Source organism: Rhizobium sp. CG5 (assembly GCF_023701945.1).
In the GTDB taxonomy this organism is placed as follows: domain Bacteria; phylum Pseudomonadota; class Alphaproteobacteria; order Rhizobiales; family Rhizobiaceae; genus Allorhizobium.
The window spans coordinates 1-112,578 of the sequence record NZ_JABAEF010000003.1 but is presented as its reverse complement, the minus strand read 5'-3'; the positions used below and the strand labels follow the sequence as shown (position 1 = coordinate 112,578).

Genomic DNA, 112,578 nt, shown 5'->3' with positions numbered 1-112,578 from the left:
ACCCGGACTCCACCAGCGAACCACGGAGGATTCCATGTGCGCGCAACACTCCCGCGCCCGAAGGGGACGACCACGGCGGCCAGTCCCGCAAGCGCTTCCTGATGATCTCTACGACTACGGCGACGATACGACACCGCCGCCGGCTCCGCGACGCCGCAATCTGTCGCCTGACACCTTCGATGTCGAGAAGCTGCCGGTCATCGACGACTGGCCGGAGCGCGTTCCTGTTACCGAAGCCGAGGTGGATATTTTCGAGCGTTATTTCGGCGATGTTCTCGACCGATTGTTCGGCCCCCTTGATGTTCCTCCTGATTCCGGGGACTTGCATCAATTATCTTCTGATGATAACAGTAAGCCATGAGCGAGGATCGTGACCCGAGCCTCGACACGCTTCTCGACCTCGACGGTCAGGTGCTCGTTGTCGACCCCGAGGGCGGTCATTGGGTGAAGTTCGTCATCACTCGTATTCCGGTGTCATCGGAAAAGCCGCATGGCCTCGATTACTCGCTCACGCTTCACGGGCCTTCGGGCGAACGGTTGGTCGGCTTTGACAACGCCCATCCTGTCGGCCGGGGCAAACGCGGCGAGCCGATGGACCATCGTCACCGCCTCCAGACCGCGAAGCCTTACGCCTACGAGGATGCGGCCACGTTGCTGGCCGACTTCTGGCAGGTGGTGGACGCGGTGTTAAAGGAGCGAGGCGTGCTATGACCACCCTGAAAGTCGGGATTGCCGACTACGATGAAATGAAGGCCCGCACCATGCGGATCGCGCGCGGCGAGGAAAAGCCGGTGGCGGATGATCCAAAGGTGTGGTTCACCTCCACCGAATCTTTCGCGCAAATCCTCTCCAGCGGAAATCGCGAGCTACTGCGTGTCATCGACGAGCAAGCGCCCGGTTCGCTGGAGGAGCTGTCGCAGATCACCGGACGGGCCAAGTCTAACCTGTCCCGAACCCTGAAGAAAATGGCGAGCTACGGCCTTGTCCGTATGGACCCCGGCGAAGGTCAAAAGGTCGTGCCGAAGGTGCTGCATGACCGGGTAGCCTTGGAACTGCCCTTGCTCGAACGGCGCGAAGCGAAGGGAGGCCGCCCATGAACATTCAAAGTCCGCATGTCGTGCAGCGCGCGGCGCTCTATCTGCGCGTCTCGACGACGCGACAGGCCGAGCATGACGTATCGATCCCCGACCAGCGTAAGCAGGGCGAAACCTATTGCACTTCGCGCGGCTATCAGCTCGTCGAAACCTTCGTGGAAGCTGGTGCTTCAGCCACCAATGACCGTCGCCCCGAGTTCCAGCGCATGATCGAAGCGGGCACGTCAAAGCCCGCGCCGTTCGATGTCGTCGTGGTTCACAGCTTCTCGCGCTTCTTCCGCGATCACTTCGAGTTGGAGTTCTACGTCCGCAAGCTGGCAAAGAACGGCGTCAAGCTCGTCTCCATCACGCAGGAGATGGGCGACGATCCCATGCACGTCATGATGCGGCAGATTATGGCGCTGTTCGACGAGTATCAGTCCAAGGAGAACGCCAAGCACGTCCTGCGCGCCATGAACGAGAATGCCCGACAGGGCTTCTGGAACGGCGCGCTACCGCCGATCGGCTATCGCATCGTCGCGGCCGAGCAGCGCGGCTCGAAGACCAAGAAGAAGCTGGAGATCGATCCGCTGCACGCCGAAACAGTCCGGCTGATCTACCGGCTGTTCCTCGAAGGCGATGGCAAGACCGGCCCGCTCGGCGTCAAGGCGATCACCTGCTATCTTAACGAACGTCGTATCTTCACCCGTGATGGCGGGCGCTGGGGCCTCGCGCAAATCCATGCGATCCTGACCCGCACGACCTATATCGGCGAGCACAGGTTCAATACGCGCTTGCACAAGAACCGCGAGAAGAAGCCTGAAAGCGAAGTCGCGATCATGGCGGTCCCACCGCTGCTTGACCGCGAAACCTTCGAATCGGTGCAAGCGAAGCTGAAATCCCGCAATCCCATGCTGGTGCCGGCTCGCGTCACCAGCGGGCCGACCCTTCTGACTGGCATCTGCTTTTGCTCCAAGTGCGGAGGGGCGATGACGCTCCGCACCGGGAGGGGGAGCGCGGGCGGCACATATCGCTACTATACCTGCTCGACCAAGGCGCGGCAGGGCAAAACCGGCTGTGAAGGTCGCTCCTTCCCGATGGACAAGCTCGACGATCTGGTCGCGAGCCATCTGGAAGAACGCTTGCTCCAGCCCAAGCGGCTGGTAACCATCCTCATCAGCCTGCTCGGCCGCCGCGAGGAACGTGCCGAACGCCGTCGTGAGCATCTCGCCGAACTCAACCGGCGAATCACGGAGACCGACCAGCGGCTCAACAGACTCTACGACGCGATCGAAGCTGGTCTCGCCGATCTGAGCGATTCGGTGCTGAAAGAGCGCATGGCGGGTCTCAAGGCGATACGAGATCAGGCGCTAGCCGACGCCGACCGTACCCAGGCCACGCTCGACAGCGCCGGAAATCAGGCGATCACGGTGGACATGATCGACGCCTTGGCCGCTGAGGCCCGCAACGGATTGCGGCTTGAAGGTGGCGGCTATCGGCGGGATCACCTGCGCGCGCTGGCGCAGCGCGTCGAGGTCGCTGATACTGAAATTCGGATCATGGGATCGAAATCGGAACTGCTTCGAACGCTCGTGGCCGCTTCAAGCGTAAAATCGGCGGCATTCGGCGTTCATAGTTCTGTACTGAAATGGCGCACCCGACAGGATTCGAACCTGTGACCTTTGGAATCGGAATCCAACACTCTATCCAGCTGAGCTACGGGTGCATCCGTGACGACGGGCGAACCGTCGAGCTGACCTGGCGGTTCATAGCCTAGTCTTCGGCCGGCTTCAATGTGTAAAATGCAGGAATGTGGTGATGGGGTGGTAATCTCCGGTGCGGCGGCTGGCTGCCCGTCTCGGCCTTCATGCGTAGTGGCGGAGACGCTTCGGTCCTGCGGCGGGGCCTGCAGGGGGTGTTGTGCCATGGCGACGGTCCTGGCGGGTTTTCAGAGGATGGCCATGGCGAGTATTCGCAAACTTGGGGCTATAGCGCAGTAATCGCTGTCGAATACTTGTTCTCTCCTGCCGGTGCTATACAATGTGCAAATATTCCGAAGCCTATGCTCCTTCTTGGCGATTCGGAGCAGGAGGCAGCCATAAAACACCGTCGTACCCTATCAGACGAACCCGAGGGGCCTGGTCGCCCCGGAGTGACTATGGATTTATCAGTAATGGCAGATGCAGTCGGTTATCGGCTTCGCCGGGCGCAGCTCTCGGTGTTCCAGGATTTCAACGAAACTTTTGCCTCGCGCGATCTGCGGCCCTCGGATTTCGCGGTGCTGATGATCCTGCTGCGCAATCCCGGCCTCAAGCAAAGCGAAGTGGCCGAAAGCCTGGGAATCCAGCGGGCCAATTTCGTCGCCATCGTCGATGGGCTGGAAAACCGCGGGCTGATCGAGCGGCGCAAGTCGGATGTCGATCGCCGGGTGCAATCGCTGCATATCACCGCGGAGGGCGAGGCGTTCCTGCGCTCCATCCTACCGATCTGGGAAGACCACGAAGACCGCCTGATCGCCAAGCTCGGCGGAGTGCAGGCCCGCGACCAGCTGATCGGCCTCTTGCAGCGTCTCTACGATTAATACCAGTGATACAAGTCTTCGCCCGCCTCAGCCCAGCCGGGCGATCGCCTCGTCGATCAGGAGATTGGCGATCTGCATGCGCCTCGTCGCCTTGTCGCGGAAGGGATCCGCCACGCCATCCGGATGGTTGGCGCGGGCAAAGCTGCGGCGTTTCTCGGTGAGGATCTGCAGCGTGTCGGCCGGCGACAGGGCCAGGTCCTCGGCCACCTGCATCGGCGCGGTGCGGGCAAGATGGTCCGGCATGATCGGCGGCGGCTCGGCAACGGCGGCCGGTTCTTCGGGCGGCGCGGTTTCTTCCGGCATCAGGTCGAGATAGAGATCGCGGGTGCGCTCGACATCGGCAGGGGACGGTGCGGCGCTCTCCCAGACAAAGCCGCTGCCAAGGCCTGATATGCGGTGGCTTGGGCTGGTGTCGTCGTCGGCCGCTTCGGCCGCCTCGTCCTCAAGACGTTGCAGAACCGACTGAAACAGCGATTGTCCAAACAGCATCCCGCTCTCCTTTGCCCGGTTCCCATAGCCGGTCAACGTGGCGCCGGGCTTACCGGTTCCATGCGCGCAACGGGCGGACAGTGGGAAATGTCAGCTCTGGGTCTGGGTCTGGCTCTGTCCGGTCTGGTCCTTGACGGTGACGGCCACCGTCATGTCCTCGATCGCCAGGCCGATGCGCATGCCCGATACCGGGGCGGCATCGGAATAGCAAAGCCCGGTGGCGATGCGCACATAGCGGTCGTCGGGGCAATTGTTGTTGGCCGCGTCGAATCCGACCCAGCCGAGGCCCGGCAGGTGCACTTCCGCCCAGGCATGGGTGGCGGTCTGCTCTTTCAGGCCTTCCATCATCAGATAGCCCGAGACATAGCGGGCCGGCATGCCCATCAGGCGGGCGGCGGCGATGATGATATGGGCATGATCCTGGCAGACGCCGCTTTTCGCCTCCAGCGCCTGTTCGGCGGTGGTCTCGGTGTCGGTCATCCCTGGCAGATAGGCGACCGTCTGATGAACGAGGTCCATCAGCGCATGCAGGCGGGGCAGTTCCTCGCCGGCGGGCAGGCCTTTCACCAGCTCGCGGGTCAGCTTGCCGGCCTTGGTGCGGGGCGTGTCGCGCAGGAACAGCCAGAGCGGGCAGAAGCCGATATGGGCGCCGAACATGCCGGTCCGATCCTCGGTCTCCACTTCGCCGGAGGCGACGATATGCACCTTCTGGCTTTGCCCCTCGGTCGAGACGAGATGCACATGGTTGCCGAACTGGTCGTTATAGCCGGCCTCGACGGTGGCGCCGTCGACGGCGATGTTCCAGGACAGCACATTCTGGCCGGGGCCGGCGATCGGCGTCAGCCGCAGACGCTGCAGGGAATACTGCACCGGCTCGTCATAGCGGTATTCCGTCGTGTGGGTGATCTTCAACCGCATGTGTGTCTTTCCGTTCCTGTCGCCGGTCAACTGTAGAAGCGATAGCCTTCGGTGATTTCCTGGCTCAGCTGATTGTTGCGGGCGATGAAATTATCGAGGAATTCGTGCAGGCCGTAATCCATGACCTGGCCGATGCTGGTCGAATGCAGCGTTTTCTGGATGCTGTCGGCGGTGGCATGGGCGGGCAGCTGCTCGCCATATTCCTTGCCGATATAGCCCAGATTGCTGACGATCTTCTCGTAGGAATAGGCGAGCGACCGCGGCATCTGGCCGTTGAGGATCAGGAAATCGGCAATGTTGGAGGCCCGGTATTCGCCGTCATACATCCAGCGATAGGAGCGATGCGCCGAGACCGAACGCAGGATCGATTCCCACTGCATGTTGTCGAGCGACGAGCCGACCTGGGTGACCGCCGGCAGCAGCACGTAATATTTCACGTCGAGGATGCGGCTGGTATTGTCGGCCCGTTCGATGAAGGTGCCGATGCGGGCGAAATTGTAGATCTCGTTGCGCAGCATCGAGCCGTGGAAGGCGCCGCGGATCAGCCCGGCGCGCCGTTTGACGGCATCGATCACCTCGGGCAGGTCGGGCGATTTCAGCTTGCGGGCCAGGATCTGTTTCAGGTCGATCCAGCATTCGTTGGTGGCTTCCCAGGTCTCGCGGGTCAGCGCCGTGCGCACCATGCGGGCATTGTTGCGCGCAGAGTCGATGCAGGACATGACGCTGGAGGGATTGGACGGGTCGCGCAGCAGGAAATCGATGGCGTCGGCGGCCGTCACCTTGGCGTGGCCGGCGGCAAAGCCCTCGGAGACATCGGCGCTTTGCAGCACGCCGGCCCAGTCGTCATCGGTGGCGCCGGAGCGCGTCAGGGACATGCGAAGTCCGGCATCGACGAGCCGGGCGATGTTTTCGGCACGCTCGATGTAGCGGAACATCCAGTAGAGGCCGTTGGCAGTTCTTCCGAGCATAGGCCTCAATCCTCCAGTACCCAAGTGTCCTTGGTGCCGCCGCCCTGGCTGGAATTGACCACCAGGGAGCCCTGTTTCAGGGCCACGCGGGTCAGTCCGCCGGGAATGATCTGCACCTTGTCGGAGACGAGGACGTAAGGGCGCAGGTCGACATGGCGCGGCGCGATGCCCTTGTTGACGAGGATCGGCACGGTGGACAGCGCCAGCGTCGGCTGGGCGATATAGTTGCTCGGTCGGGTCTTCAGCTTTTCGGCGAAGGCGACGCGCTCCTTCTTGGAGGCGGTCGGGCCGACCAGCATGCCGTAGCCGCCGGAGCCGTGCACTTCCTTGATCACCAGTTCCTCAATGTGCTCGAGCACATATTTGAGGCTGTCGGGCTCCGAACAGCGCCAGGTCGGCACGTTTTCGAGAATGGCCTTGCGGCCGGTGTAGAATTCGACGATTTCCGGCATGTAGGAATAGATCGCCTTGTCGTCGGCAATGCCGGTGCCGGGCGCATTGGCGATGGTGATGTGGCCGGCGCGGTAGACATCCATGATGCCGGGAATGCCGAGCGTCGAATCGGGCCGGAAGGTCAGCGGATCGAGGAAATCGTCGTCGACGCGGCGGTAGAGCACATCGATCGCCTCGTAGCCGCGGGTCGTGCGCATCTTCACCTTGCCGTCGATGACGCGCAGATCAGAGCCTTCGACCAGCTCGACGCCCATCATGTCGGCGAGGAAGGAATGCTCGTAATAGGCCGAATTGTAGATGCCGGGGGTCAGCACCGCGACGCGCGGCTTGCCCTTGCAGCCGGGAGGGGCGAGCGAGGCCAGCGACTGGCGCAGCAGGTAGGGATAGTCCTCGACGCGCTGCACCTTGTTGACCTGAAACAGCTCGGGGAACATCTGCATCATGGTTTCGCGGTTTTCCAGCATGTAGCTGACACCGGAGGGCGTGCGGGCATTGTCTTCCAGCACGTAGAACTCGTCTTCGCCGGTGCGCACGATATCGGTGCCGACGATATGGGTATAGACGCCGCCCGGCGGCCGGAAGCCGATCATCTCCGGCAGGAAGGCATCGTTCTTCTCGATCAGCTCGCGCGGAATGCGGCCGGCGCGGATGATTTCCTGCTTGTGATAGATGTCGTCGAGAAAGGCGTTGAGCGCCAGCACGCGCTGCTCGATGCCCTGGGCGAGCTTGCGCCATTCACGGGCGGCAATGATGCGGGGAATGATATCGAACGGGATCAGCTTTTCGGCCGAATCGGCATGCCCGTAGACGGCGAAGGTGATGCCGGTCTTTCGAAAGATGTTTTCCGCATCCCTGGACTTGGCGATCAGGTGGCCCCGATCCTGACTGGCGAACCAATCGTGGTAGTTCTTGTAAGGCGCTCGCGGGCTGTCGTCCGCACTTATCATTTCATCAAAGATCAATGGCGCCATCCCCTTTTTTTCTCATATGAATACAATGCAATGGGCAATGCAAGAACCATGCGCAATTGGAGGCAATTATTCTTGCATGCGAAAATAGCCGTATTTTTAGGCATTAAGCGCAGCCGGCGGCAATTGTTCCATTGATGCTCTCGAATAAGTTGCATCATTTTCGGGCTTTCGAATAGACCCTATGGATGCGCCTGCTTCATTCGTATGCATTTGCTGAAAATTTGATAGTTTGGCGCAGTAGCGCTGGCGCTGATGTCATGGTGACAAAACGGCGTCATGGCGGGCATGGGCACAACGAAAAGGGCCGGCGGAAAGTCCGCCGGCCCTTGAATGGTTCAACTCACGAAACCCCGAATCGCCGGGTTGGCGAACTCAGCCTTCGCTGCGGCGCGGGCCGCGCTGGCCGCCGGCAGGCCGGCCAGACGATGCGCCGCGACCCTGGTCGGGACGACGGGCACCCTGGGGGCGGCCGCTTGCAGGCTTGCGACCGTCCTTGCGGGCCGGACGATTGTCGAAACCGCCTTCGCCATCTTCGCGCGGACGCTGGGCCGAGCGGGCCTGACCCTGGCGCGGAGCGCCCTGGCCGCCACGGTTTGCACCGCCGCCTGGACCGCCACGACGGGCGGGACGGGCCGGGCGACCGCCACGATCGGCCGGAGGCTCGCCGCTGGCCACTTCGATGACGATGCCCATCAGGCGCTCGATGTCGCGCAGCAGACCGGCTTCATCCGGGCCGCAATAGGCAATCGCAATACCGTCGCGGCCGGCACGGGCGGTGCGGCCGATGCGGTGGATATAGGCGTCGGGTACTTCCGGCAGGTCGTAATTGTAGACATGGGTGACGCCGGGCACGTCGATGCCGCGGGCGGCAACGTCGGTGGCAACCAGAACCTTGATCGAACCGTCACGGAAGGCCTTGAGGGCGCGCTCGCGCTGGCCCTGGCTCTTGTTGCCGTGAATGGAGGCGACGGAGAAGCCGATATGTTCGAGATGCTTCATCAGCTTCTCGGCACCATGCTTGGTGCGCAGGAAGACCAGCGCCTGACCATCCGGATTGGCGGTGATCGAGGTCTTCAGCATTTCGGTCTTGTGGTTCTGACCGGTGACGTAGTGCACATACTGCTCGATCTTGTCGGCAGCCTTGCCCGGAGGCGAAACTTCGACCTTGACCGGGTTGTTGAGGAAGCTTGCGGCAAGATCAGCGATTGCCTTCGGCATGGTGGCCGAGAACAGCAGGGTCTGACGCTTGGGCGGCACCATCTTGGAGATTTTGCGAAGGTCGTGGATGAAGCCGAGGTCGAGCATCTGGTCGGCTTCGTCGAGCACGAGATGGGTGACGTGCTTGAGGGTCAGCGCGTTGCGGGCGATCAGGTCAAGCAGACGGCCGGGGGTCGCCACCAGGATGTCGGTGCCGCGCTCCAGCTGCAGCTGCTGCTTGCCGATCGAGGCGCCGCCGACGACCTGGTTGATCTTCAGCGGGGTCTTGCGAACGAAGCTGCGCAGGCTCTCGCCGATCTGGTTCACCAGTTCGCGGGTCGGAGCAAGGATCAGCACGCGGGTGCTGCGGCCTTCGGCGCGGGCGCCGTTGTTCATCAGCATTTCAATGATCGGCAGGCCGAAAGCAGCTGTCTTGCCGGTGCCGGTCTGGGCCAGGCCGATCAGGTCGCGGCCTTCCAGGACCAGCGGGATGGCCTTTTCCTGGATCGGGGTTGGCTTTTCATAGCCGAGCTGAGTCAGCGATGCCACGATGGTCTTGGCCAAGCCAAGTTCGTCGAAATTGGTCAATTCAAATACCTTTCGGGGCGCCAAAAGCAATCCAGCACAATCGCGGTCTTGCGATCCTGCTTGCTGATGGCGTCAAGAACCCCGCGTGAATTGGGAACTTGTAAGTTGGAAAATAGCTTCCAGCGCATTCGGCTGCATTGTGCAGTCCGTATCTTGGGCGCTCCTGTCCTTCTTCGCGAAGATCTGTTTCGCGTGGCCGCTCACGCGGCGGCCGGAAGGATGAAAGCTGATGGGGATGTCGTGCTTTTGCTGTCAAAAGTCAAGCGATTGTTTTGCAATGCAGCGTAGCGTTGCTGGAGCCTCTGCCGATCCGCGGCAACGGGCCGCCCTGGCGGAGACCGTCTGACAAGCCGGATATCGTCCATTCGGGATGGATGGATTGAGCCTAGCGCCGAGCCTATGGAAGGGGAGCGGCGAGATCGAAACTCGCGCTCGCAAGGCTCATGCCATTGACCAGAATGTCCAGCCGATGCTCGCCTGGATAATAGGTACGGGTGGTGATCGGCCGGAAGGCGTGGCGCAGGTCGAGTTGCAGGCTTTCGCCGCTGCCGAGCGTCAGGCTGCGGCCCTTGAAAACTTTCGGGCTCATCGTGCCGTCCTTCTTGCGGTGATGGATGGCATAGTCGAGCATCAGCACCTGCGGCAGCGTCGTTTCATTGACCAGGGTGATGCCGAAATCGAGCTGACCGGGAAAAGGAATATCCGTATTGCCGAGCACCAGCGTTGCTGCCAGGCCGTCCAGCACTTTGAAGCCGAAATTGGCCATGGCGGCGGCATGACCCTTCTTGAGAAGCGTCCGCGAGGCATGTTTCAGAAGGCGCAGCCGTTCGGGTGAGGCGTGGGGCGTATGCCGGGCGACGAAATCGGCGACGAGATCGGGGTGATCCTTGGCGATGTCATTGAGGCTGTTGGCCACCGAGCGGCGCACATAATCTTCCGGATCGTCGAGCAGCGCGGTCAGGATCGGCAGCAGCGGGTCCGGGTCTCGCACCAGTTTCGGCAGGCGCATCGCCCAGGGTAGGCGCGGCCGGGTGCCTTCGCTGGCGAGACGCCGGACGTGATGGTTTGGATCGCCAAGCCAGCCGGCAATGATCGACAGGGTTTTGTCCTGGTCCCGGTCGACAAACGGACGAATGCCGAATTCCGCGGTGAAATGCGGCGTCAGGGTCTTGAGCAGAGCAAGCGACGTCTCCAGATGATCGAGGCCGTGGGTGGCAATATACTGGTTGAAGGACAGCAGCGCCCAGCCGCCGAGGCCGGGCCGTTCGCCGTCCGGCAGGCATGCGGCAAGAATCGGAGCGGCCTTGCCAAAATCCTGCGGCAGGTACCGGCGCATGGTCTCGGCGATCAACTGGCCGCGCCGCATCAGTTCGCGCGCCTCGATCTGCGGCAGGATGTCGTGCAGAAAGCCATCGGCGTTAAAGTCAGGCCAGGCCCGCGACAGGGCTTCTGCCGTGTCGCGGGCGGTGTGGGCGCCGATCAGATGTTTCAGGGCTTCGGCCATGGTCTCGTTTTACGGCGTGCGGGCGCCGCTTATATCATGCGGCGGCGGCAAGTGTGCGGTGCCGTGCCGCGGAGGTCAAGGTCGCGGCATTCGGCACACGCCCGGTCAGAAATCCGTCTCGACACCACCTTCGGCCTTGCGGCGCGCCACGAAGGCGTCGAGCTCTTCCTCGATGGCCGGATCGAGCGGCGGCTGCTCGTAGCGGGCCAGTGCGTCCTTATAGACCCGGTTGGCGTGATCATAGGTGGTCGGCCGGCCGGCTTCCGACCAGGTCTCGAAATTGCGCCAGTCCGACAGGATCGGCGAATAGAAGGCGGTCTCGTAGCGGGCCAGCGTGTGGGCGGTGCCGAAATAGTGGCCGCCGGGGCCGACATCGCGCACGGCGTCGAGCGCCAGCGCATCCTGGCTGACATCGAGCGGCGTCAGGAATTCGGCGACCATCTGCAGCATGTCGACATCGAGGATGAACTTTTCGAACGAGGCGGTCAGGCCGCCTTCGGTCCAGCCGGCCGCATGCATGATGAAATTGCCGCCGCCCTGGGTCAAAGCCCAGAGCGACAGGGCCGATTCGTAGGCCGACTGGGCGTCGACGGTGTTGGAGGCATTGGTGTTTGAGGTGCGGTACGGAATGCCGTAACGCCGCGCCAGCTGTCCGCCTGCGATCACCGCCTTCATGTATTCCGGCGTGCCGAAGGCCGGCGCACCGGTCTTCATGTCGACATTCGAGGTGAAGCCGCCATACATGGCCGGGGCACCCTTGCGCACCATCTGGGTGAAGGCGATGCCGGCGAGCGCCTCGGCATTCTGCTGCACCAGGGCGCCGGCAATGGTCACCGGAGCCATGGCGCCGGCCAGCGTGAAGGGCGTCAGTACCACGACCTGGTTGCGCGACGACATTTCGATAATGCCCTGCAGCATCGGCCCATCGAGCCGCAGCGGCGAGGACGAGTTGATGATGGTGAACAGCGAGGGCTCGCGCTCCATCTGCTCCATGGAGATGCCGCGGCCGATGCGGGCGATCTCGATGCCGTCGAGATTGCGCTGGCGGCCGAGCGAATAGGCGTGGAACGGCTTGTCGGTCAGTTTCACCAGATCCGACAGGCAGTCGAGATGGCGGATCGAGGCATGGATATCGACCGGTTCGACCGGATAGCCGCCCGTCGTGTGGATGATGTCGTAGGATTGCGCGAGCTTCACCAGCTTGCGGTAGTCTTCCTGGTTGCCGGCGCGGCGGCCGCCTTCGCGATCGCTGACGAAGGGGGCGCTGGCAATCTGGGCGAAGACCAGGTTATTGCCGCCGATCGCCACATGGCGTTCGGGGTTGCGGGCATGCAGGGTGAAGCCGGAGGGCACCGAGGCGATCATCTCCATGATCAGGCCGCGGTCGAAGCGGACGCGCTCCGTGCCCTCCATGACATCGGCGCCGGCCGCCTTCATGCGGGCGCGGGCTTCCGGCAGGATGATATCCATGCCGATTTCTTCCAGAATGGTCAGCGAGGCTTCATGGATGTCGTCGAGCGCGCCGGCATCCAGCAGTTCGGTGCGCGCCAGGCTGTTGACGATTCGGCGATAGCGCGAGCCGCTCGATTGGCGAACCCTGTCGCCACCACGTCCACCGGTGCGCCGGCGGCGATCGGCGGCGGGGGCGGGCGTCTCAGTCTCAGGCAAGACAGGCGTGGTAATGTCGCTCATAGTATACCCAGTGCTTTATCTTCGACATGGATTTTTGGCAGTTTTTTACACTCCACGTCATAGCTATTTGCGACGACTTCCCGGCTTTCCTGGAACATTGTCCAGTTTGCGAGATTTGTCCTTGCGCTGGATTCACCAAGGCGATGGCCCCTGTCGGCCTGGCAACGGGTGGCGAAAGCCGATGACAAACGTGATGAATGATCTGTTAACACCTAGGCGACTAGAATTGTCTTTCGATGGCCGAGCGGGGAAACTCTGTTGAGTGCGGATGAAGGATTGCTGAGCATTGCATGCGGAAAGATCGAAGATCTTGACCTGCCTGCCTATGTCAAGGACAGCGAGCTTCGTTATGTCGCGGTCAATGCAGCCTATTCGGCTTTTTTCGACCTGCCGCCCGAGGCTTTTGTCGGCAAGACCAGCGACGAACTGTTCGGCCGTGCCGAGGATGCCGCCGGCGCTGAAATGGAGCGGCGTGCTCTGGTGTTCGGCCAGGAGGAGCAGGCGCTGTGCTTCGATCCCTTCGGGCCGGACCGCTATGGCGTGCAGCTGGAACGGTTTGTCACCGAAGACGAGAATATCTTCCTGTTTGCGGTGTTCCGTGACAAGCCGAAAAAGCGTGGGACCGCGGCGGGGCCGCGCGCTGTGCGGAGCAAGGCGGCTGGCAGAGCCGGCACCGCGTCCCGCCCGGCGCCAGCCGTGCATGCAGGATCGTCCGATCTGTTTCGCGCCGTGCTGGAGGATCTCCCGGTTGGGACTTTCGTGCGCGACGAACAGCACAGGATGGTGTTTGCCAACAGCGCTTATGTCGAGATCGTCGGGCTCACGCCGGAGGCGCTGATTGGCAAGACGGAGCCTGAAACCTTCCCCGGAATTGGCCAGAGATATCAGGACGACAACCGCCGGATTCTTAATGGCGGCGAGACGGTCGAGCTTGAGGACGCGTTCATCCGCGATGGCGCCGAGCACACCTTCATCACCCACGGCAACCGGATAACGCTTGGCAGCGGCGCGCGGTTCGTGGTCGGTTCGCTGACGGATATAACCAGCCTCAAACAGCGCGAACAGCAATTGCTGGCGGCGCGCGCGCAGGCGGAAACCCTGCATCAGGATATTGAAAGCCTGTTGCGCAGCCTGCCGGTTGGCGTGCTCATCCTCAATGAGCAGTTGATCATCGAATATGCCAATGACGTCTTCTACGACTTGCTGGCTGATGCCTCTCCCGCTCGGCTGATCGGCCTTGCCTACAAGGATTTCCTGGTCGACAATTATCGGCGCGGCCACTATGGCGACAGCGATTTGACGTCCGACGAACTGTTCGAGCAGCGCATCGCACAGTTCAATTCCAAAGACGTCAATATGACGTCGCAAGCCTTGACGAAGGCCGGACGCGTGTTGGCCATCAGCGCCAAACGACTGGCCTCGGGCAAGATCCTCGTCACCTATTCCGACATCACCACTTTGCACCAGCGCGAGCAGGAAACCGTGCTGTACCGGGCCGCCATCGAGCAATTGCCGGTGCCGGTGTTCGTGCGGGATGAGGATCGCCGGCTGATCTTCGCCAATGCCGCCTATGCGCGGTTGCTCGGTGGCGATCGCGAAATGTTCTACGGCAAACGCGAAGACGAGATGTTCCCCCGCAACGGTGCGAAGCTGCGTCAGGAAAACCTGAATGTGCTGGAAACCGGCGAACCGCTGGAAAAACCCCAGGAGATCACGCTGCCGGACGGGCAGGATGTTTCTGTTATCACCTGTCTCAACCGGATCGTCACGCCGGACAGCAAGCGATACCTGGTCGGGTCGATGGCCGATGTTTCGCTGTTGAAGGTCCGGGAACGGGAGCTTATAGCCGCGCAGGCAAAGGCCGAAAAGCTCTACAGCGACCTGATGGCGACGCTGAGAACCATGCCGGTCGGAGTCCTGATCCTCGATGAGAATTTCACCATCGAATATGCCAATCCCAAGACCATGGAAATCTGGGAGTGGCCCGAGGGCCGGTCTCTTGAGGGACGTCCGCTCACCGATCTCGCCGATTCCAATCGCGACAAGGGCTGGACCCTGGATGAGGGCCGCGGCTTCGAGGTGGCGATCAAGGATCGGCTTGAGGAGTTGCGCTCCCTTCAAGGGACCGCGACGCGCGAGTTGACCGGTCCCGATGGAAAGCAGGTGCTGATCACCAGCACCAGGCTGCTCGACCACAAGGTCCTCATTACCTATTCGGATTTGACCGAAGTGCGCCGGCGTGAGCGGGAGATCAGCGAAGCGCGGCTGCAGCTGGAGCGGGTCGGGCAACTCATGCACGATGCAACCGGCGCCATGGCGCAGGGACTGGTGGTGGTCGAAAACGGCGAGATCATCGTATGCAACGAGTCCATGGCGAAGATCGTCGATTTTCCCGCGGATGTCATCGCGCCCGGCAATCGCTGGCAGGATTGTTTCGACTTTTGCGCCAGACGCGGCGATTTTGGCGCGGATGCCGATACCATCCTTGCCGACTGGACCGACAAGGCGGCGAGGGGGGAATCCTTCGTGGCGAGCTTCCTGGCAGATGGCCGGACCTGGGTGCAGATCGAGGTCTCCATCAGTGAGCGGGGCCACTGGGTCGTGCTGTGCACCGACATTACCGATCTGAAGCGGCGCGAAGAGGAACTGACCGGGCTTCTGTCGCGGGCCGAGGCGGCCGACAAGGCCAAGTCCGAATTCCTCGCCAATATGAGCCACGAGATTCGCACCCCGATGAATGGCGTGCTCGGCATGGCAGAGCTTCTGGCCAAATCGCCGCTCGACACGCGCCAGAAGACCTTCGTCGATATCATCGTCAAGTCGGGCAATGCGCTGCTGACGATCATCAACGACATTCTCGATTTCTCCAAGATCGATGCCGGTCAACTCACCCTGCGCAAGGCGCCATTCGATCCGGTCGAGGCGGTCGAGGATGTCGCCACGCTGTTGTCGACGCCGGCATCCGACAAGGATATCGAACTGGTCGTTCGCGGCGAGGCCTCCATCCGCAATATGGTGATGGGCGATGCCGGTCGTTTCCGCCAGATCGCCACCAACCTGGTCGGCAACGCCATCAAGTTCACCGAAAAGGGTCATGTGCTGATCGACCTGTCCTGCGCACCGCTTGGATCGGGAACGGTCATGCTGACCATGCGCATCAAGGATACCGGCATCGGCATTCCCGAGGCCAAGCGGCTGTCGATCTTCGAGAAGTTTTCGCAGGTCGATGCGTCGTCCACCCGCCGGCATGAGGGCACGGGGCTTGGTCTGGCGATTACCGCCGGTCTGGTGGATCTGTTCGGCGGTTACATGGAGGTCGACAGCGAAGTCGGGCAGGGCTCGACCTTCAGCGTCTATTTGCCGCTTGAGGTGGCAAGCGAACGTCATCGCGCCACGCCTCTGCCGATCAATGTCAAGGGATCCCGCATCCTGGTGGTCGACGACAATGCCGTGAACCGCCAGATCCTCACCGAGCAATTGGCGATGTGGGGCTTTGACGGGCTGGCCGTCGACAATGGGGCGACGGCGCTGGCCATTCTCGACGAGGCGGCCCGCTCGCAGATCAAGGTCGATGCGCTGATCATCGACTATCATATGCCCGATATGAACGGCATCGACGTGGCGCGATTGGTCCGGGCCGATCAGCGCTTCGATGCGATCTCGATCATCTTCCTGACCTCGATGGACATGGTGGGCGATGACCGGACCTTCCAGGCGCTCAACGTCCAGGCGCATCTGATGAAGCCGGCGCGCGCCAATCTGCTGCGCGGCGCCATCGTCGATGTCCTGCGGTCGGCGCGGGTGCGCGGCAACAAGGCCGCCCAGGTGCCATACGTCCAATCTGAAAAAGCGCCAGCCACCCGTGAGGGTGCTGCGAAGCGAAAGCCTTTGCAGGACACGATCGGCACCGGAGAGGATCTCCATGAGCCGCCAGCGCTGCGGCGCTGCGACGTGCTGGTGGCGGAGGACAATGAGGTCAACCAGATCGTCTTCACCCAGATCCTGCAGGCCGCCGGGCTGTCCTTTCGCATCGTCGGCAACGGCCGCGAAGCGGTTGCGGCCTGGCGACGGCTCCATCCCGCCCTGATCCTCATGGATGTCTCCATGCCCGTCATGAACGGACACGAGGCGGCACGTGCCATCCGCGAGGCGGAGCGGCGGGCCGGCGACGGCCAGCATGTGCCGATCATCGGCATCACGGCCCATGCGCTGGAAAGCGACCGGGAGATCTGCCTGGCATCCGGCATGGACGATTACCTGTCGAAGCCGATCAGCCCGGAAGCGCTTGAAGAGAAGATGGAGCAGTGGCGCGGCAAGGCCGGTCTGGCACGGTCCGAGGCCGGTCGGTCAGGCGGCTGACAGGGCTTTGGTGCCGCACAGCATTTCCCGCTTGCCGGCAAAGCCCGGACGTCGTTCGATCTTGAAGCCGGCTGCCGTCAGGTTGCGCCGCACGAAACCGGCGGCGGCATAGGTGGCAAAGCTGCCGCCTGGGGCTGTCTTGTCATGCACGGCCTGCAGGATCTCGGCCGACCACATGTCGGCATTGCGCGAGGGCGCGAAACCGTCGAGAAACCAGGCGTCGAAACCGGCATCGGAGGCCTTAACGCCCTCCAGCGCATGGCCGCAGACCACCGTCAGCCGCGTCTGGTCGTCCAGTTGCAGGCTGACAGTTCCCTCAGGCGCCGTCGGCCACAGGGCGACCAGTTGCTGGCGTTCGGCATCGATCTCCGGCCAGCGCGAGAGTGCCCGGTCGATGGCGTCGGCCTGCATCGGATAGAGTTCGAAGGACATGAAATGCAGCTGGCAGCCCGGCAGCCTGGTCGCTTTCCACTGCCGCCAGGTCTCGGCCGCATTGAGGCCGGTGCCGAAGCCGAGTTCGCCGATGCGGAATTCGCCCGGCTGTTGCCAACGTTGCGGCAAGCCGTTGCCGGCCAGAAACACATGGCTGCATTCCAGCCGACCGTCGGTCTGGCAATAAAAATGATCGCCAAAGTCTGTCGAATAAGGCATATCGCCGTCGTGCCAGACGAGGCTGGGGCTCTCGGGATCGGTACCTGCATCGGGAATGGAATTGGTCATGATCTATGCCGATAGTCCGGGTCGGCTTTCCGGTCAACTGTCCACGCCGCTTCTGATCGTCGGCGGCGGCATCATGGGCCTTTGGGCGGCGGTGCATGCCGAACGCTGCGGGATTGACACCATCCTCATCGACAGCGGACGGCTGGGTCAGGGCGCCAGTGGCGGGCTGCTCGGCGCGCTGATGCCGCATATGCCCGACAAGTGGTCGGAGAAGAAGCAGTTTCAGTTCGATGCGCTGCTGTCGCTGGAAGACGAGATCCGCGGCCTGGAGGAGGTCACGGGTCTGCAGGCTGGCTATCGCCGCAGCGGCCGGCTCATTCCCCTGCCAAAAGCGCATCTGCGACCGATCGCCGAGCGCCATTGCGCCGATGCGCAGAGCCATTGGGTCGCTGGAGAACGGCGTTTCCATTGGCATGTGCTGGACGCTGCCGTTGCGCCGGACTGGCCGGCTCCACAATTCGCCGAGGCCGGGCTGGTGCAGGACACGCTGGCCGCACGGGTGTCGCCGCGCGGGCTGGGTGGGATGCTTGCGGCTTTGCTCAAGACGGCCCGGCATGTGCGGGTGATCGAGGGCGCCGCGGTGGTGCGAATCGATTCGTCGGCCGCGGTCGCAGCGCTGTTCGACGGCACCTCGATCGCCTTCGGCCATTGCATCATTGCCGCCGGCCATCGCGCCTTCGCGCTGCTGGAGGATCTCGGCGATCCGTTGCCACAACGTCTCGGCCAGCCAGTGAAAGGCCAGGCGGCGCTGTTGAAGGCCGATGTCGATCCGGGCCTGCCGCTGCTCTATCTCGACGGGCTCTACATCGTGCCGCACGACGGCGGCCATGTGGCGATCGGCAGCACCAGCGAAAACCGCTTCAACGATCCGCAAGGAACCGACGGGCAACTCGACGCGCTGATCGAAAGGGCCCGGCTGCTGGCGCCTTGTCTTGCCGAGGCCCTCGTCATCGAGCGCTGGGCGGGCCTGCGCCCGAAAGCCATCGATCGCGATCCGATGGTCGGGGCACATCCCGATCACGCAAATGTCATTGCGCTGACCGGTGGCTTCAAGGTCAGCTTCGGCATGGCGCACCGCCTGGCCGAAGCGGCGATAGCGGCGGTCTGCGGCGGCCCGCTGGGGCTTCCGGCATCCTTCTCGCTCGAAAATCACCTGGCTGTGGCCTCGCGCAGAACGTGAATCTTTTTCGCACTGCCCGTCGTCAGGCTGTCATGCAAATCACCTAGTTCCTTGCTCATAACGTCGATTGCTAAAATGGCATCGACCGACGGACGAGGAAACGTGCATGCGCTATGCCATTTCTTTCACGACACCAGCCGGTGATCCGCTGTCCTTTGCCGCCGCGAGCTGGCTGGGCCGCAGCGTCTATTCCGGCGAAGCTGTCGAGCATCCGGCGATCCGCGGGCTTGGCCTGCACGAGATCGCCTTCCACACCGCATTGCCGCGCCGCTACGGCTTTCACGCATCGCTGAAAGCGCCGTTCCGCATGGATCCGGAGCGGACGGAGGCGAGCCTGCTGCGCGACATGATGCGCTTTGCCGGAACGCTGGAGCCGTTCGATCTGCCACGGCTTGAAGTGGCGCGGCTTGGCGACTTCTTCGGCCTGATGCCGACAAAGCCGTGCCCGGCGCTCGACTATCTGGCGGCCGCCGTCGTCCAGGAGTTCGACAGCTATCGCGCGCCGCTGACCGAAGGGGAGCTCGAGCGCATGGCGCCGGAGCGCCTGACGGCGCCGCAGTTCGCCAATCTCTACCGCTGGGGCCATCCTTATGCGATGGAGGAATTCCGCTTCCACATGACGCTGACCGGTCCGCTCGGCGGGCGGGATGTCGAGCGCTTCGGTACGACGCTCAACGATTATTTCGGGCCGCTGCTCTGCGAGCGCATCATCGTGAACAATCTGGCGCTGTTCTTCGAGCGGGAACCGGGTGCGCCGTTCCAGGTGCATTCGCTACATCCCATGGGCCGTGTATCGGCGCGCAGGACCGCCTGAGCCAATCCACACGCGCGTGCACCCAAAAACGCAACAGGCTGCTCCAGGTTTTCCATCTCGACAAGGGCCCATGGGATGCTTACCGTTTGTCCGGTAGAGCCCCAAGGTGATTTGATGATGAGTAAACACACCCCGCGCGACCTGATCGGCTATGGCCGGACCGCTCCCGATCCGAAATGGCCGGGCGATGCGCGCATCGCCGTGCAATTCGTGGTCAATTACGAGGAGGGCGGTGAAAGCTCGATTCTCGACGGCGATCCGGCGTCCGAATCGCTGCTGTCGGAAATCGTCGGGGCGCAGCCCTGGCCGGGCCAGCGCAATCTCAACATGGAATCGATCTACGAATACGGGTCGCGCGCCGGTTTCTGGCGGCTGTGGCGCATGTTCACGGCCCGCAATATGCCGGTCACCGTCTATGGCGTGACGCTGGCCATGGCGCGCAATCCGGATGCGGTGGCCGCCATGCAGGAAGCTGATTGGGAAATCGCCAGCCACGGCTACCGCTGGCTGGAATACAAGGATTTCCCCGAAGACGTCGAGCGCCAGCACATTCTGGAGGCGGTGCGTCTGCACAAGGAACTGACCGGCTCCCATCCGCTCGGCATGTACCAGGGCAAGCCGTCGGGCAATACGCTGAAGCTTGTCATGGAGGAGGGCGGCTTTCTCTATTCGTCGGACAGCTATGCCGACGATCTGCCGTTCTGGGTGGACGGGCTCGATGGCAAGCCGTTCCTGATCATTCCCTATACGCTCGATGCCAATGACATGCGGTTTGCGACGCCGCAGGGTTTCAACAGCGGCGACCAGTTCTTCGCCTATCTGAAGGACACGTTCGACACGCTCTATGCCGAAGGGGCCGAGGGTTCGCCGAAGATGATGAATGTCGGCCTGCATTGCCGGCTGGTCGGCCGTCCGGGCCGCGCCGCTGCGCTAGCGCGTTTCCTCGACTATGTGCAGAGCCACGACAAGGTCTGGGTCGCCAAGCGCATCGACATCGCCCGGCACTGGCATCAGCATCACCAGCCGGCAGGGGTCTGAGATGATCGCGAGAGACGATTTCGTCGCCCGCTTCGGCGGCGTGTTCGAGCATTCGCCGTTCATTGCCGAGCGTGCCTATGATGCCGAGATGATCGACGAGCCTTTGACGGCAGTCGATATCCATGATGCGCTTTGTGCGATGTTTCGCACCGCCAGCGAAGCCGAGCGGCTTGGGGTGTTGCGGGCCCATCCGGATCTCGCCGGCAAGCTGGCGATTGCCGGCGAGCTGACCGAGGACAGCCGGCGAGAGCAGGCCGGCGCCGGTCTTGACCGCTTGAGCCCTGAAGAGCACGCCCGCTTTACCGAGCTCAACGCCGCCTATGTCGCGAAATTCGAGTTTCCCTTCATCATCGCGGTGAAGGGATTGGACAAGAACGATATCCTGTCGGCCTTCGAGGCCCGCATCGGCAATACCAGGGAGGCGGAGCTGGCGACAGCCTCGGCCCAGGTCGAAAAGATTGCCCGCCTGCGCCTCGAAGCCCTTTTTTCGGAGACTTGAAATGATCATCAGCGATCCCGTCGTCCTGCCCGATTTCGCAGCCGGTGCCGTCAATCTCGCCTCGGCGCGTCTCTGTGCCAAGGGCATTGCGTCCAGCGACGAATTCTTCGCACCGCTCGAGCGAATGCTGAACGATGTGCCGGCCAGCTTCGATCCCGATCTCTACGACGACAACGGCAAATACATGGATGGCTGGGAAAGCCGCCGCAAGCGCGTGCCCGGCCATGACTGGGCGATCGTCAAGCTCGCCATGCCCGGCCGGATCTACGGTTTCGACGTCGATACCCGCTATTTCACCGGCAATTATCCGCCGTTCTGCTCGATCGAGGCGGCCTTCGTCGAGAGCGGCGATCCGGGCGAGGCAACGGTGTGGACGGAACTGCTGGCCAAATCGCCGCTCGGTCCCGGCGCCCAGCATTTCTTCGAGATGAGCGGCCGCGACAAGGTCTGGACCCATCTGCGGCTGCATATCTATCCGGATGGCGGCGTGGCGCGGCTCAGGGTCTATGGCGCTGCCTATTTCGACTGGTCGAAGGTCGGCGCCGACGAGGAGGTCGACCTCGGCTATGTCTTCAATGGCGCCAAGGCGCTGGCCTGGTCGGATGCCCATTACGGCGTGCCCGACAAGATGCTCGGCCCCGGCCGCGGCCTCAACATGGGCGACGGCTGGGAAACCAAGCGCCGCCGCGGCCCAGGCCACGACTGGGCGATCATCCGTCTTGGCCATCCGGGCACCCTGCGCCGGGTTGTCGTCGACACCCATTTCTTCAAGGGCAATTTCCCCGACACCTGCGAGTTGCTCGGCGCCTTTCTGCCGGAGGCTGGCGATACGTTCAGCGCGGCGGACATTGCCGCTTCCGAGGCGTGGCAGCCGATCCTGTCGCGCCAGAAGCTGCAGATGGACCGCGAGCATGCATTCAGCGGTGCCGACCTTGCCGATATCGGCCCGATCACCCATGTGCGCTTTGCCATGCATCCGGACGGCGGGGTGATGCGGCTGCGGCTGTTCGGGATCAAGGCCTGATGCTATTCTCCGACCCGCGGCCGTCGTTGCGGCCGCGGACGCAAGGAGCGGATGTGGCGATGAAACCCTCTGAGGTGCTGGAGAAGAACAGGCAGGCGATCCGCGAGGCGACGGCACGCTTCAACGCGGCCAATCCGCGCGTGTTCGGCTCCGTGGCGCGCGGCGAGGACCGGCCGGACAGCGATCTCGACATTCTGGTGGATGATCTTCCGGGATCGACGCTCCTCAGTCTCGGCGGATTGCAGGATGCGCTTGAAACCTTGATGGCCGGCACGCAGGTTCATCTGCTGACGCCTGGGGACTTTCCGGAAGAGGTACGCCAGCGTGTGCTGTCCGAGGCCAAGCCGATATGAGTCGGGCGCGTCTGACCCTGTTGCTTGAGCGCATGCGGCAGGCATCCCTTGATGCCCATGGCTTGGCGACAAGCGTCGATAGGGCGACCTTCCTCAAGGATATGATGGTCCAGCGCGCCGTCGGCATGAGCCTGCTGATGGCTGCCGAAGCGGCGACGCAGCTGATGGATCGATATCCCGACTTTGTCGCCGATCATCCGGAGTTCCCGTGGGCCGAGATCCGCGGCATGAGAAATCGCATGGCGCATGGCTATTTCGAGATCAATCTGGAGCGGGTCTGGGATACGGCCACAATCGAGGCGCCCGAGCTTGTCGACAAAATCGATGCCATTCTTCACTGGCGTGCCGAAGGCGAATAATCAATGGCTGACACACTCCCCATCCACCCGCTGACCTCAGAACATTTCGCCCCCTTCGGCGAGGTGATCGAAGCCGATCCCTTGACCATGAGGCTGATCAATGGCGGCACCACCGAGCGGTTCCATGGGCTGGCGGCGCCACAGGCCTTGGGCGAGGGGGCGCGCGTCATCATCAACATTTTTCGCGGCCAGCCCAGGGCCTTTCCCTATGCGATCACGATGATGGAGCGCCATCCGTTCGGCAGCCAGAGCTTTTCGCCGCTGTCGGGACGCCCCTTCCTGCTGGCCGTCTCGCCGGATGAGGGGGGCAAGCCCGGCCGGCCGCAGGTGTTTCTGGCGCGCGGCGACCAGGGTGTCAATTACCGCTGCAATGTCTGGCACCATCCGCTGATGGCACTCGGTGCCGTCAGCGATTTCCTGGTCGTCGATCGCGACGGGCCGGGTACCAATCTGGAAGAGTTCTTTTTCGAAACGCCCTACATCATCGCGGAGCCGCAGCCATGACCGGTCTGACCACCCATGTACTCGATACGGCGCTCGGCAAACCTGCCGAAGGCATGAAGATCCAGCTGTTGCGCATGAAAGACGAGGGGGCGGATCTGATCACCACGGTGTTTACCAATGCCGATGGCCGCGTCGACGGCGGGCCGATCCTGACGGCGGAGACCGTCCAGGTCGGGCAATACGAGCTGCTGTTTCATGCCGGCGACTATCTGCGCGGCAGCGGCGCGGCGCTCACCGATCCGCCGTTCCTCGACGTCATCCCGATCCGCTTCGGCATCAGCGATCCGACGGCCCATTACCATGTGCCGCTGCTTTTGTCGCCCTATGGCTATTCCACCTATCGCGGGAGCTGAGCCATGCGTTTCGCCGCCATTGCCGACGTCCACGGCAACCATCTGGCACTGGAAGCGGTGCTGGCCGACATCCGCCAGCAGGGCATCGCAATCAGCGAGATCGTCAATCTTGGCGACTGCCTGTCGGGACCGCTCGATGCGGGCCGCACGGCCGACCTCCTGCTGTCGCTGGACCTTGTGACCGTCAGCGGCAATCACGACCGCTACCTGATCGAACATGCCGAAGGCACGATGCACGAATGGGAGGCCGACGCTTTTGCACAGCTGAGGCCCGCCCATCTCGACTGGCTGAAGACCCTGCCGTTTTCGACGGTCTGGCGCGACGCGGTGTTCCTCTGCCATGCCACGCCGAAAAGCGACCATACCTACTGGCTCGAAGGCGTCAGCGCCGAAGGTCATGTGCATCTGCGGCCGCGCGCCGAGATCGAGGCGCTGGCAGGCGGGGTCCAGCAGCGCCTGATCCTCTGCGGCCATTCCCATATTCCGCGGGTCGTCATGCTCTCCGACGGCCGGATGATCGTCAATCCGGGCAGCGTCGGCGGTCCCGGCTATGACGACGATCTGCCCTATTACCACAAGGTGGAGACAGCGACGCCGCTTGCCTCCTATGCCATCCTCGACGAGACCGCGCAGGGCTGGTCGGTGACCTCCAGGCTGGTGCCCTATGACCACATGGCCATGTCCAGGCTTGCCGCCGACCGCGGGCGGCCGAGCTGGGCCAATGCGCTGTCGAGCGGCTGGGTCGGGTAGAACAGCCGTTCTTGCCTTTTCCAGACCTGTACCGCATACTGTACAGGTCTGGAGGAGTTGCCATGCAGACCATCATGTTTTCGAAAGCCCGCGAAGAACTGGCCGGTCTGCTGGATCGGGTGACGCGTGATCGTGTGCCGGTCGAAATCGTCCGCCGCGACAAGCCGTCGGTCGTGATCGTCGACAAGGACGAATATGAGGGGATGATGGAGACCCTGCATCTGCTGTCCTCGCCTATTAATGCCGCGCGCCTGCTGACGGCGGTGCAGGACATCGATGCGGCGGGCCCTATCGATTTCAAAGACCTGATCGAGCCAAGATCTGCGGCGGAGTAAGCGCCGATGCTGTTGGCGTGGTACGCGCATGCCTGGCAGGATTATCTCTACTGGCAGGATACCGATGCAAAGATCGTCAACCGGATCAACGAATTGATCCGTGACGCGCTGCGCCATCCCTTCGACGGGATCGGCAAGCCGGAACCATTGCGCTGGCCGTTGAAGGGCTGGTGGTCGCGTCGGATCACGCAGGAGCACCGGCTCGTCTACACAGTCCGCGGCGAGGGCGATGGTCAGATGCTGATCGTCGCCCAATGCCGGATGCATTACTGAGACCTGACGCCTTTCAGAACGGGCTGTCGGCAATGATGTCGCGGTCGACCTCGGTGATCAGCCGCTTGCCGCAGAGCGCCATGGTGATGTCGAGTTCCTTGCGGATGATCTCCAGCGCTTTGGTGACGCCCGGCTTGCCCATGGCGCCGAGGCCGTAGAGGAAGGGGCGGCCGATATAGGTGCCCTTGGCGCCGAGCGCCATGGCCTTCAGCACGTCCTGGCCGGAGCGGATGCCGCCATCCATATGCACTTCGATCCGGTCACCGACCGCATCGACGATGCGCGGTAGCATGGCGATCGACGAATGGGCGCTGTCGAGCTGGCGGCCGCCATGGTTGGAGACGATGATGGCGTCGGCGCCGGTATCGGCGGCCATGCGGGCGTCTTCCGGGTCGAGAATGCCCTTGATGATCAGCTTGCCGCCCCAGCGCTCCTTGATCCACGCGACATCCTTCCAGGACAGCTGCGGATCGAACTGTTCGGCCGTCCAGGCGCCGAGCGAGGCAAGGTCCGAGACGTTCTTGGCATGGCCGTGGATGTTGCGGAAGGTGCGGCGGTTGGTCTGCATCATGTCCCAGCACCAGCGCGGCCGCATGGCCATCTGGAAGAGGTGCTTCGGCGTCAGCCGCGGCGGGGCGGACAGGCTGTTGCGCAGGTCCTTGTGGCGCTGGCCGAGGATCTGCAGGTCGGCGGTCAGCACCAGGGCCGAGCAATTGGCGGCCTTGGCGCGATCGATCAGGTTCATCACGAAATCGCGGTCGCGCATCACGTAGAGCTGGAACCAGAACGGCTTGGTGGTAACGGACGCCACGTCCTCGATCGAGCAGATGCTCATGGTCGACAGGGTGAACGGCACGCCGAACTCTTCCGCCGCTTGTGCCGCCAGCATTTCGCCATCGGCATGCTGCATGCCGGTCAGCCCGGTCGGCGACAGGGCCACCGGCATGGAGACGGGCTGGCCGACCATGGTGGTGGCCAGCGACCGGTTGGTCATGTCGACCATGACGCGCTGGCGCAGCTTGATGCGGGTAAAATCGGATTCGTTGGCGCGATAGGTCGATTCCGAATAGGCGCCGCTATCGGCATAGTCGAAGAACAGTTTTGGCACCCGGCGTTTTGCCAGGCGCTTGAGATCGGAGATTTCGAGAGGATTTGCCATCGGACCTGCCCTGCAACTGCGTGTCCTCAAGACCTAGCATGAGCCCGGAAGGCTTGTGAATGGGACGAGGGACGGCAGGTAAAGTTTTTTTACCTGTTGTCCCATGCACAGCGTAGGCCACTGGCCGCGGCTATCGGCTCAGTCTGCGGCCCTCGCGGCGCAACAGGATCATCTGCGCGGTCAGACCAACGACCAGCATGGCGGCAAGGGCTGCCTGGGCGCCGAGTAGAATCGGCGAATTCAGGTCCGTGACGATGGGGTGGCCGTCGGGCACGCGGCGAAGGGTTTCGCTGACGGCCGGCACCATCAGCAAAAAGGCCGTCAGGCTGAGGAAGATCGTTTCCAGGTAGCGCGCTGCCTTGCCCAAGACAGAGACATGGCCGACGGCATAGCCCGCCAGCAGGAAAACAAGCGTGACCGCGCCGATGACCGGGCTTGCGGCCTGGTGGGCCACCAGGAACACGGTGAGAGCGCCGATCAGCATCGACACGAAATAGACCGCGCCCGCCGTGGTGCGCGGCGCGATCCGTCCGTAGCGGGCGAACATATAGATGGCCAGGGGAATGGCCGGCAGGCTGCCGAGGGTGTGTACCCAGCCGAGAGGAGAGATTCCGAACATGTCGATGTCCTTTTCTGTGGGCGCTGCTCATTCGTCTTGGGATTGAGGCAGCGGCGTTTCGTGAAGTCTACCTACTAATTGGTAGGTTCGATGGCGAAAAATACCTGTCTGGCGGGTTCGTTCAGGCTTTGGGTAAGATCCGGTGCAGAAGCGTCCCTGTCACAATGCCGAAGATCTGCGGATTGCCATAGGCGCGGGCCGACAGCATGGCGCCATGCACGGTCGCCAAAAATGCTTCCGCTTCGGCCTCCGGCGTTGCGCTCAAGGAGAGCACACCTTGGCTGGCGCCGCGTTCCATCACCCGCGTCAGCCATGCCGACAGGCTTCTGAAGTGCGCCTTGACCTCGACGTGGACCTCCTCGGGCAGAAGCTGTGCTTCGCCCGCCAGCAGGGCGCAGACACAGAAGGAAGCGGTATTGTCCAGGATGCACGCTTCCCAATAGCCGAGATAGGCGCGCAATTGTGCGAGCGGGTCAACGATATGCTGTTCGAGTTTGGCCAATCCCGCTTCCGCGTCCTGCCGATAGCGATTGACCAGCGTGCGGACCAGATCTGCCTTGCTGGGAAAGTGATGGTGGATGCTGGCATTGCGAATGCCGACCAGTTTGGCGATGTCGGCATAGCTGAAGCCATTATAGCCACCGGCGACGATCAATGTGCGGGCGTGCTGCAGAATTTGGTCCGATGTGGTCGAAAGATTGCTCATGGCGCTTGTCTACCAACTAGTAGGTAGATTGTCAAGTCCATGTCCGATCGGAGTCTTGTCGTCGGGCCGTGTCAGAAATGCTCGCCCGAGCGGAAGGGGCCGACCCTCATGCCGGCCGCCACCAGATAGGCGGTCGACCAGCCGATCAGCAGAAATCCGTTGATGCCTTCCAGCGCCGAGAGCATGCGCCAATGCGGATCGGCGATCACGTCGCCGTAGCCGACGGTGGCAAAGGTGGTGGTGGAAAAATAGAGGGCGGTCGGAAAGTCGGCAACCACGCCGATCAGATCATAACATATCGCCCAGAGCCAAATTTCCGCCGTCAGCACCGCGAAAATGCCGATCACCACGGTGTTCATCGCCAGAATCCGGCTGCGATGCCCTTCGATGCGGATCCGGCCGGTGATCCAGTTCATCGCATGGGTGACCGCCATCAGCCCGAAGGTGTGGATGATGACGGTCAGCGAGATCATCAGCGTGCCGACGAACAGATTGATGATCATCAAATATCAAAGCCTTTATGTTGCTAGAGATACGAAAATCATAGTAGAATTGGGACTTTAGTTATTGTTTCGCCTTTGATTTTCTCAATGTATGTATTGTTGCCTTGCATTTTTTGCTTTACCATTGTGTGGTATATGAGAATCGCCCGTCGGATGACTTCGCTCGGCGAGGAAGCATGAGTTGCTTCCTGAATCTCAGAGATTGCTGCCCCGACATCGCCGGTCAGACGAACTGTCACCCTTGGATAGGGGGAGCGGCTGACTTCGGGGTTATCTGCAATCGAATCGGATGTGTTCGTTTTATTTGTGACGGGGTTTGTCATGGGTCTAGCTCCTGTTCCGGCAGAGCTCGGAACCTATTGAATCTCGTAAATACACATAGCGTTTGGGGATAACTACGTCAACCTTTGTCAGACAAAGTTGATCAGTGTTGACCTATGTCGGACTTTGAGCTAGATGAGTAAATAGATCGTTACCAACTATACATTAGCCCTAAGGTAGCGATTTATACCGTCAGGAATCAGCCTGACCAACACAGGAGGTCGCCTATGAATTCAGCACAACTTTTTTGCCCTTAGCGGGCGAAAGCAGGGAACTGGCCCCCCCTGAATCGAACGAGGGCACAGGAACGAAAGACAGATGCAAATGCATCCCGATTTCGAAAAACTGCTTGATCGCAAACTGAAGGAAAATCTTCAGTCCAGCGTTCAAGACGAAAAGTGGTTTCCGCCGAAAAGGATCGTGGCGGATGTCATATCAGGTCTTATTGTCGCTGCCTTAGTGACAATAGCAGCGTTAATCTATTCAGAGAGGGGTGAGTGCAATGCAGCATCACACCAGACGAATACCGCGAAAGTGGGCGTTGCGGCTGTCGAGAAGAAGAATTGATCAGTTCTTAGACCTCCCAAGCTAATGGGGTATCGATCCACCGGTACCCCGTTTTTCTCCAGAAAAACCAGATTCAAATAGCGTTGGGCTTAGATGCTCTCCCGGCGACATAGGTTTCGACGATGGCGCGATCGTCTCCCAATGTCTGCAGCAGAAACAGTTCCTCGCCAAGGGTTTTCACGGTTTCCATGCGCAGTGCCATGGCCGGCGTGGCAAAGGCGTTCAGCACGATGACATCGGCATCGGTTCCGGGCTCCAGCGTGCCGATCTTGTCGCTGAGAGAGAGGGCTTCGGCATTGCCGAGCGTCATGTGGTAGAAGCTTTCGAGCGGATTGAGCCGCTCGCCGAGCAATTGCTGGATCTTGTAGGCCTCGTCCATGGTCTTCAGCATGGAATAGCTCGAGCCGCCGCCGATATCGGTGGCGACGGCGATGCGCAGCGGCTTGTCCCGGCGCTTCAACGCTTTCAGCGGAAACAGACCGGAGCCTAAAAAGAGGTTCGAGGTCGGGCAGTGCACGGCAATCGCGCCGGCCTCGCTGATCGCGTCCGCCTCGCGGTCCGAGAGATGGATGGCATGGCCGAGCAGGGTTTTCGGCCCCAGCAATCCGTAATGGGCGTAGATATCGGTGTAGTCGATGGCGTCGGGATAGAGCGTTGCGGTATAGGCGATCTCGTCGTGGTTTTCCGACAGATGGGTCTGGATATGCAGATCGGGAAATTCCTCCGCGAGCGCCTGGGTGCGTTCCATCTGCTGCGGCGTCGAGGTGATGGCAAAGCGCGGCGTGATGGCCACATGATTGCGACCCTTGCCGTGCCAGTCGGCAATCACCGCTCGGGTTTCGTCATAGCCCATTTCGGGCGTGTCGAGCAGGCCCTGCGGCGCGTTGCGGTCCATCATCACCTTGCCGGCGATCATGCGCGTGCCGCGTTTCAGGCTTTCGGCAAAAAAGGCATCGGCAGACGTCTTGTGCACGGAGCAATAGGCGACCGCCGTCGTGGTGCCGTTGCGCAGGAATTCGTCAAAGAAATGCACGGCGATGCGTTCCGCATGGGCCTTCTCGACGAAACGGCACTCCTCGGGGAAGGTATAGGTGTTCAGCCATTCCAGCAGGTTGGCGGCATAGGAGCCGATCACCTGCATCTGCGGGAAATGCACATGGGTGTCGATGAAGCCGGGCAGGATCAGGTGTGGCCGGTGGTCGATCTCTTCGACGCCATCCTCTGCCTTGGCCTTGACATCCGCATAGGCGCCAAAGGCCTGGATCACGCCGTCGGACATCAGCAGTGCGCCGTCGGTCTCGTAGATAAAACTCTCGGTGTCGGCGGCATCGAGCGGCGCGCGGCGGAAGGTGAGCAGGCGGCCGCGGATCAGTGTTTCGGTCATTACATCTTGCCTTCCACGGCGCTTTCGAACCAGGCGGACAGCAGAGCCCGCTCGTCAGCCGTCACTTCGGTGATATTTCCGGGCGGCATGGCGTGGCTGCGGCCGGCCTGGATATAGATTTCGCGGGCATGCGCGGTGATGTCCGCATCGGTTTCCAGCTTGACGTTCTTCGGCGGACGAACGACGCCTTCCCAGACCGGCTCGGCCGCATGGCACATCGAACAGCGCGACTGGACGATGTCACGGGCAGCGGTGAAATGCACGTTCTCGGCAAAGCGCAGATTGCTGGGCGCAACAGCCGTTTCCGTCTCCACCGGCGGCTTCTGCACGGTCGACAGCCACATGATGACGATGAAGATGACGGTTGTGGCGATCCAGGTCCATGTCGGCCGCCCCTTTCTCGCGTGCGTGGTGTTGAACCAGTGGCGGATGGTGACGCCCATCAGGAAGACCAGCGCGGCGATGATCCAGTTATAGGCGGTGGCAAAGGCCAGCGGATAATGGTTGGACAGCATGAAGAAGATGACGGGCAGCGTCAGGTAGTTGTTGTGCAGCGAGCGCTGCTTGGCGATCACGCCGTATTTCGGATCGGGCGTGCGGCCGGCGATCAGGTCGGCCACCACGATCTTCTGGTTCGGGATGATGATGAAGAACACATTGGCCGACATGATGGTGGCGGTAAAGGCGCCGAGATGCAGGAAGGCGGCGCGGCCGGTGAAGATCTGCGTATAGCCCCAGGCCATGGCGATCAGGGCGAGATAGAGCAGCACCATCAGGCCCCAGGTGTTGCGGCCAAGGGGAGACTTGCAGAGCTGGTCGTAGAAGATCCAGCCAATGGCGAGCGATGCGACCGACAGGCCGATCGCCTGCCATTCGGTGACATCCAGCACATGGCGATCGATCAGGAACAGGTCGGCGCCGCCGTAATAGACCACGCAGAGCAGGGCAAAGCCGGAGAGCCAGGTGGTATAGGCCTCCCATTTGAACCAGGTCAGGTGTTCCGGCATCGAGGCCGGCGCCACCAGGTATTTCTGGATGTGGTAGAAGCCGCCGCCATGCACCTGCCATTCCTCGCCATAGGCGCCGGCGGGCAGATGCGGGCGTTTGACGAGGCCCAGATCCAGCGCAATGAAATAGAAGGAGGAGCCGATCCAGGCGATGGCCGTGATGACATGCAGCCAGCGTACGGCAAGCCCCAGCCATTCCCAGGCGATGGCGAATTCATACATGCAATATCCCTTTCGTCCCCGAACGCACCACCTTGCAAAAACTTCCGGCCGAAGGGAAGGGGCTGACGGGCGGTCCGGCCATTTTGTGCAGCGCTTTGTGTGCACTGCAAAAGACTATCGATGATTTCCTGTATTGGTGCGAATATGACAATTCGGTTACATTCATTGGGCAGTGCCGCCGGACAGGTGGTTGGCGTCGAACCGGCGGCTTTTCCCCCAACACGGAGATCAGCCGATGCGCAGTATCCTTACGGGCGTTCTGGTTGCGTATGCGTCTTGTGTTCAGGCCCATGATTCCCACAGCGGATGGCGTTACGAGAGCTTCTGCTGCAATGGCGACAATCATACCGGCGATTGCCAGATGATTCCCTCGCAGAGCGTCAAGGTGATCAACAACGGCTATCAGCTGACGCTTTCACCCGGCGATCACCGGCTGGTGACCCGCGACCATGTCTTCAAGTTCCCGCAGACCACGACGCGGCGCTCGCAGGACAGCGAATATCATCTGTGCCTCTATCCGAATGAAGACACGCCGCGCTGCTTCTATGCGCCGGATATGTCGTTCTGAGATCGCTCAGGCCGGTTCGCTTGGCTTCAATTCGCCGAGCAGCCAGTCGCGAAAGGCGCGGATTTTTGGAGCGTTGCGGCGGCTTTCGGGATAGGCCAGCCAGTAATGGGAGCCTTCGTTGCAGACGAGGTCGAAGGGCTGGATAAGGTGGCCCATGGCCAGTTCCTCGGGGTAGAAGGCCGGTGTCAGCATGGCGACGCCCTGGCCGGCAAGAGCGACCTGCGCTTCGAAGGACTGGGCGCCCAGCCGGCTGCGGGGCCGGCTTTCGAGATCGGCACCGCTGACGCCTGCGGCCGTCAACCAGATCTTCCACCAGGGGTCGCCGGGATCGATCAGCCGGAGTTTCAAGAGGTCGGCGGGTGTCGACAGGCCGCCGATGCTGGCTGCCAGCTCCGGACTCACCATCGGCGAGAAGTCGACCTTCATTAGGCTGTGGCAGCGCAGGCCGGGCCAGTCTCCCTTGCCGGCCCTAATGGCGACGTCGGCCTCGGTCTGGGCAAAGTCGATCATTTCCTGAGCGGTTTCCAGCCGGACGGCGATGGCCGGGTTCTTGAGCTGGAACGAGCCGATATGCCGGGCCAGCCAGCGCGAGGCGAAGGTGGCCGTGGAATGGATGTTCAGCGTGCCTTCGGTGCTGTTGCGCGCATGGGCGACCGCCTCCTGCAGCAGGTCGAAGGCCTCGGAGACTTTTGGCGCCAGGCGCTGGCCGGCCTCGGTCAGGGAAATCCGGCGCGTCTGGCGCAGGAACAGCGGCTCGCCGATGCTCTCTTCCAACAGCTTGATCTGATAGCTGACCGCCGTCTGGGTCATGCCCAGCTCTTGGCCCGCCTTGGTGAAGCTTGCCTGCCGCGCCGTCGCCTCGAAGACGCGCAATGCGTTCAGGGGAAACTGGCGCGACAGTTTCATGGATCAGCTCTCTTTATGGGTGCAGCGGTTCATTCGTTTTGATAGATCCATGAAAATAAAGCATTTCTTAGCCTCCAGAGCAACCTTTTGCAAAGGGCCGCTCATCAGTATTCACGGAGGAAATCATGGCTATCGGATTGAGGAACGCTGTCTCGCTGGTTTTTGGTGTTCTGCGCTGTATGGGACGAGTGGTCACGCGCCTGCTGCAGCCGGACGACCGTATCGAGACCTTCCTGTCGGATGATCTGAAGCGCGATCTCGGATATTGGGAGGGCCGCGCCTCCCGGTCCCGCCGGGCGGAAATCCGGGATACGGCCTCCGTCTGGTCCGCCATCCGGCCACCGCGCGGGCCGCAGTGATCGGGGTCAACCGTTTACAGCGCTCGAGTTCCAGTGGCTGTCCGGGTCGATGCCATGGGCGAGCAGGATGTCCTCGACGGGCGAGAGGAAGGGCCGGAACAGCGCGGTCCGGCGGTCTGTCGAGCGATCGAGACCCTGGTGAACACGGCTGGCGCTCAGCGTCCGGACGGAACGCCTATTGCTTTCGAAGGCCAGGCAGCGCTCGTCAAAGTCGAGGCCGCAGAAGGCCAGCAGGCGCCGTGTCTGGCCGTCTTGGTCCTGCTTCAATGCCGTCAGATCGAATTGCAGCAGGTCCGGGCCTAACACGTAGTGCCAATGGGCCATCAGATCGGCATAAAGCGCATAATAATGCGCCAGTTCCTTGAGATCATAGGCAAAGCGGTTACCCTCCGAGCCGAACAGGCTGGCATAGATCGACATGCAGTTTTCGATCGGCGGGCGGGTGCAATGAATGACACGGGCGGCCGGAAAGAGCGTCCTGATGATGCCGATCCAGCGGAAATTGAGCGGCATCTTGTCGGTGAAGCGTGGCTTGCCGTGGCCAAGAGGTGCGATCGCCGTGAGATAGGCGGCGGCCATCTCGGCGGCGGCCGTGCAGCCGGGCTGGAAGCCGTCCAGCGCCAGGCCGGGCCGGCTGCGGTCGGCCAGGAATTTTCCGACAAGCTCGGTCATCTCGTTGCGTTCGCCGGCGCCATGAACCTCGGGATGGGAGGACAGGATCTGCTCGGCCAGCGACGTGCCGGAGCGCGGCATGCCGACGATGAAGATCGGCGCCGGGCCGTCGCTGGGTTGGAGACCGGCGAAATAGCCGGCGTCGAAATGCTGTTTCATCTGCGCGAAGACGCCGGCCTCGATGGCCGGATTGTGAGGGAGAGCGGCGCGTTTGGTGCGGTTGGCGGCATCGAGCCAGGCAAAGGCGGCCTGTGTGTTGCTCCGTGCCTCTTCGGCGCGAAACAGCGCGAACCCCAGCATGGTCTTGTCGGCACCATTGGTCGCGCCGCGAAACAGCGCTTCCAGCCTGTTGAGATCGTCGGCGGTGGGTGCAAAAGAGGCTGAATTGGCAATGTTGTACCAGGCTTCGGCGTCGGCGGGGCGAACGGCGACAAGCCGGCGCCACAGGTCGATGGCATCCGCATTGCGGCCGCTGTCGCGCAGCAGCGTCGCCAGGCTGCGCAACATCGCGGCTTCGCGGGGTGCCAACTCCAGTCCGCGTCTGAGTGCGGTCTCGGCCTCCGGGTCCCGCCCGAGATCGAGGAGAATGCGGCCGAGGTTGGCCAGGATGGCGGGATGATCGGGAGCGAGAACTGCGGCCTGCTTGCTTGCGGCCAATGCCAGCCCAATACGATTGGTTTGATACAAGGCGATGGAAAGGTCGAAAAAGGTTTCGGCGTCGTCAGGCACAAGCGTGGCGGCCGCCAGCAACTGGCGCGCCGCCAATTCCAGATCGCCCTGTTTCCGGCTGATTGTCGCGCGGAATTTCAACGCCTTTGCCTGCTCGTGCTGAGAGGTGGGGTCGCTCTCTGCCGGCGATGTCGCTTTGGTCGCAGAATGGCGGCTGGACATGGTTTTTCGATTCGCACTTTGCGGCGCGGAAACGCGACGATCTGTGCAGGATAGAAGCGAGAGCTTATCTCAGGCTTTCCCCGGCATTAATGCCGTCAGCAGCTCGGCGGCCACCAGGGCGGCAATCACCGCCGGGCGCTTGTCGCGGACCGTGCTGCCGCCGATCGGCAGGACCAACCGGTCGATTAAGGACGGATCGCCGCCGTCGCGCTGCAGCCAATGGGCAAAACTCGCCCGCTTGGTGGCCGAGCCGATCATGCCGACATAGGCGAGATCGCCGCGGGCCAAGGCTTGGCGGGCAATCAGGAAATCGAGCGCATGGTCATGGGTCATGATGACCACGGCGTTGCCGGGCGACAGATGGGCCACTTCCACCTCCGGCATGGCGACATGGCGCAGGGCAATGGCGGGCGGCAGGTCCGGCACAGGCTGGTTGCGGGTCTCGATCATCGTGGCCTGCAGTGGCAGGGGTGCCAGCGCCTGCGCCAGGGCCCTGCCGACATGGCCGGCACCGAACACCAGGACGTGGGGATAGGCGTCCTGTTCCTGCCGCAGGCGCTGCCGCAGCGTTTCGGCCAGGACCGGATCGACGGGCGCGAAACGCAGTTGCGTGCGGCCGCCGCAGCATTGGCCGATCTCCGGGCCGAGCGGCACGTCGAGAGTGAGTGGTAAAGGTCGGCCGGACAGCAGGGCGCGGGCATGGTCGATCGCCATGAATTCCAGCTGCCCGCCACCAATCGTGCCCCACATGGCATCCGCCGCCACCAGCATCATCGTGCCCGCATCGCGCGGCGTCGAGCCTTTGGCGACAGCCACCTCGACGAGAAGGACGGCGGGGTGGGTGGTGAGGAAGGTGCGGAGGGCGGTCACGCGCTGGTACCCCCCTCTGTCCTGCCGGACATCTCCCCCTCAAGGGGGGAGATCGGATTGCCGCGCCGTCGCTGGCAGACACTGATGTCTCTCACGCCGAGATGGGCCGGCACAGGAGACGCAATTTGACCAGATGCGAGCGCTATCGACCGGGTCGATCTCCCCCCTTGAGGGGGAGATGTCCGGCAGGACAGAGGGGGGTAGGCGCCAGTCACGAACGCATGTCTCCAATCATCCGCAGGATATGCGTACAGACCTGATCCAGCCGCTGAAGAACATCTTCGTTGGTGACCCGCAGGACCGTCCACCCCAGCGCCTTCAGTTTTTCGTCCCGTAGCCTGTCCCGCTCTATCGACCCATCATGGCTGTGGCTCTCGCCATCAATCTCCACGACCAGCTGATGCTGCGGACATGAAAAATCGACAATGTAGCCAGCGATCGGCATCTGTCGGCGGAAGCTCAGGCCTTCGAGCCGATGCGCCCGAACCACATTCCAAAAGCGCAACTCTGCCTCGGTCAGCGCTTTGCGCATGTGCCGGGCATGTCCCCGATTTCGTTCTGGCACCTCGAAATGCGTCATCCGCGGCGTGTCCAGGTCAAACCTCTTTCTTCAGCCGTTCCACCGCCATCAGCACCCGCTCGGGCGTTGCCGGTGCGTCGAGCCTTGGGCAATGGCGATAGTCCGCCACGCTGGCGACCGCCATGGACAGCGCCTCCAGCACGGAATTGGCCAGCATGAAGGGCGGTTCGCCGACGGCCTTGGAGCGGCCGATGGTCGGCTCGGCATTCTGCGACCAATCGGCCAGCTTGACGTTGAAGGTCTTTGGCCGGTCGGAGGCAAGCGGGATCTTGTAGGTCGAGGGCGCATGGGTGCGAAGCCGCCCCTTGCCGTCCCACCACAGTTCTTCCGTCGTCAGCCAGCCCATGCCCTGCACGAAGCCGCCTTCGATCTGGCCGATATCGATGGCCGGGTTCAGCGAGCGGCCGACATCGTGCAGGATATCGGTGCGCTCCATCAGGTATTCGCCGGTCAGCGTGTCGATCGACACTTCCGAGCAGGAGGCGCCATAGGCAAAATAATAGAAGGGCGTGCCGCGGCCGGACGCCCGATCCCAATGGATCTTCGGCGTCTTGTAGAAGCCGGCCGCCGACAGCTGCACGCGGCCGAAATAGGCGTGGTGGACGAACTCGGGGAAGGGGATCTCGTCGTTACCGACCCGCACCCGGTTCGGTAGGAATTCGATCTCGCCGGTCGGCACGCCGTAACGTTCGCTGGCCCAGGCGACCAGGCGCTCCTTGATCTGGCGGGCAGCATCATAGGCCGCCATGCCGTTGAGGTCGGAGCCGGACGAGGCGGCGGTGGCCGAGGTATTCGGAACCTTGCCGGTGGTCGTCGCGGTGATCTTGACCCTCTCGATATCGACCTGGAAGGCATCGGCCAGCACCTGGGCAACCTTGGTATAGAGGCCCTGGCCCATTTCGGTGCCGCCGTGGTTCAGGTGGATCGAGCCGTCCTGATAGACATGCACCAGGGCGCCGGCCTGGTTGAAGGCGGTCAGGGTGAAGGAAATGCCGAATTTCACCGGCGTTAGCGATATGCCCTTCTTGATGACCCTGCTCGACGCATTGAAGTCGAGGATCGCATTTCGGCGCGCCTGATAGTCGCACGAGGTCTCCAGCTCCTCGACCACCCTGGCGATGATATTATCCTCGACCAGCTGATGATAGGGGGTGATGTCGCGTCCGGAACCAAGCTCGCCATAGAAATTTGCCTTGCGGATCTCCAGCGGATCCTTGCCCAGCGCATAGGCGATTTCCTCGATCACCCGTTCCGCCCCCAGCATGCCCTGCGGCCCGCCGAAGCCGCGATAGGCGGTGTTGGAGACGGTGTGGGTCTTCAGGGGTTGCGAGGTCAGCAGCACATGCGGATAGAAATAGCTGCTGTCGGCATGGAACAGGGCACGGTCGGTGACCGGTCCCGACAGATCTGCGGAATAGCCGCAGCGGGCGGCGAAATTGGCGGCAAGGGCATGGATGCGGCCGTCACTATTGTAGGCCACGTCGAAATCCATCCGGAAGTCGTGGCGCTTGCCGGTCATCGTCATGTCCTCGTCCCGGTCGGGGCGGAACTTGACGGCGCGGTTGAGCTTCTTGGCGGCGATCGCGGCAAGGGCTGCAAACTGGTTGCCCTGGGTTTCCTTGCCGCCGAAGCCGCCGCCCATGCGCCGCACATTGACGGTGACCGCATGGGAGGGAATGTCGAGCACATGGCCAACGACATGCTGGATTTCCGAGGGATGCTGGGTCGAGGACCAGACGGTGATGTCGTCATCCTCGCCGGGGATCGCCATGGCGATATGGCTTTCCAGGTAGAAATGCTCCTGGCCGCCGATGCGCATCTGGCCTTTGAGGCGATGCTCGGCTTTGTCGAGTTCGGCTTCCGGCTCGCCGCGCTTCAGGGTCATGCCCGGCGTTACCACCGCGGCGCCGTTTAGCAGCGCGCCGTCGATATCGCTCCAGTGCGGAAGGTCCTGGTATTCGACCTTGGCAAGCCGGGCCGCACGGCGGGCCTGATCGCGGGTCTCGGCAATCACCGCAAAGATCGGCTGGCCGTGGAACTGGACCTTGTCTTCGGCCAACAGCGGTTCGTCGTGATGGCCGCCGGAGGAGACGTCGTTGACGCCAGGCACATCCTTGCCGGTCAGCACCCAGACGACGCCGGGCGCGGCGCGGACTGCCGACAGATCCATCGCGAGAATGGTCGCATGGGTACGATCCGCCATGCCCAGCGCACCATGCAGCAGACCGGCGGGTTCGGGAATATCGTCGATATATTCGGCACTTCCCGCCACATGCTTATGGGCTGAATCATGGCGCTGCGACTCATGCATCGGGCCGTTGATATATTTGTACTGCTCGTAAGCCGCCTTATCCATGATGAACGCCTCCGTGTGTCATGACCCCCCTCTGCCCTACCGGGCATCTCCCCCTCAAGGGGGGAGATCGGCGTGGGGTTGGCGTTTCGACAGCGGCTGGCCTTCGAAGTCTGGTCAGCAGAAATTGATGCGATGAAATAGACCGTTCTGACAGGTCGCGATGGTCACAAGAGAAATTGGCGCCGAGGCCGGCGGTTGATCTCCCCCCTTGAGGGGGAGATGTCGGCGTCGCCGACAGAGGGGGGTAACCGCGCACCATCATGCCTCCTCCAGCGTAAAACGTTGCAGCTCCTGCGGCGATCCCGAGGTTTCCAGGAGGAAGCGGGTTAGCAGGTTCTTGGCGGTCAGCTGGCGGTAGTCGGCGGTGGCGCGCCAGTCGGTGAGCGGCTGGTAGTCGCTGTCGAAGGCGTCACGGGCGGCCGTGATCGTCGTCTCCGTCCAGGGCTTGCCGTAAAGGGCGGCCTCGACGCTGCGGGCGCGCTTCGGCGTTCCGGCCATGCCGCCAAAGGCGATGCGGATATGGGAGACGGTGCCGTTCTCATCGAGCCCCAGGCTGAAGGCGCCGCAGAGGGCGGAAATATCCTCGTCGCGGCGCTTGGTGATCTTGTAGACGGCGAAGCGATGGCCGGCGGAGGGGCGCGGCACATGCAGGCTTTCGACCAACTCGCCGGGCTTTCTGTCCTGCTTGCCATAATCGATGAAGAAATCATCGAGCGGCAGGGTGCGGGTGCCGGTGGCGGAGCGCAGCGTCACGGTGGCGCTAAGCGCAATCAGCGCCGGCGGCGTGTCGCCGATCGGCGAACCGTTGGCGACATTGCCGCCGATCGTGCCCATATTGCGCACCTGCTGGCCGCCGATGCGGTCGATCAGCCGGCCAAAGGCCGGGATTTCGCGGGCGAGCGTCTCATGGGCCGTGCTGTAGGACACGCCGGCGCCGATGGTGATGCCGGTGTCCGTGCTGGTGATTGCCTGCAATTCGTCGAGATGGTTGATGAAGATCACCGGGTTCAGATCACGCATCTGCTTGGTGACCCACAGGCCGACATCGGTTGCGCCGGCGACGATGGTGGCCTTGGGCTCGTGGGCCAGCAGATCGGCAAGCGCTGCGACAGTACCGGGCACGATCAGCCGGCGGTCGCCCTTGCTGACCGTGATGGTCTCCTTGGTCCTCAGATCCTCCAGCCGCGCGATGATGCTGGCACGTTCGCGCTCCAGCGGATCGAACAGGGCGCTCGGCCGGATCCGCGCCACCTGTTCGGCCGCCTTGACGATCGGCTCGTAGCCGGTGCAGCGACAGAGATTGCCCTGCAGGGCCTTTTCGATGGCGGCGCGCGACGGTTTTTCATCGGTCAGCCACAGGCCATACAGCGACATCACGAAGCCCGGCGTGCAGAAGCCGCATTGCGAGCCGTGACAGTCGACCATGGCCTGCTGCACCGGATGCAGCGTTCCGTCCTTGGCGGCGAGATGCTCGACCGTCACCACATGGGTGGCGTTGAGCGAGCCGACGAAGCGGATGCAGGCATTGACCGTCTCGTAAGACAGGTGGCCATCGACCAGTCGGCCGACCAGGACGGTGCAGGCGCCGCAGTCGCCTTCGGCACAGCCTTCCTTGCTGCCGGTCAGCCGGCGCTGCAGCCGCAGGAAATCCAGCAGCGTTTCGGTGGGATCGACGCTGCCGAGGGCGATATCCTCGCCATTCAGGATGAAGCGGATACGGTCAGTCATGTCAGGCTTTCTTTCGGATGGATCGGCTAGCGGGCAGGGTCACTGCGCCGTCCAGCCGCCATCGATCGAGATATGGGTGCCGGTGATCTGCCTGGCGGCATCGCTCGCCAGAAACAGCGCCGTGGCGGCGACATCTTCAACTGCAACGAATTCCTTCGTCGGCTGGAATTTCAACATGACATCCGACTTGACCTCAGCTTCGGAAATGCCGCGGGCCTTGGCGGTGTCGGGGATCTGCTTTTCGACCAGCGGCGTCAGCACATAACCGGGACAAATGGCGTTGACGGTCACGCCGAATTCGGCAAGTTCCAGCGCTGCCGTCTTGGTCAGCCCCATGATGCCATGCTTGGCGGCGACATAGGCCGCTTTGAACGGCGAGGCGATCAGCCCGTGCGCCGAGGCGATGTTGATGATGCGGCCGTGCTTCTTCGCCTTCATCGCCGGAATGGCTGCCTGCATGGTATGGAAGGAACTGGACAGATTGATGGCGATGATCTGGTTCCACTTGTCGGCCGGGAAGTCCTCGATCGGCGCGACATGCTGGATGCCGGCATTGTTGACCAGCACGTCGACCATGCCGAATGTCCGGGCGGCCGTCTCCATCAGGTCGGCGATCTCGTCGGGCTTCGTCATGTCGGCGCCGTGGTAGAGCGCCTTGCCGCCATGGGTCTCCAGCGCCTTGCGGATCGCCTCGATCTCGGCGGCGTCGCCGAAACCGTTGATCACCACATTGTCACCGCCGGCCGCAAAGGCCTTGGCGATCGCCAGGCCTATGCCGCTGGTGGAGCCGGTGACGACGACGGTTCTGGACATTGGCAGTTCTCCCCCATGGGTTTTCCGGCATTCTCTTGCGCCGCAACACAGCAGGCAAAGTTATGCCCAAATCGCTAATGCTGGCAATTGCGTTTTTTGGACGTTTACCCGCCGTGGACGGACAATAAACGCCGCGGCATTTGTTTTGACAAAGTCTTGCGCCTTGTATTGAACTTGCGCCAACCAAAGACAGGCTATGAGCATTGGGAGGTGCGCGTGGGCGGATATGTGCTTGCAATCGATCAGGGAACCACATCCAGCCGGGCAATCCTGTTCGATGAGAGGATGCGGGTTGCAGGCTCGGGTCAAAAAGAGTTCCCACAGATCTTTCCGAAATCCGGCTGGGTCGAGCATGATCCCGAAGAGATCTGGCAGAGCGTGCTGTGGTCGATCCGCGAAGCGATCAGGACGGCCGGCATCACCGCGAAAGACATTGCCGCCATCGGCATCACCAACCAGCGCGAGACGGTGGTCGTCTGGGAGCGCGACAGTGGCCGGGCGATCCACAATGCCATCGTCTGGCAGGACCGGCGTACGGCCAGCTATTGCGACAAGCTGAAGCGCCAGGATCTGGAAAAACAATTCACCCGCAAGACCGGCCTGCTGCTCGACCCCTATTTTTCCGGCACCAAGCTGTCCTGGCTGCTGTCGAATGTGAAGGGCGCACGGGCGCGCGCCGCCAAGGGCGATCTGTGCTTCGGCACCATCGACACGTTCCTGATCTGGCGGCTGACCGGGGGTAAGAGCTTTGTCACCGACGCCACCAATGCGTCGCGCACGCTGCTGTTCAATATCGTCGACAACGACTGGGACGACGATCTGCTCGACATCCTGCGGGTGCCGGCCGCCATGCTGCCCGAGGTCAAGGATTGCTCTGCCGATTTCGGCGTGACCGATCCCGAGGTGTTCGGCGCTGCGGTGCCGATCCTCGGCGTGGCGGGCGACCAGCAGGCGGCCACCATCGGCCAGGCCTGCTTCCAGCCCGGCATGCTGAAATCCACCTACGGCACCGGCTGCTTCGCGCTGCTCAATACCGGCGAGGATCTGGTGCGCTCGAAGAACCGGCTGCTGACGACCATTGCCTATCGGCTGGACGGCAAGACGACCTATGCGCTGGAAGGTTCGATCTTCGTGGCCGGCGCCTCGGTGCAATGGCTGCGCGATGGCCTGAAGATGATCAAGGAGGCCAAGGAGGCGGGACCGCTGGCCCGCCAGGCCGATCCCAACCAGGAGGTCTATCTGGTGCCGGCGTTTACCGGCCTTGGCGCGCCGTGGTGGGACCCGGAAGCGCGCGGCGCAATCTTCGGCATGACCCGCAACACCGGGCCGGCGGAATTTGCCCGTGCGGCGCTGGAGGCCGTCTGCTACCAGACCCGCGACCTGCTGGACGCCATGCACAAGGACTGGAAAACCACCGGCGAGGCGACGGTGTTGCGCGTCGATGGCGGCATGGTCGCCTCCGACTGGGCCATGCAGCGGCTGTCCGACCTGCTCGATGCACCGGTCGATCGTCCCGTCGTGCTGGAGACCACGGCGCTCGGTGCCGCCTGGCTTGCCGGCAGCCGCGCCGGCGTCTGGCCCGACCAGGCCGGGTTTGCCAAGGCCTGCGCCCGCGACCATCGCTTCGAACCAGAGATGGACGACAAGACCCGGACCCGCAAGATCAAGGGCTGGCGCGATGCCGTGAAGCGGACGCTGACGACGGGGTGAGACGGCGTTGGACTTGGCAGTCGGACCATGATGTAGTAATGTTTCTACAAAGTGGAGATGACCAATGACCGTCATGACCTCGCGCGAATTCAATCAAGACACCGGCAAAGCCAAGAAGGCGGCACAGCAAGGCCCCGTGATCATTACCGATCGCGGCAAGGGGGCCTATGTGTTGATGACGATGGACGACTTCCTGAAACGGTCTGGCGGCACCCAGACGGTCGGCGACACCTTTGCCATGCCCGGCGGCGAGGACATCGAATTCGAACCCGAGAGACTTGACGACGTAGGCTTCCGGCCGGCGGAATTCGACTGATGTTTCTGTTGGATACCAATGTCATTTCGGAATTCCGGAAGATCAATTTGGGGCAGGCTGATCCGAACGTCGAACGTTGGACAAAGGATATCTCGCCCGAGTTCTTGTATCTTTCCGCGATCAATATTTTCGAACTGGATTTCGGGATTATCAAACGGGCACGGCGTGATCCGGCGGGTGCGGCCAAACTGCAGGACTGGCTCGACAATGTCGTCATTGCCAAATATCGCGACCGGGTCTTACCGTTTGGCCTGGACGAGGCCCGCATCTGCGCCTCACTGTGGTCGGATCGTACGCGCCCCTACCGAGACGCGATGATTGCCGCAACCGCGATGAAAGCCGGCTTGACGCTGGTGACCCGCAACACTGCCGACTTCCGCGATATGAACGTCCCTCTGATCAATCCGTGGGAAGGGCAGGGGGTCAAATAATCCTGCCATTCCGATTCAACACGCTGCCAAGCTGAATCCGCTTTTCCCGCCAAGCCGTTGATTTGCGATTCGAAATCGGCGCTCTTCATGTATCGATTCAACGCATCCCCTCAACACTGCGTCACCGATTCCAGTTTGCGCCCGGATCGTGCTCACCTTATCTGTGAGGACAAACATCAACGGGACAGTGATCATGGAACTCGGCCTTTATACCTTCGCGGATGTCGATCCGAATGCCGTCAACAAGGGTGCCGAGGCGGCGCGGCGGGTGAAGGATCTGCTGGAGGAGATCGAGCTTGCCGACCAGGTCGGGCTCGATGTCTTCGGTCTCGGCGAGCATCACCGGCCGGATTACATGGCCTCGTCGCCCTCGACCATTCTGGCGGCGGCCGCCGTCAAGACCAAGAACATCCGCCTGACCAGCGCCGTCACGGTGCTGAGCTCGGACGATCCGGTGCGGGTCTTCCAGCAGTTCGCCACCGTCGATCTCTTGTCCGGCGGCCGGGCCGAAATCATGGCGGGGCGTGGCTCGTTCATCGAATCCTTCCCGCTGTTCGGTTACGACCTCGACGATTACGACACGCTGTTTGCGGAAAAGCTCGACCTGCTCCTGGCGGTCCGGCAGAACGAGATCGTCGACTGGTCGGGTGAAACCCGCGCGCCGATGGTCGGGCAAGGCGTCTATCCGCGGCCGCTGCAGGATCTTCTGCCCCTGTGGATCGCCGTTGGCGGTACGCCGCAATCGGTGGCGCGGGCCGGCGTGCTCGGCCTGCCCCTGGCGCTGGCGATCATCGGCGGCCAGCCGCATCGCTTCGCGCCGCTGTTCAACCTTTACCGCGAAAGCGCCAAGCGGGCCGGCCACGATCCGGCGACGCTGAAGACCAGCATCAACGTGCACGGCTTCATCGCCGATACGACGGAAAAGGCTGCCGACGTGTTTTATGGCCCGCAGGCCGAGGTGATGAACCGCATCGGCCGCGAGCGAGGCTGGGGGCCGACCAACCGCCAGCATTTCGATCAGTCGCGGGCGCCCGATGGGGCGATCTTCCTGGGCGACCCGGAAACGGTGGCGGAAAAGATCGTCGCCCATCACGCCATCTTCGGCAATGACCGCTTCCTGCTGCAGATGGCGATCGGCCCGATGCCGCATGCCGAGATCATGCGCGGCATCGAACTCTACGGCACAAAAGTCGCGCCGCTGGTCAGAAAGGCGTTGACGCAAACGGAAACCGCCGCGTAAGCCACGGCCCATTGATCCTGGCAGAGGCGCGGCAACCCAGCTGTGCGCGGAAGAAAAGCAGATGATTGTTTCGAGCGACGAAGATCTCACCAAGCTGAAAGAGGTCGGCCGGCTGTGCGGGCTGGCGGTGAAAACCATGGCGGCCGCGCTGGAGCCGGGCATTACCACGGCCGAGCTGGACATGATCGGCCGCAAGGTGCTGGAGGATGCGGGTGCGCGGTCGGCGCCCGAACTCTGCTACCAGTTTCCCGGCGCCACCTGCATCAGCGTCAACGAGGAAGTGGCGCATGGCATTCCCGGCCCGCGGGTGATTGCCGCCGGCGACCTGGTCAATATCGACGTGTCGGCCGAGAAGGACGGCTATTTCGGCGATACCGGCTCGTCCTTCATCGTGCCGCCGGTGACGCCGAAGATCGAGCGGCTGTGCCGCGACGGCAAGCGGGCGCTTTGGGTCGGTCTCAACCAGATCCGCACCGGCCAGCCGCTGGCCAATATCGGCAATGCGATCGGCAAGTTTGCCGCCAAGAACCGCTATACGCTGATCACCAATCTGGCCAGCCACGGCGTCGGCCGGTCGCTGCATGAAGAACCGACCGAACTCTCGACCTGGCCGGACCCGGACGAAACCCGGATCATGGAAGAGGGCCTGGTATTCACCGTCGAACCCTTCCTGTCGCTCGGCGGCCATTGGGCCGAGGATGGCGACAAAGATGCCTGGACGCTGTTCAGCGAACCGCGTGCGCCGACCGTGCAGTTCGAGCACACGCTGGTGGTGACGAAAAACGGTCCGCTGATCCTGACCATGGTGGAGTGAGCGGGCGCTTTAGCGTGCCGTTTCACTCTCCATTTTCCTTGCTCCAAAACGCAGACCGTCGATCAGCAGATCGACCATGGCGCCGGCATGTCCCGCGCTGTCCTCGCCGGAGGCGGAGGACAGGTTGCCGATCGCCCGCAGCAGGTCATAGGGCGCCACGTCGCCGCGCACCTCGCCACTTGCTGCCGCCGCATCCAGCAGCGATTTCAGCACCGGCTCGAAACTGGCGCGGAAATAGGCCGGCAGCGCGTCGAAGGCCGGATCGCCGGAGTGTAGCGCTGCGGCCAGGCCCCGTTTGGTGGCGATGAAATCGGTATAGCGCTTCAACCAGCGTGCCAGCGCCTCGCCCGGCGGGTGATCGGCCGCCAGTGACGTGGCCTCGGCGGCGCAGGCATCGACCTCGCGGCGAAAGACGGCAGCCACCAGATCGGAGCGCTGCGGGAAGCGGCGATAGAGCGTTCCCACGCCGACACCGGCCATTGCTGCGATTTCGCGCACCGGCGCATCGACGCCTAAGGTCTTGAAAACCTGCTTGGCGGCCTCCAACACGGCATCCTCATTGCGCTGGGCGTCTGCCCGCACGCGCCGTGCCGGCTGCGTATTGTTCTCCTGCGTCTTCATCGCATCTTCGGACACATGCGCCCCCGTTTTTTCATGCGGATTCCAGCAGTCTCGCTTTACCTCTTGATAAGCGGATCACAGTTCCGTATATGGATTTCAGAAACGGAACCTTGTTCCGTATATTTGTGGATCAATGTTCCGTTCCCGCACCATAGACGACCCGCTGTCGGTTCGCCATCCGAAACCCGAGGAGATGCTTTATGAACACCCTGATCAACGCGGCGCGGTCCATTCCGGTCAATGACGTGACCGTCCCCATTTCCATTACCCCGGTGACGCTGCCGGCGCCGGGCAGGGGCATGCCGCTTGAGATGCGGATCCCCGCGCCCGCCACGGGCAACGACCTGCCGATCCTTCTGCTGTCGCATGGCCATGGCCCGTCGCTCTATCTTCCCTCGAAGGATGGCTATGGTCCGCTGGTCAATTTCTATGCGGAGCATGGGTTCGTGGTGATCCAGCCGACCCATGGCAATTCCAAGGTTGCCGGCCTTGGCGCCGATGCGCCGGGTGCGCCGTTCTTCTGGCGGTCGCGCGTCGAGGACATGACGCTCATTCTCGATAGGCTCGATGAGATCGAAGCGATGGTTCCGACGATCACAGGACGGCTCGATCGAAGCCGGATTGCTGCTGTCGGCCATTCGCTCGGCGGCCAGACCGTCGGCATGCTGCTCGGAGCGCGGCTGACCGATATCCGCGACGAGACCGCCCAGAATGTCAGCCTGATCGAGCCACGCATCACGGCAGGCGTGCTGCTGGCAGCGCCCGGCAATGGCGGCGACAGCCTCAGCGAATTCGCCCGCGCCAACTATACGTCGCTCAACCCCGACTATTCGCACCTGACGACGCCAACGCTGGTGGTGGTCGGTGACAGCGATGTCTCGCCGCACCTCACCGTTCGTGGCGCCGACTGGCATGCGGATGCCTATCACCACGGCCCGGGCAGCAATGCGCTGCTGACGCTGTTTGGCGGCAAGCATGGGCTTGGCGGGATCGCCGGCTATGACGCGAAGGAGACGGATGACGAGGATCCCGACCGCCTCGCCACCGTGCAGCGCATGAGCTGGGCCTATCTGCGCTCGGCGCTCTATGCGGGTGATCCGGCCTGGCCGCTGGCCTGCCAGGCGCTGGCAGGCCAGGCCGCTTCGCTCGGGCGGGTCGATCACAAGCAGCCCTGATTGTCGTCCTCCCCGACCTGGCTGCACGCTCGTAACGATCAGGCGTGCAGCCAGAGTGGACGATGATGGCCTTGGTGCCATCGGCTCGCGCGCCTTGCCATTCAACGTCCCATGAAAATTTCTGATTTGTCGGCAAATTGACGCAATGCAATAAGCCGGCAATGAGCAAAGGACATTCAGATCAGGTCAGCCTGGTGAAGACGGCACTGGCCGGCGCGATCGCCATGGCGGCGGCCATGGGGTTCGGGCGGTTTTCGTTCACGCCGATCCTGCCGTCCATGATGACCGGGCTCGGGCTGTCCTCGGCCGATGCCGGATTGATTGCCGCCGGCAATTTTGCCGGTTATCTGGCCGGGGCCGTGCTCGGCGCCTATGGCTGGGCGGCCGGGCGGGAGCGGCTGGTGGCGCTCGGGGCGCTTTTGACCACTGCCCTGGCGCTGGCCGCCATGGGGCTTTCCGAGAGCGTTGTCGCCTTCGTCATCATCCGCTTCGTGGCGGGTCTTGCCAGTGCCTTTGCGATGATCTTCACCTCGTCGATCGTGCTCGGCCATGCCGCAGCGCGCGGCAGCGACCATGTGCAGTCGGCCCATTTCGGCGGTGTCGGCATGGGCATTGCCACCTCGTCGCTGATGGTCATGCTGATCGGCTGGCTTTCGACGGAGGAAGCAAACAGTTTTCGGACCGACTGGTTCACCGGCGCCGCTTTGAGCTTTCTGGCCTTTCTGATCGTGTGGCGATTGTTGCCGGCAGCACCGGCGCGGGCAGGCGAGGCGCACAGCGAACCGCCGCTGACCTGGCGCAAGCCCCTGGCGCTGGTCACCTTGTCCTATGGGCTGTTCGGCTTCGGCTATGTCATCACCGCCACCTTCATCGTTGCCATGGCGCGGCTGGGGCAGGCGGGGCAGACCATCGAATTCCTCACCTGGTTCCTGACCGGCTGCACGGCGGCCGTGTCGATCTTCGTCTGGCGGCCGGTCATGCTGCGCGTCGGTCTTGCCGGCGTCTATGTCGCGGGCCTGCTGGTCGAGGCGGCGGGCGTGCTGGCGACCGTGCTCTTGCCGTTTCCCTATGCGCCGCTCATCGGCGGGGCAAGCCTTGGCGCTACCTTCATCATGATCACCGCCTACGGCCTGCGCATCGGCCGGACCCTGTCGCCGCAAAGCCCGCGCCGGGCGCTGGCCTTCATGACGGCCGCCTTCGGGGTCGGCCAGATCGCCGGACCCTTGGTGGCCGGCTGGCTGGCCGAGACGACCGGCAGCTTCACCGGGCCCACGGTGCTGGCAGCACTCGCCCTGGTTGCCTGCGCGCTCCTGGTCGTTCCGGTCTATCGCCGCATCGGCTGATAGTCCTGTCGTTACAATTGTGTAACACTCGCCAAGGGCCATTGCCCGCCCCACGGAACTGCCATAGTTTCCCGCCAACAGGTGTTTCGACCTCTTCAGAACACTCCAGTCAGGAAAGTCCACTTCCGTGTTCCAATCCTTCTTTCCCAAACCGAAACTGTTCTTTTCCTCTTTCGCTGTCTGGGTCCTTCTTTCTGTTCTCGTCTGGTATCTCTTCGGTGAACAGATGGGAACAGCCATCGGACTTCCACCCACGCCGGCCGACGCCGAGCCGGTGATCAACCTCACGTTCTTCCTGACCAAAGACTATCTGTGGTTCTGCATCTATGCGGGCATCTGGACAGCCGCGTTCGGCCTGTTCTGGCAGTTCTATGCCAAGGATCATCCGTGGCGGACCTGGGCGATCTGGGGCACGTTCTTCATCATCTTCACGACCTATTTCGACGTGCAGGTCTCGGTGCTTTTGAACAACTGGCGTCGGCCCTTCGGCGACCTGCTGCAGAATGCTCTGACAGGCAAACCGGGGATCACGACCTGGGACTTCTACAGTCTGATGATCACCTTCTGGAGCATCGCCTTCCTGAACGTCGCGGTCTTCGTCATCGTCCGGTTCTTCGTCAGCCATTATATCTTCCGCTGGCGCACGGCGATGAACGATTATTACATGTCGAAGTGGCAGAAGGTTCGCCATATCGAAGGTGCCTCGCAGCGTGTCCAGGAAGATACGATGCGGTTTGCCTCGACGTTTGAGGGGCTCGGCGTCAGCCTGATCGATGCGGTGATGAACCTGATCGCCTTCCTGCCGATCCTGTTCGTCCTGTCGTCCTACGTTACCGAACTACCGATCATCGGTGCGGTTCCCCACAGCCTGTTCTGGCTGGCCTTGATCTGGTCGGTGTTCGGCACCTTCCTGCTGGCCGTGGTCGGCATCAAGCTGCCGGGCCTGGAATTCCGCAATCAGCGGGTCGAGGCGGCCTATCGCAAGGAACTCGTCTACGGGGAAGACCATGCCGATCGCGCCCAGCCCCTGACGGTGGTCGAGCTGTTCACCAATGTCCGGCGCAACTATTTCCGCCTCTATTTCCACTACACCTATTTCAATCTGGCGCGCTCCTTCTACGGCCAGGCCGATGCGCTGTTCCTGATCTTCATGCTGGTGCCGACCATCGTCGCGGTGAAAATCACCTACGGTATCTACCAGCAGATCGCCACCGCCTTCGGTCAGGTCAGCAATTCGTTCCAGTACCTGGTCAATGTCTGGCCGACGATCGTCGAGCTTCTGTCGATCCACAAACGTCTGCGGGCCTTTGAGGCGGCGATCGACAACGAGCCTCTGCCGGAAATCGACCAGCGCTATCTGGAGCGTGAGGCCGAGGGCGGAGAGCTTGAGGCGGACAAGCCGTAAGCCATCGCCTTTGACGTATCACGATTCAACCGCGCCGGAGCGATCCGGCGCGGTTTGCGTTTGTGGGACGCCGCCCACGGCAGAGCGAGGTCGCCCCCCTCTGGCTTGCCAGCCATCTCCCCCACACGGGGGGAGATCGACCCGCGGTTCGCCTCTCGACCGGTCGGATGGCATTGCGAGCGCTGAAACGATAAGACACAGGAAGCGTGCTGGCCAGGTCGTGACGGGTCCGAATGCATGTCGTCTGCTCTGTGGCTTTTCTGGCTGGGCGGGCGGGTGCATCCTGGCCGATCTCCCCCCGTGTGGGGGAGATGGCTGGCAAGCCAGAGGGGGGTAGGCGGCACTCAAAACGGTCAGCCTGGGACGCCTTAAAGCCCCGAAGCCCTCGCGACCGCCTGCCGGTCGCGGCTCATCTCCAGCGCCTGCGAATACGTCACGCAGGCGACATCGGCGCGAGGACAGACTTCGGTCACCAGCCGTTCCATGGTCCGCCAATAGGCGCCGCCGTTCATTTCGACGAAGTGGAAGCCGAGCTGCAGCGGCAGGCGCTCTCCGTCATATTGGGCATCGAAGGCGGCCCGGAAGGCTTGATAGGCGCGGTCCTCGAATTCGGTGGAGCGCGAGGGATGGTCGAGGCCGGCCGAATGACGCACGAACAGATTATAGTCCATGCCGACGATGCGGCGTTGCTTCGGGCCTTCGGGGATCAGCGGCAGGCCGAAGCGCGCCAGGCGGCCATCGTCCTCGGGATATTGCGGGCCGCGGGCAACCGGGCTTGCATCATAGGCAAAGCCGGCCGCCTTCTCGGCCGCGACCAGTTCAGGCGTTTCCGACAGATAGGGGGCGCGCATGCCGCGGATGTCCTGTTGCACGAAATGGGCCCAGCCCTGCGGCTCCCGGTCTCCGACGCCATTGGCCGTCCAGGCATTGGTCACAACCCGGTCGAAGCTTTCAAATTCCTGCAGCCAGTCGGCCTTCGACCAATCCTTGCCGTCGAAATGGCCGCAGGTGTGGTTGCCGATCTCGTGGCCTTCCAGATGGGCCTGCCAGATCTGGTCGAGCCGCACGGCAACATCCTGCGGGTTCGGCGCAAAGCCGACATTGGAGCGGCCGGCTTTCTGGCCCGGCGCCTGATAGGTTTTGGCGTCGGCGCGTGGGATGAGATGGGCGCAGGACAGAAAGTAAGTGAAATGGGCATTGGAGCGGCGGGCGATGTCGCGGCTTTTGACCCAGAGCCGGTTGTCGGCCACCCCGTCGAAGGAGACGATCAGCATCTGTTTCGGCCGGTCGGCGGCCGGTTCGGCCCTGGCGTCTGGCGTTGCGGACAAAACGAGGGCCAGCGGCAGCGAGAGAAAAAAAGCGGTACGAAACATGACAAGCCTTGCATCAACAAGCGGGTTTCCTGTCATCGAAATGCGGCGAAGCTTTGAACGCGCTGGTAATTGCCAGCCTTCGGCCTTATGGGCATGGGGTAACCAATTCAACGGACGGGATCTTCGACAATGACAGTTCTGATCATCGGGATCGTACTTTTTCTCGGCACGCATATGATCCGCGTGGTGGCCCCTGGGTTTCGCGCGGCAATGATCGCCAGGCTTGGCGAGCAGGGCTGGAAAGGCGCCTATTCGGTGCTGAGCGTCGTTTCGCTCATCGTGCTGATCTATGGCTGGAGCATCGCGCCGGTCATCAATCTCTGGTATCCGCCGGCCGGCATGGCGCATCTGAGCGTCACGCTGATGCTGTTTGCGATGATCTGTCTGGTCGCCAGCGTCATCCCGGCCGGGCATATCGCCGCCAAGACCAAACATCCCATGGTGCTGTCGGTCAAGATCTGGGCGCTGGCGCATCTGCTGTCGAACGGCGATCTGCGCTCGGTCCTGCTGTTTGTCTCGTTTCTCGCCTGGGGCGTGATCCTCAGGATCGTGCTGAAGCGCCGCCAGAAGGCCGGCGAGGTGGTGCTGCGGCCCTTCGTGTCGGGACGCTACGATCTGATCGCGGCGGTGGTCGGTACGCTGGTCTGGGCTGCCTTCATCTGGAAGCTGCATGTATGGCTGATCGGGGTGGCTCCGCTGCCGATGCTGGCCTCGTAATCACGGCCATATTGGCTCAATGACGGTGAAATGACCGGCTACCCCTTACAACGGCTGAAAAATGGGGTAGAAGGCCGCTCACGCATGACATCCGCTTAAAAAGGCCGGACCTCCGGAAATAGACATGGTTGACAACAACGACAGCTTTATTCGCGAAGTCAATGAAGAGCTTCGCTCCGAACAGATGCAGTCCGTATGGAAGCGGTTCGGTCTGATCATCATCGGCGTGGCCGTATTGATCGTGGTCGGCACGGCTGCCTATCGCGGTTATGAATATTGGCACGAGGGCCGGGCTTCGGTCTCCGGCGACCGGTTCCTGACAGCCCTGAAGCTGGCCAATGAAGGCAAGAGCGAGGATGCGCTGGCGGTGCTTGCCGTGCTGGAGAAGGAAGGTCATGGGGCCTATCCGGTGCTGGCGCGCCTGCGGGCGGCGACTGTCATGGCTGAAAAGGGCGATACCTCAGGCGCCATTGCCGCATTCTCGGCGATCGGCAAGGATACCAGCGTCATGGACGTGGTCCGCAGCGTGGCGCGGATGCGCGCCGCCTGGCTGCTGATCGACACAGGTACGTACGAACAGGTGTCCGCCGAGGTGGAATCCATGGCGACACCGCTCAATGCGCTGCGCCATTCGGCGCGCGAGGCGCTGGGACTGTCGGCCTACAAGGCCGGCGACATGGTGCGGGCCCGCGAATGGTTCGAACAGATCACCGAGGATGCCGAGGCGCCGCGCAATGTCGCGACCCGTGCCCAGGCATTGCTCGACAATATTGCCGCTTCGGGCAAGGCGCCCTGATCGCGTCACCGCGGCACAAGGCAGAAAGACACGTTAGATGAACTTTACAGTCGCCATCGTCGGGCGCCCCAATGTCGGCAAATCCACGCTTTTCAACCGTCTGGTCGGAAAGAAGCTGGCGCTTGTCGACGACACGCCGGGGGTGACCCGCGACCGTCGCCCGGGCGATGCCAAGCTCATCGACCTGCGTTTCACCATCATCGATACGGCCGGTCTCGAGCAATCGGGTCCGGATACGCTGCAGGGCCGCATGTGGCTGCAGACAGAAGCGGCGATCGACGAGGCGGATCTCACGCTGTTCGTGGTGGATGCCAAGGCCGGCCTGACGCCGGCCGACCAGACGCTGGCCGACATGCTGCGCCGGCGCGGCAAGCCGGTCGTGCTGGTCGCCAACAAGTCCGAAGCCAAGGGCTCCGAAGGCGGTTTCTACGACGCCTTCACACTCGGCCTTGGCGAGCCTTGCCCGATTTCGGCCGAACATGGCCAGGGCATGATCGACCTGCGCGACGCCATCGTTGAGGCCCTCGGCGAGGAGCGGGCCTTTCCGCCGGAGTTCGACGAGGCGGTGACCGATGTCGATATCCGGGCCGATGCCGACGTGGATGTCGAGGACGACGACCATGAACCGGAATATGACGATACCAAGCCGTTGCGGGTGGCGATTATCGGCCGTCCGAATGCCGGCAAGTCGACGCTGATCAACCGCTTCCTCGGCGAGGACCGGCTGTTGACCGGGCCTGAAGCCGGCATTACCCGCGACAGCATCTCGGTGCAATGGGACTGGCGCGGCCGCACCATCAAGATGTTCGACACGGCCGGCATGCGCAAGAAGGCGCGTGTCCAGGAAAAGCTTGAAAAGCTCTCCGTCGCCGACAGCATTCGGTCCATCCGCTTTGCCGAACTGGTGGTCATCGTTTTCGATGCCACCATTCCCTTCGAAAAGCAGGATCTGCAGCTGGTCGACCTGGTGATGCGCGAGGGCCGCGCCGCGGTGCTGGCCTTCAACAAGTGGGATCTGGTCGAGGACACCCAGGCCGTCCTGGCCGACCTGCGCGAAAAGACCGAACGGCTGCTGCCGCAGGCCCGCGGCATCCGCGCCGTGCCGATTGCCGGCCAGACCGGCTATGGCCTCGACCGGCTGATGCAGTCGATCATCGACACGGACATGGTGTGGAACCGCCGCATCTCGACGGCGAAGCTGAACAAATGGCTTGAGACCCAGCAGATCCAGCATCCGCCACCGGCCGTCTCCGGCCGCCGTTTGAAGCTGAAATACATGACCCAGGTCAAGGCCCGCCCACCGGGCTTCATGATTTCCTGCACGCGGCCGGAATCGGTGCCGGAATCCTATATCCGCTTCCTGACCAACGGCCTGCGCAACGATTTCAAGCTGCCGGGCGTGCCGATCCGCATTCACCTGAAGGCGTCTGAAAACCCCTTCGAAAACCGCCGCAAGAAGCGATAGGCGGCTTCTTCACACGTAGCGGCGGCGCAGCAGGCTGCGTTTCTGGCCTTGCGCCTTGGCGGCCTGGACATTGTCGAAGAACTGCCGGGTTGCCGCCTCCCAGGAATAGGTTTCGGCGAGTTTGCGGGCCGCTTCGCGCGAGCAGTCGAGTGCCTTTCGGCAGGCGAGCGCCAGATCGTCGTCGAGCGCGCCGGCCTGGCTTTCCGGCGTGAGGATGTCGACCGGACCGGTCACCGGAAAGGCGGCGACCGGCACGCCGGAGGCGAGCGCTTCCAGAATGGTGTTGCCGAAGGTGTCGGTCTTTGACGGAAACACGAAGACATCGGCCTGCGCATAGGCGGCCGCCAGCTCCCTGCCGAATTTCACGCCGGTAAACAGCACATCGGGATAGCGGGCTTGCAACTCGGCGCGGGCCGGGCCGTCGCCGATCACCACTTTCGAGCCGGGCAGGTCGAGATCGAGAAAGGCCGGCAGGTTCTTCTCCACCGCCACCCGACCGACGGTCATGTAGAGCGGGCGCGGCAGGTCGAAGGGTCTGTCTTCGAGCGGAGCGGGGTGGAACAGCGTGGTGTCGATACCGCGGCTCCACAGGCACAGATTGGTGAGGCCCTTGCCCTCCAGTTCGCGGCGCAGGCTTTCGGTCGCCACCATGCAGGCGCCGCCGCGATTGTGGAACCAGCGAACATAGGCATAGAGCCAGCCAAGCGGCACCGGCACGCGCGTCGCCACATATTCGGGAAAGCGGGTGTGATAGCTGGTGGAAAACGGCATGCCGTTCTTCAGGCACCAGCGCCGCGCCATCAGTCCGAGCGGCCCTTCGGTGGCGATGTGCAGGAAGGTCGGCTGCTGGGACTCGATCAAACGGGCGATCTGGCCATAGCTTGCCAGCGACAGGCGGATTTCCGGATAGGTCGGCATCGGAATGCTGCGAAACGGCTGAGGGGTCACCATGGAGACCTCGACGCCCATGCGGGCCAGAACCGCATTGGTGTTCTCGATGGAGCGGACGACGCCGTTGACCTGGGGGTGCCAGGCATCCGTCACGAGGGTCAATCTCAGCATGGCGTGGCCGCTACCTTCATGTGCATGGGCCGACGAGAGGTTTTCGGCATGTCCGTCCGTTGCCGCAGGGTGTCTGGATCGTCGGGACGATGGCCTCAAGCAAACGTTGCCTGGGACCGGGTTCTGCCTTGGGCCGCCGGCGGTTTGATTCCACCTTCGTCGTGATGCCCCGCTTTATGTGATGGTATGATTACAGTTTGATGTCAGCCGGCCCTTTCGCCGCAAATGCCGCATCGGTCACCGGAGAACGCAGGGTTTCGACGAGTTTGCGCGACAGGCGCAGGCCCGCCTTCTGTGCTTCGTCCAGCCTGGCGGCCTTGTCCCGGCCGGGGATATGCACGCCTTCGCCGGACAGCCGTCGAAGCTGCTCGTCCAGCCGGGTTTCGAAGGCCGGATCGAGCAGGGCCGGTGATATGGCAATGACCACGAGGCCTGAACCGGGACTGTCGGCGCCGGCTTCAAAGCCCGGCGCATCCATCGACCAGTTGGCAGCGCCAAGCCCGGCGGCCATGACTTCGACCATCAGGGCCAGGTTGGCGCCGCGGCTGCCGCCGAAGGTCAGCAACGCGCCTTTCAGAGCCTCGCTCGCATCGGTGGTCGGCTGTCCCTGTCCATCGACCGCCCAGCCTTCGGCCAGGCTTGTGCCAGCCGCGGCGGCGGCGCGAATGTTGACAAAGGCCGTGCTGCTGCTGGACTGGTCGATCAGCAGCGGCGGACCGTTGGCGCGGGGTGCGGCAAAGGCCAGCGGATTGGTGCAGTAAACCGGTCTCCGCCCGCCCGGCACCGTCATCAGCGCCGGGCCGTTGGTGACGGCGATCGCCGCCAGGCCGGCCTTTGCCAGCCGCCACGGATAATAGCCGAGCTCTCCCGTCGTATAGCTGTTGTGCTGCGACAGAAGCGCAATGCCGAAGGTTCTGGCGCGGGTGGTCAGGTCGTCGAAGGCGAGATCGAAGCCGTATTGGGCGATGCCGCGCCTTGCATCGATCTTGACGAGGGCTGGGGCCGGCGAGCTGATCCGCGGTGCGGCCTGTCCGTCGATCCGCCCGTCTTCCAGGCCCTTCAGATAGTCGAGCAGGTGCGACAGGCCGACGGCGCGGTTGCCGCTGGCCTCGGCGGAAATGGTGGCCGCGGTCAGCGACGCGGCGGCAGCGTCGGTCATGCCGCAGGCCGTGCAGGCGTCTTGCACCAGGGCCTCGATGTCGGCCAGCGAGAGCAGCAGATCATCGCTCATGGTCGTGTCCCTCCGGGCCGGTTCGTCACAAAAGGCCGGTTCTGCACTGGCCAGCCGTGGTCGTTTGCCTATATTCACAAAGCTCAAGGCCTTCAACGACCCGCCACGCTCCAGCCGCAGGATCCCACAATGGCAAATTCCCCCCGCAAAAGTACATCCCCAAAAACCAAAACCAATGCCGACTGGTGGCGGGGTGCGGTGATCTATCAGGTCTATCCGCGCTCGTTCCAGGACACCAATGGTGACGGTATCGGCGACCTGAAGGGGGTGACGGAGCGGCTACCCTATATCGCCTCGCTCGGTGTCGATGCCATCTGGCTGTCGCCGTTCTTCACCTCGCCGATGGCCGACATGGGCTATGACGTCGCCGATTACTGCGACGTCGATCCGATGTTCGGGACGCTGGCCGATTTCGACGAGATGATGAAGGAAGCCCATCGGCTGGGGATCAAGGTCATCATCGACCAGGTGATTTCCCACACTTCCGATCGCCATCCCTGGTTCATCGAGAGCCGCTCCAGCCGCAGCAATCCCAAGGCAGACTGGTATGTCTGGGGTCCGGCCAAGCCGGATGGCACAGCGCCGAACAACTGGATGTCGATCTTCGGTGGTCCGGCCTGGGAATGGGAGGGGCAGCGCCGGCAATATTACCTGCACAATTTCCTCGGCTCGCAGCCGGATCTCAATTTCCACAATCCGGATGTGCAGGATGCCGTGCTGGACACCGTGAAATTCTGGCTGGATCGCGGCGTCGACGGTTTTCGCCTCGATACGGTCAACTACTATTTCCACGACAAGGAATTGCGCGACAACCCGCCGCTCGCCAAGAACGAAGACGATGCGCCCGGCCTCGATGCGCCGGATGTCAATCCCTATGGCATGCAGAACCACCTCTACGACAAGACGCAGCCGGAAAATCTCGATTTCCTGCGGCGGCTGCGCGCCCTGCTCGACCAGTACGACGGCCGGGCGACGGTCGGCGAGGTGGGCGACGGCGCCCGCTCGCTGAAGACACTGGCCGATTATACCGGCGGCGGCGACAAGCTGCATATGTGCTACACCTTCGACCTGCTGGGGCCGGGCTTCACGCCGACCCATATCCGCGACTGCGTCACGGCATTCCAGACCATGGTGGCCGATGGCTGGGTGTGCTGGGCCTTTTCCAACCATGACGTGATCCGTCATGTCACCCGGTTCATCGAGGGGCCGCTGGAGGTGGTGCGGGTCGCCAAACTGTCGATCAGCATCCTGTCGGCGCTACGCGGTTCCATCTGCCTCTACCAGGGCGAGGAACTGGGCCTTACCGAGGCGGATCTCGCCTTCGAGGATCTACGCGATCCCTATGGCATCCGCTTCTGGCCGTCCTTCAAGGGCCGCGACGGCTGCCGCACACCGATGGTCTGGTCGAGCGGCAGTGCCCATGCCGGCTTCACCACCGGCACGCCATGGCTACCGGTGCCGGCGGAGCATCAGGCGCTTTCCGTCGACGCCCAGGAAAAAATGCCGGACTCGGTGCTCGCCCATTACCGGGAGACCTTGGCCTTCCGCAAGGCGCATGCGCCGATGATCGACGGCGACATGCAGTTCATCAAGACCAAGGAAGACGTGCTGGCCTTCACCCGCGAAAAGGCCGGCGAGCGCCTGCTGTTCGTGTTCAACATGCGCCGCGGGCCGCAGGAGGTGACGCTGCCGGCCGATATCAAGGTCAAGGAAGCCTTGGCGCTGCCGGGCTGCCTTGGCACGATCAAGGGCCAAGTCGTGCATCTGCCGACGCTGGACGGCTTTTGTGCGCGGCTTTGACCTGCAGGAGGTGTTGACATGCGCGTAGAGCCGGCCGGCATCGACCAACTCGAGGCCTGGACGGCGCTGCGCCATCTGCTCTGGCCGCAGACGTCGCTTGCCGATCACCGGGTCGAGATCCGCGCCACGCTGGACGAGCCGGACCGGCTGGCGGCGTTTGTCTGTCATGGTGAGGCGGGAGAGGTGATCGGCCTTGCCGAGGCCAGCCTGCGCACCGACTATGTGAATGGTTGCGAGACCTCGCCGGTCGCCTTTCTCGAAGGCATCGTGGTCAGCCCGCAGTTCCGGGGCCAAGGGGTGGCGGCCGGCCTTGTGGCGGCGGTCATCGAGTGGGCCCGGCACAAGGGCGTGCAGGAACTGGCCTCCGATGCGGATCTGGGCAATTCAGCGTCGCATGCCATGCACCGGGCGCTAGGCTTCGAGGAGACGCAGCGCGTCGTCTATTTCCGCAAGCGGCTCGATCCCTCGGACTGACGGACGGCCGGCGTTACAGGCCTTCGTCGGGAATGTTCAGCACATGGCCGCAGGCCTTGCAGTGCACGGCGTCGGCATCGTGGCGGCTGAGCCCGCATTGCGGGCAGGGAAAGGTGACCTTGAAGGGCCGGACAATGGCCTGGGCAAGCCGCACGAACAGCGAGATGCCGACGATCATGGTGACGATCGAGGTCAGCTTGCCGAGCGTGCCGGGCAGGGTGATATCGCCGAAGCCTGTCGTGGTGACGGTCGCGACGGTGAAATAGAGCGCATCGACAAAGCCTTCGATGCCGTCCCGGCGATAGAAGAAAAACGTGTAGACGAAGCCGGTCGCCATGAACAGGAAGACCAGCGCATTGATCACGGCGCGGATGACGTCGCCGAGATGGCTCTGGCCGAGGCGCCGCAGAATGACCCGCAGCAGCGTGCTCTCGCCGATTGCCCAGATGCGCATCGCCCTTAAGAAGGCGAAGCTGTAGAGCAGGTCGGGGAAGAGCAGCGTGCCGAGGATGATGAAATCCACCCAGATGATCGGCCGCTTCAGCCAGTCCTTCAGGTCGCGGGCGATGATGGCGCGGGCGGTCAGTTCCGCGGCGATCCAGGCGGCGATCAGGTAATCGATGATCAGATAGCTCGGGCCGGCGCGCAGATAGGGGCCGAGGATGAAGAAGGCGATGATGGCGAGATCCACCAGCGTCAGCGCGATCTGGAAGCGGATCGCCGCCTTGTCCTGGCCGATATAGAGCCGGCGCAGCCGGTGGCGGAAATCTAGCTCTGTCATCGGCGCCGATCGGGGTACTGGCTGCATGTCAACATTTCCGACCATCTGGCGCGGCGGGCGGCAATGTCAAGGGAAGGTGCGCTTCTCACCCGATCAGCATGAACTTGTCGACATCGACCATGCCCTTGTCGGAGATCTTCAGGTGGGGGATGACGGGCAGCGGCAGGAAGGCGAGTTGCAGGAAGGGTTCCTCCAGCGTCGAGCCCAGCGCATAGGCGGCTTTGCGCAGGGCGTGCAGGGTGTCGCGGACGCTTTCATAGGGCTCCAGGCTCATCAGGCCGGCGACCGGCAGGGGGATTTCTCCGGTGACCTTGCCATCCTCGACCACCACGAAGCCGCCCTTGATCACGCTCAAGCGGTTGGCGGCGAGCGCCATGTCGTCCTCGTTGACGCCGACCACGCAGATATTGTGGCTGTCATGGCCGACGGTCGAGGCGATGGCGCCCTTCTTCAGGCCAAAGCCCTGCACGAAGCCATTGGCGTGGTTGCCGTTCTTGCCATGGCGCTCGATGACGGCGACCTTGATGATGTCGCGGGTCAGATCGACCGTCGACTGGTTGCCGGAGACCGGCAGGCGGTAGCGGCGGTATTCGGTGATGATTTTTCCCGGCAGCACGCCCATCACGGGCGTTTCGCCATCGGCGACCGGCACGGCGAACTGGGCCGACTGCACCGGCCGCGCCTTGACGCTGTCGAGGCCGACCGGGGTGACCGGTTTGCGGCTGGCAAACAGCGCATCGGTGACGCGGCGGCCGCCGGCAAAGACCATTTCGGCCTTGCAGCTTTCCAGGCTGTCGAGCACGACCAGATCGGCCCGCCAGCCGGGTGCCACCAGGCCACGGTCGCGCAGGCCGAAGGCGCGGGCCGCGGAAATCGAGGCGGCACGGTAGATCGCCAGCGGTTCGACGCCATTCGCAATCGCCGTGCGGATCATGTAGTCGAGATGGCCGTGTTCGGCGATGTCGAGCGGGTTGCGGTCATCGGTGCAGAGCGCCAGAAAGGGTGACAGGCGCTCGGTGATGATCGGCAGCAGGGCGTGCAGGTCCTTCGACACCGAGCCCTCGCGCACCAGGATATGCATGCCCTTTCGGATCTTTTCCATGGCCTCCGCGGCACTGGTCGATTCATGCTCGGTGCGGATGCCGGCCGAGAGATAGCCGTTCAGGTCGCGGCCCGACAAAAGCGGCGCATGACCGTCGATATGGCCGCCCTGAAAGGCTTCCAGCTTGGCCATGCAGATCGGGTCCTTGTGGATGACGCCCGGAAAATTCATGAATTCGGCCAGGCCGATGACCTTTTCATGATTGCGGAACGGCAGCAGCTTGTCGATCGGCAGGTCGGCGCCGGAGGTTTCCAGATGGGTGGCCGGCACGCAGGAGGAGAGCTGGACGCGGATGTCCATGATCGTCTCGCGGGCGCTGTCGAGGAAGAACTGGATGCCTTCCGCCCCCAGCACATTGGCGATCTCGTGCGGATCGCAGATGACGGTGGTCACGCCATAGGGCAGCACGCAGCGGTCGAATTCGTGCGGGGTGACCAGCGAGCTTTCGATATGCAGATGGGTATCGATGAAGCCCGGCACGACGATTTTCCCCGAGATGTCGATCACCTCGACGCCGTCATAACTCTCGCAGGTGCCGATAATGCGGTCGCCGCAGAGCGCGATGTCGGAGGCGACCAGCTCGCCGGTCACCAGATCGAAGAAGCGGCCGCCGGTCAGCACGAGATCGGCCGGCTCACGGCCGGTGCCCTGGTCGATGCGGCGCTCGAGTGTGCTCATGGCGGGACTCCTGTTGTGACATGTGTTGATTTCACTGTAGCGGCTGGCGGGGGGCGAGGGGAAGGGCGGCGGCGGCGATTGGCGGGCTTTGGTGTCACTCCTCCAAAACCCACCGCCGGCCGGTCAGTTGGCGGTCGTAACGGGGCAGGTGCAGGGTCGGGTCGGTGGCCAACATGGCTTGCAGGCGGCGGCGGGCTTTGAGGTAGTTTTCATAATGCCAATCGGTCGCCATGGCGACGCAGAGCGGCAGGCGGGCGGCGGCGGTGCCGGACAGGCCCATGAATTTCTGCGCGGCGGTGGCACCGCTGGTGCGCTCGCTCTTGACCATCGGGCCGGTGCAGCAATGGTCGCGGCGGCATTTGCGCAAGCCGCATCGAGGCTGCTCCGGCCACAAGAGGACCGCCGTGCGGGCGAAGCGCTGGTGATGGTCGGCGAGGCGCTCATCGATGGCGCTGAGATCGATCGAAGGGATTTCGGATTTGGCCATGGGACATGCCCTCTCGTTCACGCGGGCGGTTTTCGCTCCGTGGTTTGCTGTGATCGGGTGCCCTTCACGGGCTGGTCGGTCGGGACACGGTTTCATGCCTCGATTGATTTTAAATTATATGACACGAAGCCGTGTCCCGTTCGGTGTTTTGTGCCGTGCTTGGTCGGTCTCTCTGCGCGGATCAGGCACCTTTTCCAGGGGGATGCTGACGGGCAGAACCCGCCGCGTCCCGAAAGGCTGCCGGTTAGAGCAGCCAGTTGCCGATCGTGTCATGGGTGCCACACAGGCACGCCCCGCGTCTTTCGGCGAGAGGGAGACCCGTCATCACACAGCCCCCGCTATCCTGCCCGCGTTTTGGCAGCACACCGAGGCACCGGTCCCGCCTCGCCGGCAACGCAACCGGTGTATCCGATGACGGGACGGGGTGATTTTAATGCCGCGGCGGCGTGGGGGCATGGGGCGGCGGTTGCGGGCTTGATTTTGTTGGGGAATCCGCTGGACGCGTGCTTCGGTGCGGCGTCGTGCCATGCCCCTCACCCTGGCCCTCTCCCCGCCACGCGGGGAGAGGGGACGCGGCTGGCGCTGTGGAGGGGGAAGGGTGGCGGTGGTGGTGGGGCTTTGGTGTGCGTGCATTTCCCCTGGGGACCCTCGCTGCCAACCGCCTTCGCGTCGGGGCCGACAGTCGTCATCCTCGCCCTTGAGGCGAGGATCCAGAGCCGCGCGCTCGGCCTGACAAAAAGAGTGGCGGCCTGACGGAGGTCAGGCCGGTGGATCCTCGCCTCAAGGGCGAGGATGACGGAGGGTGGGGGCGCGGGCTACTGGCGGCCGTCGTCCACCAGATCGACGCGGAGATGGCGGCGCGGGCGCAAGCCGTCGGCGAACAGGCCAAGGACGATTGGCAGGCGCTGCTGGCGGAAGGGGTGGCCTATATCGAGATGGCGCTCGATCCGGACGTGCAGCGCATCGTGCTGCTTGACGGACCGGCGGTGCTGGGCGATCCCTCGCAATGGCCAAGCCAGAATGCCTGCCTGCAGGTCACCCGGCAGGCGGTCGAGCACTTGATCGCCAAAGGGGTGATGAAGCCGGTCGATGCCGAGGCGGCGGCCCGGCTTCTGGCGGGCGCGGCGCTCAATGCCGCCTTGTGGATTGCCGCCAGCGACGATCCTGAACATGTCCTGCCGAAGGCGATCGACGCGTTTCGGGCGCTGGCCACGGGTTTTCTGTCAAAACCTGCGTAACTCTTGCCCTCAGACGATCGCCTCGCGATGGCCGAACGGCGTGTCATCGTCGAAATTGACGCTGCCGATGCGCTCGCTTTCGCCCGACAGGGTGGCTTCCGGCTCCGGCTCCGCGGCGGGCGCATCGCCCTCCGGCTCGAAGAACTGCCGGCTCGGGGCGTGCCCGTCTTCTTGAACGCCGCCGGGCTCGTGGTCCTCGGCCGGGTGTGGGTGGGGAGCCTCGTTGTGCGCTTCGGCGGCGAGCGCCAGCAGATCGGCGGTCATGCGGGATTGCCGGGCGGCGACCCAGGCATTGTCGGCCTCCGATTCGATCGACAGGCTGGTGCCGATCTGCGTCGCCGTGGTGGCGGCGCTGGACGAGATGCGGTCTACCGGGTCAACCATGGCGGTCTCCTGTTGAAAGCTTTCGGGCGTCGGGCGTTCAGCGCCCTGTGGCGGAAGGTGCGGCGGACCGTCACCCTGTCATGATTTTAACATGGGGTTGGCGGCGGCTTGCGGCAAGGGGGGCCGTTTGCGTCGGCGCCATCGGCCCCCTCATCTGCCCTTCGGGCATCGTCTCCCCACACACGCACCGTCATCCCGGCCTTGCGCCGGGATCCAGCCGCGGCGCGTCTGCGCCGTGAAAGAGTCTTGCGCGATCAAGGACTTGATCACGCTGGATCCGGGCGCAAGGCCGGGATGACGGAGGCGGAGACGCTGCTGCCTTCAGGCGTTCCGCCAGACGGCCTGCCTCAGATATTCGCCTCCAGCACCGTCCGCAGCTTGGCGAACAGTTCGTCGATCTGGTCTTTTGTGATGATCAGCGGGGGCGAGAGGGCGATGATGTCGCCGGTGGTGCGGATCAAAAGGCCGCTCTCGTAGGCCTTCAGGAAGGCGTTGAAGGCGCGCTTGGTCGGTTCGCCTGATATCGGGGCAAGCTCGATGGCGCCGATCAGGCCGAGGTTGCGGATGTCGATGACATGCGGGCAATCGCGCAAGGAATGCAGCTGTTCTTCCCAGTAGGGGGCAAGTTCGCTAGCGCGGGTCAGCAGGTTCTCGTCGCGATAGGTGTTGAGCGTGCCGATCGCGGCGGCAGAGGCGACCGGATTGCCGGAATAGGTATAGCCGTGCATGAACTCGATCATGTGTTCCGGGCCGGTCATGAAGGCATCGTGGATTTCCGGCGTGACGAAGACGGCGCCCATCGGGATGACGCCATTGGTCAGCCCCTTGGCGGTCACCATGATGTCGGGCTTGACGTCGAAATATTGCGAGGCGAAGGGGGCGCCGAGGCGGCCGAAGCCGGTGATGACTTCGTCGAAGATCAGCAGGATGCCGTGCTTGGTGCAGATGTCGCGCAGCTTCTGCAGATAGCCCTTCGGCGGGATCAGCACGCCGGTGGAGCCCGAAACCGGCTCGACGATGACGGCGGCGATGGTTGAGGCGTCATGCAGGGTGACGATGCGCTCCAGCTCGTCGGCAAGCTCGGCGCCATGCTCCGGCTGACCCTTGGCAAAGGCGTTCTTGGCGGGCAGGTGGGTATGCGGCATGTGGTCGACGCCGGTCAGAAGCGTGCCGAACATCTTTCGGTTGGAAACGATGCCGCCAACCGAGATGCCGCCGAAATTGACGCCGTGATAGCCGCGCTCGCGGCCGATCAGCCGGAAGCGGCTGCCATTGCCCTTCACGCGCTGGTAGGCGAGCGCGATCTTCAGCGCGGTCTCGACCGATTCGGAGCCGGAATTGGTGTAGAAGACGTGGTCGAGGCCGTCGGGGGCGATGTCGACCAGGCGGTTGGCAAGCTCAAACGCCTTGGGATGGCCGAGCTGGAAGGCGGGGGCATAGTCCAGCTCGCCGGCCTGGCTGGCAATCGCCTCGGTGATCTGCGGACGGCAGTGACCGGCATTGACGCACCAGAGGCCGGCGGTGCCGTCGAGCACCTGGCGGCCGTCATGGGTCGTGTAATGCATATCCTTGGCCCCGACGAAGAGGCGCGGTTCCTTCTTGAACTGGCGGTTGGCCGTAAACGGCATCCAGAAGGCGCGCAGGTCGTTGGGGGTGGTGTTCAGGCGGTTGGACATAATGCTCTCCATGGCCGGTCTTGGCGGGCGGGCGGCCATTGCCCATGCGGTGGCGATGATGCCGGATTTTTGACGGTGCGGTCAAATTATCAGCGCGCCGACCGGCGTCAACCCGCCATCAGCAAACGTCATGGGTCAATCGTGCGGCGTGATGCCTGGGGGCGTCGAGCGGCGCGGGGCTCCAAGTATAGGGGGCCATTGTGGATGGTGCAGTTGGCGGGTTTTGGCCGTCATCAAGGTTTCGCGAAGGCTTTGCATAGTCGTTGCGCCGGAGAGAGGATCACAATTGGCTCCGGACTTTAGGCTTTTCACCCGTTCCTTTTCCGGAGACACCATGTCCGATCGTCAGAAGACCAGGGCGCGACCCAATCCGCGCCGCGCATTTGCAGAAACATACGGCGAAATTCTCTCACAAGGCATCGCGCGGCGCAGCGTGCTGAAGGGCCTGCTGGCCACCGCCGGCAGCCTGGCGGCCGGCGGACTTGTCCTGCCGCGCCCGGCGCTGGCTACGACCGAGACCACGACGCTGACATTTGCCGAGCTGGCCCGGGTGCGCGACAAGGACGATCACTGGCCGGAAGGCTATACCCGCCAGATCCTGCTGCGCTGGGGCGACGCGCTGTTTGCCGACAGCCCGGCCTTCGATCCGCTGACGCTGGACGGCAAGGCGGCCGAACGGCAGTTCGGCTACAACAACGATTTCACCCATTTCCTGCCGCTGCCTATGGGATCGACCAGCTCCGACAACGGGTTGATGCTGATCAGCCACGAATATGCGACGCCGTTCCTGATGTTTCCGGGGCTGTCCGACGAGGACTATCGCGACAAGCTCAGCGACAACCAGATCCGGGCGCTGATGGCCTCGGTGGGCCTCAGCATCGTCGAGGTGCGCAAGACCGGCGGGCAATGGGCGGTGGTCAAGGACAGCGCCTATAACCGCCGCATCCACATGAGCACGGAGATGGCGATTTCGGGGCCGGCGGCCGGCGATGACCGCTTGAAGACCAAGGCGGATCCGACCGGAAAGACGGTGTTCGGCACCATCTCCAACTGCAATGGCGGCATCACGCCCTGGGGCACGCTGCTGTCGGGCGAGGAAGGCTCGATGGACGTGTTTGCCGGTGACTACAAGAGCCTGCCCAACCAGGAGCTGGTCGAGCGCCAGGGCTGGGACGAGGAGGATAACGATATTTATGGGGCAGGGCGCGTTGAGCCGCGTTTGCGCTTCGAGGACGAGCCGAACGAATGGCTGCGCTTCGACTGGGTGGTCGAGATCGATCCGCTCGATCCGGCCTCCAAGCCGGTGAAGCGCACGGCGCTTGGCCGCATGACCCATGAAGGCGCGCAATGTTGCGTGGCGCCGGACGGTCGCGTCGTGGTGTTCATGGGCGACGACGACGATTTCGAATATCTCTACCGCTTCGTGACTCGCGATGCCTGGAACCCGAGCGACCGCGCCGCCAACCGCGACCTGCTCGACCACGGCACGCTGTCGGTGGCGAAATTCGGCAGCGACGGTTCGGTTGAATGGCTGCCGCTCACCGCCGGTGAAGGGCCGCTGACGGCGGAGGCCGGTTTCAAGACCCAGGCCGATGTGGTGCTCAACACGCGGGCGGCCGCCGACCTGATGGGCGCCACGCCGATGGATGCGCCGGAAGGCTTTATCGTGCATCCGAAGACCGGCAAGCTCTATGTGGCGATGACCGAGAACGAGGACCGCCTGCCGGCCGGCGAGGGCGATCAGGCCGAGCAGGTCAATGCCGCCAATCCGCGCGGTCCCAACCCGCACGGCCATCTCCTGGAACTGGTGCCGCCCGGTTCGCCCGACAAACCGGACTTTGCCGCCGAGCGCTTCGGCTGGGACGTCTTCATCCTGTGCGGCGATCCGGCCAAGCCGGAAGAGGGGGCGATGTATCATCCGGCCACCTCGGCGAACGGCTGGTTTACCGATCCGGATAATCTGTCGGTCGATCCGGCCGGACGGCTGTGGGTTGCCACCGATGGCCCGCCGCCGCAGGGCATTGCCGATGCGCTGTTCGTCATGGATACGGAAGGACCGGGCCGCGCCCTGCCGCGGCTGTTCTATGTGGCGCCGATCGGATCGGAATGCTGCTCGCCGACCTTTACGCCGGACGGGCAGACGGTGTTCATCTCGATCCAGCATCCCGGCGAGCTGCGCCTGGCCGATGACGAGGACGCGACGTCGATCGAAGATGCCGGGACGCTATGGCCGGATTTCGTGGCCGGCATGCCGGCCCGGCCGTCGCTGATCGTGCTCAGCCGCGACGACAATCGCATGGTCGGCAGCTGACGGAAAACACTCGTGAAAATGGCATTAGCGGTGGCTTTATCAAGCTTTAGACAAGTTTGAGATGCCAGTGATGTCCGTGTGTTGGCGGGTTGCCGTTAAGGGCAGTTTCGGTCCGTCAGCCATTTCGACCGGCGGCATGCCGCTTGAGGCCCCAATGTGCTGTCATAAGCCTGTTGGGGCCTTCCTTGATTGTGACGACCGGCTGGGCTGCACCGATGAACATCCGCGACGGTCACCGGACAAGACAAAACCGGCAGATCGAGGATCTGCCGGTTGAAAGTCATAGCGCTAGGTGCTGAAAAAGCCTTTGCCCTGGAGGCCTTGATGTCGTCATGACCGGGCGTCCTGGTTTGTCGCTGCCCAATGTCAGCGTTGTCATTCAGGCCGCAGTTTTATTGGCATCCGTCCGGCAATAAATTCCTTCCAGCGTCTGGAGGACCTTGATGACGGAATCCGAGGTGCTGGAATAGTAAATGGTCTGGGCGTCGCGGCGCGTCTTGACGAGCTTCTGGGCCCGCAGTTTCGACAGGTGCTGCGACAGCGCCGACTGGCTGAGGCCCACCTGCGAGGCAAGCACGCCGACCGGTACTTCGCCTTCGACGAGGCTGCACAGGATCATCAATCTCTTAGGGTTTGCCATGGCCGTGAGAAGACCGGCGGCAGAATTCGAATGCTCTGATAAGGCCTTGGTATTCATATCTCATTTTCCTTTTAAAGCGATCACCTTCCTTTACGGAAGGCGATCGTTGCAATCTTCGAAATACCCTGTTGCGAAAGAGTAGCAAGATGAGCACAATTGTATATGCCTAAAATTAAGGTACCGGATTTGCTGAATTAGCGAGCTCTAAAAACATGTCGCTTATTGTCGCAATGGGGGTCTTGAACTCGTAACGCAGCAGTAAATCACCGCTGGCGAGGTCAATTCCCGCCATATCCACGCCACAAAGCCGCCATTTTCCTGCTTTTGCCCCGCAATGGGTATAGGCCAGCCGCCCCGCCAGATCGGGAAACCGCACCCCTAATTCTTGCAGTAGGCCGCCCTCCTGCCCGGGGTAATCCTGAAGACCGCCGAGGCGAATCAGGAAGTCCGATCCGGGCAGATGATAGGCCTTGCCGAAGCCGCCGTTGAGGCTGGCCGACTGCGGCTCCAGCCGGAAGAAGCCGAAATCGGCAAAATCGATATAGAGTTTTGCCTTGGGGTGACGGGCGATGAAACGGTCGCGCAGCCGGGCATGGTCCGGACCGTCGCGGGCGATCCGGCTGCCGAGACAGTGCAGGGTGAGACGGGGATGGGCAAGCGGATCGCCCTTGGCGGGCTCGCCGGCCAAGAGCGAGACGCGGGCGTCCGCTTCAAGCGCCCTGGTATGGGCCGAGAGCGCCGAGACGAGGATGACGGGGGCGCCATCCCAATCGGTGCCGATCAGCACGCGGCTGACGCTGGGAAAGCCGGTCTCAGGATCGAGCACGGCGAGCGCCACGAAGCGCGCGCCGCGCAACAGGCGGCGGGCCAGCCCGCGCGCCTCGTCGTCGGTCTCGCGAATGACCGAGGGTTTGTCTGCCATGTCTGCCGTCCGATCCGTTTGCCGGCGCAATCGCCGGACCGGATCAAGCCGGCAGCTTGCGCCGATGCCTGGTCAGTCCGGAGATCACGTCCTGGGCGCTGATCGTGCCGATGATCGCTCCATTGTCAACCACGCCGATTGTCCCAGGCTGGCGCGCCAGCGCGTCGAGGATGTCGACCAGCGGCGTCTGGGCGCGCGCCGTGCCGGCGACGGCACCCTGACCGCCGGTTGTGGCCAGGCCCGGCAGCATGACGTCGGCGGCGGTCAGCATGTTGATCGGATTCATGTTCTGCACGAAATCCGCGACATACTGGTCGACCGGGTTGCGGACGATCTCCTGCGGTGTGCCGCACTGGATGATGCGGCCGCTTTCCATGATGGCGATGCGGTTGCCGATGCGGAAGGCCTCGTCGAGGTCATGGCTGACGAACAGGATGGTCTTCTTGAGGCGCGACTGGAATTCCAGCAATTCGTCCTGCAGGCGTGTGCGGATCAGCGGATCAAGCGCCGAGAACGGCTCGTCCATCAACAGGATCGGCGCGCCGGTGGCAAAGGCGCGGGCCAGGCCGACGCGCTGCTGCATGCCGCCCGAAAGCTCGTTGACCTTGCGGTTGGCCCATTGGGCGAGGTTGACCAGTTCCAGCTGTTCGGCCACCTGCTTCTTGCGCTCGGCCTCCGGCACGCCGGCAAGCTCCAGACCGAAGCCGACATTGTCGGCGACGGTGCGCCAGGGCAGCAGCCCGAACTGCTGGAAGACCATGGAGACGGCATGCATGCGCAGGTCGCGCAGCGCCTTGGGGCTGGCCCGGTAGGGATCGACCGTGCCGGCCCTGGTGACGACGCTGACATTGCCGCGCACCACCGGCGCCAGGCCATTGACGGCGCGCAGCAGGGTCGACTTGCCGGAGCCCGACAGGCCCATCAGCACGAGGATCTCGCCTTCCTTGACGGTGAGCGAGGCACCGGCGACGCCGAGCACCAGGCCGGTCTCGGCGCTGATCTGGTCACGGGTCTTGCCCTGGTCGAGCAGGGTGAGGGCCTTTTGCGGATGGTCGCCGAAGATGATGTCGACATTTCCAAAGATGACGGCGTCGCTCATGCGGTGTCTCCCTCGTCTGAACTGCGGAACATGCGGTCGAGGATGATCGCCAGGATGACGATGCACAGGCCCGCCTCGAAGCCCTTGGCGATGTTGACGGTGTTGAGCGCGCGCACGACCGGAACGCCAAGACCGCTGGCGCCGACGAGTGCTGCGATGACCACCATGGAGAGCGACAGCATGATCGTCTGGGTGAGGCCGGCCATGATCTGCGGCATGGCAAAGGGCAGTTCCACCTTGCGCAGCACCTGGGTCGGCGTGGCACCGAAGGCCTGGGCAGCCTCGACCAGCGACGGCGGGGTGGAGATGATGCCGAGCCGGGTCAGGCGGATGGGGGCGGGGATGGCGAAGATCACGGTGGCGATCAGGCCGGGCACCATGCCGAGGCCGAACAGGATGAGCGCCGGGATCAGGTAGACGAAGGTCGGAATGGTCTGCATCAGGTCGAGCACCGGCCGCATGATCGAATAGATCCAGGGGCGGCGGGCAGCGAGGATGCCGAGCGGAATGCCGATCAGCATGCTGACGGTGGTGGCCGCCAGAACCAGAGCCAGGGTTTCCGTCGTTTCCTTCCAGTAGCCCTGGTTGATGATCAGCAGCAGCCCGAGACAGGTGAAGAGGGCGGTGCCGATCGAGCGGTGCAGCCACCAGCCAAGGCCGACGGCAAAAGCCACGACGATCAGCGGATGCGGTGCCTGCAGCACGAACAGCAGGCCGTCGATGATGCGCGACAGAACGAAGGCGAGATAGTCGAAGAACCATTCGCCATTGGTGGTGAGCCAGTCCACGCAGGACTTTGCCCAGGAGCCGATCGGAATCCGGTTGTCTGTGAGCCAATTCACGGTGTTCGCACCCATTCGTGTTGAGAGCTTGAGATCGGCGATATGCCCAGTCCCAGCCGGCGCGCCGGGCAGGGGGACGGGGGCATATGGCTGGCGGTCCTGCGGTCCGCATCAATCGCGAGGGTCAGGCCGGAATGGCCATGCCGAAAGGGCCTTGCCGGGCGATCAGGCGGCGCAGGGATGGAAAAGGGCGGCAAAGCCGCCCTTCCGTGATCGCTCAGAGACCGAGTGCGGTCTTGACGGCGGGAAGTCCTTCCTTGCCGTCCTTGGTGGTGACGCCGGCGAGCCAGGGATCGATGGCCGCAGCATTGGCCTTCAGCCATTCGGTCGCTGCCTTTTCCGGATCCTCGCCATCGTTGAGGATCTTGCCCATGATCTCGTTTTCCATCGGCAGCGAGAACTTCAGGTTGGTCAAGAGCTTGCCGACATTCGGGCATTCGGCGACGTAGCCGGCGCGGGTGTTCGTGTAGACGGTGGCGCCGCCGAAATTCGGGCCGAAGGTCGAGTCGCCGCCGGTCAGGTAGGTCAGCTCGAAATTGGAGTTCATCGGGTGCGGCGCCCAGCCGAGGAAGACGACCGGCTTGCCGTCCTTTTCTGCGCGGGCGACCTGCGCCAGCATGCCCTGCTCGGAGGATTCGACCACTTCGAGGCCGCCCATGCCCATTTCGTTCTTTTCGATCAGGGTCATGACCAGACGGTTGCCGTCATTGCCCGGCTCGATGCCGTAGATCTTGCCGTCCAGCTCGTCCTTGTGCTTGGCGATATCGGAGAAATCCTTGATGCCGAGTTCGGCGCCCTTGGCATTGGTGGCGAGCGTGTACTTGGCGCCTTCCAGATTGACGCCGATCGAATCGACGGTCTTTTCCTCGAGATAGGGCTTCACATCCTTTTCCTGAGCCGGCATCCAGTTGCCGAGGAAGACGTCGATGTCCTTGTTCTTCAGGGACTGGTAGGTCACCGGAACGGACAGGACGGTAATGCTCGGCTCATAGCCGAGGCCCTTTAGGATGACGGCGGTGGTGGCTGTGGTCGCGGTGATATCGGTCCAGCCGACATCCGAGAAGCGCACGGCGGTACAGCTGTCGGGTTCCGCCGCGAAGGCCGGAACGGCACCGAGAGCGAAAGCCGAAACCGCGGATGCGAGCGCGAGGCGATGGAAAATTGATCTGTTCATGACAGGCTCCCTTTTTTTTTAAGTTCCCAAGTCAACAGTCTATACACAACAATTGCAAGCCTGCCCCGCGCGTTTGCGGCGCATTAGAGGGGTGCTTTGCGACGTGGCGCCTGCGGCACATGAAAATTTCAGGCGCTCCGCTCGTCTTGCGGCGCGGCATCACGTCCCGTGGCGGAGCCGGCGGAAAACGACTAGACTCAAACCTATCCGTGCTCCGCGTCCGCGAGGTTCGGCATCTTTGAGAGGAGATCTTCATGAAACTGACATCCGTGATCCTGGCCGCCGCCCTCATCCTGCCGGCCGGTGCCACGCTTGCCGACGGCGATGCCGTGGCCGGCGCCAAGGTGTTCAAAGTCTGTTCCGCCTGCCATACGGCAACGGAGGCCAAGAACAAGGTCGGTCCGAGCCTGATGGGCGTGGTCGGCCGGCCGGTCGCAACCGTCGAGGGGTTCAAATATTCCAAGGCGATGACCGAGTTCGGCGCCGATGGCAAGGTCTGGGACGAGGCACGCCTGACCGAATATCTTCCCAAGCCCAAGGACCTGGTGAAGGGCACGACGATGGCCTTTGCCGGGCTGAAGAAGCCGGAAGACGTCGCCAATGTCATCGCCTACCTGAAGGATCCGGCCGCGGTGAAATAAGCGGCCGCCTGACAAAGGCACGATCCGGCAGACACGATCTGCGGGCGCGGCGCGGGAGACAGTCTTCCGTTTCGCGCCCGTATGGCTGTGCCTCCTTGCAACCCGGGATGGCCTCTCCATATAAGTTTTCAGAATTCGGATGGCGCCGGACCGAGGACCGTTTTCAATAACGGGTTTTGCTATAAGGTTGCGCTTGCGATTTTTTCCCGGTTTTCCGGGATGGACTGACGACATTTCTTCAAGGAGACCATAACCATGGCCACGCTACAGTCCTTCGACAGCGAGATCGAGAAAACCCGGACCATCGTCAACGACATACGCGGCAAGATGGAGCAGTCGGGCACCGTGCTCGACCAGTTTGCCAAGGCCGATACCAAGCTCGGCGACGTCAATTTCGACATCGAGAATGCCCGCATCTCCGATGTCATCAACCAGCAGAAGGTGATGGAGGCGAATATCGCCGACCTGATCATCGGGCTGGAAGATGCCACCAATGTGTTCGGCTCGGAATTCGAAAGCATGAAGAGCTATTCGGGCTATGAAAAGTTCATCGGCATCTTTTCCAAGCAGAGCGCCCAGCGCATGCGCACCGAGCGGGTGCGCAACATGTCGCTGGCCGGCAACCTGCAGGAGCTGCTCGCCAAATCCGACAGCATTGTCGGCATCCTGAAGGATCAGCGCGCCGTTCTGGACGAGCGCTACAAGACCTCCGAGGCGAGCCTCATTCAGGTGATCGAGCGCCGCAAGGGCACGATCGCCAATCTGGAGCTGACCCAGAAGCGCATCGAGGAACTGAACCCGGCTCTGCTCGACATCGAGAACAGGATCGCTGCCTCCACCGACCAGTCGGCCCGCACGCAGCTGGAAGGCGAGCGTTCGAAAATGGCGACCGAGTACAATCAGGCGCAGGCGAAGGAACAGGAACTCTTGGCCGAAAGCCAGACGCTGGAGCGTTATACCTCGATGTTCCAGACTTTTGTCGACAGCCTCAACAACCAGATCGCCGCGCAGAACACGCTGATCAACAAGCTGACCATCGATACCGAGCAGCGCATCGTGCTGTACAAGGCCCTGGAAGATAGTTTGAAGACGGCGGCGCAGCAGGATGTCGCCCACAAGATCAATACGCTGGGCAGCCAGGTGGATACGGCGGCGGAAGAAACCATGGCCGGCATCGGCTCGGCGGCGCAGCGCCATATCGGCGACCTCTTGGAACTGCACGAGAAGAACATGCTGTCGACCGCCGACATCCAGCGCCGCAAGAAACTGGCCGACGAGGCCTTCGCGCGGCGCTTCAAGACCGTGATGGACAAGCACAATTCGGCCAATTACGTGAAGTCGTGATGGCGAGGTTTCTGCTCTCGGGTGTTGAGGGGCGGGGGTTACCCCCCTCTGCCCTGCCGGGCATCTCCCCCTCAAGGGGGGAGATCGACTCGTTGGCGCATTCTGCTCGTCTTCAGTCGTTGCGGAATTGTGCCGCTGAGGCTGGCGGTCGATCTCCCCCCTTGAGGGGGAGATGTCGGCGTAGCCGACAGAGGGGGGTATTCCCGCCCCAGCGCCCTGTCGGGGAGGCCCGGTCCCAATGAACGCCGCTGCGACCAATCTGGCCGTCAACCAGTATTTCTCCACCATGGCGGCAGCGCTTGGTGGGTTTGAGATCTATCTCAACAATCCCGACCTGGTGCTGCCGGGCTCGGGCACGGCGGGTGGGTTGCTGCTGCCTTATGTCCAGCGGCTGAAGAATTCCTTTGCCTGCTGGCAGAACCGCATCGGCTTTACCGAGCAGTTCCGCATTTCGCGCGCCGAAAGCGGCTTTCCGGTGTTCCAGAATGTGCTGGAGCTGGAAAATGACCGGGGGGCTTCCGAGACAAGACTGGCGGCCATTCCCGGCCCGCAGGCGCTGCGCCAGGACATGGTGGATTTCATCCTGCGGCAGAAGGCCTTTCCCGAGGCCCTGCAGAGCCGCATGGCGGAACGGCTCTATCTCGAGCAGATCGGCAAGGGCGATATCTTCTCACCCTTCGTGCTGCCGGAAACCGTGCGGGTCACCGTCAACGAGAAGACGCGGCGGCCCTATTACGTGGTGACCTGGGCGGCCTTTGACGGCACCAGCACGCTGCCGATGATCTATGTGGCGGGCCTTGAGGATTCGTCCGCCAATGTCGCAAAACTGCTGGTCGGCGACGACGGCAAGCTCAGCCCCGATGTCGATATTCCGCTGCCGGTCGGCGGGTTGCTGAACCCGGAGCTGGCGGCGCGGTTCGATGATTTCGCGGCCAAGAACAGCGGCTATTCGCTGACGCCGGCAACCATTGCCACCAATATGGACAAGGATTTTGCCGAGCTGCATCCCAAGCAGATCCGGCGGATCGTACTCGGGCCGTTCTATTCGGCCGGCATTACCGAGAACAATGCCAAGATCAACGAGATCCTGTCGCGGGTGCGCAAGCCCGACAATGCCTGGCTGTTCACCTGGACCGTGCAGGAGGTGTTTTCCAAGGCGGAACGGCCCGCGGTCAAGGGCTTTTTCTCCTCGACGCCGGCCACCCAGGAATTCCATATCGAAACCAATGACCTGGAAGCGGCCCGCATGGGCGTCTCGGCCTACGAGAAACACGCGCTGGTGCCGCATGACGCCTATCAGGCGCTCTATGCCTCGGGTGAGGCGGCGGCGATCTTCGGCAACTACAAGGTCCATGTGATTTCGGGCAATAACGTGGTCAGCGAGGTCTAGGGGATGAACGGACTCAATGCCGGTCTGACGACCATTCATGAAGACGAGATCGCCAAACACTTGAGCGTCGCGCAGGGGCTGGTGACGCGGCTGATCGTGCTCGACCACGGCGATGGGGCCGGCGGCACGGCGATCGCCGGCACCGGGCGGCGCTTTGTCTCGACGGTGTCGACGGGTGCTGTGAAGCGGACGCGGGAGGTGGAACTCGCCAAGACCATCCAGGCAGTCCGGGCTGCCGATCCTTTGCTGTCGCCGCTGCAGCACAGCGTGCTTTACCGGGCGCGGCGCGGCCTGCAGGTGGCGCTGGCGATCGGCGAGGTCTTTGCCCGGCAGACGGATCTGGAGCAATTGCAGGCCCGCAACCTGTCGGCGCCGCTGCAAGGGGCAGACGCCGAGCGCTTCAAGGGGCTGCTGTCGGCGTCCGCCTATGTGGCGGCTTTTGCCTTTGCGGCCTTCCTGCTGTCGACCCTGTCGGGGGAGAGCGAGCCCGCCAATGATGCGAAGGAACCGGATTTCCTGTTCGACACGCCGCAGGATGCACTGAAAAGCCTGGTGGCCGGGCTCGACCTGGCGCTTGCCGGTTCGCCCGACGATGTCAGCCTTGTTGCCCGGGCGCGGGCCTTTGCGCGGGTGGCGATCGACGGGCTGTTGGCGCGCAAGGCGCGGTTTGCCGGTCTTGCCGCCTTCGAGGCGACCCATATCCGCATCGACCAGGACGATTTCACCCTCGACGGTTTCGACGTGGCGCCGGGGGAGAAGCGTAAACCCCTGTCGATGAGCTTCAAGAAGCCGGAAGAGATCATCGGCAACCATATTGCCAAGTATCAGGGCATGAAGCTCGCCAAGATGCTGATGGCCTATGATTTCGATCGGCAGATGAACCCGTTCGTCGAACTCGGCGGCTTCCTGTTCACCTTCATCGGTGACGGCATGCCGGGCACCGGCAAGACGATCCTGATCCAGATGATCGCCGGCCTCTTGAACGATTACTGCCAGGTGGCGGGGTATGCCTTCCACTACGAGAATTTCGGCGTCGACCAGATTTCCTCCTACCAGGGCAAATCCGGCCAGAATGCCAAGGCCTTCGTCAACAATGTCATCAATCCGCGTGCCATCGGCTTCGGCACGATCGATGACGTCGACCAGGTGGCCGCCAAACGCTCCGACGACCGGGCATCGGCCGGCCAGCACGAGGTGACGGCGGTGCTGATGGAGAGCTTTGCCGGCGCCTCGACGGTGATCCGCGGCAATTGCACCTTCGGCATGTTTTCCAACTATCCGGAAAATGTCGACGATGCGCTGCGCCAGAGGGCGGGGGCGCGCTGGCTGGTCGACGGGCCGCAGACGGAAGAGGACTATATCGACATCCTGGCGCTGTTGATCGGCAAGAACCACGCGATCCCGCTGGGCGAGCACACGCTCTACGCCAACCAGGAGATCAAGCGGGCGGTGGCCGGCTCCTACGAGCAGCATTCGCTGCCGCGGGAAGAGGGGCTCACGGCGGTCTGGGAGCGGTTCGAAAAGACCAAAGGCCGGATCGAGACCCTGGCCGATATCGGCGCCTATCTGCACGAGATCAAGCTTGCCGAGCCGCGCTTCACCGGCCGGGCGATCAAGAACATCACCGATGCGATCAAGATGCGGGCGATGGATGTCGATCTGCCGGACGAATGGTTTTCGACACCGGAGGTGTTCCTGCACAAGGGCTATGACGAGAAGAAGGCGATGATTACCGAGCTGCGCGGCCCGATCACCATGGAAATGGTGCTGCAGGAGGTGAACCGCTACGCCGACAGCGAATTCCGCTATTCTGACAAGTCGGACGATGCGGCGGTGACGGAGATTATTCGGCGGGAACGGCAGCGCGAACGGGCGATCCGCCAGATCGAGGCGATGAAGCGGGAGGGGACGTGGTGATGGGTATTCGCTGAGGGCGAATATTTGTTGTGGCGAGCGAGCGGGAGGTGTAAAGTTCATGAAGACCATCACCTACAGCAAGAAAGCAAATATGGTCTTGGTGCGGATGCCCGCAAACGAGGCCCGCCGCATTCGCGGCAAGATAGAGCAATATGCTGCCGACCCGAGTTCGCAAGCCAATAACGTTCGCAAGTTGCAAGGGATGGACTATTACCCGCTTCGAGTCGGGGACTGGCGGGTGATCTTCCGGGAGGATGGTGTGATTATCGATGTCGTGAGAATTGCGCCTCGTGGCCAAGCCTATGAAGGACTTTAGCAATGGGTGCTGCAACGCTGTTCAAGACGCCGAATGGCGAGGAGATGATTGTCCTCAGCCGCGAGGACTATGATGCTCTTTTGAAGCAGGCCGAACGGGCCGAAGATCTGGAAGATGTTCTAGCCATCAACGAATTCGAGACGCGCCTTGCGGCAGGCGAGGAGGAACTTATTCCCGCCGAATTCGTCAACCGGATGATCGACGGCGAAAATCCAGTCCGGGTGTGGCGGGATTTTCGGGGAGTTTCGGGCAAAGATCTGGCCGCTAGCGCTGGCATCAGCGCAGCCTATCTCTCGGAGATCGAGACCGGCAAGAAGGAAGGCAGTCTGTCCGCCTTCAAGGCGATCGCCAAGGCGCTGCGGCTTGATCTTGATGATCTCGTGTGGGACCGCGACGAGACGCCTGCCAATGATGAGTAATCAACAGGAAGCCGCATTAACAGCATGAACCGTCTCCTGGAAGCCGAACTGATCTACGGCCGGCTGTTGCCGGTCGAGGAACCGCATCTGATTGCGCGCTACAACAAGGCGCTCGCGGGCTTCGGGCTGCAGCCGACGGCGCTGACCGCGTTTGACATCGACATGACCGGCTTTTCGCCGCAGATTGCCGACGAATTGGGCGACCGCGACTATCTCGATCCGAACCGGGTCAACCGCCGCTTCGTCATCATGACGCCGGAGCAGGTCAATCTGCCGGTGGTCCATACCAGCTTTTCCAACACCGCCGGGCTGATGCACGAATTCTTCGAGGCCAATGCGCGCTCGATCAATGCGGTGACCATCAAGGATGCGATCTATGGCGAGATCGAGGATTCGGTGGCGACGGTCGAAAGCCTCGAGGATCTCTTGTCGATCAACGAGGTGCGGTTCCGGGTTCTGTCGGCCGAGGACCTGCTCGGCAAGGCGGCCGAGCTGCGGCAATTGGCCGACCGGCTGCAGAGCGATCCGGATGCCTGGCGCGACGATGTCCTTTTGAACCGTATGGTGGACCTGGCCAAGCTGACCGGCGACATCCGCCAGAACGTGCTGGTGCCCGACAAGCTGGTGTTTCGCCACGATGCCTTCTGGGCCAATCATTTCGGCGGGGTCTATGTCTTTGTCGACGAGAAGGTGACGACGGTGATCTGCGATCCGACGGCCCCTGGCTTCCGGCGCTCGCGGCCCTGGCAGGTCAGCTATATCTCGATCAAGGATCCCGCGCAGATCTTCGATTTCCTGGCGCGCACCGGGCGGATCGAACTGCCGCGGGCCGGCTGGGTCGAGGCCTCGGGTCTCTTGCGGCTCCGGGCCGAGATGGTGATGCTGAGCCTCGTCAACCAGGCCGATCCGGCAGCCGATCTTGCCAAGGCCGATGCGGTCTGGCTGCAGACCTGGGCGCATCGCAATGGCGAGCTGATCGCCCGCGACGGCGCCTATGGCTTCCTGCAGGAAATGATCCGCATGCTGGCATCGACCGGCAATATCAAGATGAGCGAGGTGCCGGCCGAGCGGCGCTTCCTGCTGATCCGGGCACTGCCCGACCACCCCGACCAATGGCTGACCAACCGGCTGATTTCGCAGATGGTTCCGGCCGATTTCGTGTCGCGCTTCATCTTCGACAAGCAGGGTTTCTATGCGGCCTATGAGCGCTATAGCGAAAGTTTCCGGGAATTCGTTGTAACGCGGCTGACAACCACATATCTGAAGGACAAGAAGGCCTTTCGCGGGCGCTTCTACGGTATAGGAGACGACGACCATGCTTGACCCGATCATCGCGTTTTTTCAGCGCGTCTTCAGTGCCATAGGGCGTGGCGTCGGTCTGGTGGTCGCCTGGCTGCTGTGGCCGTTCATGGCGGCGCATGGCTGGTATGCCGACCGCAGCTGGATCATCAAGGGGCCGATCATCCTGATCCTGCTCGTCCTCGTGGCGGCCTATGGCCAGTTCATCTGGCGCACCCAGGCCTGGCACGATTTCAACCCGGAATTCGCGCAGGCCTACAAATTCAACGAGCGCAAGGTGGCGGCCGGACAGCCGATCGCCGAAAAGCCCGGCACCTGCCAGAATTCGGCCATCGTCACCACCGTTGCCGATCTGACCGATACCGATGTCAACCAGAATGCCTGGATCTCCTCGACGCTGCTCTACAAGCTGGGTCTGTTCGGGGTCGATTGGGACAATACGCCGTTCTTCGACAACAAGGCGTCGTTCCAGCGCGGCGTCAACCAGGTGGCGCGCCGGGTGGCCATCGAGCTTGCCGACAATCTCGGCCGCGTGCGCGGCACATCCGGCATCAACAACGACCTGCAGGATGCCCGCGGCAATATCCAGTTCGACGAAGGCACCTGGTATTTCGGCACCGATCCGTTCGGCTTCAAGACGCCGACGCCGAGCTATTATCGCTCGGCCGTCGAGAGCTGGCGCAAGTTCAATTCGTCGCTCGAGACCTGCAACGCAATTTTCGACGCACGGGCCGACAACCTGGTTCAGCTGGTCGACCGGACCGCGAGCGATCTCGGCAATACGTCCGATATCCTGCGCCGCCGCTCCGAGGATTTCAACGCCGGCTGGTTCGACACCCGGGCCGATGACCGGTTCTGGTTCGCCTACGGCCAGCTCTACGCGCAATATGCGATTTTCCAGGCAGCCCGCGCCGACTTTATCGACGTGATCCGCGATCGCAACCTGACGGCGATCTGGACCGAAACGGAAAAGCAGCTGCAGGCGGCCCTGAAGATTCAGCCGGCGATCATTTCCAATGGCCGCGAAGACGGCTGGATCATGCCGACGCATCTGGCCACCATGGGCTTCTACATCCTGCGGGTGCGCTCCAACATGGTCGAGCTGCGCTCCGTTCTCGACCGCTGATCAGATAGCGCGGTCGGCCGCCATTGCGCGACGGCGATGGCGGCGGGCGCCTATTCCTCGCCGTCGGAAAAGGCGGCGGTGCGCAGCCGTTCGAAGAATTCGTAGGTGATGCCGACGATTTCGCCGGCGCCGCTTGCCTTGGCGCGGAACTTGCCGACGGTGCGCACAAACTTGTACTGGTCGTCGGCGTTCAGGGCGCGGTAGATGTTGTGGTAGCTCTGCTTCTCCGCGCAGGTTCGCTCGAAGCTCTCCATCAGCATCGGCATGTCGTCGGGGTGAATGCGCGAGCGGAACTCGACCATGTTGAGCGGTCCGTCGGTGATCCCCATCCCGAAAATGCGAAACACGTCCGGCGTGGCGAAGAAGTGGCCGGTGTCGAGGTCGATGCGATAAAAGCCATAGAGACGAAAGGCCTGCGCCAGCTCAACGACTTCGCTTTCCGTCATGCCGACCTGGTGGCAATCCTGAAATTGCTTGTGGTCCAGTTGATCGAAACGAATTGGCATGGCCCCCCCCATGGGTTTTGCGGGGCTGAGCCTGTCATTGAAGCATGACCGATTAGTTTATTAGCTTCAGCCTTATCGCCTTAGCTACCAACTGTGTCCGGTTTACGCAATCTAACTTTTTGATGGCATTGGTCATGTAGGCGTTCACGGTATGATCAGAGAGCGACAGGATCTGGCCGATCTCGATCGACGTCTTGCCCTGGGCGGTCCAGCGCAGCACTTCCAGTTCGCGCGCCGAGAGCACATTGGGATTGGCCAGTTCGGTGCGGCGCATCCGGTCGAAATTGTCGAAGGCATGCAGGGCAATCATGCCCAGTTCGTTGCTTTCTGCCTGGCAGAAAGGCGCCCGCTTGCCATCGAAGCGCATGAAGAAGCGATGGCCATCCACCGAATTCATCGGGATCAGAGCGCCCATCAGCAGGCCGAAGCGGCGCATCAGGGCGTGCATTTTCGGCGGCCAGTCGAAATCGCTGGCGGTGTTGTCGGGGTCGAGATCCCAGAACTGCGGCAGGATCGTATCCTGCAGGCGCGGCAGCACGGGACAGGCACGCAAGAGCTGGTTGCGGTCGAATTCGCGGACGAATTGCACGGGAATCGTGCTTTCCAGCACCAAAGGCGCCAGCAGGGTGTCGTTCGGGCCCGGCGCCGCAAAGATGGTGACATGGTCCAGATCGAACTCGCGCAGGACCTTGCCCATGACATGCATGAACTGGGCCCGCGTCTCGGCAGACGAAAGTTCGCCGCTCAGCAGCGATTGGCGTTCCGCGATGATCATGAACCGCTATTCTGAAGGTTGGGCGAAAGTGGATATGTTACCGTTAACAAATATACCAAGCCTTATGAATTACCAGCATTTTCGGGTCCGGTTTAGCAGTTTTTACAGGTCTGACAATGTGTCACATTTTATAGTGGTATATCAGACGTTTACAGAACGGTTTTTCAGACCGGCAGCAGCGAGGCTGCCTTGATTTCTTCCATGACGGCATAGGTATGGGTCTCTCGGACCCCCGGCAGCGGGAGAATCACTTCCGACAGGAACTGCCGATAGGCTTCCATGCCGGCGACGCGGGCCTTGACCAGATAATCGAAACCGCCGGCCACCATGTGGCACTCCATGACGTCGTCGCTGCGCTTGACGGCGGCGGCGAAGGCATCGAAGACATCCGGCGTGGTGCGGTCAAGCTTGACCTCGACGAAGACAAGCAGGCTGCGGCCGAGCTTTTCCGGCGACAGGATGGCCATGTAGCCGGTGATATAACCCTCGCGGGTCAGCCGTTTGACCCGCTCGGCGGTGGCGGTCGGCGACAGGCTGACCCGTTCGGCGAGTTCGATATTGCTGAGGCGGCCCTCTTGCTGCAGCGCCCTGAGGATCTTCTTGTCGAGTCTGTCGAGCGTCTTCATGGAGGCCTCCGGGTGGGTGTTCCGAGGGTGTCGCGGTCGGTTTGCCGTCTGCCGCCGGTCGGGCTCAGGCATGTCAGGTCTTGTCGGTCGGTTTGGGCTTTGCCATCAGTCGCTCGAGGAAGCCGAGCATGACTGCGGAAACGACGAAGGCCAGATGGATGATGGTGAACCACATCAGCTGGCCGTCGGTATACTGGCTGGCGTTGAGGAAGATCTGCAGCAGATGAATGGACGAGATGGCGACGATCGAGGAGGCGACCTTGATCTTCAGGCTGCCGGCATCGAGCTTGCCGAGGAAGGAGACCTCGTCGTCGGCCTCGTCGAAGCGGCTGACGAAGTTTTCATAGCCGGAGATCATCACCATGACGATCAGGCTGGCGACCAGGGCAGCGTCGATCAGGCCGAGCATGGCGAGGATCATCTCCGATTCGCCATAGGTGAACACGTTGCCGGCGACCTTCAGGAATTTGTAGACAAAGGAGACGGCATAGACGGCCAGCGCCGCGACCAGGCCGAGATAGAAGACCACGAGGATCCAGCGGCTCGACAGGATGATCCTTTCGACAAGCAGTTCCAGCGATTTCATGGGCGGTCTCTCCAACAGTCCGGGGGCATGGCAAGGGGTTTTGATAAGCTGTCCGTTTTACATGCGCAAGGCTGCACAACACGACGGCGCATTGCGCCCAGCAAAAGCCCGTGGCATTTGATAGGCTGGACCTTCCGTGTTGAGCACGACCTGTGGTCCACGGGTTTACAGGGTCCGGCAGGGGACCGAGAACGATAAGAAAAGGGCAGGGGGTTTCATGACGGGTATCGGCTCAGATATCGAAATCGCGCGCAAGGCCATCAAGAAGCCGATCTTCGAGATTGGCGCGACACTGGGCATCCCACCCGAGCAGCTGGTGCCCTACGGCCATGACAAGGCGAAGATCTCGGCAGAGTTCATCGCCGCGCAGAAGGGCCGGCCGGATGGCAGACTGATCCTGGTGACGGCGATCAACCCGACGCCGGCCGGCGAGGGCAAGACGACGACGACGGTCGGGCTTGGCGACGGGCTGAACCGCATCGGCAAACGCGCCGTGGTGTGCATCCGCGAGGCGTCGCTTGGCCCCTGTTTCGGCGTCAAGGGCGGGGCGGCCGGCGGCGGTTATGCGCAGGTGGTGCCGATGGAAGACATGAACCTGCATTTCACCGGCGATTTCCACGCCATCACCTCGGCCCATAACCTGCTGGCCGCCCTGATCGACAACCATATCTACTGGGGCAACGAGCAAAATATCGACATCCGCCGCATCGCCTGGCGGCGGGTGATGGACATGAACGACCGGGCGCTGCGCGATATCGTCTGTTCGCTCGGCGGCGTCGCCAATGGGTTTCCGCGCGAGACCGGCTTCGACATCACCGTTGCCTCGGAGGTCATGGCGATTCTTTGCCTGGCCAGCGATCTGAAAGACCTGGAGGCGCGGCTCGGCAACATCATCATCGGCTATCGGCGCGACAAGACGCCGGTGTTTGCCCGCGACATCAAGGCCGACGGGGCGATGACGGTGCTCTTGAAGGATGCCATGCAGCCGAACCTGGTGCAGACGCTGGAAAACAATCCGGCCTTGGTGCATGGCGGGCCGTTTGCCAATATCGCCCATGGCTGCAATTCGGTGATCGCCACCACGACGGCATTGAAGCTTGCCGATTATGTGGTGACCGAGGCGGGGTTCGGGGCCGATCTCGGGGCGGAAAAATTCTTCGACATCAAATGCCGCAAGGCGGGGCTCATGCCCAATGCGGCGGTGATCGTCGCGACCGTCAGGGCCCTGAAGATGAATGGCGGCATCAAGAAGGAGGAGTTGGGCGTCGAGAATGTCGGCGCGGTGGAGGCGGGCTGCGCCAATCTCGGGCGGCATATCGAAAATGTCCACAAGTTCGGCGTGCCGGTGGTGGTGGCGATCAACCATTTCGTCTCGGACACCGATGCGGAGGTCGCCGCGGTCAAGGCCTATTGCGTGGCGCATGGGGCTGAGGCGATTCTCTGCCGGCACTGGGCGCAAGGCTCGGCCGGCATCGAGGAGCTGGCCCACAAGGTGGTGGAGATCGCCGAGGCCGGTCGTGCGCATTTCGCGCCGCTCTATTCCGACGGTCTGTCCCTGCTGGGCAAGATCGAGACCGTGGCCAAGGAGATCTACCGGGCCGGCGAGGTGACGGCCGACAAGGCGGTGCGCGACCAGCTGCGCAGCTTTGAGGAGCAGGGCTACGGCCATCTGCCGGTCTGCATGGCCAAGACGCAATATTCGTTTTCGACCGATCCCAGCGTGCGCGGCGCGCCGGTCGGCCATATTGTGCATGTGCGCGAGGTCCGGCTTTCGGCCGGCGCCGGTTTCGTCGTGGCGATCACCGGCGAGATCATGACCATGCCGGGCCTGCCGAAATCGCCATCGTCGGAGCGGATTTTCCTCAACGACCAGGGCTATATCGAAGGGCTGTTCTGAGGCGGGGCACGGTCGTGTCGCTTGCCTGGAAATCCTCCACATCGGCCCTTGCATAAACATGATTGCGATTATCATGTTTTTAATCTTGACATAAAAAATCATGTTTAATAGGTGTCAGAAACAAGGCAGGCATTCGCCTGGCCTTTCATCACTTTAGGGGCGCTTGCCAAGGGCTGCTTCGCAAGGTTTGCGAGGCTGCGCCTTTTCATGCGCGCGCCCTCAAGAAAGGATTTCTGATGCTGCGTCGGCGCTTTCGTCCTCTCCTTCTCACCTGCACGGCTCTTGCCTGCGCTCCGGCCCTCTCTCCAGCCCTGGCGCAGGATGCCTCCTCCGGCCAGACGGCCGGGGCATCCGCCGAGACGCAGACGGTGCTGCCGACCATTCTCGTCAAGGGAAAACGGGTCGTGAAGGGCTCTGTAGCCGATACGCCGCTGGCCACGCAGACCACGGCCGAGGAGATCGCCAAAAAGGAGATCGACGATCTGGACGATCTCGGCAACACGACCGAGCCCGGCGTCAGCTTCGTCGAGGCCACCAAGAGCGTCAACATTCGCGGATTGGAGGACGACCGCGTGCTGACGACGATCGACGGCATCCCGATCCCCTATCTGTCGGATGCGGTGCGCGATTCCTACGGTGGCGCCAACAGCTATGATTTCGCCTCGATCTCGACCATCGACATCCTGCGCGGCGCGGATTCCAGCCGCGCCGGTTCAGGGGCGCTCGGCGGCGCGGTGCTGCTGCGCACGCTGGAGCCGGAGGACCTGATCGGTGAGGGCCGCGATTGGGGCGGGCTGGCCCGCACCGGTTACGACAGTTCCGACAATTCCTATGGCGGCTCAGTTGCGGTGGCCAAGAAGATCGACAACACCTCGATGCTGTTCCAGGGCTCCTACAAGAAGGGCCAGGAGACGGAGACCGGCGGCGACGTCGGCGGCTATGGCGCGACGCGCACGGAGGCCGATCCGATGGACTACAATCGCCGCAACCTGCTCATGAAGTTTCGCCACGAGCTGGAAGGTGGCCACACGATCGGCATGACGGCCGAACATTACGACTACAATTCCTGGACCAACCTCAAGAGCGAGCAGGGCTCGAGCTATGCCCAGGATCAGTATGACCGGATTGCCGACACGACGCGCAACCGCGTGTCGCTCGACTACCGCTACGAGGCGATTGCCGAGGACAGCCTGATCGACAGCGCGTTCGCCACGCTCTATTGGCAGCGCACCGAGCGCGAGGAGGGCACCAATGGCTATCGCACCACCGCGCCAATTGGCGACTACTCCCGCATCAGCACCAATGAGGAAAAGGCGATCGGCTTTTCCGGATATGTGAATTCCGATTTCAGCACCGGCATGCTGCACCACCAGCTGACGGCGGGCGGCGACGCGTCCTTCTTCACCACCTCGCAATATCAGGTGGGCGACGACAGCTGCGACGAAAACTATGTGGCGTCCTGCATGTTCTACCACAATAACCAGGCCGACATGCCCGATACCGACGGGGTTCGCCTCGGCGCCTATGTCGAGGACCGCATCGCCATCGGCAGCAGCGCCTTCTCGCTGACCCCCGGCGTGCGCTTCGATTGGTACGACTACAGCCCGCAGCAGACCGCCGGCTACGAGAACAATAGCGGCTATGCCGGGTTGCCGGACGGCCAGAGCGACATGGCGATTTCGCCAAAGCTTCGGGCCGGCTGGCAGGCAACGCCCGATATCGAGCTGTTTGCGCAGTTCTCGACCGGCTTCAAGGCGCCGAACGTGTCGCAGCTCTACAGCAATTACGACAATGCGCCGCTCTATCGCCAGATCGGCAATCCGGATCTCGAGGCCGAGACCAGCTATGGTTTCGAGGCCGGCGCCAATCTCGGCGACGAGGATTTCGGTGGCCGCATCACCGCCTTTACCACCCGCTACAAGAATTTCATCGATACCGAAACGACGGCAGAGGCGGGCTATGCCTATGGCTCGATCGAGTATTTCAACCGCGAGCGAGTGCGGATTTCCGGCATAGAGCTGCGCGGCAACAAGAATTTTGCCAATGGCTTCAACGTCCATGCCACGATGAGCTATGCGCGCGGCACCGATCTCGACACCGACGAGGTGCTGGCCAGCGTGCCGCCGCTGAAAGCCATCGTCGGCGTCGGCTATGCCACCAATATCTGGGGCACGGATTTAAGCCTCGTGGCGTCTTCGGCCGTCGACGAGGATTCGACCGCAACCATCAAGCCGGCCGGCTACGGCATCGTCAACCTGACGGGCTGGTGGGAGCCGGAACAGGCCAAGGGCCTGCGCATCCAGGCGGGGGTCTACAACCTGTTCGACAAGGTCTATTACGACGCGCTCGAGGTCAAGGACGCCTCGACCAGCACCCACGACCTAGCCTATTATTCCGAAGCCGGACGGACCTTCAAGATCTCGCTGACGCAGAAGTTCTAAAGGGCGGTCCCAGTCTTGATGCCTTCCCGCACCCCGCGGGGAGGCATCGGCTTTCCGCCTGTCTCGTGATGCTATAAGGTTGCATGCTATTGGAGCGGCGCATGAACAGGATGGATACACTGACGGCGAAGAGACGGGAGGCGCGGCACGAGCAAGCCTCGGCAGCCGTTGCCGGCATTCTGCACGCCGCTGAAAGCTGCGGGATTCCCCTCACTGTCATCGGCTCACTGGCGAGAGGCGATTTCCGCTCCCATTCGGATGTCGATTTTCTTGTCCGCGGCCCAGCCGATAACAAGCGCCGTCGGCTGGTCGAACGCCTGGTGGCAGACGGCATGCGTGCCTCCGCAATTCCCTATGACCTGATTTTCGAGGATGACCTGACCGAAGATCGTCTTCAGGAGTTCCTGCATGACATCGTTATGAAATGTTGAAATGCGCGGGCGTTTTTGACCAGGTAGCTGGCGGTAAACACTTCGGGGTGACGAGCGGTTGGCTCCATATATCAGACCTGGAATTAAAGGAACAAAGTAGCCCACATTTAGCGGCCTTTTTGGTTTGAAGGGCCGAATCCATCTGCTCTCCGCCGCTCAATCACGGGGTCATGTGGCCAAACAGTAATGGTGCACTCGCTCCGGTAAGTCCGGCCGAGATCGGAAATAATTTCAATGTCGCAAGCGACCTTGGCTGGGGCAATGATGGATACCTTGATGGTCGCATTTGCGAGCCACACTTGCGGCATCGAATTTGCTTCCATCAGTCGCTGAACCGCACCCCGATAATACTCCTGTGACGCAGCGATGACGCGACTGTCAGGAGTCTCTGTCGTGTCCGTGAGCTTGAGCTGCGCTTGTTTTTCGCCGAGACATTCGAGGAGCGCAACGTACTGGCCCAAAGACCAATAGCCATCGTGATCATTGTACCGGCTAACAAATGTTCCGAGAATATCGTGGCAAATCCCTTTGAACTGTTTTCTTCTGGACATCTGCAATCTAACTCTCTTGCCGCCAAGCAGAGGATATAGGAGCACGTCCCGAAAGCAACGGCTCTGACTTTATGACGTCTCGACAACGTTACCGAATATGAGTGGCAGCCCTCAAATCCAATTATTTGTCCATGGAAAATCTCGATCAGAGACCTGTAGGCAAGACAATGTGGGGCCGGACCAGCGGTTACTCTATGGCGAGCGCTGCGACTGGAGAGACGGAGACGATTTTGACTACACCTCCCCCTTGAGGGGGGAGGTCGCGCGGAACGCGCGGGTGGGGGTGACCCTTTGCGGGTTGCGGGCGTAGCCGGTCACCCCACCCCGGAGCTCTGCTCCGACCCTCCCCCTCAAGGGGAGGGTGGGGGGCGCGGCACGCTCTCAATCCATCACAGTGCTTGCATTCAAGGCCGTCGCAGAGCTTCAGGACGATGTCGGACTGTAAAACAGCCTCTCCGGTCTGTTCCGTTAATACCCTAGCCATTCTGGTCACAGCCTCACCGGCAAAACCGGTAGCCGCCTTTTCGTGCCAGCACGTCGAGATGCATGTGGTCCTGGTGGGCGGCGTCGCTGCCGGGGGAGAGCACGGTGGAGAAGCTGAGGCAGGCGGTGGCGTTAAGGCTGCGCTGGAAGGCGGCGTCCATGCTGGAATCCTCTTGCGCGACAATCGCCATCGGCATGTCGCCTTTCTCGAAGCGCAGCGAGCCGATGTCGATGGCATTGCCGCGGGCATGTTCCGAAATCTTGCCGGTTTCGGCGCTGTTGCGCTTGCGGCAGATATAGGTCGAGGCCTGGTTGAAGGCGGTCAGTTTGCCCTGGTCGGGCAGAGCCAATTCGGCGGCCGGGATGACGACGGTCTTCAGCCATTCGGCCAGATGCAGGGCGGTTTCGCAGCGCATGGTGCCTTCCGGGGCAAGGTCGACGCCGGGCAGGATCTTTGTCACGCTGATCGGCTTGTCGATACCGCAGCCATTGCCGTCGTCGATGCGCGGCAATGGCGTGAAGGCGGCACCGATGGCGGTCAGCGCCTGGCTGCATTGCTCGAAGGCGGACGCATCCTCCGGTTCAACCAGATCGACCGGTTCCGGCGGGCGCGGCGGGCCCCGGGCTTCGCGCGGCTTGTCGGCCTCGGCTTTGCCGGCCTCTGCTTTGCCTGGCTCGGCTTGGTCAGGCTTGGCACCGGGCACGGGGGCATCCGGCACGGGGGGGTCCGGCTTTGCATCGTCCGGGCCTGGCGTCTCGGGCTGTTGGTCGGCGGGCGCCGTTGTCTCCGGCACCGGCGGTTTCGGCTCCGGTGTCGCAACGGTTGCTTCCGGCGGCACGACAATCGGCGCGGTCGTTTCAGGATCGGTGTCCGGCTTCGGCTCGGGCTTTGCCTGTTCTGCGGGGGTCGAGTCTTCGGGTTTGGCCTCGGGAACGGGGCCCTTCTCGGGCAATTTGGCGGCGGTCAGGACGGTCAGGCAGAGCAGGGCTGCGGCGAGGCGACGATACATGCATCCGTCCTTTGGTGCGTTGGTGACGGAACACAAACGCTTTCGAACGGATTAGGTTGCCTCTGCCAAAGGACGGAGGAGTTCCTCGAAATGGGAGATTTCGCAGACCCGCTTCGGGGCCTTGTGGTGATCGGCGCGGCAAAGGAGCGACGGTGTGACGGCGGCATGCGCGGGGAATTGCCGCACCTGACGACCGGCAGGCTCCCGGCAGATCGATAGGCCGTCCAGGCGCCCTCTAAGCGGCTTCGGCAAGGCGCTGGTCGGCAGCGCGATTGCGTTTGCTGAAGACGAATTGACCAACCAGTGCCACCATCTCGGCCACTTCGTCGGTCAGCGAATGGGTGGCGGCTGCGGTTTCCTGGACCATGCCGGCATTCTGCTGGGTCAGCTGGTCCATCTGATTGATCGCCCTGGTGATTTCCGACAGTCCGCTGGACTGGTCCTGCGCGGCCTGGGTGATGGCCTCGATATCCTCGGCGATGCGATTCATCCCCTCTTCAATGTGCTGCAGGGCAAGACCCGTATCGTTGACAAGCCCGACGCCGGCATTGACCTCCTGATCGGACCGTTCGATCAGCGCATTGATTTCCTTGGCGGCGCTGGCAGAGCGTTGCGCCAGTTCGCGCACTTCCTGGGCTACCACCGCGAAGCCTTTGCCGGCATCCCCGGCGCGGGCTGCCTCGACGCCGGCGTTGAGGGCGAGAAGATTGGTCTGGAAGGCGATCTGGTCGATGACCCCGGTGATATTGGCAATGCTGGCCGATGCGGCTTCGATGCGATGCATGGCATTGACGGCGTCCTGCACCACCTTGGTCGATTTTGCGACATTGCTTCTGACAAGCCGGGTTTTTTCCCGCGTGTTGGCGGTGCGGGACGTGGAGGCGTTGATATTGGTGGTCACGTCCTGCAGTGCTGCGGCGGTCTGTTCCAGAGCGGCTGCCTGCTGCTCGGTGCGCTTGGAAAGCTGGTCTGACGAGGCCTGCAGGGCACCGGCATTCGATTCGATGCCGCGGGCCTTGTCGAGCACCTTCGACATGGTTTCCTGAAAGACGGCGAGAGATCGGTTGAAATCGCCTCTGAGACGCTCGAATTCCGGCAGGAAAGGGTCATCCAAGGTGATGTGGATATTGAATTTCGACAATCGGTCCAGGCCGCCACCCAATTGATCGATCACCGTTTGCAGATTGCGGGCCTGGGTCTCCTGCTCCTCCAGACGGGCGGCCTGCTCGGCCTGCAGGCGTTGATCGCGCTGGCGGGCGTCCTGTTCGAGCGCCCGTTTGTCGATGCCGGCCTGGCGGAAGACCGCGACCGAGGCTGCCATTGTGCCGATCTCGTCGCCGCGACCGGTATAGGGGACAGGCGTCTCCAGGTCGCCGCCGGCCAGGCAGGTCATGTAATTGCCGATGCCAACCAGCGGTGAAAGGGCGCGGCGCCGCAGGCCGTAAAGTCCAGCAAACAGGATGGCAAAGGCGGTCGCCGAGACCGAGAAGGCGCTGTTGCGCAAGAATTGCGCACGCTCCGCAGCGCTGGATTCGGCCTTCTGCAGAAATTCGACCGACATCTTGACCAGGATGCCGATCTTGGCCTGCTGATCGTGGTAGACGCTGCTCAGCCGCTTCAGGCTGTCGCCCATGGTGACGGTGTTGCCGGCTGCGGCCGCCGGCAGGAAGACGGTCTCGATCTCCACAAAGAATTGATCCGTGACCGGTTCCAGCGTGACGTGCATGAATTGGGAAATTTCGGGACTGAGTTCGGTTGTGACCCAGTACAGCTTGCGATCCTGACAGTCCTTCTTCAGCTTCAGAATTCTTGCGCCGATCTCGTCAACCTTTGTCGGGTTTGCCATCAGCTCGGTGGCCAACAGAAATGCCTCCATGGTCGAAAGCGGCGGCGGCAGGATATCTGCGACGAGATCCTTGGAATTGACGATCCTGATATAATCCGGGCTCTGGATCTTCAGCGTTTCCAGCGAATAGACCAGGATTCCGATGGCGGCGCCAAAGCCCAGCAGCAAGAGGAGCCCAAAGCCGAACAGGCTGCGCGATATAGTCATTTTCATCCGGTCTATCCCCTTGCTCCGCGCTTCGGCCAAGGCTCGACGATAACGCTCCTTGACGCTCATAATATTTTGCTAACCTACATCAGCAATTCCTACTATTTGACTAATGGGGGTTGCATACATGAAGGAATGCCATCGACGGATGAGGTGCTGTAAAACCGGGTTGCACCCGCGCCAAAGGCAGGCTATGAAAAACGTCATGAACACGTCTTTGACCATGGCTAACTGGTGGTGGGCTCGCTAACGCGGCCTTGACCAGTCATGTCCAGAGACGATTGACGCAAAGCCGCCCGGAAAACCTTCAGGCGGCTTTTTTGTATTCAAGGCGCCGCAAAACCCGGGCTTTGAAAAGGGAAGAGAGACATGGTGACGATCATTCGGGATGACGGCGGCGAGACCTACGAGACGCGCGGCGGCATTTCCGTGAGCCGCGAGCGGCGGCCGGTGGCCTATGCCGATGCCATCAGCACCTGCGTCGACAAGCTCGACGAGCGGCGTGGTGCGGTGTTTTCCTCCAATTACGAATATCCGGGCCGCTACACGCGCTGGGATACGGCGATCGTCGATCCGCCGCTTGGCATTTCGTCGTTCGGCCGCAATGTCTGGATCGAAGCCTTCAACGCGCGCGGCGAAGTGCTGCTCGGCTTCATCACGGAAAAGCTGAAGACCGTTGCCGACCTGACGCTCGGCGCCTCCAGCAAGGCGCGCCTCGACCTCACCGTGAACCTGCCCGACCGGGTGTTCACCGAGGAGGAGCGCTCGAAGATGCCGACCGTGTTCACGGTGCTGCGCGCCGTCACCGATCTCTTCCATTCCGAGGCGGATTCGGCGATCGGCCTGTTCGGCGCCTTCGGCTATGATCTGGCCTTCCAGTTCGACGCCATCAAGCTGTCGCTGGTGCGCCCCGATGACCAGCGCGACATGGTGCTTTACCTGCCCGACGAGATCGTCGTGGTCGACCACCATGCCGCCAAGGCCTGGATCGACCGCTACGATTTCGAAAAGGGCGGCGTCACCACATCAGGCAAATCGGGCGAGATCGCGCCCGATCCGTTCCGCCATACCGATGTCATTCCGCCGCGCGGCGACCATCGTCCGGGCGAATATGCCGAGCTGGTGACCAAGGCCAAGGAAAGCTTTCGCCGCGGCGACCTGTTTGAGGTGGTGCCGGGCCAGAAATTCATGGAGCGCTGCGACAGCAAACCCTCGCAGATTTCCAAGCGGCTGAAGGAGATCAATCCGTCTCCCTATTCCTTCTTCATCAATCTCGGCCATCAGGAATATCTGGTCGGCGCCTCGCCTGAGATGTTCGTGCGGGTGTCGGGCCGGCGCATCGAGACCTGCCCGATTTCCGGCACGATCAAGCGCGGCGAGGACCCGATCGCCGACAGCGAACAGATCCTCAAGCTCTTGAATTCCAAGAAGGACGAGAGCGAGCTGACGATGTGCTCGGACGTCGATCGCAATGACAAGAGCCGCGTCTGCGAGCCCGGCTCGGTCAAGGTGATCGGCCGCCGGCAGATCGAGATGTATTCGCGGCTGATCCATACGGTCGATCACATCGAGGGCCGGCTGCGCGACGACATGGACGCCTTCGACGGGTTCTTGAGCCACGCCTGGGCGGTGACCGTCACCGGCGCGCCAAAGCTCTGGGCGATGCGCTTCATCGAGGCCCACGAGAAGAGCCCGCGCGCCTGGTATGGCGGGGGGGTCGGCATGGTCGGCTTCAACGGCGACATGAATACCGGCCCGACGCCGCGCACGGGGCGCATCAAGGACGGCATTGCCGAAGTGCGGGGCGGCGCGACGCTTCTGAACGACAGCATTTCGGGCGAGGAAGAGGCCGGAACCGAACTGAAGGCATCCGCCATGATTGCAGCCATTCGTGACGCCAAGAGCGGCAATGACGCCAAATCGAAGCGCGGCGTGGCCAGCGTCGGCCAGGGCGTAAAAATCCTGCTGGTCGACCACGAGGACAGCTTTGTCCACACGCTGGCCAATTATTTCCGCCAGACCGGCGCCACGGTCTCGACCGTGCGCTCGCCGGTGGCCGATGCCGTGTTCGACGAGATGGATCCGGATCTGGTCGTGCTGTCGCCCGGTCCCGGATCTCCGAAGGACTTTGACTGCAAGGCGACCATCAAGAAGGCGCGGGCCCGGCAGTTGCCTATCTTCGGCGTCTGCCTCGGCCTGCAGGCGCTGGCCGAAGCCTATGGCGGGGAACTCCGGCAGCTGGCGGTGCCGATGCATGGCAAGCCGTCGCGCATCCGCGTGCTGGAGCCCGGCCTGGTGTTTTCGGGCCTTGCCAAGGAGGTAACCGTCGGGCGCTATCACTCGATCTTCGCCGACCCCTCGACCCTGCCGCGCGATTTCATCATCACCGCGGAAAGCGAGGACGGCACGATCATGGGCATCCAGCATGCCAAGGAACCGGTGGCAGCCGTGCAGTTCCACCCGGAATCGATCATGACGCTCGGCCAGGACGCCGGCATGCGGATGATCGAGAATGTGGTGGCGCATCTGGCGCGACGGGCCAAGGTGAAGGCGGCGTAGCGTCTCGTAACGCGACCTGGCCCCTCATCCGCCTGCCGGCACCTTCTCCCCGCAAGCAGGGAGAAGGAGGATCGCCGCAGCGTTTGCGTCCCCTTCGCCCCGCTTGCGGGGAGAAGGTGGCCCGGTAGGGCCGGATGAGGGGCTTTTGGCCCAAGTCTATACCGCATGCGGGCTGATCAGGCTCAGCTCGCTGCCAAGTTCGCGGCGCCGTTGCATCAGGTCGTAATCGGCCTGCAAGCCTAGAAAGAAGCCTTCGGACAGGCCGAAATAGCGGGCCAGCCGAAGATCGGTGTCGGCGGTGACGGCGCGTTTGGAAAGCACGATTTCGTTGATGCGGCGCGGCGACACATGCACGGCCCGCGCCAATGCATTCTGGCTGAGGCCCATGGGTTTCAGAAAATCCTCCAGCAGAATGTCGCCGGGATGAGGGTTGGGCAATAGATCAGCCATGGTCGTCGACGATTCCGACATCACTTGCTCCTCCTCGATGCCATTTGAAACAGATGCGCCATTGGTCGATCTATAACGCAATGCGTTACGAGATGTCTGTTAAAACTGTGCTGCACGGGTTGACCCTCGGTTAATCTCTGTGCTTTAGCCTGCCTTGATATGAAACCGCCTGCGCCCCGAAGCGTGGGCGGTTTTGCGTTTGAAGACCGGTTGAAATGCAATTCAGTCGCATCAGCAAAGGATCCGACACATGACACAAGAGGGCAATAGCAGGGTCCAGCGCCTGGCGTTCTGGGGCATTCCGCTGTCGTTCGGCGTGATGGGGCTGAAGCTGGTGGCCTGGTGGGTGACCGGCTCGGTGGCGCTTTTGTCGGACGGGCTGGAATCGACGGTCAACGTGGTGGCGGCCTTCATTGCCTATTTCGTCATCCGCTATGCGCAGAAGCCGGCCGATCTCGACCATCCCTTTGGGCATCACAAGGCGGAATATCTGTCGGCGGTTCTCGAAGGCGTGCTGATCGTCGTGGCGGCGCTGCTGATCATGCAGGAGGCGATCGGCCATCTCGCCGATCCGAAGATGCTGGAGGCGCCGGTGCTGGGTCTGGCGATCAACCTTGCCGCCGGGGTGATCAATGCCGTCTGGGCGTTGACCCTGATCAAGGCGGGCCGGGCGCATCGCTCGCCGGCGCTGCTGGCCGATGGCCAGCACATCATGTCGGATGTGGTGACTTCGGTCGGCGTGCTGTTCGGCCTCGTGCTGGCGCTGATCACCGGCTATGCCATTCTCGATCCTGTGATGGCGCTGCTGGTGGCGGTCAATATCATCTTCCAGGGTTGGAAGGTGATTTCCCATTCGGTCGACGGGCTGATGGACAAGGCGGTGGAATTCGAGGAAGAGGCGGCGATCAAGAAGGCGATCGCCACCCATGCGACGGGATCGCTGGGCGCCCATGATCTGCGCACCCGGCGGGCTGGGGCTGCGACCTTCGTTGCCTTCGACCTGGTCGTGCCGGCCGGCATGTCGGTGAGCAAAGCCCATGAGATCTGCGACCGGCTGGAAGTGGCGGTGCAGGATGTGCAGGCCGGCGCGCGGGTGACGATCCATGTGGAGCCGGAAAGCGAAAAGGCGCATGGCGTGCGCGTGAAAATTCAGGAGACAGGACTATGACCATGACCGACGTATCCGGGCTATCGCAGCTCGGCCAGGCGGTGGATGCCCCGACCAGCCCGGAGACCGCCGTGCTGGAGCGGGTGCCCAACAGCAATGCCGGCACCGACTACGTGGTGCGCTTCACCGCGCCGGAATTCACCTCGCTCTGCCCGATGACCGGCCAGCCGGATTTCGCCCATATCGTCATCGACTATATTCCCGGCGACTTCCTGGTCGAATCGAAGTCGCTGAAGCTGTTCCTGTTTTCGTTCCGCAACCACGGCGCCTTCCACGAGGATTGCTCGGTCTATATCGCCAAGCGCATCATCGACCTGCTCGCCCCGAAATGGCTGCGGATCGGCGCCTACTGGTATCCGCGCGGCGGCATTCCAATCGATGTGTTCTGGCAGACCGGCGCGGTGCCGGAAGGCGTCTGGCTGCCAGACCAGGGCGTGCCGACCTATCGCGGCCGCGGCTGATTTTTTGCGCCATCAGTCCGCCAGGTGGCGCGATTCCTGGGTCCTGCCGTCATAACCCCAGGCATCGCCCGGCACTTCGTGGATGACCACATAGGTGGCGGGCGACAGTTCGACCCCAAGCACCTGTCGCAGCAGGTCTGCGGCGGCGGCGATGAAGGCGGCCTTCTGCGCCTGGGTGTTGGTGCCGGCCCTGACCTTGGCGTCGATATGGGCGGCGACGGTCATCGGTTGGTCGCCCACCGTCCATTGGCCGGGATCGACCCGCTCGATGCGCACGGCGGTCAATTCCTTTCTCTTCTCCAAAATCTCCGCCATCAGACGCGTGACCTCCGACTGCAGATGGCGCAGTTGCGGCTGCGTGATATCGGGGGCAGCGACTTGGATATGCACGAAGGGCATGGGGGATTTCCTCTGTTTGTTGCCAGGAACGTTATCGCCCGGCATGATGGGTGTGACAATGGCACAAGGCTGTGGCGTCTGATCGCGCACGCCAGAACCAGCCCTTGCCGAGGTCGATGCCGTCCCAAACGGGCCGGCTCGACGAAGCGTGGTCGACTATCGTATGACAGGCTCACCGTGATAACGTCGCTTTGATGGCTTTGACACGCCAAATCCGACCTCCATCATCAGACGCGGAGTGTTCTTCGCCAAGGTTCCCATATGAAAACCAAAGGGATCCTCGACAAAACCGGTCCCCGCTTTTCCCGTCAACGTGACAGCGCTGTCTTCACCATAAAAGCTCAGGACTTCCTCCGCCGGATGGCCGACCAGCAGCGTGAGTTGATGCCTCACGCGCCGACGATTGTGACTGCCTTGGACGTAGACGTGCGGACCTGCATCGGCATCGACGTCGGACAGATAGAAGAAGAACTTCAGCATTCGCCAATCATCGAGATCGAAATGGAACCTGAACGAGGCCCGGCTTAGATCGGCTTCAGATGCCGTTTTCGTCGGAAAGCTCCACCAGGTGCGCGTGGTGATCATTCTCGCCTCACCGCCAAGATAATGTCTTGCAATATCAAGCAGGAGTGGGTCTTGCTGAACAGCCACTGCTGCCTCGCATTGCAGGACCCGTTCGAAATGATGACCGCTTAATATGGTACGCCCGAAGCGTCGTTCGGCCTGCGCGTGCTCTCCGGCGGTAAATTCCAATTCGCGGTCAAAATTGCCAAAGCAAGGCGTCTCCTGCGCGAAGCGGGCGATGTCCTCATGGATTGATGCCGGCAATGTCAGGCCGGTGAAAATCCCCTTCCTCTTCAGTTCGGAAGCGGCCTCATCCGCCTTGATCTGCCCAAACATCGATGATGATGCTGTTGCTGACGGCGGAACGGGCTTGGCGGTGAGCCAGTGTGCTCGACGGAAAGGGATCGTACGGGCCAACAGGAACATCGGCAGCCAGGCTGGATTTTCCCGCAGGTCGGTCAAGTAGGTGGGGACGCGCGCTGCCATGCGACGCAAAACCCCGCCGGTACGGGCGATTGTTTCGAGGTCTTTCGGCTTGGATCCAGGCGTATCAAACATATGATCTCCTTATACGAATAGCGCCTCTTACTCAGCGCTCTTCACTCCGCAGCCCGACCAGAGGGTATGCCGTTTTGGCCATTGTTGCAATGCGGCATCGGCATTTCGCTGTCTTTTTGAAATCGCAACTAATTGAACTAATTAATGAATTTCTGTTGTTGGCTCGACAAGTAGATGGTCTGCCGGGTGTAGGTAAGTGAAGTATTTCGGCGCCAGGCGGCAGAGCGTCAAAAAGGGTCTGCCGGTCTAGCCAAGTCTCGATAGCCCTGCTCGCACGGGGAGGCGGCGTGCTTTGTCACCGCCTGGATGAAACAGAAACGGCGGCCGAGGCCGCCGTTCGCAAATCGGGGATAATGGAGCTGATCAGCCGAGCATCAGGGCGGCGCCGCCGATGGCGGTTGCGGCACCCAGCAGGCGGTTGACCAGGGGACCCATGCGGTTGAGGCCGATGCCGAGGCCGATGCCGGCGGCATGCAGCAGGGCGGTTGCCACGAGGAAGCCGAGGCCGAACTGCAGGGCGCCGGCACCGCCGAGTTCGCCGCCATGGGCGTGGCCGTGGAACAGGGCGAAGGCGCCGACGATGGCCGCACAGGCTGCCACCGGCAGCTTGACCGCCATGGCGACCAGCAGGCCGAGGCCGATGACGGAGGCAAGGATGGCAGGCTCGACGAAGGGCAGGTCGATGCCGTTGACGGCCAGCAGGAAGCCTGCGGCCATGGTGCCGACAAAGGCGGCCGGAACGGCGATCAGGCCGCGTCCGCCGATCTGGGCGGCCCAGAGGCCGACGGCGACCATGGCCAGAATGTGATCGGCGCCGAACAGCGGATGGGAAATGCCTGCCATGAACGAGCCGTGCTCGGCCGGATCGAGATGGGCGAAGGCCGGGGCAGCAGCAGCGGCAAAAATGGCAGCGGAAAGCGAAAGGCGTTTAAACATTGATTGTCCCTCTATTTGGTCGACAGGGCGCCCGTGATTCAGTCGCGCCCGCCGTCATCCTTAGTCCATGGGACAACCTACGTTAAGCGCTTTGTCGCTGTCCATGGCCAAATGTTGCTCGCGGCATGATGCGGCCAAGTTTGCGTCCTGCCGGGTTTCCGCGCGTCACGGCTGTGGGCATTGCGACATGGGGCGGTCGTGATCTTGTAGGCGCTGGGCTTGATCGGTGCTCATTTGTCGAGGGGTAGCCCCTCATCCGCCTGCCGGCACCTTCTCCCCGTGAACGGGGAGAAGGGAGAGCGCCGCACCGCTTCCGTCCCTCTCCAACGTCGAGTGGGGCAGGTTCCCCTCTCCCCGCCTGCGGGGAGAGGTCGGACAACAAGTTGCTCCAGGGGTGAGGGGCAAAGCCGGCCATGGAGACCTTGGTCAACCGCACAGGGCCCTATTTCTGCGGATGGGCGTTGAGCACTTCGGCGCAGCGCGAGAAGCTGAGGCCCTCGCCGTCGGTGTCGTTGCTGGCGCGGATGGCGATGATCGACTGGCGCGGATCGGCGGTGATCTGCAACTCGCAGAACAGCTGCTCGTAGCGCGGCGGCGAGATCATCTGCGGCTGGGCCGGGGGATAATGGCCCGTGGTGATGACCTGGGTTTCCGTGACGCCCGGCCGGGTTTCGCGGGTCACCGTCTTGGTCTTGGTCTGGACGGGGGCCGGCGTCGCATAGGTGGGGGCGATATAACGGTCGGCGTCGCCGCCGCGCCAGGTGTAGATGACGTTGCCGCTCGCCATCGGGAATTGCGACAGAGGCGGGCCGTACTGGCTGAAGAACAGTTCCACCGGCTGGCCGATCCAGCGCGACTGGATGACGGTATTGGCTTCTTCGGTGGTGGTGCAGCCGGCAAGGCCGGCGGCGATCAGGACCAGGGCGGTCAAGCGCGATCTCATGGCAGATGGTTCCCCTCTCTAAATGCGATATGGCGCGGACGTTATGGGCAGGATGTTCGCCAGAGCAATGCGCTTGGGCGATCGGCCCAGAATTGGCCGGTGGCTGAGCTTTCCTGGCGGTTTTTGCTTGCGGCCGCCGCCGACCACCCCATATTGCCTTTTGATAAGACGGGCGCTGTTTGAGGACGGTGCCGCAAACGAGGAGAGGCGCGATGTTTGCCTTCGACAACAGCTATGCGCGGCTGCCGGCGCATTTTTTCGAGCCGACGATGCCGGCGGATGTGGCGGCACCGCGGCTGATCCGCTTCAACGCAGCGCTCGCCGCAGAGCTCGGCCTCACCCTGGACGCCGAGGACGAGGAGCGGCTGGCGGCGCTGTTTTCCGGCAATGCGCTTCCCGATGGAGCCGAGCCGCTGGCCATGGCCTATTCCGGTCACCAGTTCGGCCAGTTCAATCCGCAGCTCGGCGACGGGCGGGCGATCCTGATCGGCGAGGTGGTGGACAGGGAGGGTCGGCGTCGCGACATTCAGCTGAAGGGCGCCGGCCAGACGCCGTTTTCGCGGCGCGGCGACGGGCGGGCAGCGCTCGGGCCGGTGCTGCGCGAATATATCGTCTCGGAGGCGATGTTTAGGCTTGGCATTCCGACGACGCGGGCGCTGGCGGCGGTGTCCACCGGCGAGGCGGTGATGCGGGAAACGCCGCTGCCGGGGGCGGTGTTTACCCGGGTTGCCGCCAGCCATATCCGCATCGGCACCTTCCAGTTCTTTGCAGCGCGCGGCGATAATGACGGGGTGAAGGCGCTGGCCGATCATGTGATCGCCCGGCATTATCCGGAGCTTCAAGGGGTTTCCAATCCCTATCTGGCGCTGCTCAACGGCGTGGCGGCGCGCCAGGCGGCGCTGATTGCCCGCTGGATGTCGGTCGGCTTCATCCATGGGGTGATGAACACCGACAATATGACGGTGTCCGGCGAGACCATCGATTTCGGGCCTTGCGCCTTTCTCGACGAATACGACCCGAAAAAGGTGTTTTCCTCGATCGACCGGCGCGGCCGCTATGCCTATGGCAACCAGCCGGGCATCGGCCAGTGGAACCTGGCGCGGCTGGCCGAAACGCTGCTGCCGCTGCTCGACGGCAGCGAAGAGCAGGCGGTGACCGATGCCAATGCAGTGCTGGTCACCTTCGGGCGGATCTTCCAGGAGCAATGGCTGGCGGGTTTCCGCGCCAAGCTCGGGTTGCCGAGCGAACAGGACGGCGATCTCGAGCTGATCAACGACCTCCTGGCGCAGATGGCCGAGAGCCAGGCGGACTTTACCGTGGCCTTCCGGGCGCTCGGCGGATTGGCCGGCGGGCGGGGCGAGGGGGAGTTTACGGCGCTGTTCACCGACCGTCCGCGGCTCGACGACTGGCTGGCGCGCTGGCGGGAGCGGGCAGGCGAAGGGCGCACACCGGCCGAGCGGCAGGCGGCCATGCAGGCGGTCAACCCGGCGGTGATCCCGCGCAACCACCGAATCGAAGAGGTGATCGAGGCCGGCCTGTCGGGCGATTTCGAGCCTTTCGACCGGATGATGGCGGCGCTCGACAAGCCTTACGAGGCGCTTCCCGAATTTGCCGCTTATCTTGTGCCGCCGAAACCGGAGGAACGGGTGAGCCTGACCTTCTGCGGGACGTAAGCGAGGCGGATCGGTGATCGACTGGTGACGGGAACAAAGAAGGCGGGATCGCGATTGTCCTGCCAACCATCACCAAAAGGACTTCACCATGACGATGACATTGCCCGACCTCGCGACCAAGATGAAAAAGATCGATTTCTGCATGATGCTGACCAAGGCGGACGCGGGGACGATCGCCAGCCGGCCGATGAGCAACAATGGCGATGTCGACTATGACGGCGACAGCTTCTTCTTCTCCTACCAGGACACCGACAAGGTGCGGCAGATCACCGCCGATCCGACCGTGTCGCTGACCTTCACCGCGCCGCCGAGCCTGCTTGGCAAGCCCGGCATCTTCGTCGCCGTCGAGGGCAAAGCCAGCCTGATTGCCGATCGCGCGGTGTTCGAAGCCCACTGGGTTTCCGACCTCGACCGCTGGTTCCCGCAGGGCATTGCAACGCCCGGCGTGGTGCTGATCAAGGTCCATGCCGAGACGGTTCAATACTGGGACGGCGAAGACAGTGGCCGTATCCGGCTCTAGGACTGTCGGCGCGGGCCGCTGTCGTGGCCCGTTTCGCTCCAGCCGACGGATTGCCGTTTTGCCGCTTGCGACACGGGGGGTCGTGCTGTTCCTGAAGAATGTCGCAGACAGGCTTCTGTTCTCGTTCTTCTCACCCTAATATCCCGCCTGATTTCAACGCGCTTGCAGGCAGGGTGTTTCAGGCTATGGCAGAGTTTCCGTCCAAGGCAAAGGTCGTCATCATCGGGCTTGGGGGCATTGTCGGCGCCTCCATCGCCCATCACCTCATCGAGCGCGGCTGGGACGAGATTGTCGGCATCGACAAATCGGGCATTCCGACCGATATCGGCTCGACGGCGCATGCCTCCGACTTCTGTTACACCACGTCCCACGACTTCCTGTCGGTGTGGACCACGCAATATTCGATCGATTTCTACGAGAAGATGGGCCACTACGCCCGCATCGGCGGGCTGGAAGTGGCGCGTGCCGGTGACGACGCCTGGATGGAAGAGATCAAGCGCAAGCTGTCCTCGGCCAAAGCCTTTGGCACCCGCGCCCATTATGTCGGCCCTGCCGAGATCAAGGAAAAGTTTCCGCTGATCGAGGAGGACATGGTGATGGGCGGGCTGTTCGATCCGGACGCCGGTCTCGTCATTCCGCGCAGCCAGACGGTGGCCGGCAAGCTGGTCGACCAGGCGGAAAAGACCGGCAAGCTTTTGGCCTTCGCCAATACGCCGGCCCAGTCGCTGATCGTCGAGGGCGGCCGCATCAAGGGCGTCGTCACCCATCGCGGCACCATCATGGCCGATCACGTCATCGTCTGCGCCGGCATCTGGGGCCGGCTGATTGCCGAAATGGTCGGCGAGGACCTTCCGGTCATGCCGATCGACCATCCGCTCACCTTCTTCGGCCCCTATAACGAGTTCGAAGGCACGGGCAAGGAAATCGGCTGGCCGCTTTTGCGCGACCAGGGCAATTCGGCCTATATGCGCGACACCGGCGACCCGAAGACGGCCGAAGGCGGCCAGATCGAATGGGGCTATTACGAGACCACCCACCCCCGTCTCTGCCATCCGCGCGAGCTGCTCGAAAAGCACGAGGCGCGCCTGTCGCCGTCGCAGCGCGATCTCGACATGGAGCAGATCCTCGAGCCGCTGGAACGGGCCATGGAACTGACGCCGATCCTCGGCGAACTCGGCTATAACGAGGGCCACTCGTTCAACGGCCTGCTGCAGGTGACCTCCGATGGCGGCCCCTCCTGCGGCGAGAGCCAGAAGGTGCGGGGGCTTTGGTATTGCGTCGCTATCTGGGTCAAGGATGGCCCTGGCTATGGCAAGCTGATCGCCGACTGGCTGACCGACGGCCGCACCGAAATCGACCATAACCGCATCGACTATTCGCGCTTCTATCCGCACCAGCTGGAAGAGAAGTTCATCGAAGGCCGCAGCTTCGAGGCCGCGCAAAAGGTCTATTTCCCGGCCGTGCATCCGCGCGAACCCTATGGCAATGGCCGCAACGTGCGCCATTCGCCGTTTTATGCGCGCGAGCAGGAGCTCGGCGCCTATTTCATGGAGCTGGGCGGCTGGGAACGGGCGCATGGTTATGCCGCCAACGAGCATCTGCTGGAAAAATACGGCGATCGTATTCCGGTGCGCGCCAACGAATGGGACGCCAGGCATTTCTGGCGCGTCTCGAATGCCGAGCATCTGGCGATGAGCGAGGATTGCGGCATCGTCAATCTCAGCCACTTTGCCATGTACGACATCGAGGGCCCGGACCATGTCGCGCTGCTCGAATGGCTGTGCGCCGCCAAGATCGGCGGCGACGGCAATGTCGGCAAGGGCATCTACACCCACTTCCTCGACGAGGAGGGCATGGTGCGCGCCGACTTTACCGTCATCCGGCTTGCCGACCGCTGCCGGCTGATCGACGGGGCCGATGCCGGTCCGCGCGACTTCCACTATATGAAGCGCGTCGCCCAGGATAAGGGCTTTGACGTCACCATCTCAGATGTCACGGAGAAATATGTGACGATCGGCATCTGGGGGCCGAATGCCCGCGCGACGCTGAAAAAGGTGGTGTCCGATCCGTCCGGTCTCGACCCGGAAAACTTTGCCTTTGCGGCGATCAAGCCGATCGAGATCGCTGGCCAGAAGGTCACCGCCTTCCGCATTTCCTATGTCGGCGAACAGGGCTGGGAACTGCACATGACATACGACGACGCGCTGGCCGTCTGGGACGCGCTCAGGGCGACCGGCGTCATGGCATTCGGCGTCGAGACCTATGCCAATTCGCGCCGCATGGAAAAGAGCCTGCGCCTGCAGAATGCCGATCTGCTGACCCAGTACAACCTCATCGAAGCCGACCTCGCCCGCCCGAAGGTCAAGGAGGCCGATTTCTGCGGCAAGGCAAAACATCTCGAATACAAGGCGCGCGAGCACCAGCCGGCCATGCTCTGCACGCTCGTGATGACCGAGAACACCGACGCCAAGGGGGTGGCCCGCTACCCGGTCGGCGCGCTGCCGGTGATCGACCCGGCGACCGGCGAAACGCTCATCGACAGCCTCGGCCGCCGCTCCTACACCACCTCGATCGCCTACGGGCCAACGGTGGGCAAGAACATCGCGCTGGCGTATTTGCCGTGGGAGTATTGCCAGGTTGGCCGGACGTTGAATGTCGAGTATTTTGCGGAGAGTTATCCGGTGGAGGTGGTCGCGGTGGGGTATAGGCCGCTGTACGACCCGGAAAATTTGAAGCCGCGGAGTTAGGATTCGGGGGGTATCGGCGAGGGTTATGGACCCGCTGGCTGAGAGGCTGGCGGGAAAAAACAGCTTTTAGTCGGCCGGTACCTTGGAGAATTCCGAGAGATCGTTGACTAGATCGGCCATTTCTTTTGGCACTTCGTCAGCATGCATTGCCTCAATGATCGCGTTTGCCGTCACGCTAACTCCGAATTCGTCTGAGATATATTTATTAATGGCGCTTAGCGCATCTTTCGCGGGAACAAGGCCCGATCTCAAATTTTCGTCTTTCCAAAGTTGCTCAAATTCTTTGAGTAATTCTTCATTTATGGTGGCAGAATGTCTCCCAGATGGGTTTTCTTTTTCAAATCTACTTCTAAAATCTAGGTATTGTGCTGATACATAATTTTTATGCTCTTCGCAAAATTCAGCCAGTCTCGCGCTTACATCGACATTTTCTACAAGTTCCTTTGCCTTGCCAGACCGCTTTTCTTGTTCAATCAAGCGCTGCTTAACAGCGCGATTTATGGCGCTAGAAATCAGTAGGTAGCTTTCAATTTCTTTGCGCTGATGAACCACAGCTAAATCGCAAAACTCCTCACATTTGTTTTTTATGCGCTGACATTCGCCGGTGCTTCTGTAGTCTCTATCTAGTATTGCTGCCGCTTTTATTTTCCCTCCTAACGTAGCTTCCATTCCCGCCTTGAGGTTTTTGATTCTCTCCGGATTAAATCCTTCGATTGGGACAACGGCGAAGTCCCGGCGGTTCCCGACCGAGTGTGCACCCAGTTTACGAGCAAAGCGTCCAAGAATTTGAAAGTCTTTGCCCTCCACAAACAGCACCCGGCGGGTCTTCGCCAGTTGAGTCAATACTGGGTTCAGACTTGAGCCTATTACAGAGAAAACGTGTGACAGTTCTGCCGGATCTCTTATCCGTTTGGCAGAATTTTTGCCTTTATTGACCAGCACAATATCATTGGGCTCCGCTTCCGTGATCATCTCTGTCGAATGCGTTGCAAGCAGTACGTCTGGTCCCAGATTTCTCAAAATATCGAGTAGTTGCCTTTGCAGTTCAGCATGGAGGTAAATATCTGGCTCATCTATCAAGAATAGGGAAACATTCTGGGACTGAATGATGTGTGTCAGCATTTGGCACCAGACTTGAAAACCAAATCCCGCCCAGAACAGTTCTCGCGGGCGTCGTTCCTCAGGACAATACATATGCAATCGCGGTCTTTGGTGGGTCCGATCTATCTCGGGTGGTTGTATGTCCATCCCTGGCCATGTTTGTTGCAGAAGATTGCGAAAATTGGCGAACTTTTCCGGGTAGTGATGCCAAATGTTCCGAAAATTTCTTGCCGCGGTATAGCTAAACAATGCCAACCGGGCGGCTTCCTTCTCGTAGAGTTGTTCGTGGTGGTCTACGGGACCAAGTATCGGTACGAACCCGATAGGACAGTTAAAGTGTTTTTCGAAGGTGGAGGGGCTAGCGAAAGTTTTCCCCTGTGCATCTGGAATAAGGTAGCACACACCCTGTTCTGGAAAATACAAAGTGAGCGTGTTTTTATTGGCCAGCGAAAATACTACTGACGCTGGTTCATCATCATTATAATTATAGAATATGTTTTCTTCAGCGACAGAGATAGATGACAAGTCAATCTCATAGCCGAGGACCCTTCCACCCGGCACTTTCACAAGAGTGGCTTTGCGAGCACTTGCTTTGCGCATAGCGGCCGCCAATATGCGGAAGGCGGCGAGAATTGTCGATTTTCCCGCGTTGTTTGGGCCAACTAGGATATTGAAATGTCGGAGTTGAAGCGTGAAGCGCTTGAAAGCCTTAAAGCGCGTAAATTCGACTTGAGTAAACTGATGCATCGTTTTTTCGATTCGAATGGCACATTTAGTTAAACCTTAAATTGAGTCGTGAAGGCGGGCAATCGGTCTAGCTAGCTCTGCGAGCGCTCTGTCCTATGAACGGTCGTAAGGGCGATGCTGGCGAAATCCGCCGGGCGCTCAACACGGTCGCCCGTTCGCTAGGCATGACCGCCGTTGCCGAAGAGGCGGGGCTCGGGCGCGAGAGCCTGTACAAGGCGCTCGGTGAAAACGGCAATCCGGAATTCTTGACCATCCTCAAGCTGATGAAGGCCATGGGCCTCAAGCTGTCGGCGCTGCCGATCGACAAGGAATAGAGGACGGCGTGCCCCTCATCCCCCTGCCGCTCCTTCTCGCCGCGGGTGGGGAGAAGGAGCGGTTCGCGCCGCTCCGGCACCGGGGCCGTCTTTTGCAAGCGGCCGGTTCGTTCTCGAAGGGGGATGGCGTGGCGCGGCCCCTCATCCCCCCTCGGGATGCGGACAACGCCCCTCACTGCAGTGTGTACTGCGTCTGGCGTGCCGCTTTCGGCTTCAGAACGCCGCCGAAGCAGTTGCCCGACTGATCGATCACCAGATAGGCCTGGTCCATGCCGCCGAAGCCGCCCATGGTCACGGCGTAGCCGGCGGGAAGCGCGTGGGGCGTGGTGCGCGAACCGTCATAGTGCAGCCAGATGACGCTGAGTGGCCCGCTGGTCTTGTTGATGAAGCTGACGGCATGGCTGCCGCTTCCCCTCTTGGACGCAACCGTGCCGGCGGCCGGGCACGCCAGTTTGGCGGTCACCGTTTCGTTGAGGACATCGGCGACGGTGTCTGTGGCGACCGGCGGCGTCGTGGTCCCGAGCGAGGCTGCCAGCGTGACCGTCGTCGCCCGCTGGTTGATGGCGGTGATGATGCCGCCGACGCACTGGCCGGATGCGGTCTTGGCGAGCAGGCGCACGGCTGGTCCAAACGCGCCGCCGGTGTTGAAGCTTTTCTGGTCGGCGAGGCTCATCAGGGTGAACTGGCTGCCATTGGGCATGATCCGAACGATGTCGATCGGCGCGCCCGTCTTGTTTTCCACCGCGACATTGGCGGCCTGGCCGGCCGGGACCGGTTCCGTGATCGCGCCGACGGTCGGGCAGGCGGCAAGCTGGGTCAGGGACGCGGTCGAAAGTCCGGGTGTTGCGAGCGTGGCATCACCGAACAAAGCGTAGGTGAGGTCGTTGCCGGGGTCTTTTTCGAGAGCGCCGCCGAGGCAGCGGCCGTCGGGATCGACGACCAGATATTTCTCTCCGACTGTTGGCGTGCCGCCGGAGTTCATTGCCTCGCCCGGACCGACCACGCCGATCAGGGAATAGCTGCCGGTGTCTCCCGCCTGATAGACTGTGAGCCGCGCATAGCTGCTGTTCTTGAATGTGACATTCGGATAATTGCCGGCCGGCGCGGCCATCGAGGTCGATTTCACCGAGCCCGGCGCCGGACAGGCGGCCGCGGTGTGCACCTCGACGTTCTTGTCTGGCAAAGCAAAAGCTGGAGAAGGCGAGGTCGCGATCAGAATAGAAGGCAATAGAAAAAGGCGCGCTGCCCGCGCGCGTGCAGAATTCCCCATCGTTATCCCATCCCCCAAGATTGGATTCATACGGGACGACAACCTATACGAGTTTTAGGAATTGGCAATGGACACAGAACGGTGCGTGTACTTCGCTTCTTGACCGATGGGCTGCGGCGGTCGAGGCGCGGCACGGGGCGGTGCAGGGTCCGGTGGTTGCACAGGCCCTTTGGTGGCACAGGTCCGTTGGTGGAACAGGCCTGATGACGGCCGCGAGGCGGCAATGCCTGCCGCATCAAGGCGGGGCGGTATGGGAGGGATACGGGCAGCTTCACACCGACCAGCAGAAAAGCGGGCCGTCACAACTGTTCTGGCTTGAACAATTGGGGGGAAGTGAACCATGGTGGACGGAGGATAGCGCGGAGGAGGCGGTCATGGGCGGGCAGGCAAAGGCGGAAGGGCTCGATCGGCAGGCGGTGTCGCCGGAGGCGGTGATCGCGAGCGTGCTTTCGCGCCAGAAGGCGGCGTATCTGACCGACATCAATCCGGATCTGGCGCTCCGGCGCGATCGGCTGGACCTGCTGGAGCGCTTGATCCTGGCCTGGCAGGAGCGGCTTGCGGCGGCTATTTCGGAGGATTTCGGCAATCGTTCGGCGGTGGTCACCACGCTTGCCGACATCGTGCCGACGCGGGCGGCGATCCGTCATGCGCGGCGGCATCTGAAAGGCTGGATGCGGCCGCGGCGGGTGGGTCTCGCCTGGACCGGGCAGCCCGGATCGGCGCTGATCCTGCGCCAGCCGCTCGGCGTCGTCGGCATCATCGCGCCGTGGAACTATCCGCTCAACCTGATGCTGTCGCCGCTGGTGGGGGCGCTTGCCGCCGGCAACCGGGCGATGCTGAAGCCGTCGGAGCTGACGCCGGCCTTTTCCGAGGCTCTTGATGCGGCGGTCCGGGAATTCTTCACTGAGGACGAAGTTGCTGTCGTGACCGGCGGGCCCGACGTGGCTGCGGCCTTCAGCGCGGCGCCATTCGATCATCTCGTATTTACCGGCTCGACGGCGGTGGGCCGGCGGGTGGCGGCGGCCGCCGCCCAAAACCTGACGCCGGTGACGCTTGAACTCGGCGGCAAGTCGCCGGCCATCATCGATGCCTCCGCCGATCTCAACCGCGCCGTGCCGCGGCTGATCTGGGGCAAGCTGCTCAATTCCGGCCAGACCTGCGTGGCGCCAGACTATGTGCTGGTGCCGCGCGACCGGGTGGAGGCCTTCGTGGCGGCGGCAAAGGCGGCGGCGCAACAACAATATCCAAGCCTTGCCGGCAATGGCGATTATACCTCGATCATCAGCAGCCGTCATTTCGAGCGGCTCCGCGGTCTGATCGATGAGGCCCGGGCCGAAGGCGCTGCGGTGATCGAACTGCTGCCCGGCACGGATGCCGGCCGCCGCATCCTGGCGCCGGTTCTGGTCACCGGGGCCAAGGAGGGGACGGCGCTGATGCGCGAGGAGATCTTTGGGCCGATCCTGCCGGTCATCCCCTATGACACGCTCGACGAGGCGCTGGCCTATGTCAACAGCCGCGACCGGCCGCTGGCGCTCTACTGGTTCGGCACCGACAAGGCTGCCGAGCGCCGGGTGCTGAACGGCACGATCTCCGGCGGCGTGACGATCAACGACACGATCTTGCATCTGGCGCAGGATAGCCTGCCGTTTGGCGGCGTCGGCGCCTCGGGTTCCGGCCAGTATCACGGCGAGGCCGGATTCGTGGCGCTGAGCAAGGAAAAGCCGGTGCTGCGCCAGCCGCGGCTGTCGGCGGTGGCGCTGCTTTACCCGCCCTATGGGCGGGTGGCCTCGATGCTGCTCAAGGTGCTGGCGCGTTTCGGGTGAAGGCCGGCGTCGGCGCTATGCCTCAGCCAGCCTTGGCAAGCTTTACGGCCTCCGGGTCATAGGCACGGCCAAAACGGTTTTCGAGGAAGGCGGGCAGGGTGATCTGTTCCTGGCGGACGAAGCCTTTTTGCGGAAGGGTGCCGTTGGCGAGCAGGTCGAGGGTGGCGCAGATGCCGGCAGCGGTGGTGATCTGGATGGCGCTCATCTTCTTAGCAGCGATCACGCCGGCATAGACCTTGTTGGCATAGGTGTCCTGCAGGTAACGGCCGTCCTTCCAGCCGCAGACGGTGACGAAGATCACCACGACATCCTGCATGGTGGCGGGCAGGGCGTTTTCGAACAGGTCCTTCAAGACATCGCGGCGGTTCTTCAGGTTGAAGTCATTGAGCAGCGCCTTGACGATCGCCTGGTGGCCCGGATAGCGAATGGTGCGATAGTTCATGGTCCGCACCTTGCCTTCCAAGGTCTTGGCCAGCGTGCCGAGGCCGCCCGAGGTGTTGAAGGCCTCGTAGGTGACGCCGTCCAGCGAAAACTCCTCGCGCTCTTCCATGGCCGGCACGGTGATCAACTTGCCCTCGACGATCGCCTCGCAGGGCTCGATATATTCGTTGATCAGCCCGTCGGTCGACCAGGTCAGGTTGTAGTTCAGCGCATTGGAGGGATATTGCGGCAGGGCGCCGACCCGCATGCGCACGCTGTCGAGCGTGTCGAAGCGGCTGGCCAGATCATGGGCGACGATGGAGATGAAACCCGGCGCCAGGCCGCATTGCGGAATGAAGGCGGACGCCGCGCCCGCGGCCAGCGCTTCCACCTTGCGGGTGGTGGCGACGTCTTCGGTCAGGTCGAGATAATGAGTGCCGACCTTGGCGGCGGCCTCGGCGATCGTGCCGGTCAGGTGGAAGGGGGCGGCCGACAGCACGGCGAATTTTTGGGCCAGCAGGGCTTCGAGGGCGGCGCGGTCTGATATGTCGACGGTGACGCCGGAGATCGACGGATGCCGGTCGAGGGCGGCGATCTGGGTCTCGCTGCGATCGGCCACCGTCACCCGGTAGTCGCCGCTGTCGGCCAGCATCAGTGCAATCGCCCCGCCGATCTTGCCGGCGCCCATCACCACGATATCCTTCATTCCCGTTCCCTTTTTCACATTTTGTCAGATCAGCATTGTGGAAAGGGCGGATGTCGATTGCTAGTGACGAACTGTGCAGAAAGGTTTATCTTGATTGGCATATCGACGATGGGATTGATCATAATGTCGCTTTCCGAGAAGGACCTCGCGCTTCTGGCGCTGCTCGGCGAAAACGCCCGGGCGCCGGTGGCGGTGCTGGCGCGCAAGCTTGGCCTGTCGCGCACCACGGTGCAGGCGCGCATCGAGCGGCTGGAGCGCGACGGGGTGATATCCGGCTACGGGCTGCGGCTGTCGGAGGCCTATCAGAGCGGACTGATCCGCGCCCATGTGCTGATCACCATCGCGCCGAAGACCTTGCCGTCGGTCAGCGCCGAACTGTCGGCGATCCGCGAGGTGACGACACTGCATTCGGTCAACGGTTCGTTCGACCTGATCGCCATCCTTGCCGCCCCGTCGATTGCCGACCTCGACCGGATCATCGACCATATCGGCGCGCTGTCGGGCGTCGAGCGCACCCTGTCGTCGATCATCCTGTCGACGCGGATTGCGCGGTAGGGGTGCGGGTTTCGCCGGTGCAAATTGGCTGTCGTTGGAGCCAGATCGCCCCCCTCTGCCCTGCCGGGCATCTCCCCCTCAAGGGGGGAGATCGACTCGTGGACGGCGCTCGCCCAGTCGGATGACATTGAGTGCGATGATAGGATTTTTCTGGATGGGCGAGCGGGTGCGTCTTGCCGATCTCCCCCCTTGAGGGGGAGATGCCCGGCAGGGCAGAGCATCTGTGTTTACTGTCAAGGTGGAGTTGGTGTCCAGAGGCGGTTTTGGGCGAGCAGGCAATTGGCCAAGACGATGAGCTTGCGCATGATGGCGACGAGGAT

At 62.4% G+C, this 112,578-nt stretch carries 107 protein-coding genes and 1 tRNA gene; 56 read left to right on the top strand and 52 right to left on the bottom strand.

Annotated features, from left to right (window positions below):
• The first annotated feature begins 34 nt into the window (after nt 1-34).
• The 4 genes from HGO38_RS06410 to HGO38_RS06395 are packed head-to-tail and all read left to right on the top strand — an operon-like array spanning nt 35 to nt 2,752.
• Nucleotides 35-361 (top strand): hypothetical protein, encoded by a 327-nt coding sequence (locus HGO38_RS06410; RefSeq protein ID WP_234625074.1) that lies wholly within the window; start codon nt 35-37, stop codon nt 359-361.
• Nucleotides 358-711, top strand: a complete 354-nt coding sequence (locus HGO38_RS06405; protein ID WP_234625073.1) for a toxin-antitoxin system TumE family protein — start codon at nt 358-360, stop codon at nt 709-711. The genes HGO38_RS06410 and HGO38_RS06405 overlap by 4 nt, the downstream gene beginning before the upstream one ends.
• Entirely contained in the window at nt 708-1,097 is a 390-nt protein-coding gene (locus tag HGO38_RS06400; protein ID WP_234625072.1) for an HVO_A0114 family putative DNA-binding protein, read from the top strand. The genes HGO38_RS06405 and HGO38_RS06400 overlap by 4 nt, the downstream gene beginning before the upstream one ends.
• Nucleotides 1,094-2,752, top strand: a complete 1,659-nt coding sequence (locus HGO38_RS06395) for a recombinase family protein (RefSeq protein ID WP_250955109.1) — start codon at nt 1,094-1,096, stop codon at nt 2,750-2,752. Before HGO38_RS06400 ends, HGO38_RS06395 begins: the two co-directional genes overlap by 4 nt.
• Here the strand turns inward: HGO38_RS06395 and HGO38_RS06390 are convergent.
• A tRNA-Arg gene (locus tag HGO38_RS06390) sits at nt 2,723-2,799 on the bottom strand. The genes HGO38_RS06395 and HGO38_RS06390 overlap by 30 nt on opposite strands.
• Before the next feature lie 447 nt (nt 2,800-3,246).
• On the opposite strand from HGO38_RS06390, the gene HGO38_RS06385 reads away from it, so the two are divergent.
• Nucleotides 3,247-3,654, top strand: coding sequence for a MarR family winged helix-turn-helix transcriptional regulator (locus HGO38_RS06385; protein WP_250955108.1), 408 nt, complete (start codon nt 3,247-3,249; stop codon nt 3,652-3,654).
• 27 nt (nt 3,655-3,681) lie between these two features.
• Here the strand turns inward: HGO38_RS06385 and HGO38_RS06380 are convergent, their stop codons facing one another.
• The 7 genes from HGO38_RS06380 to HGO38_RS06350 form a co-directional block, all read right to left on the bottom strand.
• Nucleotides 3,682-4,143, bottom strand: coding sequence for a hypothetical protein (locus tag HGO38_RS06380; protein ID WP_250955107.1), 462 nt, complete (start codon nt 4,141-4,143; stop codon nt 3,682-3,684).
• Between the two features lie 90 nt (nt 4,144-4,233).
• Nucleotides 4,234-5,061 (bottom strand): transglutaminase family protein, encoded by an 828-nt coding sequence (locus HGO38_RS06375; RefSeq protein ID WP_250955106.1) that lies wholly within the window; start codon nt 5,059-5,061, stop codon nt 4,234-4,236.
• 26 nt (nt 5,062-5,087) lie between these two features.
• Nucleotides 5,088-6,029: an alpha-E domain-containing protein gene (locus tag HGO38_RS06370; RefSeq protein WP_250955105.1), complete on the bottom strand. Its 942-nt coding sequence runs from the start codon at nt 6,027-6,029 to the stop codon at nt 5,088-5,090.
• Between the two features lie 5 nt (nt 6,030-6,034).
• Nucleotides 6,035-7,444: a circularly permuted type 2 ATP-grasp protein gene (locus HGO38_RS06365; protein ID WP_250955358.1), complete on the bottom strand. Its 1,410-nt coding sequence runs from the start codon at nt 7,442-7,444 to the stop codon at nt 6,035-6,037.
• Nucleotides 7,445-7,825: 381 nt separating this feature from the next.
• Nucleotides 7,826-9,238, bottom strand: a complete 1,413-nt coding sequence (locus HGO38_RS06360) for a DEAD/DEAH box helicase (RefSeq protein ID WP_250955104.1) — start codon at nt 9,236-9,238, stop codon at nt 7,826-7,828.
• Nucleotides 9,239-9,635: 397 nt separating this feature from the next.
• Nucleotides 9,636-10,742 carry a DNA alkylation repair protein gene (locus HGO38_RS06355; RefSeq protein WP_250955103.1) on the bottom strand — a complete coding sequence of 369 codons (1,107 nt, stop codon included), beginning with the start codon at nt 10,740-10,742 and terminating at the stop codon, nt 9,636-9,638.
• Between the two features lie 105 nt (nt 10,743-10,847).
• Nucleotides 10,848-12,434: a trimethylamine methyltransferase family protein gene (locus HGO38_RS06350; RefSeq protein WP_250955102.1), complete on the bottom strand. Its 1,587-nt coding sequence runs from the start codon at nt 12,432-12,434 to the stop codon at nt 10,848-10,850.
• 258 nt (nt 12,435-12,692) lie between these two features.
• Here HGO38_RS06350 and HGO38_RS06345 point away from each other — a divergent pair, with 258 nt between their 5' ends.
• The gene (locus HGO38_RS06345) at nt 12,693-16,793 is read left to right on the top strand and encodes a PAS domain-containing hybrid sensor histidine kinase/response regulator (RefSeq protein WP_250955101.1); all 4,101 of its coding nucleotides are present in this window, start codon (nt 12,693-12,695) and stop codon (nt 16,791-16,793) included.
• Here HGO38_RS06345 and mnmC2 read toward each other — a convergent pair.
• A complete protein-coding gene (mnmC2, locus tag HGO38_RS06340) occupies nt 16,782-17,513 on the bottom strand; it encodes a tRNA (5-methylaminomethyl-2-thiouridine)(34)-methyltransferase MnmC2 (RefSeq protein ID WP_250955100.1) in 732 nt (243 codons plus the stop codon). The genes HGO38_RS06345 and mnmC2 overlap by 12 nt on opposite strands.
• On the opposite strand from mnmC2, the gene HGO38_RS06335 reads away from it, so the two are divergent.
• The 12 genes from HGO38_RS06335 to HGO38_RS06280 all read left to right on the top strand — a co-directional run bounded on the left by HGO38_RS06335 (nt 17,512) and on the right by HGO38_RS06280 (nt 24,995).
• On the top strand, nt 17,512-18,693 hold the full coding sequence (locus HGO38_RS06335; RefSeq protein WP_250955099.1) for an NAD(P)/FAD-dependent oxidoreductase: 1,182 nt from the start codon (nt 17,512-17,514) through the stop codon (nt 18,691-18,693). The genes mnmC2 and HGO38_RS06335 overlap by 2 nt on opposite strands.
• Nucleotides 18,694-18,799: 106 nt before the next feature.
• The gene (locus HGO38_RS06330) at nt 18,800-19,507 is read left to right on the top strand and encodes a DUF1045 domain-containing protein (RefSeq protein ID WP_250955098.1); all 708 of its coding nucleotides are present in this window, start codon (nt 18,800-18,802) and stop codon (nt 19,505-19,507) included.
• Between the two features lie 114 nt (nt 19,508-19,621).
• Nucleotides 19,622-20,545, top strand: coding sequence for an allantoinase PuuE (puuE, locus tag HGO38_RS06325; RefSeq protein WP_250955097.1), 924 nt, complete (start codon nt 19,622-19,624; stop codon nt 20,543-20,545).
• 1 nt (nt 20,546) lies between these two features.
• Nucleotides 20,547-21,044 carry a 2-oxo-4-hydroxy-4-carboxy-5-ureidoimidazoline decarboxylase gene (uraD, locus tag HGO38_RS06320; RefSeq protein WP_250955096.1) on the top strand — a complete coding sequence of 166 codons (498 nt, stop codon included), beginning with the start codon at nt 20,547-20,549 and terminating at the stop codon, nt 21,042-21,044.
• 1 nt (nt 21,045) lies between these two features.
• A complete protein-coding gene (alc, locus tag HGO38_RS06315; RefSeq protein WP_250955095.1) occupies nt 21,046-22,068 on the top strand; it encodes an allantoicase in 1,023 nt (340 codons plus the stop codon).
• Between the two features lie 59 nt (nt 22,069-22,127).
• Nucleotides 22,128-22,421, top strand: coding sequence for a nucleotidyltransferase family protein (locus HGO38_RS06310; protein WP_250955094.1), 294 nt, complete (start codon nt 22,128-22,130; stop codon nt 22,419-22,421).
• Nucleotides 22,418-22,780 carry a HepT-like ribonuclease domain-containing protein gene (locus HGO38_RS06305; RefSeq protein WP_250955093.1) on the top strand — a complete coding sequence of 121 codons (363 nt, stop codon included), beginning with the start codon at nt 22,418-22,420 and terminating at the stop codon, nt 22,778-22,780. Before HGO38_RS06310 ends, HGO38_RS06305 begins: the two co-directional genes overlap by 4 nt.
• 3 nt (nt 22,781-22,783) lie before the next feature.
• Complete coding sequence (locus tag HGO38_RS06300) at nt 22,784-23,284, top strand: ureidoglycolate lyase (RefSeq protein WP_250955092.1); 501 nt, start codon at nt 22,784-22,786, stop codon at nt 23,282-23,284.
• Nucleotides 23,281-23,637 (top strand): hydroxyisourate hydrolase, encoded by a 357-nt coding sequence (gene uraH, locus HGO38_RS06295; RefSeq protein WP_250955091.1) that lies wholly within the window; start codon nt 23,281-23,283, stop codon nt 23,635-23,637. Before HGO38_RS06300 ends, uraH begins: the two co-directional genes overlap by 4 nt.
• A gap of 3 nt (nt 23,638-23,640) precedes the next feature.
• Nucleotides 23,641-24,387, top strand: a complete 747-nt coding sequence (locus tag HGO38_RS06290) for a metallophosphoesterase family protein (protein ID WP_250955090.1) — start codon at nt 23,641-23,643, stop codon at nt 24,385-24,387.
• A 62-nt stretch (nt 24,388-24,449) separates the two neighbouring features.
• Nucleotides 24,450-24,722 (top strand): type II toxin-antitoxin system Phd/YefM family antitoxin, encoded by a 273-nt coding sequence (locus HGO38_RS06285; RefSeq protein WP_250955089.1) that lies wholly within the window; start codon nt 24,450-24,452, stop codon nt 24,720-24,722.
• Nucleotides 24,723-24,728: 6 nt separating this feature from the next.
• A complete protein-coding gene (locus tag HGO38_RS06280; RefSeq protein ID WP_250955088.1) occupies nt 24,729-24,995 on the top strand; it encodes a Txe/YoeB family addiction module toxin in 267 nt (88 codons plus the stop codon).
• Nucleotides 24,996-25,008: 13 nt separating this feature from the next.
• Here the strand turns inward: HGO38_RS06280 and HGO38_RS06275 are convergent, their stop codons facing one another.
• From HGO38_RS06275 to HGO38_RS06255, 5 genes are all read right to left on the bottom strand, one after another.
• A complete protein-coding gene (locus HGO38_RS06275; protein WP_250955087.1) occupies nt 25,009-26,154 on the bottom strand; it encodes an alpha-hydroxy acid oxidase in 1,146 nt (381 codons plus the stop codon).
• A 130-nt stretch (nt 26,155-26,284) separates the two neighbouring features.
• Complete coding sequence (locus tag HGO38_RS06270; RefSeq protein ID WP_250955086.1) at nt 26,285-26,773, bottom strand: hypothetical protein; 489 nt, start codon at nt 26,771-26,773, stop codon at nt 26,285-26,287.
• Between the two features lie 121 nt (nt 26,774-26,894).
• Entirely contained in the window at nt 26,895-27,479 is a 585-nt protein-coding gene (locus tag HGO38_RS06265; protein ID WP_250955085.1) for a TetR/AcrR family transcriptional regulator, read from the bottom strand.
• A 71-nt stretch (nt 27,480-27,550) separates the two neighbouring features.
• Entirely contained in the window at nt 27,551-27,982 is a 432-nt protein-coding gene (locus HGO38_RS06260; RefSeq protein WP_250955084.1) for a potassium channel family protein, read from the bottom strand.
• Nucleotides 27,983-28,020: 38 nt separating this feature from the next.
• On the bottom strand, nt 28,021-28,305 hold the full coding sequence (locus HGO38_RS06255; RefSeq protein ID WP_250955083.1) for a ribbon-helix-helix domain-containing protein: 285 nt from the start codon (nt 28,303-28,305) through the stop codon (nt 28,021-28,023).
• Nucleotides 28,306-28,621: 316 nt separating this feature from the next.
• On the opposite strand from HGO38_RS06255, the gene HGO38_RS06250 reads away from it, so the two are divergent.
• Nucleotides 28,622-28,870 (top strand): hypothetical protein, encoded by a 249-nt coding sequence (locus tag HGO38_RS06250; protein WP_250955082.1) that lies wholly within the window; start codon nt 28,622-28,624, stop codon nt 28,868-28,870.
• A 73-nt stretch (nt 28,871-28,943) separates the two neighbouring features.
• On the opposite strand, the gene guaD is transcribed toward HGO38_RS06250, so the two are convergent.
• Both guaD and puuD read right to left on the bottom strand, forming a co-directional pair.
• Nucleotides 28,944-30,254, bottom strand: coding sequence for a guanine deaminase (gene guaD / locus HGO38_RS06245; RefSeq protein WP_250955081.1), 1,311 nt, complete (start codon nt 30,252-30,254; stop codon nt 28,944-28,946).
• Entirely contained in the window at nt 30,254-31,483 is a 1,230-nt protein-coding gene (gene puuD, locus HGO38_RS06240) for a urate hydroxylase PuuD (RefSeq protein WP_250955080.1), read from the bottom strand. Before puuD ends, guaD begins: the two co-directional genes overlap by 1 nt.
• A gap of 235 nt (nt 31,484-31,718) precedes the next feature.
• On the opposite strand from puuD, the gene HGO38_RS06235 reads away from it, so the two are divergent.
• Nucleotides 31,719-32,051: a hypothetical protein gene (locus tag HGO38_RS06235; protein WP_250955079.1), complete on the top strand. Its 333-nt coding sequence runs from the start codon at nt 31,719-31,721 to the stop codon at nt 32,049-32,051.
• A gap of 6 nt (nt 32,052-32,057) precedes the next feature.
• Here HGO38_RS06235 and HGO38_RS06230 read toward each other — a convergent pair whose 3' ends face one another.
• Nucleotides 32,058-32,957 (bottom strand): LysR substrate-binding domain-containing protein, encoded by a 900-nt coding sequence (locus tag HGO38_RS06230; protein WP_250955078.1) that lies wholly within the window; start codon nt 32,955-32,957, stop codon nt 32,058-32,060.
• Between the two features lie 125 nt (nt 32,958-33,082).
• On the opposite strand from HGO38_RS06230, the gene HGO38_RS06225 reads away from it, so the two are divergent.
• A complete protein-coding gene (locus HGO38_RS06225) occupies nt 33,083-33,316 on the top strand; it encodes a hypothetical protein (protein ID WP_250955077.1) in 234 nt (77 codons plus the stop codon).
• A 6-nt stretch (nt 33,317-33,322) separates the two neighbouring features.
• Here HGO38_RS06225 and HGO38_RS06220 read toward each other — a convergent pair whose 3' ends face one another.
• The 6 genes from HGO38_RS06220 to HGO38_RS06195 form a co-directional block, all read right to left on the bottom strand.
• Nucleotides 33,323-34,879 carry a tetratricopeptide repeat-containing sulfotransferase family protein gene (locus HGO38_RS06220; RefSeq protein ID WP_250955076.1) on the bottom strand — a complete coding sequence of 519 codons (1,557 nt, stop codon included), beginning with the start codon at nt 34,877-34,879 and terminating at the stop codon, nt 33,323-33,325.
• A 69-nt stretch (nt 34,880-34,948) separates the two neighbouring features.
• Entirely contained in the window at nt 34,949-35,749 is an 801-nt protein-coding gene (gene xdhC / locus HGO38_RS06215; protein ID WP_250955075.1) for a xanthine dehydrogenase accessory protein XdhC, read from the bottom strand.
• A 211-nt stretch (nt 35,750-35,960) separates the two neighbouring features.
• The gene (locus HGO38_RS06210) at nt 35,961-36,329 is read right to left on the bottom strand and encodes an endonuclease domain-containing protein (protein WP_250955074.1); all 369 of its coding nucleotides are present in this window, start codon (nt 36,327-36,329) and stop codon (nt 35,961-35,963) included.
• 16 nt (nt 36,330-36,345) lie between these two features.
• Nucleotides 36,346-38,685: a xanthine dehydrogenase molybdopterin binding subunit gene (xdhB, locus tag HGO38_RS06205; RefSeq protein ID WP_250955073.1), complete on the bottom strand. Its 2,340-nt coding sequence runs from the start codon at nt 38,683-38,685 to the stop codon at nt 36,346-36,348.
• 258 nt (nt 38,686-38,943) lie between these two features.
• Nucleotides 38,944-40,413: a xanthine dehydrogenase small subunit gene (xdhA, locus tag HGO38_RS06200; protein WP_250955072.1), complete on the bottom strand. Its 1,470-nt coding sequence runs from the start codon at nt 40,411-40,413 to the stop codon at nt 38,944-38,946.
• 39 nt (nt 40,414-40,452) lie between these two features.
• The gene (locus HGO38_RS06195) at nt 40,453-41,226 is read right to left on the bottom strand and encodes a 3-hydroxybutyrate dehydrogenase (RefSeq protein ID WP_250955071.1); all 774 of its coding nucleotides are present in this window, start codon (nt 41,224-41,226) and stop codon (nt 40,453-40,455) included.
• A 216-nt stretch (nt 41,227-41,442) separates the two neighbouring features.
• On the opposite strand from HGO38_RS06195, the gene glpK reads away from it, so the two are divergent.
• The 5 genes from glpK to map all read left to right on the top strand — a co-directional run bounded on the left by glpK (nt 41,443) and on the right by map (nt 45,737).
• Nucleotides 41,443-42,936 carry a glycerol kinase GlpK gene (gene glpK / locus HGO38_RS06190; protein ID WP_250955070.1) on the top strand — a complete coding sequence of 498 codons (1,494 nt, stop codon included), beginning with the start codon at nt 41,443-41,445 and terminating at the stop codon, nt 42,934-42,936.
• A gap of 64 nt (nt 42,937-43,000) precedes the next feature.
• Nucleotides 43,001-43,252, top strand: coding sequence for a type II toxin-antitoxin system Phd/YefM family antitoxin (locus HGO38_RS06185; protein ID WP_250955069.1), 252 nt, complete (start codon nt 43,001-43,003; stop codon nt 43,250-43,252).
• Nucleotides 43,252-43,683, top strand: coding sequence for a type II toxin-antitoxin system VapC family toxin (locus HGO38_RS06180; protein WP_250955068.1), 432 nt, complete (start codon nt 43,252-43,254; stop codon nt 43,681-43,683). The genes HGO38_RS06185 and HGO38_RS06180 overlap by 1 nt, the downstream gene beginning before the upstream one ends.
• 193 nt (nt 43,684-43,876) lie before the next feature.
• Nucleotides 43,877-44,923: an LLM class flavin-dependent oxidoreductase gene (locus HGO38_RS06175; protein WP_250955067.1), complete on the top strand. Its 1,047-nt coding sequence runs from the start codon at nt 43,877-43,879 to the stop codon at nt 44,921-44,923.
• A 61-nt stretch (nt 44,924-44,984) separates the two neighbouring features.
• Nucleotides 44,985-45,737, top strand: a complete 753-nt coding sequence (map, locus tag HGO38_RS06170) for a type I methionyl aminopeptidase (RefSeq protein ID WP_250955066.1) — start codon at nt 44,985-44,987, stop codon at nt 45,735-45,737.
• Between the two features lie 9 nt (nt 45,738-45,746).
• On the opposite strand, the gene HGO38_RS06165 is transcribed toward map, so the two are convergent.
• Nucleotides 45,747-46,358, bottom strand: coding sequence for a TetR/AcrR family transcriptional regulator (locus HGO38_RS06165; RefSeq protein ID WP_250955065.1), 612 nt, complete (start codon nt 46,356-46,358; stop codon nt 45,747-45,749).
• 200 nt (nt 46,359-46,558) lie between these two features.
• Between HGO38_RS06165 and HGO38_RS06160 the strand changes: the two genes are divergently transcribed.
• From HGO38_RS06160 to sbmA, 3 genes are all read left to right on the top strand, one after another.
• Nucleotides 46,559-47,533 (top strand): alpha/beta hydrolase family protein, encoded by a 975-nt coding sequence (locus HGO38_RS06160; RefSeq protein ID WP_250955064.1) that lies wholly within the window; start codon nt 46,559-46,561, stop codon nt 47,531-47,533.
• 161 nt (nt 47,534-47,694) lie between these two features.
• A complete protein-coding gene (locus HGO38_RS06155) occupies nt 47,695-48,876 on the top strand; it encodes a YbfB/YjiJ family MFS transporter (protein WP_250955063.1) in 1,182 nt (393 codons plus the stop codon).
• Between the two features lie 127 nt (nt 48,877-49,003).
• Nucleotides 49,004-50,281 (top strand): peptide antibiotic transporter SbmA, encoded by a 1,278-nt coding sequence (gene sbmA, locus HGO38_RS06150; protein ID WP_250955062.1) that lies wholly within the window; start codon nt 49,004-49,006, stop codon nt 50,279-50,281.
• A gap of 368 nt (nt 50,282-50,649) precedes the next feature.
• On the opposite strand, the gene HGO38_RS06145 is transcribed toward sbmA, so the two are convergent.
• Nucleotides 50,650-51,654: a polysaccharide deacetylase family protein gene (locus HGO38_RS06145; protein ID WP_250955061.1), complete on the bottom strand. Its 1,005-nt coding sequence runs from the start codon at nt 51,652-51,654 to the stop codon at nt 50,650-50,652.
• A 129-nt stretch (nt 51,655-51,783) separates the two neighbouring features.
• Here HGO38_RS06145 and HGO38_RS06140 point away from each other — a divergent pair, with 129 nt between their 5' ends.
• The 3 genes from HGO38_RS06140 (at nt 51,784) to der (ending at nt 54,632) form a co-directional block, all read left to right on the top strand.
• On the top strand, nt 51,784-52,371 hold the full coding sequence (locus tag HGO38_RS06140) for an NnrU family protein (protein ID WP_250955060.1): 588 nt from the start codon (nt 51,784-51,786) through the stop codon (nt 52,369-52,371).
• Nucleotides 52,372-52,495: 124 nt separating this feature from the next.
• Entirely contained in the window at nt 52,496-53,167 is a 672-nt protein-coding gene (locus tag HGO38_RS06135) for a tetratricopeptide repeat protein (protein WP_250955059.1), read from the top strand.
• Nucleotides 53,168-53,204: 37 nt separating this feature from the next.
• The gene (der, locus tag HGO38_RS06130) at nt 53,205-54,632 is read left to right on the top strand and encodes a ribosome biogenesis GTPase Der (RefSeq protein WP_250955058.1); all 1,428 of its coding nucleotides are present in this window, start codon (nt 53,205-53,207) and stop codon (nt 54,630-54,632) included.
• 9 nt (nt 54,633-54,641) lie between these two features.
• Here the strand turns inward: der and HGO38_RS06125 are convergent, their stop codons facing one another.
• Both HGO38_RS06125 and HGO38_RS06120 read right to left on the bottom strand, forming a co-directional pair.
• Nucleotides 54,642-55,694: a glycosyltransferase family 4 protein gene (locus tag HGO38_RS06125; RefSeq protein WP_250955057.1), complete on the bottom strand. Its 1,053-nt coding sequence runs from the start codon at nt 55,692-55,694 to the stop codon at nt 54,642-54,644.
• A 190-nt stretch (nt 55,695-55,884) separates the two neighbouring features.
• Nucleotides 55,885-56,925 carry an Ldh family oxidoreductase gene (locus tag HGO38_RS06120; RefSeq protein WP_250955056.1) on the bottom strand — a complete coding sequence of 347 codons (1,041 nt, stop codon included), beginning with the start codon at nt 56,923-56,925 and terminating at the stop codon, nt 55,885-55,887.
• Nucleotides 56,926-57,054: 129 nt separating this feature from the next.
• Between HGO38_RS06120 and bglA the strand changes: the two genes are divergently transcribed.
• Both bglA and aac(6') read left to right on the top strand, forming a co-directional pair.
• On the top strand, nt 57,055-58,725 hold the full coding sequence (bglA, locus tag HGO38_RS06115; protein WP_250955055.1) for a beta-galactosidase BglA: 1,671 nt from the start codon (nt 57,055-57,057) through the stop codon (nt 58,723-58,725).
• Nucleotides 58,726-58,743: 18 nt separating this feature from the next.
• Entirely contained in the window at nt 58,744-59,199 is a 456-nt protein-coding gene (gene aac(6') / locus HGO38_RS06110; RefSeq protein ID WP_250955054.1) for an aminoglycoside 6'-N-acetyltransferase, read from the top strand.
• 13 nt (nt 59,200-59,212) lie between these two features.
• On the opposite strand, the gene HGO38_RS06105 is transcribed toward aac(6'), so the two are convergent.
• The 3 genes from HGO38_RS06105 to HGO38_RS06095 all read right to left on the bottom strand — a co-directional run bounded on the left by HGO38_RS06105 (nt 59,213) and on the right by HGO38_RS06095 (nt 62,247).
• A complete protein-coding gene (locus HGO38_RS06105; RefSeq protein ID WP_250955053.1) occupies nt 59,213-59,980 on the bottom strand; it encodes an ion channel in 768 nt (255 codons plus the stop codon).
• An 85-nt stretch (nt 59,981-60,065) separates the two neighbouring features.
• Nucleotides 60,066-61,760 (bottom strand): adenine deaminase, encoded by a 1,695-nt coding sequence (ade, locus tag HGO38_RS06100; protein WP_250955052.1) that lies wholly within the window; start codon nt 61,758-61,760, stop codon nt 60,066-60,068.
• Between the two features lie 94 nt (nt 61,761-61,854).
• A complete protein-coding gene (locus HGO38_RS06095; RefSeq protein WP_250955051.1) occupies nt 61,855-62,247 on the bottom strand; it encodes a hypothetical protein in 393 nt (130 codons plus the stop codon).
• Nucleotides 62,248-63,014: 767 nt separating this feature from the next.
• On the opposite strand from HGO38_RS06095, the gene HGO38_RS06090 reads away from it, so the two are divergent.
• Entirely contained in the window at nt 63,015-63,485 is a 471-nt protein-coding gene (locus HGO38_RS06090) for a TetR family C-terminal domain-containing protein (RefSeq protein WP_250955050.1), read from the top strand.
• Nucleotides 63,486-63,494: 9 nt separating this feature from the next.
• Here HGO38_RS06090 and HGO38_RS06085 read toward each other — a convergent pair whose 3' ends face one another.
• On the bottom strand, nt 63,495-63,869 hold the full coding sequence (locus HGO38_RS06085; RefSeq protein ID WP_250955049.1) for a hypothetical protein: 375 nt from the start codon (nt 63,867-63,869) through the stop codon (nt 63,495-63,497).
• A gap of 347 nt (nt 63,870-64,216) precedes the next feature.
• Nucleotides 64,217-65,545 carry an omega-aminotransferase AptA gene (gene aptA / locus HGO38_RS06080; protein ID WP_250955048.1) on the bottom strand — a complete coding sequence of 443 codons (1,329 nt, stop codon included), beginning with the start codon at nt 65,543-65,545 and terminating at the stop codon, nt 64,217-64,219.
• A 334-nt stretch (nt 65,546-65,879) separates the two neighbouring features.
• Between aptA and HGO38_RS06075 the strand changes: the two genes are divergently transcribed.
• Nucleotides 65,880-67,856 (top strand): PhoX family protein, encoded by a 1,977-nt coding sequence (locus HGO38_RS06075; RefSeq protein ID WP_250955047.1) that lies wholly within the window; start codon nt 65,880-65,882, stop codon nt 67,854-67,856.
• A 379-nt stretch (nt 67,857-68,235) separates the two neighbouring features.
• Here the strand turns inward: HGO38_RS06075 and HGO38_RS06070 are convergent, their stop codons facing one another.
• The 5 genes from HGO38_RS06070 to HGO38_RS06050 form a co-directional block, all read right to left on the bottom strand.
• Nucleotides 68,236-68,553, bottom strand: a complete 318-nt coding sequence (locus HGO38_RS06070; RefSeq protein ID WP_250955046.1) for an ArsR/SmtB family transcription factor — start codon at nt 68,551-68,553, stop codon at nt 68,236-68,238.
• Nucleotides 68,554-68,668: 115 nt separating this feature from the next.
• Entirely contained in the window at nt 68,669-69,418 is a 750-nt protein-coding gene (locus HGO38_RS06065) for a HugZ family pyridoxamine 5'-phosphate oxidase (protein ID WP_250955045.1), read from the bottom strand.
• Nucleotides 69,419-69,461: 43 nt separating this feature from the next.
• Complete coding sequence (choV, locus tag HGO38_RS06060; RefSeq protein WP_250955044.1) at nt 69,462-70,517, bottom strand: choline ABC transporter ATP-binding protein; 1,056 nt, start codon at nt 70,515-70,517, stop codon at nt 69,462-69,464.
• Complete coding sequence (choW, locus tag HGO38_RS06055) at nt 70,514-71,359, bottom strand: choline ABC transporter permease subunit (protein WP_250955043.1); 846 nt, start codon at nt 71,357-71,359, stop codon at nt 70,514-70,516. Before choW ends, choV begins: the two co-directional genes overlap by 4 nt.
• A 217-nt stretch (nt 71,360-71,576) precedes the next feature.
• Nucleotides 71,577-72,533, bottom strand: coding sequence for a choline ABC transporter substrate-binding protein (locus HGO38_RS06050; RefSeq protein WP_250955042.1), 957 nt, complete (start codon nt 72,531-72,533; stop codon nt 71,577-71,579).
• Between the two features lie 254 nt (nt 72,534-72,787).
• On the opposite strand from HGO38_RS06050, the gene HGO38_RS06045 reads away from it, so the two are divergent.
• The 8 genes from HGO38_RS06045 (at nt 72,788) to HGO38_RS06010 (ending at nt 80,985) form a co-directional block, all read left to right on the top strand.
• Nucleotides 72,788-73,174 carry a c-type cytochrome gene (locus tag HGO38_RS06045; protein ID WP_250955041.1) on the top strand — a complete coding sequence of 129 codons (387 nt, stop codon included), beginning with the start codon at nt 72,788-72,790 and terminating at the stop codon, nt 73,172-73,174.
• A gap of 255 nt (nt 73,175-73,429) precedes the next feature.
• Nucleotides 73,430-74,518, top strand: a complete 1,089-nt coding sequence (locus HGO38_RS06040; protein WP_250955040.1) for a hypothetical protein — start codon at nt 73,430-73,432, stop codon at nt 74,516-74,518.
• 238 nt (nt 74,519-74,756) lie between these two features.
• Nucleotides 74,757-75,908, top strand: coding sequence for a hypothetical protein (locus tag HGO38_RS06035; RefSeq protein ID WP_250955039.1), 1,152 nt, complete (start codon nt 74,757-74,759; stop codon nt 75,906-75,908).
• Between the two features lie 3 nt (nt 75,909-75,911).
• Entirely contained in the window at nt 75,912-77,825 is a 1,914-nt protein-coding gene (locus tag HGO38_RS06030) for an AAA family ATPase (RefSeq protein WP_250955038.1), read from the top strand.
• A 58-nt stretch (nt 77,826-77,883) separates the two neighbouring features.
• Nucleotides 77,884-78,141: a type II toxin-antitoxin system RelE family toxin gene (locus HGO38_RS06025; protein WP_250955037.1), complete on the top strand. Its 258-nt coding sequence runs from the start codon at nt 77,884-77,886 to the stop codon at nt 78,139-78,141.
• A 2-nt stretch (nt 78,142-78,143) separates the two neighbouring features.
• On the top strand, nt 78,144-78,560 hold the full coding sequence (locus HGO38_RS06020) for a helix-turn-helix domain-containing protein (protein ID WP_250955036.1): 417 nt from the start codon (nt 78,144-78,146) through the stop codon (nt 78,558-78,560).
• 24 nt (nt 78,561-78,584) lie between these two features.
• Complete coding sequence (locus HGO38_RS06015) at nt 78,585-79,883, top strand: DUF6638 family protein (protein WP_250955035.1); 1,299 nt, start codon at nt 78,585-78,587, stop codon at nt 79,881-79,883.
• Complete coding sequence (locus HGO38_RS06010) at nt 79,876-80,985, top strand: DUF2333 family protein (protein ID WP_250955034.1); 1,110 nt, start codon at nt 79,876-79,878, stop codon at nt 80,983-80,985. The genes HGO38_RS06015 and HGO38_RS06010 overlap by 8 nt, the downstream gene beginning before the upstream one ends.
• A gap of 50 nt (nt 80,986-81,035) precedes the next feature.
• Here the strand turns inward: HGO38_RS06010 and HGO38_RS06005 are convergent, their stop codons facing one another.
• From HGO38_RS06005 to HGO38_RS05990, 4 genes are all read right to left on the bottom strand, one after another.
• On the bottom strand, nt 81,036-81,491 hold the full coding sequence (locus HGO38_RS06005) for a PAS domain-containing protein (RefSeq protein ID WP_250955033.1): 456 nt from the start codon (nt 81,489-81,491) through the stop codon (nt 81,036-81,038).
• Between the two features lie 52 nt (nt 81,492-81,543).
• Nucleotides 81,544-82,266, bottom strand: coding sequence for a helix-turn-helix transcriptional regulator (locus HGO38_RS06000; RefSeq protein ID WP_250955032.1), 723 nt, complete (start codon nt 82,264-82,266; stop codon nt 81,544-81,546).
• A 164-nt stretch (nt 82,267-82,430) separates the two neighbouring features.
• Nucleotides 82,431-82,892, bottom strand: coding sequence for an Lrp/AsnC ligand binding domain-containing protein (locus HGO38_RS05995; RefSeq protein ID WP_250955031.1), 462 nt, complete (start codon nt 82,890-82,892; stop codon nt 82,431-82,433).
• A gap of 73 nt (nt 82,893-82,965) precedes the next feature.
• The gene (locus HGO38_RS05990) at nt 82,966-83,478 is read right to left on the bottom strand and encodes a TIGR00645 family protein (protein ID WP_250955030.1); all 513 of its coding nucleotides are present in this window, start codon (nt 83,476-83,478) and stop codon (nt 82,966-82,968) included.
• Between the two features lie 217 nt (nt 83,479-83,695).
• Between HGO38_RS05990 and HGO38_RS05985 the strand changes: the two genes are divergently transcribed.
• From HGO38_RS05985 to HGO38_RS05975, 3 genes are all read left to right on the top strand, one after another.
• A complete protein-coding gene (locus HGO38_RS05985; protein WP_250955029.1) occupies nt 83,696-85,375 on the top strand; it encodes a formate--tetrahydrofolate ligase in 1,680 nt (559 codons plus the stop codon).
• A gap of 236 nt (nt 85,376-85,611) precedes the next feature.
• Nucleotides 85,612-87,816, top strand: coding sequence for a TonB-dependent hemoglobin/transferrin/lactoferrin family receptor (locus HGO38_RS05980; RefSeq protein ID WP_250955028.1), 2,205 nt, complete (start codon nt 85,612-85,614; stop codon nt 87,814-87,816).
• A gap of 101 nt (nt 87,817-87,917) precedes the next feature.
• Nucleotides 87,918-88,247 (top strand): nucleotidyltransferase domain-containing protein, encoded by a 330-nt coding sequence (locus tag HGO38_RS05975; protein WP_250955027.1) that lies wholly within the window; start codon nt 87,918-87,920, stop codon nt 88,245-88,247.
• Nucleotides 88,248-88,354: 107 nt separating this feature from the next.
• On the opposite strand, the gene HGO38_RS05970 is transcribed toward HGO38_RS05975, so the two are convergent.
• The 3 genes from HGO38_RS05970 to HGO38_RS05960 form a co-directional block, all read right to left on the bottom strand.
• The gene (locus HGO38_RS05970) at nt 88,355-88,804 is read right to left on the bottom strand and encodes a hypothetical protein (protein ID WP_250955026.1); all 450 of its coding nucleotides are present in this window, start codon (nt 88,802-88,804) and stop codon (nt 88,355-88,357) included.
• A gap of 491 nt (nt 88,805-89,295) precedes the next feature.
• Nucleotides 89,296-90,291 (bottom strand): extensin family protein, encoded by a 996-nt coding sequence (locus HGO38_RS05965; protein WP_250955025.1) that lies wholly within the window; start codon nt 90,289-90,291, stop codon nt 89,296-89,298.
• Between the two features lie 235 nt (nt 90,292-90,526).
• Entirely contained in the window at nt 90,527-92,350 is a 1,824-nt protein-coding gene (locus HGO38_RS05960) for a methyl-accepting chemotaxis protein (protein WP_250955024.1), read from the bottom strand.
• 363 nt (nt 92,351-92,713) lie between these two features.
• Here HGO38_RS05960 and HGO38_RS05955 point away from each other — a divergent pair, with 363 nt between their 5' ends.
• Nucleotides 92,714-94,903, top strand: coding sequence for an anthranilate synthase (locus tag HGO38_RS05955; protein WP_250955023.1), 2,190 nt, complete (start codon nt 92,714-92,716; stop codon nt 94,901-94,903).
• A 156-nt stretch (nt 94,904-95,059) separates the two neighbouring features.
• Here HGO38_RS05955 and HGO38_RS05950 read toward each other — a convergent pair whose 3' ends face one another.
• Complete coding sequence (locus HGO38_RS05950) at nt 95,060-95,374, bottom strand: HigA family addiction module antitoxin (RefSeq protein WP_250955022.1); 315 nt, start codon at nt 95,372-95,374, stop codon at nt 95,060-95,062.
• 229 nt (nt 95,375-95,603) lie between these two features.
• Between HGO38_RS05950 and HGO38_RS05945 the strand changes: the two genes are divergently transcribed.
• Nucleotides 95,604-96,521, top strand: coding sequence for a cation diffusion facilitator family transporter (locus HGO38_RS05945; RefSeq protein WP_250955021.1), 918 nt, complete (start codon nt 95,604-95,606; stop codon nt 96,519-96,521).
• Entirely contained in the window at nt 96,518-96,982 is a 465-nt protein-coding gene (queF, locus tag HGO38_RS05940) for a preQ(1) synthase (RefSeq protein ID WP_250955020.1), read from the top strand. The genes HGO38_RS05945 and queF overlap by 4 nt, the downstream gene beginning before the upstream one ends.
• 12 nt (nt 96,983-96,994) lie before the next feature.
• On the opposite strand, the gene HGO38_RS05935 is transcribed toward queF, so the two are convergent.
• From HGO38_RS05935 to HGO38_RS05920, 4 genes are all read right to left on the bottom strand, one after another.
• Nucleotides 96,995-97,381, bottom strand: coding sequence for a tautomerase family protein (locus HGO38_RS05935; protein ID WP_250955019.1), 387 nt, complete (start codon nt 97,379-97,381; stop codon nt 96,995-96,997).
• A gap of 156 nt (nt 97,382-97,537) precedes the next feature.
• On the bottom strand, nt 97,538-98,503 hold the full coding sequence (locus HGO38_RS05930) for a phytanoyl-CoA dioxygenase family protein (RefSeq protein ID WP_250955018.1): 966 nt from the start codon (nt 98,501-98,503) through the stop codon (nt 97,538-97,540).
• Between the two features lie 363 nt (nt 98,504-98,866).
• On the bottom strand, nt 98,867-99,439 hold the full coding sequence (locus HGO38_RS05925) for a HupE/UreJ family protein (RefSeq protein ID WP_250955017.1): 573 nt from the start codon (nt 99,437-99,439) through the stop codon (nt 98,867-98,869).
• Nucleotides 99,440-99,881: 442 nt separating this feature from the next.
• The gene (locus HGO38_RS05920; RefSeq protein WP_250955016.1) at nt 99,882-100,382 is read right to left on the bottom strand and encodes a hypothetical protein; all 501 of its coding nucleotides are present in this window, start codon (nt 100,380-100,382) and stop codon (nt 99,882-99,884) included.
• 212 nt (nt 100,383-100,594) lie between these two features.
• Between HGO38_RS05920 and HGO38_RS05915 the strand changes: the two genes are divergently transcribed.
• The 3 genes from HGO38_RS05915 to HGO38_RS05905 all read left to right on the top strand — a co-directional run bounded on the left by HGO38_RS05915 (nt 100,595) and on the right by HGO38_RS05905 (nt 105,322).
• Nucleotides 100,595-102,055: a protein adenylyltransferase SelO gene (locus HGO38_RS05915; RefSeq protein ID WP_250955015.1), complete on the top strand. Its 1,461-nt coding sequence runs from the start codon at nt 100,595-100,597 to the stop codon at nt 102,053-102,055.
• An 88-nt stretch (nt 102,056-102,143) separates the two neighbouring features.
• The gene (locus HGO38_RS05910; protein WP_250955014.1) at nt 102,144-102,575 is read left to right on the top strand and encodes a pyridoxamine 5'-phosphate oxidase family protein; all 432 of its coding nucleotides are present in this window, start codon (nt 102,144-102,146) and stop codon (nt 102,573-102,575) included.
• 185 nt (nt 102,576-102,760) lie between these two features.
• A complete protein-coding gene (locus HGO38_RS05905; RefSeq protein ID WP_250955013.1) occupies nt 102,761-105,322 on the top strand; it encodes a GcvT family protein in 2,562 nt (853 codons plus the stop codon).
• A 66-nt stretch (nt 105,323-105,388) separates the two neighbouring features.
• Here HGO38_RS05905 and HGO38_RS05900 read toward each other — a convergent pair whose 3' ends face one another.
• A complete protein-coding gene (locus HGO38_RS05900; protein WP_250955012.1) occupies nt 105,389-107,170 on the bottom strand; it encodes an ATP-dependent nuclease in 1,782 nt (593 codons plus the stop codon).
• A gap of 95 nt (nt 107,171-107,265) precedes the next feature.
• On the opposite strand from HGO38_RS05900, the gene HGO38_RS05895 reads away from it, so the two are divergent.
• A complete protein-coding gene (locus HGO38_RS05895; RefSeq protein ID WP_250955011.1) occupies nt 107,266-107,484 on the top strand; it encodes an addiction module antidote protein in 219 nt (72 codons plus the stop codon).
• A gap of 172 nt (nt 107,485-107,656) precedes the next feature.
• Here HGO38_RS05895 and HGO38_RS05890 read toward each other — a convergent pair whose 3' ends face one another.
• Nucleotides 107,657-108,646: a hypothetical protein gene (locus HGO38_RS05890; RefSeq protein ID WP_250955010.1), complete on the bottom strand. Its 990-nt coding sequence runs from the start codon at nt 108,644-108,646 to the stop codon at nt 107,657-107,659.
• Nucleotides 108,647-109,128: 482 nt separating this feature from the next.
• On the opposite strand from HGO38_RS05890, the gene HGO38_RS05885 reads away from it, so the two are divergent.
• Complete coding sequence (locus HGO38_RS05885; protein WP_250955009.1) at nt 109,129-110,577, top strand: coniferyl aldehyde dehydrogenase; 1,449 nt, start codon at nt 109,129-109,131, stop codon at nt 110,575-110,577.
• Nucleotides 110,578-110,599: 22 nt separating this feature from the next.
• Here the strand turns inward: HGO38_RS05885 and HGO38_RS05880 are convergent, their stop codons facing one another.
• Nucleotides 110,600-111,703 (bottom strand): saccharopine dehydrogenase family protein, encoded by a 1,104-nt coding sequence (locus HGO38_RS05880; RefSeq protein ID WP_250955008.1) that lies wholly within the window; start codon nt 111,701-111,703, stop codon nt 110,600-110,602.
• Between the two features lie 123 nt (nt 111,704-111,826).
• Between HGO38_RS05880 and HGO38_RS05875 the strand changes: the two genes are divergently transcribed.
• Nucleotides 111,827-112,258, top strand: a complete 432-nt coding sequence (locus tag HGO38_RS05875; RefSeq protein WP_250955007.1) for an Lrp/AsnC family transcriptional regulator — start codon at nt 111,827-111,829, stop codon at nt 112,256-112,258.
• Nucleotides 112,259-112,578: the final 320 nt, after the last annotated feature.

Bases quoted from the DNA above. Each gene is read 5' to 3' on its own strand.
- HGO38_RS06410 (WP_234625074.1), top strand. From the start codon at position 35: ATGTGCGCGCAACACTCCCGCGCCCGAAGGGGACGACCACGGCGGCCA.
- HGO38_RS06405 (WP_234625073.1), top strand. From the start codon at position 358: ATGAGCGAGGATCGTGACCCGAGCCTCGACACGCTTCTCGACCTCGAC.
- HGO38_RS06400 (WP_234625072.1), top strand. From the start codon at position 708: ATGACCACCCTGAAAGTCGGGATTGCCGACTACGATGAAATGAAGGCC.
- HGO38_RS06395 (WP_250955109.1), top strand. From the start codon at position 1,094: ATGAACATTCAAAGTCCGCATGTCGTGCAGCGCGCGGCGCTCTATCTG.
- HGO38_RS06385 (WP_250955108.1), top strand. From the start codon at position 3,247: ATGGCAGATGCAGTCGGTTATCGGCTTCGCCGGGCGCAGCTCTCGGTG.
- HGO38_RS06380 (WP_250955107.1), bottom strand. From the start codon at position 4,143: ATGCTGTTTGGACAATCGCTGTTTCAGTCGGTTCTGCAACGTCTTGAG.
- HGO38_RS06375 (WP_250955106.1), bottom strand. From the start codon at position 5,061: ATGCGGTTGAAGATCACCCACACGACGGAATACCGCTATGACGAGCCG.
- HGO38_RS06370 (WP_250955105.1), bottom strand. From the start codon at position 6,029: ATGCTCGGAAGAACTGCCAACGGCCTCTACTGGATGTTCCGCTACATC.
- HGO38_RS06355 (WP_250955103.1), bottom strand. From the start codon at position 10,742: ATGGCCGAAGCCCTGAAACATCTGATCGGCGCCCACACCGCCCGCGAC.
- HGO38_RS06350 (WP_250955102.1), bottom strand. From the start codon at position 12,434: ATGAGCGACATTACCACGCCTGTCTTGCCTGAGACTGAGACGCCCGCC.
- HGO38_RS06335 (WP_250955099.1), top strand. From the start codon at position 17,512: ATGATCTATGCCGATAGTCCGGGTCGGCTTTCCGGTCAACTGTCCACG.
- mnmC2 (WP_250955100.1), bottom strand. From the start codon at position 17,513: ATGACCAATTCCATTCCCGATGCAGGTACCGATCCCGAGAGCCCCAGC.
- HGO38_RS06330 (WP_250955098.1), top strand. From the start codon at position 18,800: ATGCGCTATGCCATTTCTTTCACGACACCAGCCGGTGATCCGCTGTCC.
- puuE (WP_250955097.1), top strand. From the start codon at position 19,622: ATGATGAGTAAACACACCCCGCGCGACCTGATCGGCTATGGCCGGACC.
- uraD (WP_250955096.1), top strand. From the start codon at position 20,547: ATGATCGCGAGAGACGATTTCGTCGCCCGCTTCGGCGGCGTGTTCGAG.
- alc (WP_250955095.1), top strand. From the start codon at position 21,046: ATGATCATCAGCGATCCCGTCGTCCTGCCCGATTTCGCAGCCGGTGCC.
- HGO38_RS06310 (WP_250955094.1), top strand. From the start codon at position 22,128: ATGAAACCCTCTGAGGTGCTGGAGAAGAACAGGCAGGCGATCCGCGAG.
- HGO38_RS06305 (WP_250955093.1), top strand. From the start codon at position 22,418: ATGAGTCGGGCGCGTCTGACCCTGTTGCTTGAGCGCATGCGGCAGGCA.
- HGO38_RS06300 (WP_250955092.1), top strand. From the start codon at position 22,784: ATGGCTGACACACTCCCCATCCACCCGCTGACCTCAGAACATTTCGCC.
- uraH (WP_250955091.1), top strand. From the start codon at position 23,281: ATGACCGGTCTGACCACCCATGTACTCGATACGGCGCTCGGCAAACCT.
- HGO38_RS06290 (WP_250955090.1), top strand. From the start codon at position 23,641: ATGCGTTTCGCCGCCATTGCCGACGTCCACGGCAACCATCTGGCACTG.
- HGO38_RS06285 (WP_250955089.1), top strand. From the start codon at position 24,450: ATGCAGACCATCATGTTTTCGAAAGCCCGCGAAGAACTGGCCGGTCTG.
- HGO38_RS06280 (WP_250955088.1), top strand. From the start codon at position 24,729: ATGCTGTTGGCGTGGTACGCGCATGCCTGGCAGGATTATCTCTACTGG.
- HGO38_RS06275 (WP_250955087.1), bottom strand. From the start codon at position 26,154: ATGGCAAATCCTCTCGAAATCTCCGATCTCAAGCGCCTGGCAAAACGC.
- HGO38_RS06270 (WP_250955086.1), bottom strand. From the start codon at position 26,773: ATGTTCGGAATCTCTCCTCTCGGCTGGGTACACACCCTCGGCAGCCTG.
- HGO38_RS06265 (WP_250955085.1), bottom strand. From the start codon at position 27,479: ATGAGCAATCTTTCGACCACATCGGACCAAATTCTGCAGCACGCCCGC.
- HGO38_RS06260 (WP_250955084.1), bottom strand. From the start codon at position 27,982: ATGATCATCAATCTGTTCGTCGGCACGCTGATGATCTCGCTGACCGTC.
- HGO38_RS06255 (WP_250955083.1), bottom strand. From the start codon at position 28,305: ATGACAAACCCCGTCACAAATAAAACGAACACATCCGATTCGATTGCA.
- HGO38_RS06250 (WP_250955082.1), top strand. From the start codon at position 28,622: ATGCAAATGCATCCCGATTTCGAAAAACTGCTTGATCGCAAACTGAAG.
- guaD (WP_250955081.1), bottom strand. From the start codon at position 30,254: ATGACCGAAACACTGATCCGCGGCCGCCTGCTCACCTTCCGCCGCGCG.
- puuD (WP_250955080.1), bottom strand. From the start codon at position 31,483: ATGTATGAATTCGCCATCGCCTGGGAATGGCTGGGGCTTGCCGTACGC.
- HGO38_RS06235 (WP_250955079.1), top strand. From the start codon at position 31,719: ATGCGCAGTATCCTTACGGGCGTTCTGGTTGCGTATGCGTCTTGTGTT.
- HGO38_RS06230 (WP_250955078.1), bottom strand. From the start codon at position 32,957: ATGAAACTGTCGCGCCAGTTTCCCCTGAACGCATTGCGCGTCTTCGAG.
- HGO38_RS06225 (WP_250955077.1), top strand. From the start codon at position 33,083: ATGGCTATCGGATTGAGGAACGCTGTCTCGCTGGTTTTTGGTGTTCTG.
- HGO38_RS06220 (WP_250955076.1), bottom strand. From the start codon at position 34,879: ATGTCCAGCCGCCATTCTGCGACCAAAGCGACATCGCCGGCAGAGAGC.
- HGO38_RS06210 (WP_250955074.1), bottom strand. From the start codon at position 36,329: ATGACGCATTTCGAGGTGCCAGAACGAAATCGGGGACATGCCCGGCAC.
- xdhB (WP_250955073.1), bottom strand. From the start codon at position 38,685: ATGGATAAGGCGGCTTACGAGCAGTACAAATATATCAACGGCCCGATG.
- xdhA (WP_250955072.1), bottom strand. From the start codon at position 40,413: ATGACTGACCGTATCCGCTTCATCCTGAATGGCGAGGATATCGCCCTC.
- HGO38_RS06195 (WP_250955071.1), bottom strand. From the start codon at position 41,226: ATGTCCAGAACCGTCGTCGTCACCGGCTCCACCAGCGGCATAGGCCTG.
- HGO38_RS06185 (WP_250955069.1), top strand. From the start codon at position 43,001: ATGACCGTCATGACCTCGCGCGAATTCAATCAAGACACCGGCAAAGCC.
- HGO38_RS06180 (WP_250955068.1), top strand. From the start codon at position 43,252: ATGTTTCTGTTGGATACCAATGTCATTTCGGAATTCCGGAAGATCAAT.
- HGO38_RS06175 (WP_250955067.1), top strand. From the start codon at position 43,877: ATGGAACTCGGCCTTTATACCTTCGCGGATGTCGATCCGAATGCCGTC.
- map (WP_250955066.1), top strand. From the start codon at position 44,985: ATGATTGTTTCGAGCGACGAAGATCTCACCAAGCTGAAAGAGGTCGGC.
- HGO38_RS06165 (WP_250955065.1), bottom strand. From the start codon at position 46,358: ATGAAGACGCAGGAGAACAATACGCAGCCGGCACGGCGCGTGCGGGCA.
- HGO38_RS06160 (WP_250955064.1), top strand. From the start codon at position 46,559: ATGAACACCCTGATCAACGCGGCGCGGTCCATTCCGGTCAATGACGTG.
- HGO38_RS06155 (WP_250955063.1), top strand. From the start codon at position 47,695: ATGAGCAAAGGACATTCAGATCAGGTCAGCCTGGTGAAGACGGCACTG.
- HGO38_RS06145 (WP_250955061.1), bottom strand. From the start codon at position 51,654: ATGTTTCGTACCGCTTTTTTTCTCTCGCTGCCGCTGGCCCTCGTTTTG.
- HGO38_RS06140 (WP_250955060.1), top strand. From the start codon at position 51,784: ATGACAGTTCTGATCATCGGGATCGTACTTTTTCTCGGCACGCATATG.
- HGO38_RS06135 (WP_250955059.1), top strand. From the start codon at position 52,496: ATGGTTGACAACAACGACAGCTTTATTCGCGAAGTCAATGAAGAGCTT.
- der (WP_250955058.1), top strand. From the start codon at position 53,205: ATGAACTTTACAGTCGCCATCGTCGGGCGCCCCAATGTCGGCAAATCC.
- HGO38_RS06125 (WP_250955057.1), bottom strand. From the start codon at position 55,694: ATGCTGAGATTGACCCTCGTGACGGATGCCTGGCACCCCCAGGTCAAC.
- HGO38_RS06120 (WP_250955056.1), bottom strand. From the start codon at position 56,925: ATGAGCGATGATCTGCTGCTCTCGCTGGCCGACATCGAGGCCCTGGTG.
- bglA (WP_250955055.1), top strand. From the start codon at position 57,055: ATGGCAAATTCCCCCCGCAAAAGTACATCCCCAAAAACCAAAACCAAT.
- HGO38_RS06105 (WP_250955053.1), bottom strand. From the start codon at position 59,980: ATGACAGAGCTAGATTTCCGCCACCGGCTGCGCCGGCTCTATATCGGC.
- ade (WP_250955052.1), bottom strand. From the start codon at position 61,760: ATGAGCACACTCGAGCGCCGCATCGACCAGGGCACCGGCCGTGAGCCG.
- HGO38_RS06095 (WP_250955051.1), bottom strand. From the start codon at position 62,247: ATGGCCAAATCCGAAATCCCTTCGATCGATCTCAGCGCCATCGATGAG.
- HGO38_RS06085 (WP_250955049.1), bottom strand. From the start codon at position 63,869: ATGGTTGACCCGGTAGACCGCATCTCGTCCAGCGCCGCCACCACGGCG.
- aptA (WP_250955048.1), bottom strand. From the start codon at position 65,545: ATGTCCAACCGCCTGAACACCACCCCCAACGACCTGCGCGCCTTCTGG.
- HGO38_RS06075 (WP_250955047.1), top strand. From the start codon at position 65,880: ATGTCCGATCGTCAGAAGACCAGGGCGCGACCCAATCCGCGCCGCGCA.
- HGO38_RS06070 (WP_250955046.1), bottom strand. From the start codon at position 68,553: ATGAATACCAAGGCCTTATCAGAGCATTCGAATTCTGCCGCCGGTCTT.
- HGO38_RS06065 (WP_250955045.1), bottom strand. From the start codon at position 69,418: ATGGCAGACAAACCCTCGGTCATTCGCGAGACCGACGACGAGGCGCGC.
- choV (WP_250955044.1), bottom strand. From the start codon at position 70,517: ATGAGCGACGCCGTCATCTTTGGAAATGTCGACATCATCTTCGGCGAC.
- HGO38_RS06050 (WP_250955042.1), bottom strand. From the start codon at position 72,533: ATGAACAGATCAATTTTCCATCGCCTCGCGCTCGCATCCGCGGTTTCG.
- HGO38_RS06045 (WP_250955041.1), top strand. From the start codon at position 72,788: ATGAAACTGACATCCGTGATCCTGGCCGCCGCCCTCATCCTGCCGGCC.
- HGO38_RS06040 (WP_250955040.1), top strand. From the start codon at position 73,430: ATGGCCACGCTACAGTCCTTCGACAGCGAGATCGAGAAAACCCGGACC.
- HGO38_RS06035 (WP_250955039.1), top strand. From the start codon at position 74,757: ATGAACGCCGCTGCGACCAATCTGGCCGTCAACCAGTATTTCTCCACC.
- HGO38_RS06030 (WP_250955038.1), top strand. From the start codon at position 75,912: ATGAACGGACTCAATGCCGGTCTGACGACCATTCATGAAGACGAGATC.
- HGO38_RS06025 (WP_250955037.1), top strand. From the start codon at position 77,884: ATGAAGACCATCACCTACAGCAAGAAAGCAAATATGGTCTTGGTGCGG.
- HGO38_RS06020 (WP_250955036.1), top strand. From the start codon at position 78,144: ATGGGTGCTGCAACGCTGTTCAAGACGCCGAATGGCGAGGAGATGATT.
- HGO38_RS06015 (WP_250955035.1), top strand. From the start codon at position 78,585: ATGAACCGTCTCCTGGAAGCCGAACTGATCTACGGCCGGCTGTTGCCG.
- HGO38_RS06010 (WP_250955034.1), top strand. From the start codon at position 79,876: ATGCTTGACCCGATCATCGCGTTTTTTCAGCGCGTCTTCAGTGCCATA.
- HGO38_RS06005 (WP_250955033.1), bottom strand. From the start codon at position 81,491: ATGCCAATTCGTTTCGATCAACTGGACCACAAGCAATTTCAGGATTGC.
- HGO38_RS06000 (WP_250955032.1), bottom strand. From the start codon at position 82,266: ATGATCATCGCGGAACGCCAATCGCTGCTGAGCGGCGAACTTTCGTCT.
- HGO38_RS05995 (WP_250955031.1), bottom strand. From the start codon at position 82,892: ATGAAGACGCTCGACAGACTCGACAAGAAGATCCTCAGGGCGCTGCAG.
- HGO38_RS05990 (WP_250955030.1), bottom strand. From the start codon at position 83,478: ATGAAATCGCTGGAACTGCTTGTCGAAAGGATCATCCTGTCGAGCCGC.
- HGO38_RS05985 (WP_250955029.1), top strand. From the start codon at position 83,696: ATGACGGGTATCGGCTCAGATATCGAAATCGCGCGCAAGGCCATCAAG.
- HGO38_RS05980 (WP_250955028.1), top strand. From the start codon at position 85,612: ATGCTGCGTCGGCGCTTTCGTCCTCTCCTTCTCACCTGCACGGCTCTT.
- HGO38_RS05975 (WP_250955027.1), top strand. From the start codon at position 87,918: ATGAACAGGATGGATACACTGACGGCGAAGAGACGGGAGGCGCGGCAC.
- HGO38_RS05965 (WP_250955025.1), bottom strand. From the start codon at position 90,291: ATGTATCGTCGCCTCGCCGCAGCCCTGCTCTGCCTGACCGTCCTGACC.
- HGO38_RS05960 (WP_250955024.1), bottom strand. From the start codon at position 92,350: ATGAAAATGACTATATCGCGCAGCCTGTTCGGCTTTGGGCTCCTCTTG.
- HGO38_RS05955 (WP_250955023.1), top strand. From the start codon at position 92,714: ATGGTGACGATCATTCGGGATGACGGCGGCGAGACCTACGAGACGCGC.
- HGO38_RS05950 (WP_250955022.1), bottom strand. From the start codon at position 95,374: ATGTCGGAATCGTCGACGACCATGGCTGATCTATTGCCCAACCCTCAT.
- HGO38_RS05945 (WP_250955021.1), top strand. From the start codon at position 95,604: ATGACACAAGAGGGCAATAGCAGGGTCCAGCGCCTGGCGTTCTGGGGC.
- queF (WP_250955020.1), top strand. From the start codon at position 96,518: ATGACCATGACCGACGTATCCGGGCTATCGCAGCTCGGCCAGGCGGTG.
- HGO38_RS05935 (WP_250955019.1), bottom strand. From the start codon at position 97,381: ATGCCCTTCGTGCATATCCAAGTCGCTGCCCCCGATATCACGCAGCCG.
- HGO38_RS05930 (WP_250955018.1), bottom strand. From the start codon at position 98,503: ATGTTTGATACGCCTGGATCCAAGCCGAAAGACCTCGAAACAATCGCC.
- HGO38_RS05925 (WP_250955017.1), bottom strand. From the start codon at position 99,439: ATGTTTAAACGCCTTTCGCTTTCCGCTGCCATTTTTGCCGCTGCTGCT.
- HGO38_RS05920 (WP_250955016.1), bottom strand. From the start codon at position 100,382: ATGAGATCGCGCTTGACCGCCCTGGTCCTGATCGCCGCCGGCCTTGCC.
- HGO38_RS05915 (WP_250955015.1), top strand. From the start codon at position 100,595: ATGTTTGCCTTCGACAACAGCTATGCGCGGCTGCCGGCGCATTTTTTC.
- HGO38_RS05910 (WP_250955014.1), top strand. From the start codon at position 102,144: ATGACGATGACATTGCCCGACCTCGCGACCAAGATGAAAAAGATCGAT.
- HGO38_RS05905 (WP_250955013.1), top strand. From the start codon at position 102,761: ATGGCAGAGTTTCCGTCCAAGGCAAAGGTCGTCATCATCGGGCTTGGG.
- HGO38_RS05900 (WP_250955012.1), bottom strand. From the start codon at position 107,170: ATGCATCAGTTTACTCAAGTCGAATTTACGCGCTTTAAGGCTTTCAAG.
- HGO38_RS05895 (WP_250955011.1), top strand. From the start codon at position 107,266: ATGAACGGTCGTAAGGGCGATGCTGGCGAAATCCGCCGGGCGCTCAAC.
- HGO38_RS05885 (WP_250955009.1), top strand. From the start codon at position 109,129: ATGGGCGGGCAGGCAAAGGCGGAAGGGCTCGATCGGCAGGCGGTGTCG.
- HGO38_RS05880 (WP_250955008.1), bottom strand. From the start codon at position 111,703: ATGAAGGATATCGTGGTGATGGGCGCCGGCAAGATCGGCGGGGCGATT.
- HGO38_RS05875 (WP_250955007.1), top strand. From the start codon at position 111,827: ATGTCGCTTTCCGAGAAGGACCTCGCGCTTCTGGCGCTGCTCGGCGAA.